This window comes from Nocardia sp. NPDC050710 (assembly GCF_040654375.1).
Classification (GTDB): domain Bacteria; phylum Actinomycetota; class Actinomycetes; order Mycobacteriales; family Mycobacteriaceae; genus Nocardia.
This window is the reverse complement of the sequence record NZ_JBFAHV010000001.1, coordinates 571,590-686,932: the sequence shown is the minus strand read 5'-3', so window position 1 is coordinate 686,932 and position 115,343 is coordinate 571,590. Positions and strand designations below refer to the sequence as shown.

The 115,343-nt window shown below is 67.9% G+C and carries 108 protein-coding genes (2 of these 108 cut by a window edge); 67 read left to right on the top strand and 41 right to left on the bottom strand.

Features of this window, described 5'->3' with window-relative positions:
- The 8 genes from AB0H61_RS03160 to pdxS all read left to right on the top strand — a co-directional run.
- Positions 1-614: the 3' portion of a (2Fe-2S)-binding protein gene (locus AB0H61_RS03160; protein ID WP_357298534.1), read on the top strand. Its footprint begins 67 nt before the window's first position; the window shows 614 of its 681 coding nt (coding positions 68-681); its start codon lies off the left edge, out of view; its stop codon occupies positions 612-614.
- Between the two features lie 311 nt (positions 615-925).
- On the top strand, positions 926-2,986 hold the full coding sequence (gene thrS, locus AB0H61_RS03155) for a threonine--tRNA ligase (protein ID WP_357298531.1): 2,061 nt from the start codon (positions 926-928) through the stop codon (positions 2,984-2,986).
- A complete protein-coding gene (locus AB0H61_RS03150; RefSeq protein WP_357298529.1) occupies positions 2,983-3,573 on the top strand; it encodes an HIT domain-containing protein in 591 nt (196 codons plus the stop codon). Before thrS ends, AB0H61_RS03150 begins: the two co-directional genes overlap by 4 nt.
- 156 nt (positions 3,574-3,729) lie before the next feature.
- Positions 3,730-4,425: a phosphatidylinositol phosphate synthase gene (gene pgsA / locus AB0H61_RS03145; RefSeq protein ID WP_357298528.1), complete on the top strand. Its 696-nt coding sequence runs from the start codon at positions 3,730-3,732 to the stop codon at positions 4,423-4,425.
- An 88-nt stretch (positions 4,426-4,513) separates the two neighbouring features.
- Positions 4,514-5,494: a phosphatidylinositol mannoside acyltransferase gene (locus AB0H61_RS03140; protein ID WP_357298527.1), complete on the top strand. Its 981-nt coding sequence runs from the start codon at positions 4,514-4,516 to the stop codon at positions 5,492-5,494.
- Positions 5,491-6,615, top strand: a complete 1,125-nt coding sequence (locus AB0H61_RS03135; protein ID WP_357298526.1) for a glycosyltransferase family 4 protein — start codon at positions 5,491-5,493, stop codon at positions 6,613-6,615. The genes AB0H61_RS03140 and AB0H61_RS03135 overlap by 4 nt, the downstream gene beginning before the upstream one ends.
- Positions 6,615-7,658: an NUDIX domain-containing protein gene (locus tag AB0H61_RS03130; RefSeq protein ID WP_357299832.1), complete on the top strand. Its 1,044-nt coding sequence runs from the start codon at positions 6,615-6,617 to the stop codon at positions 7,656-7,658. The genes AB0H61_RS03135 and AB0H61_RS03130 overlap by 1 nt, the downstream gene beginning before the upstream one ends.
- A gap of 504 nt (positions 7,659-8,162) precedes the next feature.
- Complete coding sequence (gene pdxS, locus AB0H61_RS03125; RefSeq protein ID WP_357298524.1) at positions 8,163-9,083, top strand: pyridoxal 5'-phosphate synthase lyase subunit PdxS; 921 nt, start codon at positions 8,163-8,165, stop codon at positions 9,081-9,083.
- A 98-nt stretch (positions 9,084-9,181) separates the two neighbouring features.
- Here pdxS and AB0H61_RS03120 read toward each other — a convergent pair whose 3' ends face one another.
- Positions 9,182-9,823 (bottom strand): response regulator transcription factor, encoded by a 642-nt coding sequence (locus AB0H61_RS03120; protein WP_357298522.1) that lies wholly within the window; start codon positions 9,821-9,823, stop codon positions 9,182-9,184.
- On the bottom strand, positions 9,820-10,986 hold the full coding sequence (locus AB0H61_RS03115) for a sensor histidine kinase (RefSeq protein ID WP_357298519.1): 1,167 nt from the start codon (positions 10,984-10,986) through the stop codon (positions 9,820-9,822). Before AB0H61_RS03115 ends, AB0H61_RS03120 begins: the two co-directional genes overlap by 4 nt.
- 136 nt (positions 10,987-11,122) lie before the next feature.
- Between AB0H61_RS03115 and AB0H61_RS03110 the strand changes: the two genes are divergently transcribed.
- The 6 genes from AB0H61_RS03110 to AB0H61_RS03085 all read left to right on the top strand — a co-directional run bounded on the left by AB0H61_RS03110 (position 11,123) and on the right by AB0H61_RS03085 (position 15,807).
- Positions 11,123-11,704, top strand: a complete 582-nt coding sequence (locus AB0H61_RS03110) for a hypothetical protein (protein WP_357298517.1) — start codon at positions 11,123-11,125, stop codon at positions 11,702-11,704.
- 65 nt (positions 11,705-11,769) lie between these two features.
- On the top strand, positions 11,770-12,660 hold the full coding sequence (locus AB0H61_RS03105; protein ID WP_357298515.1) for a LysR substrate-binding domain-containing protein: 891 nt from the start codon (positions 11,770-11,772) through the stop codon (positions 12,658-12,660).
- Positions 12,661-12,831: 171 nt separating this feature from the next.
- Complete coding sequence (locus tag AB0H61_RS03100; RefSeq protein ID WP_357298513.1) at positions 12,832-13,326, top strand: hypothetical protein; 495 nt, start codon at positions 12,832-12,834, stop codon at positions 13,324-13,326.
- Between the two features lie 89 nt (positions 13,327-13,415).
- Positions 13,416-13,796 carry an SDR family NAD(P)-dependent oxidoreductase gene (locus AB0H61_RS03095; RefSeq protein ID WP_357298511.1) on the top strand — a complete coding sequence of 127 codons (381 nt, stop codon included), beginning with the start codon at positions 13,416-13,418 and terminating at the stop codon, positions 13,794-13,796.
- Between the two features lie 62 nt (positions 13,797-13,858).
- The gene (locus AB0H61_RS03090) at positions 13,859-14,500 is read left to right on the top strand and encodes a hypothetical protein (RefSeq protein WP_357298509.1); all 642 of its coding nucleotides are present in this window, start codon (positions 13,859-13,861) and stop codon (positions 14,498-14,500) included.
- Positions 14,497-15,807 carry a nucleotidyl transferase AbiEii/AbiGii toxin family protein gene (locus AB0H61_RS03085; RefSeq protein WP_357298507.1) on the top strand — a complete coding sequence of 437 codons (1,311 nt, stop codon included), beginning with the start codon at positions 14,497-14,499 and terminating at the stop codon, positions 15,805-15,807. Before AB0H61_RS03090 ends, AB0H61_RS03085 begins: the two co-directional genes overlap by 4 nt.
- A gap of 373 nt (positions 15,808-16,180) precedes the next feature.
- Here the strand turns inward: AB0H61_RS03085 and AB0H61_RS03080 are convergent, their stop codons facing one another.
- A complete protein-coding gene (locus AB0H61_RS03080) occupies positions 16,181-16,807 on the bottom strand; it encodes a hypothetical protein (protein WP_357298505.1) in 627 nt (208 codons plus the stop codon).
- Positions 16,808-16,925: 118 nt separating this feature from the next.
- Between AB0H61_RS03080 and AB0H61_RS03075 the strand changes: the two genes are divergently transcribed.
- Complete coding sequence (locus tag AB0H61_RS03075) at positions 16,926-17,747, top strand: acyl-CoA thioesterase II (protein WP_357298504.1); 822 nt, start codon at positions 16,926-16,928, stop codon at positions 17,745-17,747.
- A gap of 113 nt (positions 17,748-17,860) precedes the next feature.
- Here AB0H61_RS03075 and AB0H61_RS03070 read toward each other — a convergent pair whose 3' ends face one another.
- A complete protein-coding gene (locus AB0H61_RS03070; protein WP_357299829.1) occupies positions 17,861-19,552 on the bottom strand; it encodes an APC family permease in 1,692 nt (563 codons plus the stop codon).
- 219 nt (positions 19,553-19,771) lie between these two features.
- Between AB0H61_RS03070 and pdxT the strand changes: the two genes are divergently transcribed.
- Positions 19,772-20,422, top strand: a complete 651-nt coding sequence (pdxT, locus tag AB0H61_RS03065; RefSeq protein WP_357298502.1) for a pyridoxal 5'-phosphate synthase glutaminase subunit PdxT — start codon at positions 19,772-19,774, stop codon at positions 20,420-20,422.
- A gap of 202 nt (positions 20,423-20,624) precedes the next feature.
- Positions 20,625-21,380 (top strand): YebC/PmpR family DNA-binding transcriptional regulator, encoded by a 756-nt coding sequence (locus AB0H61_RS03060; protein ID WP_357298499.1) that lies wholly within the window; start codon positions 20,625-20,627, stop codon positions 21,378-21,380.
- A 232-nt stretch (positions 21,381-21,612) separates the two neighbouring features.
- Here the strand turns inward: AB0H61_RS03060 and AB0H61_RS03055 are convergent, their stop codons facing one another.
- The 3 genes from AB0H61_RS03055 to AB0H61_RS03045 form a co-directional block, all read right to left on the bottom strand.
- Positions 21,613-22,116, bottom strand: a complete 504-nt coding sequence (locus AB0H61_RS03055) for an SRPBCC family protein (protein WP_357298498.1) — start codon at positions 22,114-22,116, stop codon at positions 21,613-21,615.
- Positions 22,113-22,478 (bottom strand): metalloregulator ArsR/SmtB family transcription factor, encoded by a 366-nt coding sequence (locus AB0H61_RS03050; RefSeq protein ID WP_357298495.1) that lies wholly within the window; start codon positions 22,476-22,478, stop codon positions 22,113-22,115. The genes AB0H61_RS03055 and AB0H61_RS03050 overlap by 4 nt, the downstream gene beginning before the upstream one ends.
- Positions 22,479-22,554: 76 nt before the next feature.
- Entirely contained in the window at positions 22,555-22,761 is a 207-nt protein-coding gene (locus AB0H61_RS03045) for a DUF5988 family protein (protein ID WP_357298492.1), read from the bottom strand.
- Between the two features lie 168 nt (positions 22,762-22,929).
- On the opposite strand from AB0H61_RS03045, the gene AB0H61_RS03040 reads away from it, so the two are divergent.
- From AB0H61_RS03040 to AB0H61_RS03020, 5 genes are all read left to right on the top strand, one after another.
- Positions 22,930-23,445, top strand: coding sequence for an O-acetyl-ADP-ribose deacetylase (locus AB0H61_RS03040; protein ID WP_357298489.1), 516 nt, complete (start codon positions 22,930-22,932; stop codon positions 23,443-23,445).
- Between the two features lie 103 nt (positions 23,446-23,548).
- Positions 23,549-24,187 (top strand): crossover junction endodeoxyribonuclease RuvC, encoded by a 639-nt coding sequence (gene ruvC / locus AB0H61_RS03035; protein WP_357299827.1) that lies wholly within the window; start codon positions 23,549-23,551, stop codon positions 24,185-24,187.
- A complete protein-coding gene (gene ruvA, locus AB0H61_RS03030; protein ID WP_357298486.1) occupies positions 24,184-24,786 on the top strand; it encodes a Holliday junction branch migration protein RuvA in 603 nt (200 codons plus the stop codon). Before ruvC ends, ruvA begins: the two co-directional genes overlap by 4 nt.
- 6 nt (positions 24,787-24,792) lie before the next feature.
- Positions 24,793-25,878 (top strand): Holliday junction branch migration DNA helicase RuvB, encoded by a 1,086-nt coding sequence (gene ruvB, locus AB0H61_RS03025; RefSeq protein WP_357298483.1) that lies wholly within the window; start codon positions 24,793-24,795, stop codon positions 25,876-25,878.
- A 131-nt stretch (positions 25,879-26,009) separates the two neighbouring features.
- Entirely contained in the window at positions 26,010-26,453 is a 444-nt protein-coding gene (locus tag AB0H61_RS03020; protein ID WP_357298481.1) for a GtrA family protein, read from the top strand.
- A 56-nt stretch (positions 26,454-26,509) separates the two neighbouring features.
- Here AB0H61_RS03020 and AB0H61_RS03015 read toward each other — a convergent pair whose 3' ends face one another.
- Together AB0H61_RS03015 and AB0H61_RS03010 are read right to left on the bottom strand one after the other, a co-directional pair.
- Complete coding sequence (locus tag AB0H61_RS03015; protein WP_357298478.1) at positions 26,510-27,091, bottom strand: DivIVA domain-containing protein; 582 nt, start codon at positions 27,089-27,091, stop codon at positions 26,510-26,512.
- 131 nt (positions 27,092-27,222) lie between these two features.
- Positions 27,223-27,888, bottom strand: coding sequence for a TetR/AcrR family transcriptional regulator (locus tag AB0H61_RS03010; protein WP_357298476.1), 666 nt, complete (start codon positions 27,886-27,888; stop codon positions 27,223-27,225).
- Between the two features lie 36 nt (positions 27,889-27,924).
- Here AB0H61_RS03010 and AB0H61_RS03005 point away from each other — a divergent pair, with 36 nt between their 5' ends.
- From AB0H61_RS03005 to AB0H61_RS02980, 6 genes are all read left to right on the top strand, one after another.
- On the top strand, positions 27,925-29,436 hold the full coding sequence (locus tag AB0H61_RS03005) for an NAD(P)/FAD-dependent oxidoreductase (RefSeq protein ID WP_357298473.1): 1,512 nt from the start codon (positions 27,925-27,927) through the stop codon (positions 29,434-29,436).
- Between the two features lie 291 nt (positions 29,437-29,727).
- Complete coding sequence (yajC, locus tag AB0H61_RS03000) at positions 29,728-30,084, top strand: preprotein translocase subunit YajC (protein WP_357298471.1); 357 nt, start codon at positions 29,728-29,730, stop codon at positions 30,082-30,084.
- 186 nt (positions 30,085-30,270) lie between these two features.
- Entirely contained in the window at positions 30,271-32,025 is a 1,755-nt protein-coding gene (secD, locus tag AB0H61_RS02995) for a protein translocase subunit SecD (protein WP_357298468.1), read from the top strand.
- Positions 32,022-33,218, top strand: a complete 1,197-nt coding sequence (gene secF / locus AB0H61_RS02990; RefSeq protein ID WP_357298466.1) for a protein translocase subunit SecF — start codon at positions 32,022-32,024, stop codon at positions 33,216-33,218. Before secD ends, secF begins: the two co-directional genes overlap by 4 nt.
- Before the next feature lie 82 nt (positions 33,219-33,300).
- The gene (locus AB0H61_RS02985) at positions 33,301-35,022 is read left to right on the top strand and encodes an ABC transporter substrate-binding protein (protein ID WP_357298463.1); all 1,722 of its coding nucleotides are present in this window, start codon (positions 33,301-33,303) and stop codon (positions 35,020-35,022) included.
- Between the two features lie 37 nt (positions 35,023-35,059).
- A complete protein-coding gene (locus tag AB0H61_RS02980; protein WP_357299826.1) occupies positions 35,060-35,638 on the top strand; it encodes an adenine phosphoribosyltransferase in 579 nt (192 codons plus the stop codon).
- On the opposite strand, the gene AB0H61_RS02975 is transcribed toward AB0H61_RS02980, so the two are convergent.
- On the bottom strand, positions 35,635-36,600 hold the full coding sequence (locus AB0H61_RS02975) for a hypothetical protein (RefSeq protein ID WP_357298461.1): 966 nt from the start codon (positions 36,598-36,600) through the stop codon (positions 35,635-35,637). The two genes, AB0H61_RS02980 and AB0H61_RS02975, sit on opposite strands and share 4 nt — an antisense overlap.
- Positions 36,601-36,691: 91 nt before the next feature.
- Between AB0H61_RS02975 and AB0H61_RS02970 the strand changes: the two genes are divergently transcribed.
- Together AB0H61_RS02970 and AB0H61_RS02965 are read left to right on the top strand one after the other, a co-directional pair.
- The gene (locus AB0H61_RS02970; RefSeq protein ID WP_357298458.1) at positions 36,692-37,303 is read left to right on the top strand and encodes a DUF4291 domain-containing protein; all 612 of its coding nucleotides are present in this window, start codon (positions 36,692-36,694) and stop codon (positions 37,301-37,303) included.
- A 185-nt stretch (positions 37,304-37,488) separates the two neighbouring features.
- Positions 37,489-39,066: an ATP-binding cassette domain-containing protein gene (locus AB0H61_RS02965; RefSeq protein WP_357298455.1), complete on the top strand. Its 1,578-nt coding sequence runs from the start codon at positions 37,489-37,491 to the stop codon at positions 39,064-39,066.
- A 43-nt stretch (positions 39,067-39,109) separates the two neighbouring features.
- On the opposite strand, the gene AB0H61_RS02960 is transcribed toward AB0H61_RS02965, so the two are convergent.
- The 12 genes from AB0H61_RS02960 to AB0H61_RS02905 form a co-directional block, all read right to left on the bottom strand.
- Positions 39,110-39,853, bottom strand: a complete 744-nt coding sequence (locus tag AB0H61_RS02960; RefSeq protein ID WP_357298452.1) for a hypothetical protein — start codon at positions 39,851-39,853, stop codon at positions 39,110-39,112.
- 171 nt (positions 39,854-40,024) lie between these two features.
- Positions 40,025-41,206 carry an acyl-CoA dehydrogenase family protein gene (locus tag AB0H61_RS02955; RefSeq protein ID WP_357298450.1) on the bottom strand — a complete coding sequence of 394 codons (1,182 nt, stop codon included), beginning with the start codon at positions 41,204-41,206 and terminating at the stop codon, positions 40,025-40,027.
- Between the two features lie 12 nt (positions 41,207-41,218).
- Positions 41,219-42,574 carry an FAD-binding oxidoreductase gene (locus AB0H61_RS02950; RefSeq protein ID WP_357298448.1) on the bottom strand — a complete coding sequence of 452 codons (1,356 nt, stop codon included), beginning with the start codon at positions 42,572-42,574 and terminating at the stop codon, positions 41,219-41,221.
- Positions 42,574-42,786 carry a hypothetical protein gene (locus AB0H61_RS02945; protein WP_357298445.1) on the bottom strand — a complete coding sequence of 71 codons (213 nt, stop codon included), beginning with the start codon at positions 42,784-42,786 and terminating at the stop codon, positions 42,574-42,576. Before AB0H61_RS02945 ends, AB0H61_RS02950 begins: the two co-directional genes overlap by 1 nt.
- Entirely contained in the window at positions 42,783-43,106 is a 324-nt protein-coding gene (locus AB0H61_RS02940) for a hypothetical protein (RefSeq protein ID WP_357298442.1), read from the bottom strand. The genes AB0H61_RS02945 and AB0H61_RS02940 overlap by 4 nt, the downstream gene beginning before the upstream one ends.
- Positions 43,103-44,401 carry an ATP-grasp domain-containing protein gene (locus AB0H61_RS02935; protein WP_357298439.1) on the bottom strand — a complete coding sequence of 433 codons (1,299 nt, stop codon included), beginning with the start codon at positions 44,399-44,401 and terminating at the stop codon, positions 43,103-43,105. The genes AB0H61_RS02940 and AB0H61_RS02935 overlap by 4 nt, the downstream gene beginning before the upstream one ends.
- A 19-nt stretch (positions 44,402-44,420) precedes the next feature.
- On the bottom strand, positions 44,421-45,467 hold the full coding sequence (locus AB0H61_RS02930) for an FAD-binding oxidoreductase (protein ID WP_357298437.1): 1,047 nt from the start codon (positions 45,465-45,467) through the stop codon (positions 44,421-44,423).
- Between the two features lies 1 nt (position 45,468).
- Complete coding sequence (locus AB0H61_RS02925; RefSeq protein WP_357298435.1) at positions 45,469-47,016, bottom strand: class I tRNA ligase family protein; 1,548 nt, start codon at positions 47,014-47,016, stop codon at positions 45,469-45,471.
- A complete protein-coding gene (locus tag AB0H61_RS02920) occupies positions 47,013-47,390 on the bottom strand; it encodes a cupin domain-containing protein (protein WP_357298433.1) in 378 nt (125 codons plus the stop codon). The genes AB0H61_RS02925 and AB0H61_RS02920 overlap by 4 nt, the downstream gene beginning before the upstream one ends.
- Positions 47,387-48,682 carry a SidA/IucD/PvdA family monooxygenase gene (locus AB0H61_RS02915; protein ID WP_357298431.1) on the bottom strand — a complete coding sequence of 432 codons (1,296 nt, stop codon included), beginning with the start codon at positions 48,680-48,682 and terminating at the stop codon, positions 47,387-47,389. The genes AB0H61_RS02920 and AB0H61_RS02915 overlap by 4 nt, the downstream gene beginning before the upstream one ends.
- A 197-nt stretch (positions 48,683-48,879) precedes the next feature.
- Positions 48,880-50,526: an ABC transporter substrate-binding protein gene (locus AB0H61_RS02910; RefSeq protein WP_357298429.1), complete on the bottom strand. Its 1,647-nt coding sequence runs from the start codon at positions 50,524-50,526 to the stop codon at positions 48,880-48,882.
- A gap of 19 nt (positions 50,527-50,545) precedes the next feature.
- Entirely contained in the window at positions 50,546-51,097 is a 552-nt protein-coding gene (locus tag AB0H61_RS02905) for a hypothetical protein (protein ID WP_357298427.1), read from the bottom strand.
- 286 nt (positions 51,098-51,383) lie between these two features.
- Between AB0H61_RS02905 and AB0H61_RS02900 the strand changes: the two genes are divergently transcribed.
- Entirely contained in the window at positions 51,384-52,973 is a 1,590-nt protein-coding gene (locus AB0H61_RS02900; protein ID WP_357298425.1) for an ABC transporter substrate-binding protein, read from the top strand.
- A gap of 68 nt (positions 52,974-53,041) precedes the next feature.
- Here AB0H61_RS02900 and AB0H61_RS02895 read toward each other — a convergent pair whose 3' ends face one another.
- The 4 genes from AB0H61_RS02895 to AB0H61_RS02880 all read right to left on the bottom strand — a co-directional run bounded on the left by AB0H61_RS02895 (position 53,042) and on the right by AB0H61_RS02880 (position 57,204).
- The gene (locus AB0H61_RS02895; protein ID WP_357298423.1) at positions 53,042-53,491 is read right to left on the bottom strand and encodes a TIGR03667 family PPOX class F420-dependent oxidoreductase; all 450 of its coding nucleotides are present in this window, start codon (positions 53,489-53,491) and stop codon (positions 53,042-53,044) included.
- Positions 53,492-53,595: 104 nt separating this feature from the next.
- Entirely contained in the window at positions 53,596-54,813 is a 1,218-nt protein-coding gene (locus AB0H61_RS02890) for an MFS transporter (protein ID WP_357298422.1), read from the bottom strand.
- Positions 54,814-54,860: 47 nt separating this feature from the next.
- Entirely contained in the window at positions 54,861-55,691 is an 831-nt protein-coding gene (locus tag AB0H61_RS02885) for an isocitrate lyase/phosphoenolpyruvate mutase family protein (RefSeq protein ID WP_357298420.1), read from the bottom strand.
- 124 nt (positions 55,692-55,815) lie between these two features.
- Complete coding sequence (locus tag AB0H61_RS02880) at positions 55,816-57,204, bottom strand: helix-turn-helix domain-containing protein (RefSeq protein WP_357298419.1); 1,389 nt, start codon at positions 57,202-57,204, stop codon at positions 55,816-55,818.
- A 993-nt stretch (positions 57,205-58,197) separates the two neighbouring features.
- Between AB0H61_RS02880 and AB0H61_RS02875 the strand changes: the two genes are divergently transcribed.
- Positions 58,198-58,824 (top strand): NUDIX hydrolase, encoded by a 627-nt coding sequence (locus AB0H61_RS02875; protein ID WP_357298417.1) that lies wholly within the window; start codon positions 58,198-58,200, stop codon positions 58,822-58,824.
- A gap of 79 nt (positions 58,825-58,903) precedes the next feature.
- On the opposite strand, the gene AB0H61_RS02870 is transcribed toward AB0H61_RS02875, so the two are convergent.
- Positions 58,904-59,659 (bottom strand): metallophosphoesterase, encoded by a 756-nt coding sequence (locus tag AB0H61_RS02870; protein WP_357298415.1) that lies wholly within the window; start codon positions 59,657-59,659, stop codon positions 58,904-58,906.
- A gap of 217 nt (positions 59,660-59,876) precedes the next feature.
- Here AB0H61_RS02870 and AB0H61_RS02865 point away from each other — a divergent pair, with 217 nt between their 5' ends.
- The 19 genes from AB0H61_RS02865 (at position 59,877) to AB0H61_RS02775 (ending at position 81,914) form a co-directional block, all read left to right on the top strand.
- The gene (locus AB0H61_RS02865; protein WP_357298413.1) at positions 59,877-60,821 is read left to right on the top strand and encodes an alkaline phosphatase family protein; all 945 of its coding nucleotides are present in this window, start codon (positions 59,877-59,879) and stop codon (positions 60,819-60,821) included.
- A 183-nt stretch (positions 60,822-61,004) separates the two neighbouring features.
- Positions 61,005-63,413, top strand: a complete 2,409-nt coding sequence (locus tag AB0H61_RS02860) for a RelA/SpoT family protein (RefSeq protein WP_357298411.1) — start codon at positions 61,005-61,007, stop codon at positions 63,411-63,413.
- A 651-nt stretch (positions 63,414-64,064) separates the two neighbouring features.
- Positions 64,065-65,483, top strand: coding sequence for a cutinase family protein (locus AB0H61_RS02855; protein ID WP_357298409.1), 1,419 nt, complete (start codon positions 64,065-64,067; stop codon positions 65,481-65,483).
- 56 nt (positions 65,484-65,539) lie between these two features.
- Positions 65,540-66,481, top strand: a complete 942-nt coding sequence (locus AB0H61_RS02850) for a hypothetical protein (protein WP_357298407.1) — start codon at positions 65,540-65,542, stop codon at positions 66,479-66,481.
- Between the two features lie 16 nt (positions 66,482-66,497).
- Complete coding sequence (locus tag AB0H61_RS02845; protein WP_357298405.1) at positions 66,498-67,379, top strand: hypothetical protein; 882 nt, start codon at positions 66,498-66,500, stop codon at positions 67,377-67,379.
- Complete coding sequence (locus AB0H61_RS02840; RefSeq protein WP_357298404.1) at positions 67,376-68,017, top strand: hypothetical protein; 642 nt, start codon at positions 67,376-67,378, stop codon at positions 68,015-68,017. The genes AB0H61_RS02845 and AB0H61_RS02840 overlap by 4 nt, the downstream gene beginning before the upstream one ends.
- Positions 68,018-68,087: 70 nt before the next feature.
- Entirely contained in the window at positions 68,088-68,384 is a 297-nt protein-coding gene (locus tag AB0H61_RS02835) for a hypothetical protein (protein ID WP_040692318.1), read from the top strand.
- A gap of 8 nt (positions 68,385-68,392) precedes the next feature.
- Positions 68,393-68,668: a hypothetical protein gene (locus AB0H61_RS02830; RefSeq protein WP_357298402.1), complete on the top strand. Its 276-nt coding sequence runs from the start codon at positions 68,393-68,395 to the stop codon at positions 68,666-68,668.
- Between the two features lie 31 nt (positions 68,669-68,699).
- The gene (locus tag AB0H61_RS02825; protein WP_357298401.1) at positions 68,700-69,362 is read left to right on the top strand and encodes a hypothetical protein; all 663 of its coding nucleotides are present in this window, start codon (positions 68,700-68,702) and stop codon (positions 69,360-69,362) included.
- On the top strand, positions 69,359-70,171 hold the full coding sequence (locus tag AB0H61_RS02820; RefSeq protein ID WP_357298399.1) for a hypothetical protein: 813 nt from the start codon (positions 69,359-69,361) through the stop codon (positions 70,169-70,171). Before AB0H61_RS02825 ends, AB0H61_RS02820 begins: the two co-directional genes overlap by 4 nt.
- The gene (locus AB0H61_RS02815) at positions 70,165-71,013 is read left to right on the top strand and encodes a hypothetical protein (protein WP_357298397.1); all 849 of its coding nucleotides are present in this window, start codon (positions 70,165-70,167) and stop codon (positions 71,011-71,013) included. The genes AB0H61_RS02820 and AB0H61_RS02815 overlap by 7 nt, the downstream gene beginning before the upstream one ends.
- On the top strand, positions 71,007-72,482 hold the full coding sequence (locus tag AB0H61_RS02810) for a hypothetical protein (protein WP_357298396.1): 1,476 nt from the start codon (positions 71,007-71,009) through the stop codon (positions 72,480-72,482). The genes AB0H61_RS02815 and AB0H61_RS02810 overlap by 7 nt, the downstream gene beginning before the upstream one ends.
- Positions 72,479-73,969: an SCO6880 family protein gene (locus tag AB0H61_RS02805; protein WP_357298394.1), complete on the top strand. Its 1,491-nt coding sequence runs from the start codon at positions 72,479-72,481 to the stop codon at positions 73,967-73,969. Before AB0H61_RS02810 ends, AB0H61_RS02805 begins: the two co-directional genes overlap by 4 nt.
- 7 nt (positions 73,970-73,976) lie before the next feature.
- Positions 73,977-76,559 carry a hypothetical protein gene (locus AB0H61_RS02800; protein WP_357298392.1) on the top strand — a complete coding sequence of 861 codons (2,583 nt, stop codon included), beginning with the start codon at positions 73,977-73,979 and terminating at the stop codon, positions 76,557-76,559.
- 79 nt (positions 76,560-76,638) lie between these two features.
- On the top strand, positions 76,639-76,947 hold the full coding sequence (locus AB0H61_RS02795) for a transposase (RefSeq protein WP_357298390.1): 309 nt from the start codon (positions 76,639-76,641) through the stop codon (positions 76,945-76,947).
- A 73-nt stretch (positions 76,948-77,020) separates the two neighbouring features.
- The gene (locus tag AB0H61_RS02790) at positions 77,021-78,697 is read left to right on the top strand and encodes a peptidoglycan DD-metalloendopeptidase family protein (RefSeq protein WP_357298388.1); all 1,677 of its coding nucleotides are present in this window, start codon (positions 77,021-77,023) and stop codon (positions 78,695-78,697) included.
- A 17-nt stretch (positions 78,698-78,714) separates the two neighbouring features.
- The gene (locus AB0H61_RS02785; protein WP_357298385.1) at positions 78,715-79,278 is read left to right on the top strand and encodes a hypothetical protein; all 564 of its coding nucleotides are present in this window, start codon (positions 78,715-78,717) and stop codon (positions 79,276-79,278) included.
- A gap of 45 nt (positions 79,279-79,323) precedes the next feature.
- Entirely contained in the window at positions 79,324-81,189 is a 1,866-nt protein-coding gene (locus AB0H61_RS02780; protein ID WP_357298383.1) for a TraM recognition domain-containing protein, read from the top strand.
- Positions 81,186-81,914 carry a DUF4913 domain-containing protein gene (locus AB0H61_RS02775; RefSeq protein WP_357298380.1) on the top strand — a complete coding sequence of 243 codons (729 nt, stop codon included), beginning with the start codon at positions 81,186-81,188 and terminating at the stop codon, positions 81,912-81,914. The genes AB0H61_RS02780 and AB0H61_RS02775 overlap by 4 nt, the downstream gene beginning before the upstream one ends.
- Before the next feature lies 1 nt (position 81,915).
- On the opposite strand, the gene AB0H61_RS02770 is transcribed toward AB0H61_RS02775, so the two are convergent.
- Together AB0H61_RS02770 and AB0H61_RS02765 are read right to left on the bottom strand one after the other, a co-directional pair.
- A complete protein-coding gene (locus tag AB0H61_RS02770; protein WP_357298378.1) occupies positions 81,916-82,473 on the bottom strand; it encodes a hypothetical protein in 558 nt (185 codons plus the stop codon).
- A 398-nt stretch (positions 82,474-82,871) separates the two neighbouring features.
- Complete coding sequence (locus AB0H61_RS02765) at positions 82,872-83,768, bottom strand: peptidylprolyl isomerase (RefSeq protein ID WP_357298375.1); 897 nt, start codon at positions 83,766-83,768, stop codon at positions 82,872-82,874.
- 159 nt (positions 83,769-83,927) lie between these two features.
- Here AB0H61_RS02765 and hisS point away from each other — a divergent pair, with 159 nt between their 5' ends.
- From hisS to AB0H61_RS02750, 3 genes are all read left to right on the top strand, one after another.
- Positions 83,928-85,202 (top strand): histidine--tRNA ligase, encoded by a 1,275-nt coding sequence (gene hisS / locus AB0H61_RS02760; protein WP_357298372.1) that lies wholly within the window; start codon positions 83,928-83,930, stop codon positions 85,200-85,202.
- 280 nt (positions 85,203-85,482) lie between these two features.
- On the top strand, positions 85,483-86,076 hold the full coding sequence (locus AB0H61_RS02755) for a hypothetical protein (protein WP_357298370.1): 594 nt from the start codon (positions 85,483-85,485) through the stop codon (positions 86,074-86,076).
- 248 nt (positions 86,077-86,324) lie between these two features.
- The gene (locus AB0H61_RS02750) at positions 86,325-87,335 is read left to right on the top strand and encodes a malate dehydrogenase (protein WP_357298367.1); all 1,011 of its coding nucleotides are present in this window, start codon (positions 86,325-86,327) and stop codon (positions 87,333-87,335) included.
- 12 nt (positions 87,336-87,347) lie between these two features.
- Here the strand turns inward: AB0H61_RS02750 and AB0H61_RS02745 are convergent, their stop codons facing one another.
- Positions 87,348-87,761 (bottom strand): hypothetical protein, encoded by a 414-nt coding sequence (locus AB0H61_RS02745; protein WP_357298365.1) that lies wholly within the window; start codon positions 87,759-87,761, stop codon positions 87,348-87,350.
- An 89-nt stretch (positions 87,762-87,850) separates the two neighbouring features.
- Between AB0H61_RS02745 and AB0H61_RS02740 the strand changes: the two genes are divergently transcribed.
- From AB0H61_RS02740 to AB0H61_RS02730, 3 genes are all read left to right on the top strand, one after another.
- Positions 87,851-88,168 (top strand): hypothetical protein, encoded by a 318-nt coding sequence (locus tag AB0H61_RS02740; RefSeq protein ID WP_357298363.1) that lies wholly within the window; start codon positions 87,851-87,853, stop codon positions 88,166-88,168.
- Positions 88,165-89,937: an alpha/beta hydrolase gene (locus tag AB0H61_RS02735; protein WP_357298360.1), complete on the top strand. Its 1,773-nt coding sequence runs from the start codon at positions 88,165-88,167 to the stop codon at positions 89,935-89,937. The genes AB0H61_RS02740 and AB0H61_RS02735 overlap by 4 nt, the downstream gene beginning before the upstream one ends.
- Before the next feature lie 89 nt (positions 89,938-90,026).
- Positions 90,027-90,530, top strand: a complete 504-nt coding sequence (locus AB0H61_RS02730) for an LppA family lipoprotein (protein ID WP_357298358.1) — start codon at positions 90,027-90,029, stop codon at positions 90,528-90,530.
- Between the two features lie 11 nt (positions 90,531-90,541).
- On the opposite strand, the gene AB0H61_RS02725 is transcribed toward AB0H61_RS02730, so the two are convergent.
- From AB0H61_RS02725 to AB0H61_RS02710, 4 genes are all read right to left on the bottom strand, one after another.
- On the bottom strand, positions 90,542-91,624 hold the full coding sequence (locus AB0H61_RS02725; protein WP_357298355.1) for a 2-oxoacid:ferredoxin oxidoreductase subunit beta: 1,083 nt from the start codon (positions 91,622-91,624) through the stop codon (positions 90,542-90,544).
- A gap of 1 nt (position 91,625) precedes the next feature.
- Positions 91,626-93,581, bottom strand: a complete 1,956-nt coding sequence (locus AB0H61_RS02720; RefSeq protein WP_357298352.1) for a 2-oxoacid:acceptor oxidoreductase subunit alpha — start codon at positions 93,579-93,581, stop codon at positions 91,626-91,628.
- Positions 93,582-93,693: 112 nt separating this feature from the next.
- Positions 93,694-94,710 (bottom strand): Rv2578c family radical SAM protein, encoded by a 1,017-nt coding sequence (locus AB0H61_RS02715; protein WP_357298350.1) that lies wholly within the window; start codon positions 94,708-94,710, stop codon positions 93,694-93,696.
- Positions 94,711-94,741: 31 nt separating this feature from the next.
- Positions 94,742-95,746 (bottom strand): NAD-dependent epimerase/dehydratase family protein, encoded by a 1,005-nt coding sequence (locus AB0H61_RS02710; protein WP_357298348.1) that lies wholly within the window; start codon positions 95,744-95,746, stop codon positions 94,742-94,744.
- Between the two features lie 290 nt (positions 95,747-96,036).
- On the opposite strand from AB0H61_RS02710, the gene AB0H61_RS02705 reads away from it, so the two are divergent.
- Both AB0H61_RS02705 and AB0H61_RS02700 read left to right on the top strand, forming a co-directional pair.
- Positions 96,037-96,354 (top strand): type VII secretion target, encoded by a 318-nt coding sequence (locus AB0H61_RS02705; RefSeq protein WP_357298346.1) that lies wholly within the window; start codon positions 96,037-96,039, stop codon positions 96,352-96,354.
- A 6-nt stretch (positions 96,355-96,360) separates the two neighbouring features.
- On the top strand, positions 96,361-98,028 hold the full coding sequence (locus AB0H61_RS02700) for a hypothetical protein (RefSeq protein ID WP_357298344.1): 1,668 nt from the start codon (positions 96,361-96,363) through the stop codon (positions 98,026-98,028).
- Positions 98,029-98,109: 81 nt separating this feature from the next.
- Here AB0H61_RS02700 and AB0H61_RS02695 read toward each other — a convergent pair whose 3' ends face one another.
- Both AB0H61_RS02695 and AB0H61_RS02690 read right to left on the bottom strand, forming a co-directional pair.
- A complete protein-coding gene (locus AB0H61_RS02695; protein ID WP_357298341.1) occupies positions 98,110-98,631 on the bottom strand; it encodes a hypothetical protein in 522 nt (173 codons plus the stop codon).
- 35 nt (positions 98,632-98,666) lie between these two features.
- Entirely contained in the window at positions 98,667-99,590 is a 924-nt protein-coding gene (locus tag AB0H61_RS02690; protein WP_357298339.1) for a neutral zinc metallopeptidase, read from the bottom strand.
- Between the two features lie 284 nt (positions 99,591-99,874).
- Between AB0H61_RS02690 and aspS the strand changes: the two genes are divergently transcribed.
- Positions 99,875-101,692 carry an aspartate--tRNA ligase gene (gene aspS / locus AB0H61_RS02685; RefSeq protein ID WP_357299824.1) on the top strand — a complete coding sequence of 606 codons (1,818 nt, stop codon included), beginning with the start codon at positions 99,875-99,877 and terminating at the stop codon, positions 101,690-101,692.
- A 41-nt stretch (positions 101,693-101,733) separates the two neighbouring features.
- On the top strand, positions 101,734-101,907 hold the full coding sequence (locus AB0H61_RS02680) for a hypothetical protein (protein ID WP_357298336.1): 174 nt from the start codon (positions 101,734-101,736) through the stop codon (positions 101,905-101,907).
- 188 nt (positions 101,908-102,095) lie between these two features.
- Here AB0H61_RS02680 and AB0H61_RS02675 read toward each other — a convergent pair whose 3' ends face one another.
- Positions 102,096-103,166 carry a hypothetical protein gene (locus AB0H61_RS02675; protein ID WP_357298333.1) on the bottom strand — a complete coding sequence of 357 codons (1,071 nt, stop codon included), beginning with the start codon at positions 103,164-103,166 and terminating at the stop codon, positions 102,096-102,098.
- Between the two features lie 192 nt (positions 103,167-103,358).
- On the opposite strand from AB0H61_RS02675, the gene AB0H61_RS02670 reads away from it, so the two are divergent.
- On the top strand, positions 103,359-104,528 hold the full coding sequence (locus AB0H61_RS02670) for a kinase (RefSeq protein ID WP_357298331.1): 1,170 nt from the start codon (positions 103,359-103,361) through the stop codon (positions 104,526-104,528).
- Between the two features lie 19 nt (positions 104,529-104,547).
- On the opposite strand, the gene AB0H61_RS02665 is transcribed toward AB0H61_RS02670, so the two are convergent.
- The 4 genes from AB0H61_RS02665 to AB0H61_RS02650 form a co-directional block, all read right to left on the bottom strand.
- Positions 104,548-105,777, bottom strand: coding sequence for a DUF6596 domain-containing protein (locus AB0H61_RS02665; RefSeq protein ID WP_357298328.1), 1,230 nt, complete (start codon positions 105,775-105,777; stop codon positions 104,548-104,550).
- A 20-nt stretch (positions 105,778-105,797) separates the two neighbouring features.
- Positions 105,798-106,145 (bottom strand): YciI family protein, encoded by a 348-nt coding sequence (locus AB0H61_RS02660; protein ID WP_357298325.1) that lies wholly within the window; start codon positions 106,143-106,145, stop codon positions 105,798-105,800.
- 149 nt (positions 106,146-106,294) lie between these two features.
- Positions 106,295-106,807 carry a DUF664 domain-containing protein gene (locus tag AB0H61_RS02655; protein WP_357298323.1) on the bottom strand — a complete coding sequence of 171 codons (513 nt, stop codon included), beginning with the start codon at positions 106,805-106,807 and terminating at the stop codon, positions 106,295-106,297.
- Positions 106,808-106,860: 53 nt separating this feature from the next.
- A complete protein-coding gene (locus AB0H61_RS02650) occupies positions 106,861-108,429 on the bottom strand; it encodes an alkaline phosphatase D family protein (RefSeq protein ID WP_357299822.1) in 1,569 nt (522 codons plus the stop codon).
- 212 nt (positions 108,430-108,641) lie between these two features.
- Between AB0H61_RS02650 and AB0H61_RS02645 the strand changes: the two genes are divergently transcribed.
- From AB0H61_RS02645 to AB0H61_RS02625, 5 genes are all read left to right on the top strand, one after another.
- A complete protein-coding gene (locus tag AB0H61_RS02645) occupies positions 108,642-109,994 on the top strand; it encodes a replication-associated recombination protein A (RefSeq protein WP_357298321.1) in 1,353 nt (450 codons plus the stop codon).
- 201 nt (positions 109,995-110,195) lie between these two features.
- Positions 110,196-112,862 carry an alanine--tRNA ligase gene (gene alaS, locus AB0H61_RS02640; RefSeq protein WP_357298320.1) on the top strand — a complete coding sequence of 889 codons (2,667 nt, stop codon included), beginning with the start codon at positions 110,196-110,198 and terminating at the stop codon, positions 112,860-112,862.
- Positions 112,862-113,434 (top strand): Holliday junction resolvase RuvX, encoded by a 573-nt coding sequence (ruvX, locus tag AB0H61_RS02635; RefSeq protein WP_357298318.1) that lies wholly within the window; start codon positions 112,862-112,864, stop codon positions 113,432-113,434. Before alaS ends, ruvX begins: the two co-directional genes overlap by 1 nt.
- Positions 113,431-114,981 carry an endolytic transglycosylase MltG gene (locus AB0H61_RS02630; RefSeq protein ID WP_357298315.1) on the top strand — a complete coding sequence of 517 codons (1,551 nt, stop codon included), beginning with the start codon at positions 113,431-113,433 and terminating at the stop codon, positions 114,979-114,981. The genes ruvX and AB0H61_RS02630 overlap by 4 nt, the downstream gene beginning before the upstream one ends.
- Positions 114,956-115,343 carry the beginning of a shikimate dehydrogenase gene (locus AB0H61_RS02625; protein ID WP_357298313.1) on the top strand. It continues 470 nt past the right edge of the window, so 388 of the gene's 858 nt are visible here — the first part of the coding sequence; the start codon lies at positions 114,956-114,958; its stop codon lies off the right edge, out of view. Before AB0H61_RS02630 ends, AB0H61_RS02625 begins: the two co-directional genes overlap by 26 nt.

Sequence of the window (115,343 nt, the reverse complement as noted above, 5' to 3'; positions counted from 1 at the left end):
GGCAGTCCTGGGGCACCGCCTCGCTCCGCATCGCGGGCACGCTGTGGTGGTGCATGGTGGCCTCGGCGCTGGTCGAACAGCTCGCGCGGGCCTACGCCGAGGGGACGCCCGCGCCGGAACCGGCGCTGGATCGCCTCGACTGCGAGGTCCGGCCGGATGGCGGTATCGAACGCGTCCACATCCTGCCCGCCCCGCGACCGGATGCCGCGGCGAGCGGAGACGCCTCGGATGACGAGGGAACCACCGCGCCCCGTGCGACCGGGCCGCGTGACCCCGGCGCCATCGCACTGCACGACACTCTCGCCACGGTGATTCCACCGGTGGCGGCGGTCTCGGGTGCGGGGATTGCCGCGCTCTGGGCGATCGCCGCCGACGCCATCGGCAACCGTGCCCTCGATGCCGGCGTCCCCGAGGCGGGCACTCAACTGGCCACCGAGGTGGGCGGCAGACTTCCGGTACCGCGCTTCGTCGAGATCGAAGGACGCACCTTCGTCCGCCGCATCTCCTGCTGCCTGGTCTTCGAGGTTCCCGGCTGCGAGATGTGCACCAGCTGCCCTAAACGCCCTGCCGCCGAACGCACCTCGCTGCTGGAGAAACTCGCTTCGGAAAGCTGAGCGGCGCGAAGGCCGCACCGCCTTCGTCGCGGGGCCGCGTTCGTCGCCGAGCTGCGATACACGCCACACGGCGCCGGGAGTGCCCACGCACCGGGCTGATCGGCGGCGCCGGCGGGCGTTCGATGCCGGGAACCGCCACCGCTGCACCCGATGGCGTGCGGGAACGTCGGACCGGCGACGCGGCGGGGGCGGTCCATCGGCACGTGCCCGTCACCGTCCCGATAGCATGGTCGCGCCGGTGCAAAACGTGACCGGACGATGACGCGTGCGGGAAAGACCCGCCCACGAGAAACGCCAAGGAGTGCGCTGCCGTGACCACCTCAGCCCCCATCAGCCCAGCTGCCCTCGTCCGGGTGCCGGCCGGGACTACGGCGGGCGCCGCGGTGCGGGAGGCGGGCCTGCCGACCAAGGGGCCGGACACCATCGTCGTGGTGCGCGACGCCGAGGGCGCGCTGAAGGATCTGTCCTGGATCCCCGACGTCGACGTCGAGGTGGAGCCGGTCGCGGCCGATACCGAGGACGGCCGCAGCGTGATCCGGCATTCGGCCGCACATGTGCTGGCGCAGGCGGTGCAGCAGGAGTTCCCCGAGGCCAAGCTGGGCATCGGCCCGCCCGTCAAGGACGGCTTCTACTACGACTTCCAGGTCGAGCGCCCCTTCACCCCGGAGGATCTGGCCAAGCTGGAATCCCGGATGAAGAAGATCGTGAAGGGCGCGCAGCGCTTCTCGCGGCGTGTGGTCGAGGTCGAGGATGCGCGCGTCGAGCTGGCCAAGGAGCCGTTCAAGCTGGAGCTGATCAGCGACAAGTCCGGCATCGATGACCCGGAGGTCATGGAGGTCGGCGGTAAAGAGCTGACCATCTACGACAACCTGGATCCGCGCACCGGCGAGAAGGTCTGGGGCGATCTGTGCCGCGGCCCGCACATCCCGACCACCAAGTTCATCCCCGCTTTCAAGCTGACCCGCAGTTCCGCCGCCTACTGGCGCGGCGATCAGGACCGCGAGGACCTCCAGCGCATCTACGGCACCGCCTGGGAGTCCCAGGAGGCGATGGACGAGTACTTGCACCTGCTCGCAGAGGCGGAGCGCCGCGACCACCGCAAGCTGGGCCTCGAGCTGGATCTGTTCAGCTTCCCGGATGAGCTCGGCTCCGGTCTGCCGGTGTTCCACCCCAAGGGCGGCATCATCCGCAAGGAGCTCGAGGAGTACTCGCGCCGCCGCCACGTGGCCGCGGGCTACGAGTTCGTCAACACCCCGCACATCACCAAGGGCCACCTGTTCGAGGTCTCCGGCCACCTGGACTGGTACCGCGACGGCATGTTCCCGGCGATGCATCTGGACGCCGAGCTGAATGACGACGGCACCGTCCGCAAGCCCGGCCAGGACTACTACGTCAAGCCGATGAACTGCCCGATGCACAATCTGATCTTCCGCGCCCGCGGCCGGTCCTACCGAGAGCTGCCGATGCGGCTGTTCGAATTCGGGTCGGTCTACCGCTACGAGAAGTCCGGCGTGGTCCACGGCCTGACCCGGGTGCGCGGCATGACCCAGGACGACGCGCACATCTACTGCACCAAGGAGCAGATGCACGCGGAGCTGACCAGCACCCTGCAGTTCGTGCTCGACCTGCTCAAGGACTACGGCCTCGACGACTTCTACCTGGAGCTGTCCACCAAGGACCCGAAGAAGTTCGTCGGCTCCGAGGAGGTCTGGGACGAGGCCACCGAAACCCTGTCCGAGGTTGCCTCGGCCTCCGGTCTGGAACTGGTCCCGGATCCGGGCGGCGCCGCTTTCTACGGCCCGAAGATCTCGGTGCAGGCCAAGGACGCGCTGGGCCGTACCTGGCAGATGTCCACCATCCAGTTGGACTTCAATCTGCCGGAGCGGTTCAACCTGGAGTACACCGCCTCCGACGGCACCAAGCAGCGGCCGGTCATGATCCACCGCGCGCTCTTCGGCTCCATCGAACGCTTCTTCGGCGTGCTCACCGAGCATTACGCGGGCGCCTTCCCGGCCTGGCTCTCGCCGGTCCAGGTGGTCGGCATCCCGGTCGCGGAAGCCTTTGCGCCGCACCTGGATCGAGTGATCGAGCAGCTGCACGACGCGGGCATCCGCGCCCAGGTGGACCGCAGCGACGACCGGATGCAGAAGAAGATCTTCAACAACACCGCGCAGAAGGTGCCGTTCATGCTCCTGGCCGGCGAGCGGGATGTGAACGCGGGCGCGGTGAGCTTCCGCTTCCGGGACGGTACCCAGGTCAACGGCGTGCCGGTGGCCGACGCGGTCGCCACCGTGGTGCAGTGGATCGCCCATCGCGAGAACGCCTCACCGACGGCGGAGGGTTTCGAGATCGTGTCGGCGGGGACGGTATGAGCGAGCGTACGGTGTCCGAACCGATCAACGGCACCGCGAACGAGGACAGCATCGTGGATCGAGGCCCGGGTGAACCCGATCGGCTGCAACGGCTCTGGACGCCGTACCGGATGTCCTATATCGCCGAGGCGGCCACCATCCGCCCTGCGGCGGACGCCACCGGGCACCCGTTCACCGATATCCCGAAGATGTCCGACGAGGACGGCCTGATCATCGCTCGCGGCGAGCTGGTCTACGCCGTGCTCAACCTCTACCCCTACAACCCGGGGCACATGATGGTCGTGCCCTATCGCCGGGTGGCCAACCTGGAAGACCTCACCGACGCCGAGAGCGCCGAATTGATGGCCTTCACCCAGCGCGCCATCCGGGTGATGAAGAGTGTGTCCAGGCCGCACGGTTTCAATGTCGGCCTCAATCTCGGTGGGGTGGCGGGCGGTTCGCTCGCCGACCACCTGCACCAGCACATCGTGCCGCGCTGGGGTGGCGACGCGAACTTCATCACCGTCGTCGGCGGGGTGAAGGTGATGCCGCAGCTACTCCGGGAGACGCGGGCGCTGCTCGCGGCGGCCTGGAAGGAGGCGGAGTGAGCGACAATCGCGCAGCCGCGCTCATCGGAGCCGACCGGGTGCGGGTGTCCCGCATGGCACAGCAGGAGGCGGAGTGAGCGACAATCGCGCAGCCGCGCTCATCGGAGCCGACCGGGTGCGGGTGTCCCGCACAGCGCAGAAGGAAGCGGAATAGAAGTGCTGAGCTTCTTCGGCCGCGAGACGTTCGCGAAAGCGACTGCGCCGCTGGGCAAGGCGTTGGTCAAGACCGGGCTCACCCCCGACGCCGTGACCGTCATCGGCACTACCGCCTCGATCGCGGCCGCGGTCACCCTGTTCCCGACCGGACATCTGTTCTGGGGGACCATGGTGATCTGGCTGTTCGTCATGTTCGACATGCTCGACGGCGCGATGGCCAGGGCCCGCGGCGGCGGCACGAAATACGGTGCGGTGCTCGACGCGACCTGCGATCGAGTGGCCGACGGCGCCATCTTCGGCGGGCTGGCCTGGTGGGCCGTGTACCACGAGCACAGCAAGCCGTTGTTCTTCGCGACCCTGGTGGTGCTGGTGACCTCGCAGGTCATCTCCTACGCCAAGGCGCGCGCCGAGGCCAGCGGGCTGTCGGCGGACGGCGGGCTCATCGAGCGGCCGGACCGGCTGATCATCGTGCTCGTCGGTGCGGGCTTCACCGGCATCGGCGGCTATTGGGGCATCGAATGGCTCACCTGGGCGGTGCATGTCGCGATGTGGATCCTCGCGGTGCTGAGCATCGTGACGGTCTTCCAGCGGGTGCTTGCGGTCCGCAGTTCGCCCGGCGCCCGGGATGTGATTCCGCCCGCGCGGCCGCAGAACCCGGCCGCGGGGACCGCGGATCCGGCGGGGCAGCCGTCGTGATCGCACCGCGTTTCGGCACAGGGAAATCGGCCGGAACGACCGGCACGAGACGGGCCGGAGCATCCGGCGCGACGGGAGGATTCGGGGGATGACCGACATCAAGTCCGCGCTGACGGACCGGGCGTACGCGGCCGGGTGGCGTCTGGTGCGGGCGCTGCCGGAGTCCACGTCACGGCGCGTATTCGACTGGGGCGGTGACCGTGCCGCCGCTCGGGCCAATAAGGCGTTTCGCGCGGGCGGTCCACCGAATCAGCTGCGGCGCAATCTCGCCCGGGTGTTGGGCGTCCCACCGGAGCGGGTGCCCGACGACCTGATCCGGGCGAGTATGCGTTCGTATGCGCGGTATTGGCGCGAAGCCTTCCGGCTGCCGACGATGGACCATGCGGCGTTGACCGGTTCGCCCGTGGAGGGGGTGGAGAACCTCGATGCCGCGATCGCGCAAGGGCGAGGCGTGGTCCTCGCACTGCCGCATTCCGGGAACTGGGATGCGGCGGGGGTCTGGCTGGTGCACCATCACGGCGGCTTGGCGACCGTGGCGGAACGGCTGAAGCCGGAATCGCTGTTCGAACGTTTCGTCGCCTACCGCGAGAGCCTCGGATTCGAGGTGTTTCCGCTGACCGGCGGTGAGCAGCCGCCGTTCGCGCTGCTGGCGGCCCGGCTCCGGGAGAACAAGGTGGTCTGCCTGATGGGGGAGCGCGACCTGACCGGCAAGGGTGTTCCGGTGACCATGTACGGGGAGCGCACCTGGCTGCCCGCCGGTGCGGCCAAACTGGCCATCGAGACCGGCGCGGCGCTGATCCCGGTGCACGTCTGGTTCACGGTAGATGCCGACGGCCGTGAGGGCTGGGGGATGAAGACCGAGGCGCCGCTGGATGTTTCGGGCGGCATTGCCGCCGCGACCCAGGCCTTGGCCGACCGATTCGCGGCGAATATCGCCGCGCATCCGGCGGATTGGCACATGCTGCAACCGCAGTGGGAAAGCGATCTGTCCGAGGCGCGGCTGGCCCGGATCGCCGAGGCACGGCGCGTCGACCGCGGCGAGGGCGTCGACCAGGAGGCCACGCCGTGAAAATCGGGATGGTGTGCCCGTATTCGTTCGATGTTCCCGGCGGTGTGCAGGCTCATGTGGTCGAGTTGGCCAGGGTGTTCATCGAACGCGGGCACAAGGTGAGCGTGCTGGCGCCCGCGTCCGAGGGGACGCCGCTACCGGACTTCGTGGTGTCGGCGGGCCGGGCCGTCGCGATCCCCTACAACGGGTCGGTGGCCCGGCTCTCCTTCGGACCCATGGCCTACACCAGGATTCGGCGTTGGATCGACGGCAACGACTTCGATGTGCTGCATATCCACGAGCCCAACGCGCCGAGTCTGTCCATGCTGGCCCTCAAGATCGCCGAGGGCCCGATCGTCGCGACCTTCCACACCTCGACCACGAAGTCGCTGGTGTTGAGCACCTTTCAGGGGGTGCTGCGGCCCTATCACGAGAAGATCAGCGGCCGGATCGCGGTCTCCGAGCTGGCCAGGCGCTGGCAGGTGGAGGCGCTCGGCTCGGACGCCGTGGAAATCCCGAACGGGGTCGACGTGCCCGCCTTCGCGCGGGCGCCGATGCTGCCGGGCTACCCGCGAAAGGGCCGGACGGTGCTGTTCCTCGGCCGCTACGACGAGCCGCGCAAGGGGATGGCGGTGCTGCTGGGCGCGCTGCCGGATCTGGTGCGTAACCATCCGGATCTGGAGGTTCTGATCGTCGGGCGCGGCGACGAGGAGCGCCTGCGCCGCGAGGCGGGCCCGCTCGCCGGACATCTGCGGTTCCTCGGCCAGGTCTCGGATGAGGAGAAGGCCTCGGCGATGCGATGCGCGGATGTCTACGTGGCGCCCAATCTCGGCGGGGAGAGCTTCGGCATCATTCTGATCGAGGCGATGGCCGCCGGAACGCCCGTGGTGGCCAGCGAATTGGATGCCTTCCGCCGGGTGCTCCGCGACGGGACCGCGGGCATCCTGGTGCCGGTGGGCGATTCGGCAGGGTTGGCCGCGGCCATCGAGACCGTGCTCACCGATGAACGGCGGCGCGCGGCATTGGTCAGGACCGCCGCGCAGGTGGTCGGCGAGTACGACTGGCCGGTGGTGGCCGAACAGATCCTGCGGGTCTACGAAACCGTCACCGTCGGCGATATCAGGGTGCGGGCCGCCGGATGATCACCTTCTCCGCCACCACGGTCCTCGTCCTCGCGCTGATCGCGGCGGTGATCGTCGCGATCGGACTGTGGGCCTACTCGACCGCCAACCGGCTGGACCGGCTGCACGTGCGTTCCGATCAGTCCTGGCAGGCACTGGAGGGTGCGCTGGCCCGGCGGGCGGTGGTGGCCCGCTCGGTCGCGATGGCGATCGCGGGACCGGTCTCCGATCCGGCGCTGGCCGATCAGGCCAAACAGCTCACCGCGCTGGCGGGTCGAGCCGAGCGGGCGGGGCGGGCGGACCGCGAGACGGTCGAGAACCAGCTTTCCGCGGCACTGTCGGGGATCGATATCGCCCTGCTGCGTCCGCAATTGGTCGCCGAGCTCGCCGATGCCGAGGCCAGGGTGCTGATCGCCCGCCGTTTCCACAATGACGCGGTGCGCGACACGCTGGCGCTGCGCACCCGCCGCCCGGTCCGCATCCTGCACCTCGGCGGCACCGCGCCGCTGCCCACCTATTTCGAGATCACCGAACGGGCCACGCCGGCCGCCTCGACCGGGCTCGCGGTGGACACCATCCGCACCTCGGCGCGGGTGGTGCTGTTGGACGAGCGGGATCGGGTACTGCTGATGCGCGGTCACGATCCCAACACCCCGGAAGATTCGTTCTGGTTCACCATCGGCGGCGGCGTGGATCCGGGGGAGACCTTGCGCGGCGCCGCGGTGCGCGAACTGTGGGAGGAGACCGGGCACACCGCCGATCCGGCCACCCTGCGCGGGCCGCTGTGGCGCCGGGTCGCGGTCTTCCCGTTCAACGGTGAGCTGATTCGCGCGGAGGAGCTGTTCTTCGTGCTGCGGGTGGCCGCCTACGAACCCGAGCCGGGAAATCTGACCGCCGTGGAGCGACGCTCCATTACCGGCCACAAGTGGTGTACCGCGGCCGATATCGTGGCGCTCGACGCGTCGGGTGAAACGGTCTACCCGTACCACTTGGAGCAATTGCTCGACGAGGCCGCCGCGGCCGCGTCCAACACCGCCGACCTCGAGGTGCGTTCCATCCGCTGACGCGCGGATCCTGTTTGACCCTGTGATGTGCTTCACGAACGTGCTAGCTTCGTGACTGGATTGCGGCCCCGGGGGTAGTCCGGTGCCGATGCTCCACATTGCCGTGGGGCGGTCCCGTTCAGGTGTGTGGAGGTAGCTAGTTCATGTCGTACCTGCTGTTCGATTTCCTTTTGCCGATTCTCGGCCCCTCGGCCGCGGAGTACTGGGCCCAGTTGCTGGTCGTCGATCCGATCTGAGGTAGACCCGGCGCGGTCCGGGTGACGGGCGAATCGATTGGCGGACAAGCGGATTCGCCCGGTGCTTACCGGATTGCGTTGTGGTCGCTCGCTGGGGCCGCGGTAGCGTCGCCGCTGGCGGATCCGGGTCCAGTCGGGCGTGATACGCCGTGTCCGGTGCGGACACGCCGAGGTGACCAGACCAGTGGTCCGCAACTGGCTATCAAGTGGCTTTCTGGGCACGCCTAGAATTGGGTCGATTTCCATCCGCGCGACCCGATTGGCGCCAATGACTCAGGAGTTTGCCGTGACCACGCCCGAATCCACCAACACCGTCGGCACCGCCCGCGTGAAGCGCGGCATGGCCGAGATGCTCAAGGGTGGGGTGATCATGGACGTCGTCACCCCCGAGCAGGCCAAGATCGCGGAAGACGCGGGCGCTGTCGCGGTGATGGCGCTGGAGCGCGTTCCGGCCGATATCCGCGCCCAGGGCGGCGTCTCCCGGATGAGCGACCCGGACATGATCGACGGCATCATCTCCGCTGTCTCCATCCCGGTCATGGCCAAGGCCCGGATCGGTCACTTCGTGGAGGCCCAGATCCTGCAGAGCCTCGGCGTCGACTACATCGACGAGTCGGAGGTGCTGACCCCCGCCGACTACGCCAACCACATCGACAAGTGGAACTTCACCGTGCCCTTCGTCTGTGGCGCCACCAACCTGGGTGAGGCGCTGCGCCGTATCACCGAGGGCGCCGCCATGATCCGCTCGAAGGGTGAGGCGGGCACCGGCGATGTGTCCAACGCCACCACCCACATGCGCCAGATCCGCCAGGAGCTCCGCAAGCTGTCGTCGCTGCCCGCCGACGAGCTCTACGTCGCGGCCAAGGAGTTGCAGGCGCCGTACGAGCTGGTGCGCGAGGTCGCCGAGACCGGCAAGCTCCCGGTCGTGCTGTTCACCGCCGGTGGCATCGCCACCCCGGCCGACGCCGCCATGATGATGCAGCTCGGCGCCGAAGGCGTCTTCGTCGGGTCGGGCATCTTCAAGTCCGGCAACCCGGCCGAGCGCGCCGCGGCCATCGTCAAGGCCACCACCTTCTACGACGACCCGGACGTGCTGGCCAAGGTGTCGCGCGGTCTGGGTGAGGCCATGGTCGGCATCAATGTCGAGGAGATCGCGCAGCCGCACCGGCTCGCCGAGCGCGGTTGGTGACCCCGCCTCCCTCGCGGTAGATCCGAACGACCTCCGGCGTGAAGCCGGAGGTCGTTCGCGTTTTCGGAACTGGTTCCGCGCCGTGACCGTCCCGCGTGTCAGCGCAGTCCGTGCTCGTGCGCGTAGATGGCGGCCTGGGTGCGATCGCGAACTCCGAGGCGGTTCAAGATGCTCGATACGTGATTCTTCACCGTGCCCTCGCTGAGGTACAGCGTGCGCGCGATCTCTCGATTGGCGGCGCCCCGGGCCACCAGCCGCAGCACATCGGTCTCCCGTTCGGTCAGCTCGATCGCGTGCGGCGCCGTGCGAGTTCGGACGAGCGCTGCCAATCGGCCGGAGACGGCTGCGGAATATTGGTCGACGCCGGCGTGCGCGAGTCGCACCGCCTGCGCGAGCTCGGCCGCCGGAAGATCCTTGAGCAGGTAGCCGCAGGCTCCCGCATGCAATGCGCGGATGATGTACTCGTCGTCGTCGAAGGTGGTCAGGATCAGCACCCTGGTCTGTCCGCGGAGCCGCGCTGCCGCCTCGACGCCGTCCACCTCGGGCATGCGCACGTCCATGAGGATCACGTCGGGGGTCAGCCGCGCGGCGAGTTCCAGTGCCTGGGAACCACTCTCGGCGGTGCCGACGACATCGATCCCGTGCTGCAGCGCCAGCAATGCGGCGATACCTTCGCGGACGAGGCGCTCATCGTCGGCGATGAGCACCCGGACCGGGGGCGCGGCCTCGTCGCGGGTCATGCTGCCGCCGGGATGGTAGCGACCAATCGGGTACCGGTGCTTCCGGTGGTGATCTCGACCGAGCCGCCCAGCAGAGCGAGGCGTTGGCGCATCCCGGTCAGCCCTTGGCCCTCGGATGATCCCTGCGCGAAACCCGTTCCGTTATCGGCGATATCGAGGGTGCCCGCGGTCGCGGTGAGTGTTACGCGGATGGTGACCGCGGTGGCGGCAGCATGTCTGCGGGCATTGGTCAAGGCTTCCTGGGCCGCTAGATACAGTGCGAGCCTGGCGGGCTCGCGCACCTGCTGTTCGGTCCCGGAGAGTTCGACGGTGATCGCGAAAGCGCTGTCGTCGAGACGGGTCACCAGGGCCCGCAGGGCGGCGGCAAGGGTGAAGCCGGTGTCGTCCGCACGCAGCGCGCCGACCGCGTGGCGGACTTCGGTGAGGGCGCGGCGGGTCGAGGCCCGGCTCTCGGCGAGGGCCTGGTCCGCGACGGCGGCATCGATGGGGCGATAGGCGGCGGCCTTCTCCAGCTGGATGGCGGTGACGACCAGATGGTGGCCGACGGTGTCGTGAATATCGCGGGCCAGCCGGTTGCGTTCTGCGAGGGTCGCCAAAGACGTGGCCTGGTCGGCATATTCGCGCAACCTGCGGTGGGCGTCGGAGAGTTCGGCGAGCAATGACTCGGCGCGCTCCCTCCCGGCCTCCTCGCGTCGGGCGATGACCGCGATCGCGAGGGCGAACACCACACCCACCGCCAGCATCAGCAGATCCGAGAGGGTCTCCGCATCCCGGCGCAACTCCGCGTGGGCGCCGACGAGCGCGTCCGCCAGCAGCGGTCCGCCCGCGCCCAGCGCGAACGCGACCCGTGGTCCGAGAGAGAAATAGGCGGTCAGCGGGATGAGCACGAACAGGACTTTCGCATTGCCCGCGGGGTCCAGTGCTGTGATGACCGTGTACAACACGACACGCGCCGCCAGCCCAGAGATGGCGGTGACTCGGGTTCCCCACCGAGGAGATTCGGCGAATTCGAGACCACCGGCGAGGGCCAGCGCGCCGACGAAGCCGATCGTCTGCCACCCTCCCGCCCGGCCCGTGCCGGTCCACGCGACGGCTAGACCGGCCAGCAGCACCGACAGATAGAGAAAATCCGCCACCCAGGTCAGCGTGCGCGGTCGAAACATGTCCCGAGCGTAGGGGCGGACCGCGCTCCCGGGCCATCCGAGGCGGGGAATGTAGCCGAAGGTCATGGGTCGCGGGGCACTTACCCCGGTGACCACCGGATTCCTAACGTCGGGGTCACCGAGGAAAGGAACTGATATGGATATCCGTTCACTGCTGCGCCTCAGCGCTGTCGCGGGACTGATCTGCGGCGGCGCCATCGCACTCGCCGGACTGACCGAACTGGCCGTTGGCCACAAGACCGGCATCACCTCCGTGCTCAACGGCGGCGCGGTCCCCTTCGGAATCGGCTTTCTGGTGGGGCTGTACCTGTGGCAGCGCGAACATCTCGGCCGCTTCGGTGCGGTGGCCTTCATCATGCAATTCCTGGGCTTCGGTTACTTCGCCGGTGTCGCCTTCGCGCGAAACTTCGTCCTGCTGTACCTCGACCGTCCCGTGGTCGACGAATTATTGGACAGCCCAGCGCGGTTCGCCTTCCTCGCGACCGCGATAACCGCGCTGGCCGGAACCCTGCTGTTCGGTGCGGCCCTGCTCCGCGGCGCCGAGTTACCCCGTCCGGCGCTGGGACTGTATGCGGTCGGGCTGTCGCTGCTGTGCCTCACCTTCCTGCTGCCCGCACCGCTCGTGCGGATCGGTCACCTCGCCGCTGGCGCGGGCATGGTATGGCTGGCACTGACGGTGCTGCGGTCTGCCGTGCGCGCACGGGCAGCGGCTCAGTAGAGCAGCGGCCCTACTGTGCCGCATATTTCAGTGCGCGGTCGGGGACTGCCGGTAGCGTCGAGCGGGTGGAGTTGCGGCAGTTGCGGTACTTCGTGGTGCTCGCTGAGGAGTTGCATTTTCGGCGGGCGGCCGAGCGGTTGTTCGTGTCGACGCCGACGCTGAGTCAGCAGATCAAAGTGCTGGAGCGGGAAATGGGTGGGCCGCTGCTGGTTCGGGCGCCGCGAGTGGCTTTGACGGCGGCGGGGGAGGCGCTGTTCCGCGGCGGGAAGGATGTGCTGCGAATGGTGGACGAGGTGGTGCGAGAGACTCGCCGCGCCACCGCCGCCCGTGCGCCGGTGCTGCGCTTCGGGCTGTTGAACGGTGTTCCGCCCTGGTTGCCCGCGCTCCTGGAAGAGCTGCTGCGGCAGTGTCTTCCCGGCATCGGCATGGTCCTGACCGGTGGTACCACGGCCCATCAGCTGCGACTACTCGACGCGGACGAGGTGGATCTGGCGTTGGTGCGCACGCCGGTGCGGCTCCCGGATCGCTTCGCCCAGCAACCCGTCGCCCGTGAGGAACTCGGGGTGCTGATGGCGACCGCGCATCCGCTGGCCGCGCGGGATGAACTCGACGCCGCGGATCTCACCGGCCACGAACTCGTCCTGTTCGCCAGGGAATCCGCCGCCGGGCTGCACGACGCGCTGCTGGCGACCCTGCGCGAGCACGGCGCCGAGGTATGCCTCAGCGACAGCGCCATGGGACATGCGCAGATGCTGGCGGTCCTGCCCTTGCGGCCCACCATGATCGGGCTCGGCTCAGTACGTGCCGCCGCCGCGCCGGGCCTGGTCTGGCGACCGCTGCGCGATGCGCCCTTGAGGGTCACCTACGCCGTCGTGTGGCCCACCGGTACCCGCAATCCCGCGGTCCGGGCGCTGGTCGCGGACCTGGCGCGAAAACCGTTGGGCGAACCCGTCTGACCGCCGATCCGAGACTCTTCGGGGTGGCACACAGTTGTCTTACCGTTCCCACAGATCCGCTGGATAGCTTCGTGATCCGGTGCCGTGGACACCCGGCGACACCGTCGCGGGCGGTCGTGGTGGGCACTGCCCCGGGGGCATCGGACCGACACGAACGCAAAGGACGAGCAGTTGAAGCTTCGTAAGACCGGACGAATCGCGATCGCGGGCCTTGCGGTAGCCGCCGCGTTGAGCATGACCGCCTGTGGCAGCGACGACAAGTCGAGTGACGCCAAGCCGACTCGCACCACCACCAGCGCCAAAGCCGCCGCGGCCAACCTGCCGCCGGTCCCGACCCCGGCTCAGATCAACGCGGATCTACAGAAGGCGCTCGATCCGAGCATCCCCGCATCGGAGAAGCTGGAGTTGGTGCAGGGCGTCGAGGCCGACCCGGATCTGCCGAACCGGTTGGCCGAGGCCTACAAGTCCACCGACGCGAAGGTGGAGATCACCGAGGTGACCGCATTCGGCGACACTATCAACGCGAAGGCGAAGCTGATCTTCAACGGCCAGGAAAACATGGCCGACGTGCCGTTCGTCGCCGAGAACGGTAAGTGGAAGGTGCAGAAGGCCTGGGCCTGCCAGATGCTGACCACCATGGGTCAGCAGTCGGTCGCCTGCAGCTGAGGTCATGACGTGCGGTGTTAGCTCGATGCTAACGCGAATTCGGAAGTGCGACATGGACCTACCGCCCACGCGGATGGTCGGGTGGATTCATGACCACAACCCGCAGTCCCGAACGCGTCGTCATCATCGGCGGTAGTTCCGGCATGGGCCTCGCGCTGGCGTCGGCCCTCATCGCCGACGGTGCCGAGGTCACCATTGCGGGCCGGTCCGCCGACCGGCTCGCCGCCGCGCAACACGCGGTGCCCGGTGGCCCCGGCGCCCTCCGCGCAGTCACCGCCGACATCACCAGCGAGGCCGATCTGGAGCGGCTCTTCGCCGAGGCCGACACGGTGGATCACGTGGTGACCACCGGCGGGCCGCCACCGCGATGCTTGGCGCAGATCGCGCACTCACTCCCCACGCGGGACGACACTACTCACGACAGTGGTCGATGGTCCGGGCAACGTGCCCAATGCCTCTCGGTGGAATAGGGTCGTCTTCGTCGGCGAAAATGCGCGCGACAAAGAGTTCGGCTGTTTGCGAGCATGTTCCGATGACAGCGTTGTTCCGAGGTGAGTTCGAAGCGCACATCACCGTTCGTGCCGAAGGCCGGGCGGGAGTGGCCGCGCTCGACGAGTATGCCGCGGCGCGTGGCTTGAAGTTCACCCACATCGTGCTCGCGCGGGGGCGGGTGTGCGATCAGCCGATGCTGACCGTACAACGCGCCGGAACCATTGCGCAGGTGCGCGATTCGGTCGACGATCTGGTCGAGGAGGTACGGGCGGCCGGGTTCGCGGTGGTGCGGGTGAAGGTCGAGGCGACACCGTGGGCGGAGGGCGTTCCGGTGCGTGATCACGAGGCCGTGGCGCTCGGGCCGGGGTATTACTTCGAACACCATCTCAAACTGTTGCTGGAATCGCCGTCGGAAGAGCTTGTCGCGGTGGCGATCGCGCACGCCGCGCATCTCTCGGACAACGCTCGGCGGGTTCGGCCGGACGGCCGAGGGGAGCGCTTTGTCACCCAGCGGTGCCGTCTGGTGGGTGACCTGACCGCGCAGGCCCGGCTCGACGCGCTCGTCGCCGAGCTGAAAGCGGCTCCGTACGAAGTACTTTCGATCGAGCGTGAGTTCGTGGTCTATGACAGCGACGAATCGATCGATGCGGGATGGATCAGCGCGGAAGGGGAGACGTCGTGACCGAGTCGTGGGAGAAGTTCCCGTTCGGGCCGTGGAAGGAGACGGCGGTGGTGCCCGGCGCCGCACCTTCGGAGCAGATGCGTACGCGGCTGGGGCTGCCGCGTACGCTACGGCCGGTCGAGGCGGCCGGGGTGGTGCAACGGCCCATATTCGATCCGTCGGTGCAGCATCACACCCGGGCGATGCGGTTGAGCGAGCCGCATTTCACGGATCCGGATATCGCCGCCCGGTGGTACGCGGCCCGGCGTGACGCACTGGACTGTGTGCTCGCCGCGGTGGCCGGATCGCCGTGGTCACGGCACCTGGTGTTGCGCGGCAGTGTTCTGCTGCGCGCCTGGTTCGGCACTGCGGCGCGGGAGCCCGGCGACGTGGATTTCCTTGTGGTGCCGCAGGATTGGCAGCTGGGTTCCGAGCGCACCCAGGAGATGTTCGACGATCTCGGCGCCCGGGCGCAGGCCGCGGCCCTGGACAGCGGGATCCGCATTCGGGCCGATGCCGCGGCGGATGACGACATCTGGACCTACAGCCGGGTGCCCGGTCGGCGGCTGGTGCTGCCCTGGACATCCGTGACGCCGGGTGTGCCGCCCGGCTCGGTACAACTCGACTTCGTCTTCAACGAGGCGCTGCCGGAACCGCCGGTTCTCACCGAGGTACCCCGGATCGGTCGCCCCGGCCCGTCCGCCGACCTGTTGACGGCGAGTCCGCAATTGTCGCTGGCCTGGAAGATCCAGTGGCTGACGACCGACTCCTACCCCGAGGGCAAGGATCTCTACGACGCGGTGCTGCTCGCCGAGCATTGTCGGCTACCCGCCGAACTGCTGCGCGCGGTAACGTCCGACGAACTGTTCGATGCGGTTCTGCGCCTGCCGAATTGGGTGTCGGTAATCGAATGGGCGGAGTTCGGCAAGGATTATCCGGACCTCGCCGAGGAACTGGACGCCTTCGTCTGGCGGCTGCTGGTCGCCCTGGCGCCGACCTTCGCCTCGGAGATGTCGGCGCTCTACGAGCCGCTCGCGCAACGCCTCTGGCGGTGGATCGAGCAGGCGCGCGAGGCGCTGACAACGGGTGGACTGCCCGCACTGAAAACGGCGCTCGCGGACTACTCCGTCAGCACCGTCGAACTGCTGGTGCTCACCCGGGAATCGCTCGGCAGCTCCTGTTCGCTGCGCGAAGCCGCCGATATCGTCGCCGAACTGCCCGAATGGCGTGGCACCAGGAGCAAGCTCCGCGGGCGGGTCGACCCACATGTCATCGCCGCGGCCATGACGGCCGGGGCCGGAGCTGGTGACGCGTCAGCGGGGGAGTAGCCCGATGGTGCGGTGCCGACCATATCGTGATCCGATACCGCATCAGTACCTGAGCAAGCTCGGCGAGGGCGTGGGATGTGCGCGCCGACAGCTCTGGTCCCCGAGCTGTTATAGGTCATTCGGATACGCGGATATGCGCATCTACGCATGAAATCTCTCGGATTGGGCGTACCTATTGGGGTTACGCAACCTCCCAAAGCAGCAAGGGCGGGAGAGGTGCCGATTTCACGGCGATTGTCGCACCGACGGTGGTCCAGCGTCGGTCGCAACCGGTCCGTGCCCGGCCCGGCGGTGCGGCTGCCGGCATTCCGGGCGACCCGCGCCGCCATGGATGATGGAGCGGCGGGCGGTCCGGTGAGCAGACCCGGAGGTTCTAGTGGTCGGCCGCGGTCGGCTCTTGCAGCGCGGGGCGTTCCGGATGATCCCACCGCACCGAAAAGGTTGTGACTTCCGGGTTTTCGCGGTGATGTCGGAGCAGGGCTTCGATCGTCCACCGGTCGTCGGGTGGGGTGCGGCGGTGGAGGGCGGGTTCGGACATGTCGAGGCGGATAGTGAGGTCGAAGGGCAGGTCGCGGCCGAGGAGCATCGGGCCCGCCACGATCAGGGTGGTGGCGCCGGGCGCGGTACGGATGGACGCCCGCGCGGAGCGGTCGTTGCGCTCGTCCCAGAGTGCGGGCAGCCAGCGGCCGGTTTCGCGAAGCGCGTCGAGCACCTCGCGCCGCAGCGCGGCATAGTCGAACCACGCGGTGCGGTAGGACATCTCGTCGGTCCGCCCGAATTCGAACCGCAGCGAGGCCGGACGTACGTAGTCGTGTAAGGCGACCACTTCGGCACTGCGACCGAGGTCGCGCAGGGCAGCCACGATCCGCTTCGCCACCACGACCGGTTCGGCCGCGTCGGCCCCGTCTACGGCGATGACGGTGTGGCCGCGACGGTCGAGAACCTCGGCGGTGATCAGCTCGACGAGCCGGTCCTGGGTGATCGCAACGAACTTCGGCACCCACCCATCACAGCAGGCCGGTCCGCGTCCGCCCAGCCGAGGCAGGTCCGGTTGCCACTCGGTCGCGGATCGACCCTCCGAACGGGGCGAATCGGGCGTGGCGGGATACTCTCAGCCCATGGCGACAATCGAAGAGGCACTGGAGATCGAACGCCTCGAGCGTGACATCTTCCGTGGCGCGTCCACGAAGACCCAGCTGCCGCGCACGTTCGGCGGCCAGGTTGCCGGCCAGGCGCTGGTGGCGGCGGTGCGGACCGTGGAGCCGCGTTATCAGGTGCATTCGCTGCACGGGTACTTCCTGCGGCCGGGTAATCCGGAGGAGCGCACGGTCTACCTGGTCGAGCGAATCCGCGACGGCCGCTCCTTCTGTACCCGCCGGGTGACCGGTGTGCAGGACGGCGCCGCGATCTTCACCATGTCCGCCTCATTCCATATCGGCGACGAGGGCCCGGAGCACCAGGACGTGATGCCCGCGGTCCAGCCGCCCGACGATCTGCCGGACGCCCAGACCAGCATGAGCCCGGAGCGGCTCTGGGCGATGCGCGAATGGGAGCACTGGGATATCCGCCCGGTGCCGCAGGAGGAGGTGGCCGTCCGCGACGGCGTCGTCTCCCAGCAGCAGGTCTGGTTCCGCTACCGCCACCCGCTGCCCGACGACCCGCTGTTCCACGTGTGCACCCTCGCCTACATGAGCGATATGACCCTGCTCGGCTCGTCCAAGGTGATCCACCCCGACGAGCCCACCCAGAACGCATCGCTGGATCACGCCATGTGGTTCCTGCGCCCCTTCCGCGCCGACGACTGGCTGCTCTACGACCAGTCCTCCCCATCGGCAGGTTTCGGCCGCGCCCTCACCGGCGGCAAGATCTTCAACCGCCAGGGCGAACTCGTCGCCGCGGTGGTCCAAGAGGGCCTCATCCGCAAACTCCGCGAGGACTGACGTCCAGCACGCCTTGAACAGCGGCGGGGCGGCGGTGCGAGTGTGGCCGACTCGCACCGCCGCGTCATCGTGAGCCTCGGAAGGCTCGTCCGCCTGGACGCGCAGGCGGGGCTTCAGGCCACCTGAACTCGCAGGTGACAGACCACGGTGTCGGTCATTCGGCGGAGTTCGCGCTCGAGCTCGTCGCTGCGGTGGCTGGGTAGGACCCGGTCCCACCCGAGGGGTGGGTCGATTTCGGCGATGACGACGACCTTGCGGCGACCGGGGAAGCTGTCGCGGACATAGCGGGCCACGGGTCCGCCGACGGTGGAGTTGCTGTCTTCCAGGAGGACCAGGCGGACTTCCGGGTGCCACGCCTCCCACGCCTTGGTGAACGCCTTGACTGATTCACCGGGTAGGCAGACGTGCACCGCGACAACATCCTTGCCGATGGACATGGCGGCCGAGAGGGCCTCGCGACTGAGCTCGGAGACCTCCGAGATCGGGACCACGATCGCCGTATCGGTGGGCCGTGGCGGTGCGGGGACCACCCCGATGCCGCGACAGCCGCCGATCCTGGTGTACGCGTTGCGGATTCGTTCCATACCCACCACCAACGCGGGGAGCACCAGCACGATCAGCCAAGCGCCCTCGGTGAACTTCATTGCGGTGGTGACGATCGCGGCGACGAAGGTGAGCACTGCACCGAAGCCGTTCAGTGCGATCCGCCAGCGCCAGCCGCGGTCCCGGGTCAGCCACCAGTGCCGCACCATGCCGGTCTGGGCGATGGTGAAGCCGACGAATACGCCGATTGCGAAGAGCGGCACCAGCGCGTTCATATTGCCTGCGGCGCCGATCAGCAGCGCAGCCGCGCTCAGGCCCAGCGTCAGCACGCCGTAGCGGTACACCTGCCGCGGCGTGCTCACCGCGAACCGGTGCGGCAAACAGTTGTCGTCGGCCAGGATTCGGGTCAATGTCGGCAGCCCGCCATAGGACGTATTGGCCGCCAGCGCGAGCAGGATCACGGTGGCGAATTGCACCACGTAGTAACCCACTCCGTGGCCCAGCGCCGCCTCGGTGAGCTGGGAGAGCACCGTGGTTCCTTCGATAGGCTGCAACGAGAACTTCTCGATAAGGACGGCCAGCCCGATCAGCATGGTGCCCAGCAGCACACCCAGCGCCACCTCGGCCCCCTGTGCTCGCTTCACCTTCGGCGCCTCGAAGCTGGGCACGGCGTTCGCGATCGCCTCGACGCCGGTCAGCGCCGCGCAGCCGCTGGAGAAGGCCTTGAGCAGTAGCAGCACACCGACCGTGTGGATGTCGGAGACAGCCGCCGTTCCGGTGGTGACGGCGGCCGGCTCAGACCGCAGTAGCCCGCCGATGATCACCACGAAGATGCCGACCACGAATACGATCGTCGGCAGCATGAACGCCCGCGCGCTCTCGGTGATGCCGAGCAGATTCAATGCGGTGATGCCGACCAGCACCGCGAGGCATATCCACACCCTGTAGTCGTGCAGCGCCGGAAACGCCGAGGTCAGCGCGGCGACGCCGGCCGCGATGGATACCGCCACATTGAGCACGTAGTCCACAATCAGTGAGGCTGCCGCAACCAGGCTGGTGCGGTGTCCCAGGTGTTTCTTCGCCACCGCATAGGCGCCGCCGCCGTCCGGGAAGGCCGCGATCACTTGGCGGTAGGAGGCGATCAGCACGGTGAGCAGCGCCGCGATCGCGAGGGTCACCGGCAGCGTCATGCCGAGTCCCAGCCCACCCGCGGTGGCCAGAACCAGCACGATGGCTTCCGGGCCGTAGGAGACCGACGCCATGGCGTCCAGGGAAAGCCCCGCCAACCCGGTCGAAACGGTCAATCCACGGCGGGTGGAGGCAGTATTCGCATCTCCGCTCGGCCCCTTCGCCTTGCGCGGCAACACAGCTATCACCTAAGCGAGTGTCGACCTGTTCCGGCGAAATGAGCCGTGCGTTGATGAAACGTTGACGGACACCGTGATCAGGACCACAGTGGACCGGCTCGTAAGCTCTGCGAGGTGAACGCTTCCTGGGTCAGCGACCCCGCCGCCGACACCGCCCCGGAGCTCTCGCGCCCCACCATCGGCGTGCTGGCCCTCCAGGGCGATGTGCGCGAACATATCGCGGCGCTGGCGCACTGCGGAGCCGAGCCGGTGCTGGTGCGCCGGGAATCCGAGTTGGCCGCCGTCGACGGCCTGGTGCTGCCCGGTGGCGAGTCGACCGCGATCAGCAAACTGCTGGTGGCCTTCGACCTGCTACAGCCGCTGCGCGCACGGCTGCGCGACGGCATGCCCGCCTTCGGGTCGTGCGCGGGCATGATCCTGCTCGCCTCCGAGGTGCTCGATACCCGGCTGGACGCCCAGCACCTCAATGGCATCGATATGACGGTGCGCCGCAACGCCTTCGGTCGTCAGGTCGATTCCTTCGAGACCGATCTGGACTTCGCGGGATTGGACGGCGGCCCGATGCGTGCGGTCTTCATCCGGGCGCCGTGGGTCGAGCGGGCCGGAGAGCGGGTCCAGGTGCTGGCGACCGTCCCGAGCGGCCCGTTCGAGGGCCGCATCGTCGCCGTGCGCGAGGGCAACGTACTCGCCACGTCCTTCCACCCCGAGGTCACCGGTGACCTGCGGGTGCACCGGATGTTCGTCGAGATGGTCCGCGCCGCCTAGTGCCCCCGTAGGTTTCGGTCACCTTCGGAGCATGCGATCGCCGGCCCTGGCGCGGACGTCGGGCGGAGCGGGTCCGACGGCGTCTATTAGGCTGGTGTAGTTGTCCGCCCGGCCGTCACGGCCCAAACCCTTCGGGGTCGCCGCTGCGCCGCGGGTAACGTACTCACGTCCAGACGTGCAATCGACCTGAAGGAAGTAGGGAATGAGCGGCCACTCCAAATGGGCCACCACCAAACACAAGAAGGCCGCGATCGACGCCAAGCGAGGCAAGCTCTTCGCAAAGCTGATCAAGAACATCGAGGTTGCGGCTCGGACCGGTGGCGGTGACCCGGATGGCAACCCGACGCTGTACGACGCCATCCAGAAGGCGAAGAAGTCGTCGGTCCCGAACGACAACATCGAGCGCGCCCGCAAGCGCGGCGGTGGTGAAGAGGCCGGTGGCGCCGACTGGCAGACCATCATGTACGAGGGCTACGGCCCCAATGGTGTCGCGGTGCTGATCGAATGCCTCACCGACAATCGCAATCGGGCGGCGGGCGAGGTCCGGGTCGCGATGACCCGCAACGGCGGCAATATGGCCGACCCGGGTTCGGTCTCCTACCTGTTCCACCGCAAGGGCGTCGTCACCCTGGAGAAGAACGGTCTCTCCGAGGACGACGTGCTGATGGCGGTGCTCGATGCGGGCGCGGAAGAGGTCAACGACCTCGGTGATTCCTTCGAGGTCATCAGCGAGCCCACCGACCTGATCCCGGTCCGTAAGGCCCTGCAGTCCGCCGGGATCGACTACGACTCCGCCGAGTCCGGCTTTCAGCCCTCGGTGAGTGTGGCGGTCGACGCCGATGGCGCGCGCAAGGTCTTCAAGCTGGTGGATGCACTCGAGGACAGCGACGACGTGCAGAACGTCTACACCAATGTCGACCTGTCCGATGAGGTGCTCGCGCAGCTCGAAGAGGATTAGCTCGTTGCGGGTGTGGGACGTGCAGAACGTCGCCGCATCCGATGGTCGACCTGTCCGATGAGGTGCTGGCGCAGCTCGAAGAGGATTAGCTCGTTGCGGGTGTGGGACGTGCAGAACGTCGCCGCATCCGATGGTCGACCTGTCCGATGAGGTGCTCGCGCAGCTCGAAGAGGACTGATCCACTCCGCCGGTTCGGGGCGGTCCGCGGCTGGCGGGCCGCCCCGAACGCGTTCTACTCCGGCTCGAGCTCCGCGTAGTAGGCCCGCATAGCGGGGAAGTAGTCCCCGAAGTCGGGAAGTGAGATGCCATTCCGCGCCGCGCCGAACATATCCAGGTAGTACTCCCACCCGGGTCCGACCTCCGGCACCAAGGCGATCTCGTCGGGGCCGTTCAGATGCTGGGTGAACCGCAATTCGGTACCGGCCGCGGACTCGGAGAGCTGGACCTCCAGATACCAGGAACCCGCCTCGTCCACCGCCGAGATCTCCAGGCGGCGCGGCGGTTCGCAAGCGCCGATGCGCATTTCCATCCAGGGCTGACCCTTTTCGAAGGCCATCTGCACCTTGATGGTTCCGCCGGGCACGCCCTCGCCCTCCCATGGGCCGTACCACCGGGCGGTGCGCTCCGATTCGGTGAGACTCGCCCAGACGTCCTCGATGGGGGCGCGGTAGCTGCGGGTCAGGACCAGATCGCAGCCCGCGTCGGTGCCGAACAAACGGCCGGAGGGTCTTGTCATGCCGTGTTCTCCCTTGTCGTATTCGGGTCGGCCGGCCGGCCGCGGTGCTCGCGCCGGGTCCGGTGGATCTCGGTGTCCAATGCGTCCAGATGTCGGGACCAGGTGTCGGCGCTATCGAAGCGGGCGATCCAGGCGGCGAATTCGGCCAGTGGTTCGCGATCGAGCACATAGAACCGCTGCCTGCCGACCAGTTCGTCGTGGACGAGCCCGCTTTCCCGCAGAACCCGCAGATGCCTGCTGATCGCGGGCCGACTGATGTCGAACCGTCCCGCGATTTCGCCCGCGGTCAGCCTCGCGCCGTGTAGCAACTCCAGGATTTCCCGCCGAATCGGATCGGCGATCGCGCTCGCCACGTCGTCCACTCCAAAAGCGTAACTACGTGGTTACGTATTTGTCGAGGATCTACCGCGGGAGCCCCTACGGGGGTGACCGGTCGGTTTATTCAGCGACCTTCGTGCGGTCGCACCACTCGTACACGGTGAGCAGGCCCGATTCGGTCTCGACCTGCCGCGCCGTGATCTTGAAATGTTCGTAGCCGCTCTTGAACGGAATTTTGAGCTCGTCGCCCGGTGGCGTGATCGGGACGATACGCTCGGGCAAGTCTTGCGGCCCGCCCTCGAGGATGGCTTTCGCAATGTTGCTCATCTTCCGATGGTAGGCCCGGTGTGGCCACCGCCTCGGTGTTTCCGCGTCACGGCCGGGGCACCGGTCGCCAACGATTTCATCGACCCCGCGATCGGACCGACAGCGACCCGAGTGCGTGGCGCGCATAATCGCTGGCGTGGTACGCCGGGGGCGAGGAAGAATTCGATCATGGTCTCCCTGACGTTGGTCCGCGGTGACATCACCGAGCAGTCCGTCGACGCCGTGGTCAATGCCGCCAATTCCTCGCTGCTCGGCGGCGGCGGAGTCGACGGCGCCATCCACCGCAAGGGCGGGCCCGAGATCCTGGCCGAATGCCGCAAGCTGCGGGCTTCGCGGTACGGGAAGGGTTTGAAGACGGGGCAGGCGGTCGCGACCACCGCGGGCCGATTGCCCGCACGCTGGGTCATCCACACCGTCGGCCCGGTCTGGTCCGCCACCGAGGACCGCTCCGATCTACTCGCCTCCTGCTATCGCGAATCCCTGCGCGTCGCAGGGGAATTGGGTGCCGAGACGGTGGCCTTCCCGGCCATATCGACCGGCATCTACGGCTGGCCCATGGCGGACGGCGCCCGTATCGCGGTCGAAACGGTTCTGGGCGCCCGGACCGTCGTGGCCGAGGTCCGGTTCGTGTTGTTCGACGAGTCGGCCTACGCCGCCTTCGCGGCACAGGTGCCGCCGGTGTAGGCGCCATGCGTCGACGGTTGATCCACCCGTGTCGCTGGAGACGGGTACGCACCCCATCCACTAGACTCTCGAACAGTTGTTCGTGTCTGCGAGAGGGGTTTTCGTGCGGGTGATGGGCGTCGACCCCGGACTCACCCGGTGCGGGCTCAGCGTCGTGGACGGCGGGCTGGGGCGGAAGGTGACCGCGCTGGATGTCGATGTGGTGCGCACCCCGCCGGAGATGGATCTGGCACATCGGCTGCTGCAGGTCGCCGACGCCGCCGAGCACTGGATGGATACGCATAAACCGGACGCGGTGGCGATCGAACGGGTCTTCTCCCAGCACAATGTGCGCACCGCCATGGGCACCGCGCAGGCGGGCGGGGTGATCGCGCTCGCCGCGGCGCGGCGCGGGATACCCGTGGCCTTCCACACCCCGAGCGAGGTGAAGGCCGCGGTCACCGGGAACGGCACCGCGGACAAGGCTCAGGTGACGGCCATGGTCACCCGGATCCTCGGATTGCAGGTCGCGCCGAAACCCGCGGACGCGGCTGATGCGCTGGCCTTGGCGATCTGTCATTGTTGGCGGGCGCCGCTGCTGGACCGGATGGCCAAGGCCGAGGCGCAGGCGGCCGCGGCGCAGCGGCGGTACACCGAGCGGCTGGCCGCACAGCAAGCACAGCAGCTGGCCGCACAACAAACACCGGGACGGGCCGCACGAACACAGCGGCCCGCCGAGCAACGAAAGGCGGTAGGCGGGTGATCGCGTCGGTACGCGGTGAGGTGCTCGAGATCGCGCTCGACCACACGGTGATCGAGGCGGCCGGGGTCGGCTACCGGCTCAACGCGACCCCGTCGACGCTGGCCACGCTCGCCCGGGGCGAGGAAACCCGGCTGTACACCGCGATGATCGTCCGCGAGGACTCGATGACGCTGTTCGGATTCGCCGATACTGAGGCCCGCGACCTGTTCGGCCTCCTGCAGACGGTCTCCGGGGTCGGCCCGCGCCTCGCCATGGCGGTGCTCGCGGTGCTCGAGCCCGAGGCGCTGCGCAAGGCGCTGGCGGAGAGCAATGTGGCGGCGCTGACCCGGGTGCCCGGCATCGGCAAGCGCGGCGCCGAACGCATGGTGGTCGAGTTGCGCGACAAGGTGAATCTCGTTCCGGTCCAGGCCGGTCCGCCCGGTTCGGCCATCCCGGCCGTCGCTCCCGTGCGGGACCAGGTGGTCGAGGCGCTGACCGGGCTCAGCTTCCCGCTCAAACAGGCCGAACAGGCGGTCGACAGCGTGCTGGCCGAACAGCCCGCCGCCGACACCTCCACCGCCCTGCGCGCCGCGCTCAGCCTGCTCGGCAAGAACCGCTAGGCCGCCATGGATTACCAGGACCACGAACCCGCCGAATCGCAGGTCACCGCAAGCTATTTGAAATCCGACGGGGAGATCGAGGCGAGCCTGCGCCCGAAATCGCTGGATGATTTCATCGGTCAGCCCCGGGTTCGTGAGCAGCTCATGCTGGTCTTGCGCGGCGCCAAACAGCGCGGCGGCACCCCGGATCACGTGCTGCTCTCCGGCCCGCCCGGCCTCGGCAAGACGAGTATGGCGATGATCATCGCCGCCGAACTCGGCACCGCACTGCGTATCACCTCCGGTCCGGCGTTGGAGCGCGCGGGTGACCTGGCCGCCATGCTGAGCAATCTGGTCGAGGGCGACGTGCTGTTCATCGACGAGATCCACCGCATCGCCCGGCCCGCCGAGGAGATGCTGTACCTGGCGATGGAGGATTTCCGTGTCGACGTGGTGGTCGGCAAGGGTCCCGGCGCCACCTCGATTCCGCTGGATATCGCCCCATTCACGCTGGTCGGCGCCACCACCCGGTCGGGTGCGCTGACCGGGCCGCTGCGCGATCGCTTCGGCTTCACCGGCCACATGGACTTCTACGAGCCCGATGAACTGCTGCGCATCCTGCAGCGTTCGGCGCATATCCTCGGCGTCGAGATCTCACCCGACGCGGCCGCCGAGATCGCGGGTCGGTCCCGCGGCACCCCCCGCATCGCCAATCGCCTGCTGCGACGGGTGCGTGACTACGCCGAGGTGCGCGCCGACGGCCGCATCACCCGGCCGATCGCCCAGGCCGCGCTCGAGGTGTACGACGTCGACTCCCTCGGCCTGGATCGCCTGGACCGCGCCGTACTCGGCGCCCTGGTCCGCAGCTTCGGCGGTGGCCCGGTCGGCGTCTCCACGCTTGCGGTGGCCGTCGGCGAGGAGGCCGCCACAGTCGAGGAGGTCTGCGAGCCTTTCCTGGTACGCGCGGGTATGGTCGCCCGCACCCCGCGCGGTCGCGTCGCCACCGCGGCAGCCTGGGAGCACCTCGGACTCGTACCTCCGCCCGACCTGGTCTTCGGCTCCATCGAGGTCCGTGGCCGCGAACCGCACCCCACCCTCGACCTGTTCGACTGAACACCCGTCGCGACCGCGCCGAGCGGCCGAGATGCGTTGCGCGGGATAGAGTCGATCGGGTGGCGGTGGTCCAGACAATCCTCGAGCGAGTGCCCGAACCGTATCGTTCCCAGCTGATTCACCATCGGGAGATGCTGAAGTTCGCGATCGTCGGTGCGACGACCTGGTTCATCGACACGGGCGTCGTGTACGCGACCAAACTCACCGTGCTCGGCGAAAAGCCGTTGACCGCACGACTTCTCGGAGTGTTGATCGCCACCATCGCGTCCTACGTCCTCAATCGCGAATGGTCGTTCCGCACCAGGGGCGGCAGACAACGTCACCACGAGGCCGCGCTGTTCTTCGCGGTCAGCGCGCTCGGTATCGGTGTCACCCTGCTGCCGCAGGCGATCTCGCTCTACATCTTCAATATCCGGATCCCGCACGTCGGCCCGGTCACCCAGGCGGTGGCCAACTTCATCACCGGCCAGATCCTCGGTGTGCTGCTGGCCATGTGGTTCCGCTTCTGGGCCTTCCGGCGCTTCGTCTTCCCCGACGACCTCCGCGAAGCGGAACTGCACAGCATTCAGGGCTGATCCACTGCCACGACGGTCGCTCGATCAGCCGTCATCGCATTTGCGACGGCCGACCTTCAGTGGTGCTGGCCGGTGTGCTCGAGGGCGGTGACGACCAGGTCGAGAAAGGCGTCGACCTCGTCGCGCTGGTAGCCGCGGGTGCCGAGCCTGGCCTCGGTGAAATGCACCGCGCGCACCTCGGCGACGGTCAGACTGCCCGGTCCGCCGTGTGCGAGGGTGGCGGCGACCAGATCCAGGAAGGCGTCGACCTCGTCCTCGTGGTATCCGCGCCGCCCGACCGGGGCCTGGGTGAACCGCATCCGATGCACGTCGTCGGGCGTGAGCAGGGGAGCGGGCCCGGAGCCGTTGCCGCCCGCGGGCACCGGCCGGATACCGTGCTGTCGGTACTCGAGTTCGACACGTACCCGGTCCAGGAACTCGTCGACCTGATCCGCCTGGTACCCGCGGCCACCGAAGCGCGGTGCGTCGAAGGCGACATGCCGGACGTCGTCGGCGGTCAGCACACCCTGTCCGTCCAGCGTCGCCGCGACCAATTCCAGGAAGGCGTCGACCTCTTCCGCGTCGTAACCGCGATGCCCGACCGGTGGCATGGCGAAGTGGATCCGGCTCACGTCTTCGGGGGTCATCACCCGCGACATTGTGTCAGGATCCCCGCCCTCGGCCGGTTGGATACTCGCATTTCGTACTGCACGGTCTCTTGTGAACACGTCGCCCCCATGCGAACGGACTCGGCCTTGTGCCCACACTGTAGCCGCCGCGCGCCGTGTCTTCAGTCCTTGCGCACACCGTCGACGAGCAGCCGCCGGATCGCCTCGTTCAAACCCTTGATCGCCGCCTCGTCCGGATCGCGCAGCCCGTGCACGATGCCCGCGAGCAACATGCCGGTGACAGCGCGCGCGGTATTCCGCGTGTCCAGATCCGGGCGCAGATAGCCGAGCTCGACGCCGTGGTCCAGATAGGCGGCGGTCAGGGAGTCGGCCGTGTCGAGGAGACCGTACAACCGGGCGGTCAGTTCGTCATCGATCCCGGTCGCGTGGAAAAGCAGCAGCTGGGCGACCCGGCGGTCCTCGATGAGTATGCCGGTGAGCGCGACGCCGATCCGATCGATTTGCGCCCGGTATTCGTCGAGCGAGGTCGCGGCATCGGGGGCGTTGTCGGTGCCGAGAGCGGCGATGATGCGCGCGGCGAGATCGTCGATGACGTGGTCGATGATGTCGCGCTTATTGCTGAAGTAGCGGTAGAAGGTGCCGTGCCCGATGCCGAGTTCGCCGGCGATATCGGCGATTCCGGTGGCGTGGTAGCCCTTCTCCGCGAAGCAGACGAAGGCGGTGTCGATGATGTCTTGGCGCAGTTCGGCCTTGCGTCGTTCGGCCCGCGTGGATGGCTTCGTCACCTTCACGATGATACAGTCGTCACAAACGGAATGATGTGTCATTCTGTGATAAATGATTCACATATCTGGAGGTTCGACGTGGCGCCTCAGTACGACGCTGTCGTGGTCGGTGCGGGATTCGGCGGAATGGGTGCGGGTATCGAGCTCGACCGGCTCGGTCTGAGCAACTATGTGATCCTGGAACGCGAGGATGACCTCGGCGGCACCTGGCACGTCAACCACTACCCGGGTCTCGCGGTCGACATCGCCTCGGTCACCTACTCGTATTCGTTCGAGCCGAACCCGTACTGGACGCGGCTGTTCGCGCCGGGCAAGGAGCTCAAGAAGTACGCCGAACATGTGGCCGACAAGTACGGCCTGCGCCGCCGGATGCGGTTCGGCGCCGTCGTCGACGGCGCTCGCTGGGACGAGGAGCAGCAGCACTGGGTGGTCACGCTGGCCGGTGGGGAGACCGTGACCGGTCGCTATCTGCTGACCGCGACCGGATTCCTCTCACAGCCGTACACGCCCCCGTTCCCCGGTATCGACTCGTTCGCGGGCACGATCATCCACACCACCGCGTGGGAAGACGATTTCGACCTCACCGGCCGCAAGGCCGCGATCATCGGCACCGGCGCTACCGCCGTGCAGTTGGTGCCGGAGGCCGCCAAGAAGGTCGCGGAGCTGACCGTCTTCCAGCGCACCCCGATCTGGGTGGTGCCCAAGATCGATACCGCCATTCCGGCTGCCGTGCAGAAGCTGTTCGCCAAGGTGCCCGCCACCCAGAAGGCCGCGCGCATGGTGAATACCACCCTGCTCGAGGCGCTGATGGTGGTCGGTGTGCTGCACTACAAACAGGCCAAGCCGCTGAACAAGGCCGCGGGAGTGCTGGCCAAGGCGCATCTGCGGGCGCAGGTGCACGATAAGGAGATTCGCGAGCAACTCACCCCGCACTACGACTTCGGCTGCAAGCGCCCCACCTTCTCCAATCACTACTTCAAGGTCTTCAACCAGCCCAACGTGCATCTGGAGACCAACTCCATCGACCACATCGAGGCGGACGGCATCGTCACCGCCGACGGGCGCAAGACCGAGATCGACACCCTGATCCTGGCCACCGGATTCAACCTCTGGGATGTGAACTTCCCGGCCGTGGAGATCATCGGCCGTGAGGGCGTCAACCTCGGAAAGTGGTGGCGCGACAACCGCTTCCAGGCCTACGAGGGCATCACGGTGCCGAAGTTTCCGAACTTCCTGAGCCTCAACAGCCCGTACTCCTACAGCGGCCTGTCCTACTTCACCACCATCGAGGCGCAGATGAAGCATATGGGCCGCCTCTTCGGTGAGATGCTGCGGCGCGGCGAGTCCACCTTCGAGGTGACCGGCGCGGCCAACGCGCGTTTCCTCGACAAGGTCACCGAACGCCTGGGCGCCTCGGTCTTCTACGGCGGCGATTGCGCGAGCGCGCGCAGCTACTACTTCAACCCGCACGGCGAGGCCGCGCTGTTACGTCCCAACAGCACTGTCAGCACCCATCGGCACGCGGTCGGGTTCCCGCTCGACGACTACACCTTCGGCCCCGTCGGCGTGCCGGAATCCCAGCCCGCCTGATCCTGGCGGATCCCGTCACGGCGTTCGGGCGCCCCGGTGCGCAGGCCCCGTTTCTCACTCATGAGGACGGGGCCTGCGCGCGTTCGCCTCGGTTCTTCGGCGGTGGGCCGATCGGTGGGTTCATACGCCGGATCGGGTCGGTACATACCGGCGTGTCGACCCCCGCGGTGGACCGAGGGGATCGAGCAGCGTGAGGTCAAGGGTGTGCGGGTGTGGCACTGATGACACGAACTGGCAGACTGTGGGAGTACCTGTCCATCCCACCCACAACACTAGGGACTGACTTCGACGATGGAACTCCTGTTTCCGCTGCTGCTGGTAGCCCTGCTCGTACCGATGTTCCTCGGCGTCCGCCGTCAGAAGCGGGAGGCCGAGAAGGTTTCCTCGATGCAGGACAGCCTGAAGATCGGCGACGCGGTCACCACCACGTCGGGTCTGTACGGCACTGTGGTCGACCTGGACGACGAGACCGTCGATCTGGAGATCGCCGAGGACGTCGTCACGACATGGCTGCGTCAGGCGATCCGCGAGGTCCGCACCCTGGATGAGGCCGACGAATCCAGCACCGACGAGACCGGCACCGACCAGACCTCGACCACTGTCGAGGAGTCCACCGAGCAGACCGAAACCCGGTTGACCAAGGACTGACCGTCGGCTCCCGCCACGTCCGCGCGCCGGATGCTGTAGCGGTTGTGCCAGACTTGCGGCATTCGCGGGTGCCTCAGTGGTGACACAGGCCTCCGGCCCCGTCACTGCCGTCAGGCCCGCGCCCCGGCGCGGCTGACGCGCGTCCGCCTGTTTCCACTCTCGACTTCCGCCTAGGAGATACGTACTGTGCCACCTTCTCAGGGATCGGCGCATCCGCTCCGGCTGCTCGGCGCCTACGCCGCGCTGCTGGCCGTGATCTATGCGCTGGTGTTCTTCACCGGTGACAAGTCCCCGACACCCAAGCTGGGCATCGACCTACAGGGTGGAACCCGGGTCACGCTGACCGCGCGCACGCCCGACGGCAGCAAGCCGAGCCAGGACAGCCTGCGCAAGGCCCAGGACATCATCGAGAGCCGCGTCAATGGCCTCGGTGTCTCGGGTTCCGAGGTACTGATCGACGGTGACAACCTGGTGATCACCGTGCCGGGTGACGACAGCCAGCAGGCACGATCGCTGGCGACGACCGCCAAGCTCTACATCCGTCCGGTGCTGCAGGCCGTGCCCGCCACGAACGGGAAGGCGACGACCGGTACCGGTGCGGGAACCCCGCAGATCCCCGGGACGGCGCCTACCGATACCGGCATACCTCCGGCTACCGATGCCCCTGCGCCGCCGCCCGCCGAAGCCCCGCCTGCCGCGGAGGCCCCGGTCCCGCCGGTCGGCGAGGAAGCCCCCGCGCCCCAGTCGCGTGTCTTCCCCGCGCAGGCGCCGACCTCTCCGCCCGCGCCCCCGAACGGTAAGACCCTGACTCCCCAGGAGCAGGCGCAGAAGGAAATCGCCGAGGCGAAGGCCACCCGACAGAGCACCGACCCCACCGTGCAGCAGGCCGCGATGCTCGCCATCGACTGCACCAAACCGGATCCGCTGACGGGTAACGACGACCCGGCCCTGCCGCTGGTGACCTGCTCGATCCCGGGATCGCAGAATCCCGAGGTCTATCTGCTCGGACCCAGCCGCATCGACGGCCAGGAGATCAAGGACGCCGCCGCGGGGCTGAACCCCCAGCAGGCTCGACACGAGGTGAACCTCGAGTTCAAATCCGGCGGCAGCGATGCCTGGGCCTCGCTCACCGGTGAGATGGTCAATAAGCGCGTCGCCTTCGTCCTCGACTCGCGCGTCGTCTCCGCGCCGGTCGTGCAGCAGGGTCCGCAGCAGGGTGGTCGCACCACCATCTCCGGTAGCTTCACCGCGGCAAGTTCCAAGGAACTCGCGAACACACTGAAATACGGTTCGCTGCCGCTGTCGTTCCAGACTTCCGAGGCCGAAACGGTCTCGGCGACACTGGGTCTGTCCTCGCTGCGGGCCGGTCTGCTGGCCGGCGCGATCGGCCTGATCGTGGTGCTGCTGTACTGCCTGGCCTACTACCGCATGCTCGGATTCCTCGCCGGATTCTCGCTGATCGCCGCGGGTTTCGCGGTGTACGGCATTATCGTGCTGCTCGGCCGCTGGATCGGGTTCACTCTGGACCTGGCCGGTATCGCCGGTTTGATCATCGGTATCGGCCTGACCGCCGACTCCTTCGTGGTGTTCTTCGAACGCATCAAGGACGAGATGCGCGAGGGCCGCAGCTTCCGCTCGGCGGTACCACGCGGTTGGTCGCGGGCCCAGCGCACCAACCTTTCCGGTAAGACCGTGAGCCTCATCGCCTCGGTGGTGCTCTACATCCTCGCCGCCGGACAGGTGAAGGGATTCGCGTTCACGCTCGGTATCACCACCGTGCTCGACGTGATCGTGCTCTACCTGTTCACCGCCCCGCTGATGATGATGGCCTCACGCTCGCCGTGGTGGTCCAAGCCTTCGGTGAACGGTCTCGGCGCGATGCAACAGATAGCCCGGGAACGCGGCGCTGGCGGTGTCCTGGTGAAGGAGTCTTCCCGATGAGCAGTCCCACACTGGAGAAGTTCGCGGACGAGCCCGACCGCGGACCCGCACCCCGGCACAGCATTTTCGAGCGGCTCTACACCGGCACCGGCGGTTTCGAGATCGTCGGGCGGCGTCGCTTCTACTACATGCTGAGCCTGGCCTTCGTGCTGATCTCATTGCTGAGCATCGGTATTCGCGGCTTCACCCTCGGCATCGATTTCGCGGGCGGTTCCCGGATCCAGCTGCCCGCGGCCGAGCAGGTCACCACCCAGAAGGTGGAGGACGTCTACTCCGCCACCATCGGGCACGACCCGGTGTCGGTGCAGAAGGTCGGTTCCGGTGCGGCCGCGACCATCCAGGTCCGGTCGGACACCCTCGATCGCCAGCAGACCGAGGCATTGCAGACCGCGCTGTTCGACGCATTCCAGCCGAAGGATTCCAACGGCGAGGTGACTCCCAACGCGATCAGCATCGCGGAGATCAGTGAGACCTGGGGTAGTCAGATCACCAGACAGGCGGTGATCGCGCTACTGGTCTTCGTCGTGCTGACCATGATCTACATCGCGATTCGTTTCGAACGCGATATGTCCATCGCGGCCATCACCTCGCTGTTCTTCAACCTGATCGTGACGGCGGGTGTCTATTCGCTGGTCGGCTTCGAGGTGACCCCGGCGGCGGTGATCGGTCTGCTCACCATCCTCGGCTTCGTGCTCTACGACAACGTCGTGGTGTTCGACAAGGTCGAGGAGAACACGCGGGGCGTACTGCACCTGACCAAACGCACCTACGCCGAACAGGCGAATCTGGCCGCGAATCAGACGCTGATGCGTTCGATCAACACCACGGTCATCGGCATTCTGCCGATCATCGGCATGTTGGTGATCGCGGTGTGGCTGCTCGGTGTCGGCACGCTGAAGGATCTGGCGCTGGTGCAGCTGGTCGGCATGATCGTCGGCGCGTACTCGTCGATCTTCTTCGCGGTGCCGGTGCTGGTGTCGATCAAGGAGCGGTTCGGTCCGGTCGCCGCGCATACCAAGAAGGTGCTGGCACGGCGCTCCGGCGCCGCGTCGGAGCGGGCTCGGGCGGAGGCCGAACGTCGGGCGATCGCCGCGACCGGTCGGGGCGTGCGCTCCGATGTCCGCAGAGAACCCGCCGACACCGCACCGCGGCCCGGTGCGCGCCCGAGCGGGAAACGGCAGCGAAGGCACTGACACCGCGTTCGAGGATCATTGGTCGGTCGATATCCGTGCTCCCCGCGCCCGCGGGGACGATCCCGGCAGGGGGTTTCGTTCTATGCGACCACGTTCCGGCGCAGTGTTGCGCCTGATCGCAGCTGTTGCCGCGGGCACCTTGGCCGTCGGGTTGGCGGCCGGGTGCTCCAGCGAGAATCAGGTGCCGTCCATCGGGTACGCCGTCGACGCGGCGATCACCAGCTACAACGGCGGCAGCACCGCGGGCGCGAACGGCGGCGCGCCCGCGGTCTTCGGGCGGGTTCTGACCGGGTTCTTCTATACCGGACCGGATGGCCAGCAGGTCGCCGACACCGATGCCGGGACGGCGAAGGAGGTGCCGGGCGAGTCGCAGACCATCCAGTACCGGCTCAACCCGGACGGGGTGTACTCCGACGGAGTCCCGACCTCCTGCGACGACCTGGTGCTGGCCTGGGCCGCGCGCAGCGGCCGGTTCACCAGACCAGGTGATCGCGGGCAGGTCTCGCTCTTCGACGCCGCGAGCACCTCCGGTTACGCCGATATCGAGCGGGTGGAGTGTCAGCCCGGTTCCAAGGACGCCACCGTGGTGTTCCGGCCGGGCCGGCGCTTCCTGCCGTGGCGCACACTGTTCACCGCCGGTGAGCTGATGCCCGCTCATGTGGCGGCGCGGGCGGCGAATGTGCCGAACGTCGTGAACGCCCTGCAGACCGCTGATCCAGGGGCGATTCAACGCCTCGCCGAATTCTGGAACACCGGGTGGAAGCTGGGCCAGGGCGACCTGGACATGTCGCGGTTCCCGTCCTCGGGCCCCTATCGGATCGAATCCTTCAGCCCGGAGGGCGGGCTGGTATTGATCGCGAACGAGCGGTGGTGGGGCAATAAGGCCGAGACCGGCCGGATCGTGATCTTCGGCAAGACCTCCGATCTGAAGTCGAAGGTCGGGGACAACGCCGTGAGCGTCGTGGATGTGGACGCCGAATCGGTGAAGGATCTGAGCCTGGGCGGGTTTTCCGTGAAGACGGTGCCCGGGCGCGGCGCCGAGCAGCTGGTGCTGGCGACCTCGGGGGTTTTCGGCTCGGTCGAAGCCCGACGCGGCTTCGCGCTGTGCGTGCCACGGCAGGCGCTGTTCGACAAGCTCGGGAAGGCACAGGACGCGCCGTCCTCGGGGCTCGGTTCTGGGCCACTGAATTCCCGTACCGTGCAGCAGGATTCGCTGTTCTATTCGGCGGTCACCGGTGCCGCCGACCGCTACAAGGGCACCGATATTCCCGGTGCGACCCGCACGCTCGCAGCCGGGGCCGCGGCCAATCAGACCATCCGCATCGGCTACCTGGGTCCGGATGACCGCCGCGGTCGCACCGTCGCGATGATCGCGGAAGCATGTAAGCCCGCGGGAATCACCGTGGTCGACGCCGGTTCCGCGGATTTCACACCCACCCAGCTCACCGAGGGCAAAGTCGACGCCGTCCTCGGCGGTACCGCATCGATGCCCGGTCCGGCGGGTTCGCTGACCGGGGTGATGGCGACCAGCGCGTTGCGCACGGGTAACGGGCTCAATTTCGGACGATTCGGTAACGGCCGTTACGATGCGATCACCGATCAGCTAGCGGCCGACGACAACTCGACCGTCCAGTTGAATCTGCTGACCGAGAGCGAGAACCTGCTGTGGTCGGAGATGCCGAGCATTCCACTGTTCGTCACCCCGCGCACCATCGCCTTCGCCGACGGTCTGCACAACGGTGTGGCCGGCCCCAGCCAGGCGGGGTCCGGCTGGAATATGGACCGCTGGGTGTTGAAGCGGTGACAGGTGTGTGTGGGTGAGTGACGATGGAGAGGTGTCGATGAGCAAGCACGCGGCGATCGAATCCGACAATGTAGTCGCCGAGCGGACCGCGAAGGCGGCCGAACAGATCGAACGCCTGACCAGGTGGCGTGATGATTTCCCGACTCCCGGTGTGCGTTTTGCGGATCTCACCCCCGTCTTCGCCGACCCCGAGGGCTTCCGATCGGTTATCGATTGCCTCGCCGCCTGCGCCCCCGACGCCGATCTGGTCGCGGGTGTCGACGCCCGAGGCTTCCTGCTCGGCGCGGGCGTGGCCGCCACTCTCGGTACCGGCGTGCTCGCCGTGCGCAAGGCGGGCAAGCTACCCCCGCCGGTCCTGACCCGCGAATACAGCCTCGAGTACGGCACCGCCGCGCTGGAGATCCCCGGCGACGGCGTCGACCTCGCCGGCCGCCGTATCCTGCTGCTCGACGATGTGCTCGCCACCGGCGGCACCCTCGCCGCGGCCGCCGAACTGTTCACCCAGGCGGGTGCCGAAATCGTCTCCGCCGCAGTCGTTCTCGAACTCACCTTCCTCGGCGGTCGTGCCCGTCAGGGTGACTACCCACTGACCTCGATCATCCAGGTCCAGGGCTAGCGGCAGGCGTCGAATTCGATCCGGAGGCGGCGCTGCAGGGCGACGGCCTCCGGGGTGTAGTAGCGCTCCGGGTTCTGTTCTCCTGCCGTGTTGCTGCCGTAGTCGCAGCCCGCGACGTGCACCAGGCCGCTGAATTGAGGGCCGGAGCGGTCGCCGCCGTTCCAGGCCCAGCGCAGGTACATCGGGTGGTCGCGGGTCGGCCGGACGGCGGTGATGGTGGCCGTGAGATCCTCGTACGCGGACTTGGGTGCGCGGACGCCGGCGGCCAGATTCCAGAGATGCCCGTTCCTGATGTCGACGGCGGTCACCTGGATCGGAAGTCCGGACAGCTGCTGGCGGATCCGCTGCTCACGGGCCGCGTCGAACGGGAAGTCGACGGTCCACAGCGGCTCGGCTCCGGTCTCCGCCACGGTCAGTTGCAGCGGTTCGGTCGCCAATTCGGTGCGCACCGCCGCCACCGCATCCGCCGTATTCGGCGCCGATCGAATGTCGACGTACGAGGCGGCCGAGGTATGGAACCAGCTGACCCGCGCGCCGGGGAGGGCCGCACCGACCAGCCGGAGCCGTCGTGCGTCGGCGGCGATGGCAGCGGGATCCAATTCGGCGGCCCGCTTCACCGTGATGCGCTCGCCGACCACGAATTCCGCTGTCTGGCTGTACTTTTCGAAGTCGCGCTGCTTGATGTCGTTGATTCGGGTCGCCACATCGGAGATCTGTGCCTCGGAGGCGTGCGGCATGGTGACGGTCAGGTCGAGGACCGAGCCGTGGGTGATGTCGTTGGCATAGCTCGCCGAGTAGCTCTCCACCCCGGGCATGGCGCGGATCGCGGTCGCCAGCCGGTCGACCTCGGTCTTGCGGCCCGGGGCCCCGGCACACGCGGTCGCCAGCAGCGCCACCGCGAGGATGACGCACACCGCGGACAGACACCCGGTCGCCACGGACCGGGAGGCGAGACCGTTCATCCGCTGTATTACAACATCGCGCGACGGCCGGATACGGTAGCGGCACGAAACTCCGTTGCCGTCACGCCGGTCGCGCTGCCACGATCGGCCGATGAGTGTAATCCCGCCGCGCGAGATCAGGGCGCGGTTCGACGACGAGACCATCGTGGTCTACCAGGCATACTCGCCGCATATCGCGGATCCCGCGGTCGCCGCCGGAACCTTTGTGGCGCCGTTCAAACGGGAGCGTATGACCTGGATCAAACCCTCGTTCCGCTGGATGATGTACCGCTGCGGGTGGGCGACGAAACCGGGGCAGGAACGGGTGCTGGCGATCACGCTCCGGCGCAGCGGATTCGAAGCGGCGCTGGCCAGCGCGTGCCTGAGTCACTACGCCCCGAACACGCATGCGGATCGCGCCGAATGGGCGCGCCTACTGCGCACGAGTCCCGTTCGCGTCCAATGGGATCCCGAGCGCGACCTGCACCACCGACCGCTACCGCACCGATCGCTGCAGGTCGGGCTCGGCGGGGACGCGGTCGACAGCTATGTCGACGAGTGGATCGCCGGTATCAGCGATGTCACCGATACCGCTAGGGAGATCCATCGGTGGGTGGCGGCGGGTGATCTCGCGGCGGCGTCCGCGCTGCTGCCCGTGGAACGGCCGTATCCGCTGCCCGCCGAGGTCATGGCGGTGATCGAGGCGACGCCCGCGACAACGTGATGGGCCTCGACCGGGGCGAATCGCGGTGTGATCGGAATATCACTGGCCCGGTTGGCGGTGGTGTGTCTACTCTGGACGAGTCTTATCCCCGTTGATCGGAGTCATGCCGTTGCTCTCATGAGGTAGCGCCTTCGGGCGGCCCGCAGTCCGCGCGCCGCGTTTCCGTCGCGACCTCAGGGGTACACATGACCTATCTGTCTATTTCCGATATCACTTTCTCCTGGCCCGATGGCACCCCGGTCTTCGAGGGGCTCGGTGTCGCGGTCGGGTCCGGGCATATCGGCCTGGTCGGTAGCAATGGCGCGGGCAAGTCGACGCTGCTGCGGTTGATCGCCGGAGAGTTGACACCCGCCCGGGGGTGGGTGACCGCGTCGGGTCGGGTCGGCTACCTTCGGCAGGATCTCGGGTTGGCGCCGGGGCAGCGGGTGGATGCCGTCCTCGGCATCGCCGGGATCCGGAAGGCATTGCACCGCATCGAATCCGGGTCCGGTGACGAGCGCGACTTCGACATCGTCGGCAATGTCTGGGATGTGGAGGAACGCGCGGTAGCCCTGCTCGGCAGGCTGGGACTGCACTACCTGGCCGATTCGGCCGAGCAACTGGACCGCACGCTGGAGACACTCTCCGGTGGCGAGACCGTATTGCTGGGCGTGGTGGCCCAACTGCTGGCCGAACCCGAGGTGCTGCTGCTGGATGAGCCGACGAACAATCTGGATCAGCATGCGCGGGAACGGCTGTACGAGGTCCTCGCACAATTCTCCGGCACCGTGCTCACTGTCAGCCACGACCGGGAGCTGTTGGAGCGGACGGACACCATAGCGGAGCTGCGCCGAGGCGAACTCCGTTTGTTCGGCCGCAATTTCAGCGAGTACGAGCGGATTATCGAAGCCGAGCAGCACACCGCTCGCGCCGCGATCCGCGACGCCCGCGGTGACGTGCGCAAGCAGGCAAAGGAACTCGTCGAGGCCCGGATCAAATTGGATCGCAGGCAGCGCTACGGCAAGAAGATGTACGAGAACAAGCGGGAACCGAAGATCGTCATGGGAGCGCGCAAACGGGCCGCCGAGGTGTCGGCGGGCAAGCTGCGCAACAGCCACATCGAGAAGCTGGACACCGCCAAGGAACAACTCCAGCAGGCCGAGGAACTGCTGCGCGACGACAGGGAGATCCGCGTCGAACTACCCGGCACCCGGTTGTACCCGGGGCAGGACGTCATCGACCTCGACGACGTGCGGCTGGCCTGCGGTCCCACGGTCTCGCTGCTGGTCACCGGGCCGGAGCGGATCGCCCTCACCGGCCGCAACGGCGTGGGTAAGACCACGCTGCTGCGCCGGATCGCGCAGGCGCCGCCGAAGGTGCCGTGGCGCATGCTCCCACAGCGCCTCGACATCTTCGACGAGCGGCGTACGGTCTTCGAGAATGTCGCGGCGACGGCACCGCAGGCGTCCGCGGAACAGATCCGAGCCCAGTTGGCCCGCTTCCTGTTTCGCGGCGCCGATGCCGATGTCGGGGCCGCCGCACTCTCCGGCGGCGAACGCCTTCGCGCGGCGCTGGCCATGCTGCTGCTCGCCGATCCGGCTCCGCGTCTGCTGCTGCTCGACGAACCCACCAATAACCTCGACCTGCCCAGTCTGGAGCATCTCACCCAGGCCCTGGCCGGTTTCGAGGGCGCGCTCCTCGTGGTCAGCCACGATCCGCGCTTCCTCGACGAGATCGGGGTGACCCGTCACCTGGAGCTCACCCCCGACGGGTTGGTCGAGTAGCCGCCGCGTCGGCTCGGATGCGCTCGACCGGCTCGCGGGCCGGTCAGAATTCGCGGACTGGCAGGGCGAGGGTGTCGAAGGCCGCGTCGAGGAAGTCGTCGGGCAGTCCGGTGCCGGCCCAGGTCCAGTCGGGTGGGCTGACGGCCTCGGCGACCTCCTCGACCGCCCAGCCCGCGCGGTCCGGGTCGTCCATCGGGATACGCAGGGCGATCACCGCCCAGGTGGTGAGTTCATCGATGCCGAGGTACTGCCACCATTCGGCGTCGCTCCAACCGAGCCGCTCGGTCGCATGCTCGGTCCAGGCCGCGCGATACAGCAGGGTGAGCGCGGTGCGTGGGTCGGCCTCCGCGGCGGTGACGGCCGCGCGGACGGTGCGCACCAGCCGCAGTTCCTGCGAGCGCGGGTGGCGCGCGAAGAAGGCCAGATTGTCGCGCAGGGTGGCGCGAAAGGCGCGGCCCCGCCCGAGATTCCAGCGTTCCGGCGGTGCCCAGAGTCGCCCCGGTCCGTCGCCGAGTCCGGCGGCTCGCGCCCGGATCGCGATATCGCCGAGGACGGCGTCGCGCCAGCCGAGCCCGTAGGCGGCCTGCGCGGCGACGATGGCGTGTACCTGCTCGTCGGTCGCCGGACCGTCCAGCAGCGCCGCATCACATTCGCCCCAGAGTGGGACCAGCGCCGCCATCACGGCCTGCCGACATTGCGCATCGAGCTCGCGTCGGGGAATGTCGGTCCATGGCAGCAACGCCAGGTAGGTCCGGTCCCACAGTTCTCGCACCGCTGAATTGTTCACTACCGCTTCCGTGATTTGTTAATCCGCCGCCCGAGCGACTCAATAGTGCTGGTACACGAGATTTTTCGGAGCGAGTGGGACGATACCGGAAGGTTGCGGCCGGGTGCGCGGTTTCGGTGCGGGTCGCCGCATCCGGCCGGTTCGGGGCCTCCGAACCGGCCGGATGAGCGGCTATCGGACGAGTCCGAGGCAGAGTTTGAAGGCGGGGGTGCCGCCCATCAGGTAGGCGCCCGCGGATTGCAGGATGCGGTCCTGGGCGACAATGTGCTGGCACATGGTGTTGGTGTCGCGCAGCCAGCGGTCCAGCGGGGACGGCCGGTAGATGGCGGAGGTCTGCCGCAGGTCGTAGAGCCTGCCCACGATCGAGCGGGCGGTGCGGAAGGCGTGCAGGCGGGAAAGCGGCAGCGCGGCACGCTCGTTCGGGGTCAGGTCGTCGAGTGTGCCCGGGCCGTCGAGGATCTCCCATTGCCTGCGCAGGGCGGCGTACACCCCGGAGCGGGTGGCATGCAGGTCCGCCTCGCATTCGGCGATGGTCACCTGGACCCGGTAATCGTCTGCCTTGCCCGCGGATTCGGCGCGGGCGTAGTCCAGCGCCGCCCTGGCGACGCCGAGCGGCACCGCGGGCATATTCCGCATATGCACCTCCGGCTGCGCCAGCGGACCGGATTCGCCTCGGACGACGCCGAATTCGAGGGTGTGCTGCTCGGGCACGAAGACGTCGGCGATGCGGTAGTCGCAGCTGCCGCTGCCCGCCAGGCCGGTCGTATGCCAGGTGTCGATGATCTCGACCCGGTCGCGCGGCACCAGGAACAGCCGGGAATCGGGCGCGCCCGAGGCATCGCGTTCCGGTTCGCCGTCACGCTGGATGAAAGCCCCGGACACCACCCAATCGGCGTGGGTGATCCCACTGCCGAATTGCCAGCGCCCGGTGAGCCGGAACCCGCCGGGCACCCGCTCGGCCCGGCCGGTGGGGAACAGCAGGCCCGCGGTCGCCATATCCAGGCTCGGGAACATTTCCTTCGCGACCGATTCCTCGAGGAACCGGGCGTAGAGCCCGGTGTCGGAACCGATCATGGCGCACCAGCCCACCGAGGCGTCACCATAGGCCAGCGCCTCCACCACCTCGGTCTGCTCGATCGAGGTCAGCTCGGGGCCGCCCCAGCTGCGCGCGAAGGCCATCCGGAAGACCCCGGCATCGCGCAGCTGCTCCACGATATCGGCGGGCAACCTGCGAGCCTGTTCGATTTCCGCGGAGCGTTCCCGCAGTCGAGGCGCGAGTGCTTGTGCGCGAGCGATAATTTCGGCGCCCGCGCCGGGCAGTGGTGCGGTGCGGGGTTCGTCGACGAGGGTCATCCTCGGGTCTCCTTATGTGAGCGGGGTGATCGCCTGGGGGAAGCGGAAGAAGCCGTCGGGATCGTGACGGTGTTTGATACGCGCCAGGCGCGGGTGGTTCGCGCCGTAGTAGGCGGACAGGTCGGTGAGGGCGGGGTCGGTGAAATTCACGTAGGCGGCGTCGGTCGCGTACGAGCCGAGTTCTTCGTGCACGCCGTCGAGCCATTCGAGGTTGCACCAGATGGTCTGGGCCGGATCCGTGCTGCTCCACGAGGTATCCATGGAGATCAGGAACAGGGTGTCGCGGTGTGGAAAGGCGGTGTCGGCGGTGGGGATTCGGTTGATCGCACCGCCCCAGGTGAACAGCGCGACACCGGCGCCGTCAGGGTTGGCGCTACCCGGCCAGCGGTCGACCGCATCCACGATGGCCTCGATACCGCCTTCGGCCAGCGGTTTCGGGGTGCATCGGGTGCGGACCGCGAACGGGTCGCCCGAGGTCTCGTGGTGCAGATAGTCTTTCGCATCCCAGTAGTCGCGGTCGGCGATCTCGACGCGCTCGGGATCGGCGACGGCCAGTGCGGGAGCGAGCATTTCGCGCAATTCGGCGGCGGGCCCGAGATGCTGGCCGATGACCGAGACGACGCCGGGCTCGGTGCCTGCGCGGCTCGCGCCGATGCGGGCCGCGAATTCGTCCGGCGCGGTGGCCATGATGTCCTGCATGACCGCGAGTACCGGCCGGGCGTGGCGCCACCGCCACAGCAGCAGGCAGGTGGAACTCGGTACCGGGGTGCGGGCCTGGAAGGTGAACGAGGTGTTCACGCCGAAGTTTCCGCCGCCGCCGCCGCGGCAGGCCCAGAACAGGTCGGCGTTATCGGTGGCGTCGCAGCTCCGGGTGCTGCCGTCGGCCAGCACGATCTCGGTCCGCACCAGCGCGTCGCTGGTGAGTCCGAAGGCGCGCGACACCGCGGCCACACCGCCTCCGAGGACCAGCCCGCCGACGCCCACGTCATTGGAGTTGCCGAGCGGAATCGCCAGATCGTGCTGCTGTAGCGCGGCATACAGCGCGCCGCTGCGGACGCCGCCGCCCACCGTCACCAGCCCGGTCGCGGTATCGATGTGGATCTCGTCCAGTCCACTCAGATCCAGCACCATGCCGGATCCGACCGAGTGGCCCGCGTAGCTGTGCCCGCCGCCGCGGGCGACCAGCGGAACCTCCGCGTCCCTGGCCCAGCCGATTGCGCGCGCCACATCGACGTGGTCACGCGGCGATACCACCACGGCGGGACGGACATCGGCGTAGCGCTTGTTGAACGGCGCGGTCGCGGCGTCGAATCCCGGGTCGCCGAGGTAACGCACGCGGCCGCGGACAAGCTGTTCGAGACTCTGCATCAGGTCCCCTCGTGCCCGCGGGTCGGCGGATAGTCGAGCAGATCGGGGGTGGCACGACCAAGCACCGCCCAGCGGCGGTCGGTGCCGGGGGTGCGGCGGTCCGCGATCCGCTCGGCGGGTCGTGGTGTCGCGCAACCATTTTCGGCGGGCCCGCCGACCGAGTTCGGTGCGATCCAGAGACGCTCGCGGTACCGGCGCAGCAGCTGATTCACCGGACCTCCTCGAGATAGGAGATTCCGGTGGCCGCGTTCGGCCCGTACCGCTCCCATTCCTCGCGCAGCCGCAGCACACCCGCTTCGGTGTGCTCCGGCTCGGAACGGGTGATGCCGGAAATGATTTCGCCGCCGTGCAGCACCATGGTGTACGCCAGCCGCAGCACGCCGTCGGCGTCGCAGGTGCCGTTGAGCGAGCCGCGGCGCACCTTGCCGCCCGCGAAGTGCGCCCATACCAGGTCTCCGGTCTGGTAGTACACGGCGACGACGCCGTCGTCGCCGTCGGGGTTGCGGAAGCGGCGGCCGTTGTAGTCGATCATTTGTCGGCGTCCAGCAATCCGGCGGGCAGGGTGAAGGTCGAGCCCGGCGCGAGCGGCTCCAGCGGTTCGCCGACCAACTCGACCGACGCGGCTGCCGCCTTGAGCAATTCGGCGCAGCGCGGGGCGTCGGAAGCCTCACAGACCACGAACGAGTGCCGGGCGATATAGCCGCCGGGCGGCAGTCGCAGCTCGGCGCCCGGCTCGACCATGACCGCCGCGGTGACGAGACCCGGTGCGTGCTCGGGGACCGTCACCGAGCGCACCACGCAATCCTGTTCGGGATAGCCGAATCGGATGCCCGCGGCCGCGCGCCGCAGGGCGGTGGTCGCGGGCCGGTGCCCGGTCGCGACGTCGACGAGTACCTCGCCGGGGTCGATGCCGGTGGCGATCTTGCCGAGGAAGGGGATCAGGTCGCCGCCGAGCCTGCCGTTGACCTCGATGATGAGCGGGCCGCGCGCGGTGAGCCGCACCTCGGTGTGGGTGATGCCGTTGTCCACCCCGAGTTCCCGATGTGCCCGTGCCAGGGTGTCCAGCAGGGTCTCGTCGCCGAGCAGCGGATCGGCGCCGTCCACCATGTGGCCGACCTCTTCGAAATACGGCTCCATCCCGGTGCGTTTGCGCGCCAGGAACATCGGCAGATATTCGCCCTTGTACACCGCGGCGTCGATGCTGATTTCAGGACCGACCGCGAACTCCTCGACAATGGCGGTGCCGCGGAAGGGTTCGTCGCCGATGGTGCTTGCGCCGGTCGCGGTGGCGAAGGCGGCGTCGAGTTCGTCGCGGTCCGCGGCCTTGACGACACCCATGCTGGCGCCGAGCGCCTGCGGCTTGACCACCACGGGATAGCCGATGCGCTCGGCGGCGGCCCGTGCCTGCTCCAGCGTGCTGGTCAGTTCGAAGCGAGGCTGCACCAAGCCCGTCGCGGTGAGGACCGCACGGGTGCGGTTCTTGTCGCGACAGCCGCGCACCCCGATCGCGGTGAGTCCGGGCACGCCGAACTCATCGGCCATATCGGCGGCGGGCTGCACCAGCGGCTCGTCCCAGCACAGCACCCCCACCACGTGGCGCCGGGCGGCGACTTTACGCGCCTCGGCGGCCAGGATCTGGTGGTCGAACAGGTTCGCGACCACGATCTCATCGAAATAGGGGTGCTGCCAGGTGGGTTCGATATTGTTGATCAGCACCAGATCCAGACCGCGCGAGCGCGCCCGGGCGGCAACGGATTCGACGAGGTATTCGCGATACAGCTCGAGTCCGCTGCCGATGGCGAGCAGAACGTCGTTGGGGGTGTTCATGATTGGTGTTCCTCCGGCATCAGGCGGCCAGCCCGGCGGCGGCCGCGAGTTCGACGATGTGATCGGCGACCAGTGGCGCGGTGCGGAATCCGTCGCCGCCGGTGGCGGCGCGGGCCCAGACCGCGGGTCCCGGTTGCGCGAGTGCGGCGCCGCCGGTCACGGCGTCGACGCTGTAGTGGCACTGCTTGACGGCGGCGATCCGGTACCGATGCGGTTCGGTGAGGATGCGGTCGACGTACTGCCGTGCGATGGCGCGGGTGTCGTCGGTTTCGGCGAAAGTGTCGACCGGGCGGCACAATTCGGATGAGCTGAGTTTGAGCAGCGTGCCCGCCCCCGGCGGCATGAGCCAGCCGGTGCCGTCCGCGCCGATGCGTCCGGCGCTGGGCGCCTGCTCCCACCATTCGGACAGTTCCGCGGGCGGGCGCAGATAGACGGTGGTCTGGCGATGCAGTACCGTCGGCGCCTCGACCAGGTCCCGGGTCCAGGCGCCGGTGGCCAACAGCACCAGATCGCCGCCGAGATCCGTGCCGTCGTGCAGCGTGAGCCTGCCGGCATCGGCGTCGACGCCGACCACGGTGCACCACGGCCGCAGCGTGACCGCGGGATGGGCGCGCAGCCAGCGACCCGCGGCATGCAGCACCCGCTCCGCGAGCAGCACCCCGGCCTCCGGTTCGTGGATCCCGAGATGCCGGTCCGGCAGCACGATATGCGGCAGGGCCTTCGGTGGCAGCAGGGCGAGTGGCAGCTCTGCCCGGGCGGCCACCTCGAATGCGGCGTCGACGAGGTCTGCGGGCCATGCGGTGACCACCCCGATCCGGCGGTAGAACTCCCCGCCCAGCAGTGCCTGTAGCCGCAGCCAATGCCGGTGCAGCGCGGCGGCGGCCCGGGTGGCGGCGGGATCGCCCGGCGCCAGGGCGCGTACCGCCCGGTGTTGGTCGAACGAGCCCGCCGCCGGATTCGGGATCGGCCCCCGGTCCAGCAGCGTGACCCGATGCCCGGCCCTGGCGCAGCGCACCGCGGTGATGAGCCCGGTGACCCCGGCGCCCGCGATCAGGACCCTGCTCATCTCAGACCTCGACCGGTTGCAGCCGCGGCAGCCGTACCGGCTCGATGACGGTGCGGCGGGCCACCTCTCGCAGATCGGTGCCGGGCAGCATGTCGCTGCCCGCCAGCGCGGTGGCGGCCAGGTCGATGAGAATCGGTGCGGCGCAGCGCACCAGCACATCGATCTGGTGGCAGAAGTCGCCGCCCTCGGTGACTGTCATCCGGTCCAGCCTGGCCAGCTGCTGGGTAAGTGTCTCGGTCGCCCGGTGCAGGCTGAAACCGGGCAGCTCGTAGGCCACGCGGAAACGGTCCACCACGCGCAGCGCGTCGGCCCGGCCCCGCTCCGAGATCGGCAGCGTACCGCGCCAGACCCAGGCATCCGCCTTGGCGGCTACCCGATTCCACGGCTCGACCAACCTGGTGCGGGTGAGCGCGACCAGTTCTTCCCGGCTGAAGCTGGTGCGCTGCAACTCCGGACTGTTCGAGGCCAGGTGGAAGCGAATCAGATCGCGCGGAACCTGCGTCGCCAGGTCACGGCCCCAGACCAGGTGACCGCGACTGGTGGAGAACTTCTCGTGCCGCAGCTCGTAGAACTCGTTGGTGAGGAACAGGTTCGGGAGCGCGTAGTCCTCGCCGAGCGCCAGCAGCATGGCGAGCCCGGAGATCGCGAAGGGATGGATATTGTCGATGCCGAGGAAGTAGACGACCCGCGCGTGCGCGTCGGTGCGTAACAGCGCGTCCTCCGAACCCGGCTCCAGCCCACGGTTTTCGGCCGCGAGCAGCGCGCAGTACATCGTCCAGGCGACCGGCTCGGCATTCGGATTGATCACCTGGCCGGGCAATTCCGGCGCCGGGATACCCCAGCCGATCGGATAGGTGACCGGGAAATCCGGCAGTGGCTGGGCCAGCAGCTCGTCCAGCACCTGCGCGGCATGCGGGCGCAGCACCCCCGCGGCATCGGCGAAATGGGCGCGCAGCCGCTGCCGATACCGCTCCAGCGGCAGTACGAGCACCTCCACCTCACGGATCTCGAGTACATCCTCGGGATCCCGAGTCGACCGCGGGTCGAGCAGTTCGCCCGCTGTCACCGCGTGCCCGCAGCTTTCGCACAGACCGGCGCAGCTGTCGGCCAGGCAGACCGGGCAGGTGCCCGCGACGTGTCCGTCGACCAGGTATTCGCCGGTGCGCGTCGAATAGGGGAACGGCATGGGGCGCAACCGCACCGCGCCCTTGGCGCGCAGGTCGGCGACGACCCGGGTGACGAAGGAGGTGAACCGTTCCTCCCACCCCGTGAACGCGTCGACGGCGATGCCGAGTGCGGCCAGTGTCGCCTCGACTTCCTTGGCCGAGCGTTCGACCAGGGCCTGGGCATCGATGCCGAGGCGATGCGCGGTGGTGGCGACATAGGTGGAGGTGTCCTGAACCCCGGTGCCGAACAACACTTCCCGCCCGGCGGACCGGGCGTAGCGGGTGTAGACGTCGGCGGCGAGGAAAGGTCCTGCCAGATGTCCCAGGTGCAGATCACCGTTCGCGGTCGGTGCGGGAGAGATGACAATGGTCGGACCGGTCATGACGATGCCTCGGTATTCGCGTGCCGGGCGGTGAAATTCGCCGACATGTCCGGGTCCCACCAGATGGCGTACCACTCGAAATCGGTGTCGCCCTCGTTGTGCACGTGGTGGGTGGTGCCCGGAATCAGGTGCGCCAGATCGCCCGCCGCGAATTCCCGGCGCTCGCCATCGACGTCGATGGTCGCGCGCCCCTTCATCGCGATGAACAGCTCGTATTCGTGATGGGCGTGCGCCGCGGAGATACCGCCGGGTGCCAGTACGCACCACGCGCCCTCGAATGGCGCGTTGAGTGCCTCCCACGGCAGCAGTCGCTCGGAGGCCACGCCATAGGCCTCGGTGAGATTGGCCCGGTCGAGCCTGCGAATCTCTGTCATGCCGTGCGGCTTTCCGGGAATACGCCGGTAGTGACGTGGCGGCGATCGAGGATGTCGTCGACGATGTCCTGGGAGCGGTGCGCCAGCACGCTGATCAGGGTGTCCGAGATGCCGTGCGTCGCCTCGTTGACGCCCTGCAGATAGACCGCGCCCCAGGCGGATTCGCCGAGCTCGAGGCGGTAGCGGCGGCTCACCTCGACATCGATGAGTCCGAGCCGGTCGGCGAGATCCCGCACGATCGCGGGCATCCGCTGTTCGTAGCCGGTGCCGAGCAGGACCACGTCGCAGCGCATCGGCTCGACCTTGCCGCTCTTGCGGTCGCGCAGCTCCAGCACCACCTCCTCGCCTTCCATCCGCGCGCCGACGACCTCGGTCATGGCACGGACCACCGAGCGCTCCCGGCCGAGCATCCGCTGCTGATAGAGCATCGAGTACAGCTCGTCGAGAAACGGCGGGGCCAGGCCCGCGTAGTTGGTGAGGTGGACCTCGTCGAGGATGCGACCGCGCACCTCGGCCTTGGAGTGATAGAACTCGTCGACGAAGGACGGGAAGAACAGTTCGTTGACGAACTTGCTGGTCTGGTAGTTCTGCAAGCCGATCGAGCGCATCACGATGGTCGGCGTGCTCCGCGGCAGGTCGGTGTGTACCGCCATGAACATCTCCGCGGCGCTCTGGGCGCCACCGATCACCACCGGACGCAGCGGGCGATCGGTCGGCATCTCGGCGATGCGGGTGCAGTACTGGGTGCTGTGGATCACCCGATCCGAAGGCAGCTTCCGGAAGACCTCGGGGATGTGCGGATCCCGTCCGGTTCCGATGACGAGATCGCGGCAGCCGATGGTGCTGCCGTCGGTGAGCGTGACGGTCCAGCCGGTCAGTCTGCCATCGCCGGTGCGCCGCGGTGCGATGCTCTCGCAGCGCGCGTCATAGCGCACCCGCACCCGCTCCAGCGAATGCGCGACCCACTGCTGGTACTCCGACAGTTCCCACCGATACGGGTTGAATGTGGAGAGGTTGACGAACTCGTCGAGGCGCTTGCGCTCGTGCAGGAAGTTCAAGAAGGAGAACCGACTGCGCGGGTTGCGCAGGGTGACAAGGTCTTTGAGGAACGACACCTGGCTGCGGGCCCAGGGGAGCAGCAGATTGCGCTGCCACTTGACGTCGGGGTGCTGTTCGAGCACCACCGTGTTCTCGGCCAGGCGCACCGCACCGGATTCCTCGAGCGCGACGGCCAGCGCGAGATTCGCGGGGCCGGCGCCGATCGCCAGGACGTCGACTTCGTGATCGATCACATTTCCACCTGAGTCTGGATTGGTCTGTCGGAGCTGGTCCGCTACGGGAGCTCTGCGATTCAGTGAAGGCGTCGGTTGCGTTGTCCGACACTGTTTGCCGGGTCCGAACATCAACCCACCGACGCCGGGCCCGGACATACCGCGAAAAGCCCTGAACCGCAGTGCTTTCGCGCGGTTCAGGGCTTGGGTGCAGGGGACTACTTGGCCGGTGCAGAGGCGGTGGCCACGGTCACCGTCTCCAGATCGAGGTCACGGAAGGCGGTGACGACGACGTTGCGCAATCGCGTCGACCATCCGGTCTGGACACCGGGAATCACCAGCGGGATCGCGGGCATATCCTGCAATACGAGGCGCTCGGCCTGTTGGTACAGGGCGTAGGAATCCTGTTCGCCGACCGTCGAATCCGCCTGGGCGAGTAGCGCGTCGACGGCGGGATTCGAGTACAGGCCGGTGTTGGAGGATCCGCCGGTGCGGTAGAGCGGGTTGAGGAAGTTCTCGATCGACGGGTAATCCGGCACCCAACCCGTGCGGTACATCGTGTGCATCTGATGTCCGTTGATCGATCTGCGGAATTCACCGAGGGTGGACACCGGAACGAAACGGCATTCCCGGCCGAGTACTTCGGTGATGGACGCGCAGACCGCGGTCAGCCATTTCTCGTTGGCCGAGTCGATATTCGAGGTGATCTCGATCGGCCCCTGGAATCCGGTGCTGTCGAACAACTGCCGGGCCGCCGCAGGTTGATAGGTGCAGCTCGGACCACACTGCCCCGGCGTCGATCCGCGGGCGGTCGGGGGCACCAGGCCCTCGGCGGGAGTGCGGTCCCCGGTGAAGATCTTGTCGATGACGCCCTGCCGATCGATGGCCATCGAGATGGCCCGCCGCACCGCGGGATCGGCGAATCGGGGGTCGTAGAGCGGGAAGGTGAGCGATTGCAGGCCCGCACCGGCCCGGATGAAGTGACGTCCGGCCAGATCCTGCTTGTAGCGGCCGCCGACCAGCGCGTCGCCCGGCAGCACCTCGAGGAAGTCGAGTCGGTCGGCGACCACATCGGCGTAGGCGCCCTCGAGGGTGGGACTGAAGCGGAATTCCGCCCGCGCGATGGTCGGCTTGCGCTCGCCCGCGTAGCCGTCGTAGCGCTGGACCACCAGCTTGGTGCCCTTCTCGTGCGCGACGAATTCGAACGGACCGGTGCCGATCGGATGCGCCTCGTAGCGCGCCCGGTCGGTGAAGAACGCGGCGGGCAGCGGTGCGAACGCGATGAGCCCCAGGCTGGTCGGGAAGGCGGGGAAGGCCTGGGCGAGGGTGGCGACGAAGGTGTGGTCGTCGACGATCCGCAGGCCCGATAGTTCACGCGCGGTCGGAGCCGGGGCCTGTCGGGGCCCGGGGCCGTCCGGATCGACGGTGTAGACCTTGTCGAAGCCCTCGATCTGCGACAGGAACCCGGCACCCTGCTGGTTGTTCGGCGCGTATGCGGTGTAATTCCACGCATCCACGAAACTCCGTGCGGTGACCGGTGTTCCGTCGTGGAAGGTCCACCCTCGCCGCATTCTGATGGTGAAAGTCCGCGAATCGGTGCTCTCGATCGACTCCGCGATGGCGTTGCGCGGCGCGGAGGTCTTCGCGTCGTATTCGACCAGACCCTTGAACAAGCTGCGGATGATCTTCGATCCGCCCGCGTCGGTGGTGTTGCCCGGTACCAGAGTGTTCTCCGGTTCGGTCGTGTTGAGGCTGATGGCGGGGCCCGCCGGGCCCGCGGGCGGTGCGGTGTCGCCGCCACAGGCGGCCAGTGTGGCCGCGAGTGTGGCCGCGGCCACGCAGGCGACGACTCGTAGTGATCGCATGGTTGTACTCCTCTTTCTGTCAGGACCGAGTGGTCCAGAACCCGATCCCCATCGCGCCCCACCAACACAGATGGGAGACGAGGGCGGTCAATGCGCCCCGGGCGAGCAGGCCGGGACCTGGAGTCGCCCCGGCGGCCGCCATCCGCGTGCCGAGCGCCGTCGCCTGCAGGCCGTTGACGGCGACGACGAGCACCAGCGCGAGCTTCACCCGCGTCGCGGTCGCCGCGAGATTCGGCTCCAGCAGCGTCCCGCTGGCCACCAAGCCCGCCAGGCCCAGCCAGATCGGCGGATGCAGACGACCGATGGTGGCGATGGTCTCGGCGAAATCCGCTCGGCCGAGCAGCCACAGCAGTACGAAATAGTCGGCGAGCAGCACCGCGCCGAAACCGAAGACCAGTGCGCTGAGGTGCGCGAACAGGGCGATGCCGTGCAGCGTGGGGCTCGGATGCAGGTGGGTGGAGACCCAGATCGCGGTGCCGAGCGCGGTGAGGGTGCCGATCAGTTGGACGGCGAAAGCCGGCCCGTCGGCGGCGCGGCGTCGCGGCGATACGGGTGCGGCCTCGGTGGACACGGGGGATTCCTACCGTTCGGTCGCGGGCGCGTGCGGCGACATCGAAGGGCGGGGCGACGGGATACGGCTCATGTCCGTCCGACTCTCTGTGATTGTGAACTCGCTGAGAGCCAGTCAATGGGTCGATGCGGGTTGTCCGACACCCCTCGCGGGTCAGAACGTCAACCCACCGCCGACCGGATGCGCCGGTGCAGCTGGTGAAAGCGCCTGCCGCTCAGGGTGTCCGATTGTTCGCCGTTGTTCGCGAGGCCTATCGGTCAAACGGGGGCTCTGCTGAGCTGTCGAGATGACTACCGTGCTTCGACTCGCCGCCGGGATCACCGCCGTCACCTGCGCGATGCTGCTCACCGCCGGGTGCGAGACCGATCCGGCCGCGGGTGATCCGGACCGGAAACTGGTCAGCTACAACGGAACCGAACCGGAGAAGCCGCTCATTCCCGGGGACGCGACCGAACGCGACAGTGTCAAGATCGTGAACGCGCTGTTCGCCGGTCTCGTCGAGTACGACACCGCGACGGCGGAGCCGCGCAACGCGGTCGCCGAATCGATCACCACCGCCGATTCGCGCGTCTACGCGATCACGATACGGCCCGGCTGGACCTTCCACGACGGGACACCGGTCACCGCGCGGAATTTCGTCGACGCCTGGAACTACACGGCATACGGCCCCAATAAATTGCAGGGCGCTACCTACCTGTCGCATATCGCGGGGTACGAGGAGGCGAATAATGGTTCGGCGGAGCGGCTTTCGGGTCTGCGGACCATGAACGACCGCACCTTCGAGGTGACCCTGTCCGAACCTTTCTCGGCCTTCCCGACGACCCTGGGCTATGCGGCGTTCTTCCCGCTGCCCGCCAGCTTCTTCACCGACCGGTCCGGTTTCGAAGCGCACCCGATCGGCAACGGCGCCTTTCGTTTCGCCGCGCACACGCCGGGCAGGAGCATCGTGGTGCACCGCAACGACGACTATGCGGGCGCACGCAAGCCGCGCGTGGACGGTGTCGAATTCCGGTTCTACGCACGGCTCGAGGACGCCTACGCCGACGTGGTGGCGAATAGACTCGACTACCTCGATTTCGTACCCGCCGACGCGCTCGCGGGCGGACGCTACAAGACGGAACTGGCGGGCCGCAATCTGTCGCACCCCTACCTGGGTGTCCAATCGATCTCGTTTCCGCTTTACGATCCCAGGTACGGCGATCCGTCTCTGCGGCAGGCGATTTCGATGGCGATCGATCGTCGGTTCGTGGTGGATACCGCATTCGGTGGTGACAAGCTGCTCGCCGATGGGCTGGTGCCGTCGAATGTGCCCGGACATGTGGCGGGCCAATGCGGCGAGTCCTGCACCTACCTGCCGGAGAAGGCACGGCAGCTGTTCGAGTCCACCGGCTTCACCGGCCCGATCGAACTGACCTCCAACGACGACTCGGCGAACCAGGTGTGGATCGATGCGGCGTGTGTGACCATCACCAGGGCGCTGGGCCGGGAATGCCGCTACGCGCCGGTGCCGACCTTCGGCGAATTCCGCACCTTGATCAACGACCGGAAGATCACGACGATCTTCCGGTCAGGCTGGGTGGCCGACTATCCGTCCATCGAGAACTTCCTCAACCCGATCTACCGCACCGGTGGCGCGGTCAACGGGTCGACCTATTCGAGCCCGGTGGTCGACTCGCTGCTGGCGGGCGCCGACGCGGCGCCCTCCGAGCGCGCGGGGTGGGCGCTGTACCAGCAGGCCGAGCGGCAGATTCTGCGGGATATGCCCGCGATTCCGCTGTGGTTCCAGAAGGTTCAGTCGGGTTGGTCGACGCGCACGCACGACGTGGCGGTGTCGCAGCTGCTGCAACTGGATTTGTTCGAGGTGACCGTCGACTAACCGGTCCGGGTATCCGACCGAGGTGGTGGCGTCGCGAACGCCACCACCTTCGTCTGTATCGGGCGAAATCAGTCCAGCGTCGCCACACCACCGCTGGTGTACAGCCGGCGCGGCGTGATGACGACGGGTTCGGTGAACAATTCGGCGAACGCCCGCGCTGTGCCGAACATCGCCCCGATGCGCTCGGCGTATTTGGCGGCGTACTGCGGTTCGCGGTCGGCGGGCGCGATATCGTCCGCCAGTCGCGCGATGCCCTCCACGCGGACGATATCGCGGCCGATATCGGTCACGTCGAGCCCGAGGGATACATGCGGATTCTCCCGGATATTGCGCAGCTTGAGCTTCTTCGGCTGGCTGTAGATGAGGAATGTGTCGTCCTCGCGCAGCAGGAACCACACCGGGACGCTGTCGGGTCTGCCGTCCGGGCGGACGGTGGTCAACCAGGCGATGAGATTGCCACGGAGCCGGGCCTCGACGTGCGCGCGTCGCTCGGCGGGCAGGGTGGATGTCAGATTCATTGTGGCCTCGATCCGGACTCGGGCGGTCTGTCGTTCGGCGGAAACGCGAAAGTGCCTGTTCCGCAAGTTACGCGGACAGGCACCCTCGCGGGCACGAGGCTATCTCACGCGGGCGTTTTGTTCTCGTGGATACCCGCGTAGGCGCACCACGCGGCGAACAGGCCGAGCCCGCCGCACAGGGGCCAGATCCCGGCGCCCAGCTGTTCCCACGCGAGCACGCCCAGCGTCGGTCCCAGCGCCATTCCGAGACCGAAGGTGGCCTGGTGGGTGCCGATATAACGGGCCCGCACCGCGGCCGGGAAGGTGGACGGGTAGGCGAACATGGTGGGGCCGTTGACCATTACCCCGAAGACGAAGACGACGGTCGCCAGGATGATCGGTGCCGCACCGTGCCCGGCCAGCGCGTAGCCTGCCACCCCGAGACCCATGATCGCGGTGCCGACCGCGCCGACGATGTTGGGGCGCAGGTGTTTCACGTACGAGGTGATCTTCAGCTCGCACAGGATCAGCACCACCGACGCGGTGACCAGCACCGCGCTGTAGAGCCCGGTGGAGTGACCGTCGGCGGTGATGTCGAGCGGCAGCGCGACAGTGTACTGCACGTAGATGATCGAACCCACCAGTACCGAGGCCAGGAACAGGTGGTAGCGCCGATCGCGCAGGATGACGCCGTAGCCGGTGCGCTGGTCCGGCACCGGATCCGGGGCGTCCTCGGCCACCGCGACATTCGGCAGCAGTAGCAGTGCCAGCGCGGCGTAGGTGAGTGCCGTTGCCGCGTCCAGCCACAACAGCAGGTTCCAGTCGATCAGGATGACCGCCGCCGCGACCAGCGGCGCCAGCGCGGCGCCCATGTTCAGGGCGATGCGCATCATCGAAAAACCCATTACCCGATGCTCTTCCGGCATCAGATCGCCCAGCAGCACCGCCGCGGCGGGCCGGTAGGCCTGGGTCACCAATCCGGCGCCGGCGATCGCCACCAGTAGAACGACGTAGACGCCGGGCCTGGCCAGCAGTGGGATCAGCGTCAGCAGCGCGGCCGAGCCCGTCATGGCGGTGATGATCGTGGTGCGCGGGCCGAGGCGGTGGGTGAGTTCGCCGCCGAGCATGGTGCCGAAGACCGCGCCCGCGCTGTAGGCGGTGAGCGCGATACCGGCTTGGCCGACGGTGAATTCGCGATGGGTCAGATAGAGCACCAGGAAGGTCTGCACGAAGGCGCCGAGCTGGTTCACCAGCACGCCGATGAGTAGATAGACGACCGGTCGTGGGGTCTCCCGCAGGGCGGCGAAAACGCCGGTGCGATCGGTGGTTCGGGTTGCGTTCATCGAAATTCCTTGTCAGCCGCGGACGGTGGTGCGATACGCGGACCAGGTCAGCGCAGCAGCGATTCCACGGCGCCGAAGTCGAGCGCGTCCGCCAGCGCGGTGTAGGTGCCCGTGTCCAGCAGTTCGCGGGCCGCGGCCGCGGTCGCGCCGTAGGCGGCCTGGGCGAGTGCCGGGCCGAGGCTGACCCGGCGTACGCCGGTGCCCGCCAGTTCGGGCACCGCGGGTGCGCCGGGTCCGGTCATCACATTCAGCGGCAGCGGGGATTTGCCCGCCAGATCGGCCAGGGTTTCCAGGTCGAGCAGACCGGGAACGAACAGGCAGTCCGCGCCTGCCTCGGCGTAGTCGGCGGCCCTGGCCAGCACCTCGTCGAACCGGTCCTCGGGTGCGCCGATACCGAACAGGTACACGTCCGTGCGGGCGTTGAGTACCAACTCCGGCAGTCCCGCGGTGGCGGCGGCGTCGCGGGCGGCGCGCAGGCGCTCCCGCTGCGCCGCGCGATCGAACAGCGGTCCGCCCGGTGCGGTGGAGTCCTCCAGGTTCACCCCGACCGCACCGGCGGCGACGACGGCGGAGACAGTGGCCGCGACGTCCTCCGGGGCCGATCCGTAGCCGCCTTCGATATCGGCGGTGACCGGCACGTCGACCGCCGCGACGATGCGGCCCACCTGGCCGATCGCCTCCGCCCGGCTCAGCTGCTGACCGTCGGTGCGCCCCAGCGCCCAGGACACCGCAGCGCTGGTGGTGGCGATCGCGGGCGCGCCGGCCTGCGCGATCACCGCCGCGCTCACCGCGTCCCAGGCATTCGGGAGCACGAATGTGCCCTCCGCGTGCAGGTTTCGAAAGGTTGTCGCTCGGCCCTGCTGGATGTCGTGCACCACGTTGGCTCCCTCATGAGCTGCTGATTCTGATCGATCGAACTCGACGAAACTAACCCCGAATTCGGTTCCGACCACGGTGTCCGCAATGAGCACGGACAAACGAACGACAAAGGCGGACAACCGCTCAGCGCACGAAGCCCCCTTCGGTGAAGCCGATCGCGGCGCGCACCGGATCGGTGTCGTGCTGATCCTGGCCACGGCGCAGCGCGAACCGATCGGCCTCCTGGGCGACCAATTGGCCGATCAGAGGTGACATCAGGTAGCGATCCGGCTCCGAAACCCGGTGTAGCAGACCGCCATCGATGAGACTGTCCATCGCGTATTCGGCGGACTCGATCGAAATGTGCAGGGCCCGAGCCAAAGCCGCGGGGGTGACCTCGTCCGCGCCGCCCGCCAGCATGTGCAGCACATGTTTGGCCAGCGGCGGGCGCGACAGATAAGCGGGCAGCACCGCGTCGGCCAGGCTGATATCGCCGATGCGCAGCCAGTTCGCCACATTGACGCCCTCGGCCAGCCTGCCCGCGATCTCGGAGAGCCTACGGCCTGGCTGCGCGGAGATCTTACGGCCCGCGATGGTCAGAGCCAGGGGTAGATGTCCACAGAACTCGGCAATGCGCAGTCCCGCCGCGTGTTCGGCGCGTACCCGGTCGCTGCCGATCAACAGGCGTAGTAGGTCCAACGATTCGACCCGCGACAGCGGGCCGAGGCTGATGCGCCGCACCCCGTCCAGGCCGAGCAGCCGGGATCGGCTGGTCACCACGATCTGGCTGTTGAGCGAGCGCGCCAGCAGCGGCCGGACCTGCGGTTCGTCGCGGACATTGTCGAGCAGCACCATGACCCGCCGCTCCGCGAGCATGGATCGGTACAGGCCGATCCGGTGCATATCGTCCTCCGGCACCTGATCCGGCGGTACGCCGAGCGCGTGCAGGAAACCGGCCATCACCTCGAGCGGGGCGGCCTCATCGGCGCGCCGGGCGGCCATATCGGCGAAAAGCTGGCCGTCCGGAAACTGTTCGGCCAGTTGATGTGTGAAGCGCAGCGCGAACGCCGTCTTGCCGACGCCGACCGGGCCGCGCACCACGACCGGGACCCGTGATTCGGCGATACCGGACATGGCGGCCCTCGCACCGTCGAATTCGGCCAATCGTCCAACGAAATCGTGTGGGCCGATGGGTAATTGGGCGGGGCGCGGTTGTCCGGGCTCGGCCTGGTCATCGACCGCGACGATCGGTAGCGGTTCGGTCGGAGTGCTGTCGCCGCGGGCCTCGCGCCAGCGCCGCTCCCACTCGTGCGGGTCGCCCCCGCAGGCCCGGGCGAAGGCGATGGCCACCGGTAGCGTCGGCAGCCGGTGGCCGCCCGCGGCGTCGGAGAGCACCGAGGGGGAGTACAGGGCCACGCTGGCCAGCTGTCGGTAGGACGGGTTGCCCGCCGCGGCGCGCAGCTTCCGCAGATCACCCGCGAAGGCGGCGACGGGGCTCGATTGGACATCGATCGGTTTCTCGCGTCTCCCCATCGGTGCTATCACTCCCTGAAATGCGTTGCGGCACAGATGTTCCCGTGCCGAAGCTTGGCAGCCGACACCGTTGTCGGCTCCCCCCATGACGCGCACCGCCCCCCGAGCACCGGCGTGGGCGGCAGTCCCCTCTCGATCATGACCGCATTCCGGGGATGTTCGCGCCGCGCGCCTGGCGCGTCCGAAATTCTCCCGTTCCGCGATGGTGCATCCAGAGGGTGAACGGTCAACGTCGCTGTGGCGTGCATCAGACGACGTGCCGCCTAAGCCTGAATCGTGTCGGAGCCATTGGGTATTAACGGAATTCGAGTGCCCGCCAAGGAAGTACTCTTGACCGCCCCGCATCGCGCCGACTGGACCTCCTTGTTCGAGGAGGAACTCGGCGGTCCCGGGTCCGCACGACCTCCGATGGCGCGGACCTCGCCGTATCGGTCGCAATCGCGGGGCTATCCGCCTGACAGGATGTTCGGTCGGGCGCGCCGAACAGTCTTCGAAAGTATTGCGTCGAACGTGAGCAGCATTTCCAGCGCTAAACTGGAGTCAGTAATTTCTACGTGCAAGCTAGCTCGGCTGCTGGCCTGTGTCGGGATCTATTCTGGTCGGCACGCTCGCCTCGCAGTCCGAATCGATACAGGCTGAAGAAAGAGCAGTGCGGTGCTAACGCGACATTCCCATAAAGACGACCTGGCCGCGCGCCTGCGGGCGCCTGCCGAGCGCGAACTCCGTCTGGCGAAGGACATCGCGTGGCTCAAAGACGCGATGAAGACGCTCCTGGACGAGCGCAACTTGCCTCACCCGGAGGAAAAGTCTCGCCAGTAGGTCTCGAATTCACGACTTCAGCTAACAGTCGGATAATTTCGACGGTCGGCGATCTCGGTGTGCGTGATCGTCCGGTCGAAAGTGCCGTCGACCGGCCCGGCCGTCGGTCGACGCAGCAGAGGAGTCGGGGAGTCACCGCTCCGCAGGGGCCCGGGTGCGGCAGGATGGGGCGGCGTGGAGCAATCGGTGGTTTCGGTCGATGTGGTGACGCTGCGGTTCTGGCCCGACGATGCGACGGTCACGATCGGTGTCGCGCCGCGCGAACACGAGCCGTTCACCGGTGCGCTGGCGCTGCCGGGTGTGCTGCTCGGGCGTGGTGAGCGCCTGGCGCTCGCCGCGCGACGGGCGGTGCACACCAAGCTCGGGGTGCCCGAGGCCGCGATCGGTGCGGTCGGTCAGCTGGTGACCTTCGACGAACCCAATCGTGATCCGCGCGGCCCGACCCTGTCCATCGCCATGTGGGCGGTCGTCGACTCGCACGACGGTGCGGCGCACTGGGTTCCGTTCGACGAGGTCCCCGCCCTCGCTTTCGATCACAATCGCATCGCCGACGTCGCCCGCGGTCACCTCGCCCGCCTGCTCTGGAAGGATCTGCCGTTCACCCGGGCGCTCACCGGCACCGAATTCCCCGCCACCCGCGCCGTCGAGCTCAGCACCGCCCTGCTCGGCATCCGCCCCGACCCGGCCAACCTCAACCGCACCCTCGCCGCCATCCCCGGCCTGGCCCGCACCGCCGAACGCCGCCGCACCAAGGCCACCGGCCGCCCCGCCGCCGTCTGGGCCTTCGACGCCACGGAGTGAGCCGCCCGGCGCTACGCTGTGCGGACACTATCGGCGCTCGATCGCAGGATTCCTGCGAATTCGACCGAACACTGTCCGCTCAGCGTGGTTCCACCTCGTATACCCCATACGGGCGGCCGAGTACGGGGTACGACACGTTGCGCACCGGTACCCCACCCGCGGTTCGCCCGAATTCGCTGCCACCGTGCGCGTGTCCGTGGATGGCGAGGTCGGCGCGGCCGCCGTCGAGCGCTTCGCCCAGTTCGTGGCAGCCGAGGCCGGGATAGATCTTCGGTGGTTCGCCCGCGAGAGTCGCCACGATCGGAGCGAAATGGGTCAGCGCGATGCGGATATCGCAGTCGAGGGTGTCCAGCGCGGTGCGCAGACGCCGGGCGTCCAGGGGTCCGCGGCGCATGCGTGCGCGGTGTTCGACGGTGCCCTCGTCCGGGTTGCCGGGGTAATCGGGGAAGCCGCCGCTGCCGCCCATCACGCCCGCAACGCCGACCTTGGTACCCGACAGTTCGAGGGTGACGGCGCCGCCGTCGAGCATGCCGATGCCGAGTTCGGTGAGCATCGCGGCGATGCGGTAGCCCTGCCGCCGGTCGTGGTCGTGGTTGCCCAGCACCGCGACGACCGGCACCGGCAGGTCGGCGACCTCCTCGCACAGCAGCCGCGCTTCGTGGAGTCGTCCGCCCTCGGTCAGATCCCCGCCGAGCAGTAGGACGTCGGCGTGCTCGGCCAGGTCGAGGAAGGCGGGCCGGAAGCGTCCGGCGACGGCGTCGCGCATGTGCAGATCGGCGATGGCGGCGATGCGGGGGCCCGGCTCGGTGGTCCGGCGGTCGGCGCTGGGCGGCATGCGCGTCAGACAATTACACCGGCCCGCCGGTGTCAACTCGATATCGCCCGTTCACTGCCCGTCCATCCACTGGTGAACTGCATGTATAGCGGAAAGCTATCGCAAATTCAGATGTCGTTCAGCGAGGCGACGCGCGGTGGGGTTGCCGATGAAACGTCCATGAACAGTCGATCGGAAACCTTCCGGCGGATGGTCCGCGGCCCGCATGGTTCGGATCATGAACCGGAGGCGGCTGTTTTCGAAAACCGTTGCGGCGGCGGCGCTCACACTCCTCGCCTCGGGCACCGCCCGCGCCCGCGGCCGGGTGAGCAAGGTGGTGCTGATCGGTATCGACGGAGTTCTGTACTCGAAGATCGAGCAGGCGAATGCCCGCAACCTGCTGCGGCTCAGCGCCGAGGGCCTGCTCAGCCGCAGTTCGATCGCACCGCACACCAGCATCTCCGGTCCGTCCTGGACCACCGTGCTCACCGGCGTCTGGGACCGCAAGCACGGCATCACCGGCAACCACTTCGACGACCGGCCGTTCGCGAAATACCCCACCGTTTTCACCCAGCTGCAGCGCGCCCGCCCCGACCTGAAGACGCACTGCATCGCCACCTGGGACATGATCGCGGTCATGGCGGGCAGCGGTGACGGCCGCGCCGATGTCGTCGTCACCACCGCCCCGGTGCCCGATGATCCCGACGAATCCAGGACCGACGCCGCCACCGCCGCCGCGGTGGTCACCGCTATCACGAAGTTCGCCCCCGATTTCCTCTTCACCCACCTCGACCAAGTGGATCACGCGGGCCATTTCGGCGGCGGCGCCCGATCGGGGAAATACCTGGACGCCATCACCCGGGTAGACGAACTGGTCGGCCGCATCGTCGCCGCCGTCGCCGCTCGCGCCGCCGCCGAACCGGGCGAATCCTGGACCATCCTGGTCACCACCGACCACGGCCACACCCCGAAGGGCGGCCACGGTGGTCAATCCGCGGACGAGACCGCTACCTTCGTCATTGCCCGCGGCCCCGACTTCCCCGCGGGTGTCACCACCACCCGCTTCTGCCTCGCCGATATCACCCCCACCGTCCTCGCCCTGCTCGGCGCCCCGGCGGACCCCGCCGCCGACGGCAGCTCGATGATTGTCCGTCCGTCCGCCGAACCGATCGCGAGCCGCTAGCATCACGCCACCGGCACTACCGTGAAGGTGAATGCGGGGGTTCTCGAGCACGCGGGTGATCACACCTCCGTGACATCGGCAACCGCTGATCGGACGTAGGTTCGGTGACCGGACTAAAGTTGTGGTCTGGGCGGTTGCAGCGGTCGGCTAGGGTGGTCGGTCGCGGCGTGGAGAGGTGGTGGCATGACTCAGCATCTGGGCGAGGCGAATGTCGAGCAATCGGCAAAGTCGACCTCGCCGTCGAAGGGTGTCGCGGCCACCCCCGACGGTGCTCCCGCACCCCGGCCGACGCCGAACAGCGTCCCGCAACGTCAGCCCGGCACCTCGGCCGCCGTGCCGACCTCGGCCTCGCGTCGGGTGCGTGCCCGCCTGGCGCGTCGGATGACCGGTCAGCGCGGCATCGCGGCCGTCAAACCCGTGCTGGAGCCGTTGGCGTCGGTACACCGCGAGCTGTATCCGAAGGCGAATCTGACGCTGTTGCAGCGCGCTTTCGACGTCGCCGACGAACGGCACGCGCACCAGTTCCGTAAGTCGGGTGACCCGTACATCACCCATCCGCTCGCGGTCGCCAACATCTTGGCCGAACTGGGCATGGATACGACGACGCTGGTGGCGGCGCTGCTGCACGATACGGTCGAGGACACCGGGTACTCGCTGGAACAGCTGACCGCGGACTTCGGTACCGAGGTCGCGCACCTGGTGGACGGCGTCACCAAACTGGACAAGGTCAATCTGGGCGCGGCCGCCGAGGCGGAGACCATCCGCAAGATGATCATCGCGATGGCGCGAGACCCGCGTGTGCTGGTGATCAAGGTCGCCGACCGGCTGCACAACATGCGCACCATGCGTTTCCTGCCGCCGGAGAAGCAGGCCAAGAAGGCCAAGGAGACACTCGAGGTCATCGCCCCGCTGGCGCATCGTCTCGGCATGGCGACCGTCAAATGGGAGCTCGAGGACCTCGCGTTCGCGATCCTGCACCCGAAGAAGTACGACGAGATCGTGCGCCTGGTCGCCGACCGCGCGCCGTCGCGTGACACGTACCTCGCCAAGGTGCGCGCCGAGATCGTGAATACCCTTGCGGCGTCGCGGATCAACGCGATCGTCGAGGGTCGCCCGAAGCACTACTGGTCGATCTACCAGAAGATGATCGTCAAGGGTAAGGACTTCGACGATATCCATGATCTGGTCGGCATCCGCATCCTCTGCGACGAGGTACGCGACTGCTACGCCGCGGTCGGCGTGGTGCATTCGCTGTGGCAGCCGATGGCGGGTCGCTTCAAGGATTACATCGCGCAGCCGCGCTACGGCGTGTACCAGTCGTTGCACACCACGGTGGTCGGCCCGGACGGTAAGCCGCTGGAGGTGCAGATCCGTACCCAGGACATGCACCGCACGGCCGAATTCGGCATCGCCGCGCACTGGCGCTACAAGGAGACCCGCGGCAAGCACTCCAACGACAGCACCGAAGTCGACGATATGGCGTGGATGCGCCAGCTGCTCGACTGGCAGCGCGAGGCCGCGGACCCCGCCGAATTCCTGGAGTCGCTGCGCTTCGACCTGAAGTCGCCGGAGATCTTCGTCTTCACCCCGAAGGGCGATGTGATCACGCTGCCGCAGAAGTCGACCCCGGTCGACTTCGCCTACGCGGTGCATACCGAGGTCGGTCACAAATGCATCGGCGCCCGGGTCAACGGCCGCTTGGTCGCGCTGGAGCGTCAGCTCGAAAACGGTGAAGTGGTAGAGGTTTTCACCTCCAAGGCGCAGAACGCGGGCCCGAGCCGGGACTGGCAGAACTTCGTCGTCTCCCCGCGCGCCAAGGCCAAGATCCGGCAGTGGTTCGCCAAGGAGCGTCGCGAGGAGGCCCTCGAAAACGGCAAGGAGCAGATCTCCAAGGAGGTCCGCAGGGTCGGGCTGCCGTTGCAGCGATTGATGAGCGTGGACGCGATGACCGCGGTCGCGCACGAACTGCACTACACCGACATCTCCACGCTCTACACCGCCGTCGGTGAGCACCAGGTATCCGCGCATCATGTGGTGCAGCGGTTGATGGCCCAGCTCGGCGGCATCGGTGACGTGGAGAACGAGCTGGCCGAGCGCTCCACCCCGTCGACCACCCCGGCCAGGCAGCGCACCACCGGTGACGCGGGCGTGCTGATCCCAGGCGCTCCCGGCACCGTCGCCAAGCTGGCCAAGTGCTGCACGCCGGTGCCCGGCGACGAGATCATGGGCTTCGTGACCCGCGGTGGAGCGGTCAGTGTGCACCGCACCGACTGCACCAATGCCGGGTCACTGCGCGAGCAGGCCGAGCGCATCATCGACGTGGAGTGGGCGCCCTCGCCCTCCTCGGTCTTCCTCGTCGCCATCCAGATCGAGGCGCTGGACCGCACCCGCCTGCTCTCGGACGTGACCAAGGTGCTCGCCGACGAGAAGGTGAATATCCTGTCCGCCTCCGTTGCCACGCACGGCGATCGGGTCGCGATCAGCAAGTTCACCTTCGAGATGGGCGACCCGAAGCATTTGGGCCACTTGCTCAATGTGGTGCGCAACGTGGAGGGCGTCTACGACGTCTACCGCGTCACCTCGGCCACCTGAAAGAATCCGATTTGTCGGTAGAGAAATGGTCGCCCGGATTTCCCGGGCGGCCATCTTCTTGGTATCCGTTGCCGATTCGACGTGCTCAGTCTGTGAAGTTTTGTGTTGCTATGGATTAGCGCGAATCAGGTGATCGGCGATACGTCCGGTATGGGCGCCGGGTGGGCGCGGCCGGCACGGTTCGTGTCTCCAGTTGTCCGGCGCGACACCATATTCGGTGTGTCGAGCTGATCGCCGCGCGGTTGCGGCTCGGTTCCGGCGAGCGGAAACTTGCCGGGACTGGATCGCTGCCACGCCGCTCGGTGCCGAGTGCATTTCGGCGTTTCGTGGAAAGTTTTCGCCGCTTCGGCGGTCATAGCTGGAATCTGTTACCGTCTAATGCGTTTCATGGCGTTGAGGGTAGCTGCGGCAACACGGGATTGATTGCGGATCGCTATGACTATGTACACGGCACGAACCTCGGGGATGCTGGTCGCAATCGCCGTTGCTGTGGCGACCCTACCCGCCACCGGATCCGCCGTCGCGCAACCGGCGAATCCCGCTGGGCCATCGACGAATCTGTCCATCGATACGTGTCCGGCATTGTACGCCTTGGGAGTTCAGGGCACAGGGGAATCATCACCGGACGCGGCGCCGAGTACCGACACCGGCATGCTCTCCACGGTTTTCCGGCCCATGCTGGCCAAAGCCGCCGAGCCCGGACTGGTCGATCGGGCGTATGTCCCCTACGAGTCGTCCTTCGGGGGCGTGGACGCCAAAGGCGCCACGCCATATGCGGAATCGGTCATCGGCGGGCTCGTCCGACTACGCGGCATGGCCAAACAGGTCGCGGACCGCTGCGCCGACACCCGATTCGCCATCGTCGGATATTCCCAGGGCGCGCACGTGGCCTCGGTGTTCGCACAGGAGGTCGGCCGGGGGGCCGGGGTGATTCCGGCGGAGAAGGTCGCGGCGGTCGCCTTGTTCGCCGACCCCACCCGCAATCCGGGTGCGCCGTTGTTCCCCGGTTCGCCGGGTAAACACACCCCCGATCCGGCGCCGGGCACCGCGGGGGAACGGGTCGCCACCCTCGCCGGGCTGCCGCAGACGCCCGCCGAGGGCGGTGGTATCGGCCCGGAGCGGGATCAGGCGGTCAATTTCGCCGCACTCACTGGACGAGTGGCCAGTTTCTGTGCCGCAGGTGATTTGGCATGCGACGCGCCGGAGGGCGCGCCGATCCTGAAGGCCGTCGCCAATGTCGCGGGCCAAGCCACCCTCAGCGGCGGCGATCCGATCGCCTCACTGGTCTCCATCGCGCAGGCGCTCGCCTACACATCGATCAAGACGGTGACCGCGGTCGCCACCGAGGATGTACAGGGCACCTCGCTGGCGAATCTGTCGCTCGCGCCGAAGAAGTCGATCTCCCAGCGCATTGCCGACGCCTCCGATCCGCGTACCCCGCTGCAGGTCAACGGTGCGCTACAGGCGCTGCTGAAGGTCGGCATGATCGGGCTGAACGCCGTTGCCACGGTGGTGAGAACGGTGCTGAGCCCCGCCGCGATCTCCGAATTGGCCACGGCGGGCCTGTCGAACCCTGTGGCCGGACTGCTGCTGCTCGGGACGAAGCTGCTGGGTGCGATCCCGCAGCTGATTCCGCCGACCACGGTGTCGCGACTGGTTACCCAGGCCTTCGACGCGGTCGTCCAGAACATCACCGATAACAGTGAACTGCTGAATGTCACCACCTGGGTGCGGTACTGGGACACCGTGCAGCGGCACGGCGCCTACAGCACCGCGGCGGTCGCCGCGAACGGCGACGCGCCGACCCGATACGTGGCCGACTGGTTCGCGGCGGTGGCACGAGATCTGGCCGGACAATTCGGCAGCGGGGCCGCCGTACAGGGTAACAAGCCGGCGCCCGGATTCTTCGAAGAGAGTTCCGGCGCGTCGACTACGCCGAATTCGTCCGGTACGGGACAATTTCCGTTCGGGACAGGAGCCGATGGCGCCTCATCCGGCGGCGCGACCTCGATTCCGCCCACCGAGCGACCAGGCACCGCCAACAACACCTACCCGTTCTCCACGAACTGATCGCCGAGAGGTCCGACGATGCGACACCACGTGCCCGGCTCTGCGGGAAGGGGGGAATGTTGAAGTCGTACAAACAGCTGTCGCGCTGGTACGGCGCGCTCGAGCCGGAGACGGGCGCACCCGCACCCGCCGGGCAGGACGAGGCGAGTTCGCCGCCGCCGGGTGACGAGGAGGGCCCGGCCCGGTATCCGCACTACATTCGCGAAGAGGATCCCGAGGAGGCCCGCGCCCGCGCCGAGGTGCCCACCGATCTGCCCGCGCGGCGCAGCGAATTCGTCGGCGGCTGGTCGGATTGGGTGGCCGATCGCGCGCCCGGACCGTATGACGACTATGCCCCGCAGGTGAGCAGCACGGTGCGCTTCCCGTGGCCCGAGGACGACTTCGACGAGGACGACCACCACGACGAGCCACGCACCCGCTCGACCCCGGCGCTGCGCACAGCCGCGCGCGAGCATCCGGGATCCCGCCGCACCCGGGTCTTACTCGTGCTGGTCGCGGCCGTGCTGCTACTGGCGCTGGCCGGTGCAATCGCGCTCTGGTTACTCCAGTCCTCCGGGGAACGCGGAGCGGCGGGCTCTGGTCCCGCGTCGATGCAATTCACCGCGGGCAGTGTGCAGTCCGGGCCGATCGCGGACTGCCCGACCGAACGCGGCGCGGGCTTGGTGCGCAGCGCCGATCCGGGCGGTACGGAATCCGGCCCCGACGCGGTGCTGGCCTTCCAGTACGCCTATTACGTCGAGCGCTCCGGCGAGCAGGCCAGGGCGATCGTCGCGCCGGACGCCGCGATTTCGCCCGCCGAGGTGATCCAGCGCGGTATCGACTCCATCCCGGCGGGCACCACGCATTGCGTGCGGGTCCTGACGATCGCCGACAACAAGTATTCGGTGGAGGTCACCGAATACCGGCCGGGTGGCGTCCCGGCCACGTACAACAAGCAGACGGTCACCACCGCGGTGATCGGCGGCCGCACCCTGATCACGGGTATCGCGGCCGGATAAAGGAGAGCTGAGAACGATGGGAGAGGACTGGAGCCGCTGGCTCGACGAGGCGCCCGAGGAGGGCGGATCGTCGGGTCGACAAGTGCGGTCTAAGGCTCCGGTGCTACGGCTACGGCGCGGCAAACGGGATGGCGACGGCGTGGACGCCGAACCCACGCAGCGGCCGATTCTGGTGGTCGGCGGCTGCGGTGGTGCGGGAACCACCACCACGGCGCTCGGTATCGCGGGCGAGCTCGGGATGGCGGGGACCCCGACGGTGGCGGTGGACGCCACCGCGGCGGGCGGCGATCTGGCGCTGCGCGGCGCCGACGAACACTTGCATCCGATCAGCCTGCAATCGTGGTTGTACGGACGCGGTGACGACGACCCCGCTCCGCTGAAGGAGTGTCTGTCGCTGGCGACTTCGGGCATCGGGCTGCTGTGGCGCGACGCGGCCCCGCTGCGCCGCCGCGCCACCTATCTGACCGTCGCACGGGCGGTGCACGACGCCGGATTCACCGCGGTCTACGACGGCGGAAATCCGATTGCCGGACGTCAACTGCGTCCGCTGTTGGATGACGCGGATGTCGCTCTGGTACTTGCCATTCCGGCCCGCGCCGACGCCGCGAACCGGCTCCGAGTGAGTCTGGAATGGCTCGATGACCAGTTCGGTGACGGGACCGAGGGGCAGGGTGGCGGGATCGTCGGCGACACCACCGTCGTCATCTCGCATCAGTATCCCGGCTCCGATGCGCGCGTAGCCGACCATTTGCGCGAACATCTTTCCGGCTGGGTCCGCGATATCAGGGAAATTCCCTATGATCCGCATCTGGCGCGCGGAGAGCTCGTCCGGCACGCCTCACTGGCCGCCGAGACGCGCCGGGCCTACGGACAGCTGCTCGCGGGGGTGGCATCATGACCGCCGCTATGAAACTTCGTCGCAAAAACGATCCACAACCGGCAGGCGTGGTCGCCCCGCCGGAGGCCCGGCGCGCCCCCGTCTGGGACCGCCCGGTGCCCGGTGTCGGCCGGGCGCCGCTGGTCTGGTTGCTCGGCGTGCACGGCGGTGCCGGAGCCACTACGCTCGCGCATGTGCTTGCGCCCGCGGCGGATTCGAGCCGCCGCTGGCCCGGCGTCTTCGAGCGTGAATCCCCCTTTGTCGTGCTGGTGGCCAGGGAGACCATCGCGGGTCTGACTCGTGCTCACGATCTACTGCGCCAGCACCATTTCGGCTTCGGCGGTCCCTCCGAGGTGCTCGGCCTGCTCACGGTCGCCGCCCGCCCCGGCAGAATCCCCGCGGAGATCCGGCGCTACCGCGACGTGGTCGGCTCGCTGGCGGGTCCGCTGTGGCAGGTGCCGTGGTACGAGGAATGGACTCTGGTCGAGCCGGAACAGTTGCCGGTGTGGTCGCCGGGTGATCCGATGCCGGAGAAGAAGCGCAAGATCGATCCGCTCGAGGAGGTCCCGCTCGAGGTCCGCGAACTCGGCGCCGATATTGTTGCGGTGGTGCGCGAAAAGCTCGACGCCCGTTCGTCTTTCGACGAGGAGGAGCTGTGATCTGCCCCACCGCGGCCGCGCGGTCCACGCAGTCGATATCCCTGATTCACACTTCCGAGAAAGGCAGCCGATGAGCATGATTCTCCTCGCCGTGCAGGACACGTACGGCACCGTTCTCGCGCAAGTCGGTAACCCGACACCCGAGGCGCCCCCTGGCTCGGAGAAGATCCTGCAGCTGGTCCGGTACCTGACCTGGTTCGTGCTGCTGTCCGGCATCTGCGGCATCACCTACGCGGGCGGCAAGTTCGCGTGGGAGAAGTGGACCGGCGGCGGGCTGGAATCGCCGAAGATGGTGGCGGGCGCCATGATCGGCGGCGTGGTCGCCACCAGTGCCGGCACCATCATGAACGCTGTCATCGGCACGTGATGTCGGCCATGTCCAGCGTGCGACACACGGCGAGCGAGCTGCTCGCCTACAAGCAGATGCCGTCCGATGTACTCGAACCGCTGATGCAGCTGCTCAATTGGCTGCTGTGGTTCGTGCTCCTGGTGTGCCTGGCATGGATGATCCTGTCCGCGGGCCGGCTGTGGATCGCCTTCCGCAGCGATCTGGCGGCGAACGACGCCTCGCACGGGGTGTTGATGAGCCTGCTCGGCGCCACGGTGGCGAGCACCGCCTCGGGGATCGCGTTGGCTTTCCTGCCGACGTGAGCGTCCGGTACCTGACGGGGACGGCCCTGACATGAATTCCACAGTGATGCGGTCACATCCGGTGCCACGCGGTACCGCCGGTTGGCGTGCGTTCCACAAGCCCGCGGTGAGCGTCTTCGGCGCCGCGCTGTTCGCGGTGACGGGTTGCGGCGCGGACGGTGACGGTGCCGCGCCGAATCCGGCCGCGGCGCCGACCAACGTGCGATGGCAGGACTTCCAGGGCGTGGCGTTGCCGTCGGCCGATCAAGGACCCCGATCGTTCGAGGGCGGCGCCGCAACCGATTTCGACCATTCGCCGCCCGGCGCCGCGGTCGCCGCGATCACCCACACGGTGCGATTGTCGGTGGCCGCTGACAACCAGTGGGCGAGGGTGGTGGCCGAGGAGGTCGTGCCGGGCCCCGCCCGCGACGAGTGGTCGGTGAATCGGTTGCAACTGTCCATCACCGGGCCCGCGGCGGCCGAGTACACGCCGAGATTGCTCGGCTACAAGATCACCGACTACACCGAACAGCGGACCGCGGTGGACATCTACACCGAGTACTCCGACGGTTCGAAGGCGGTGAACCACACCACCGTCGAATGGTTCCAGAAAGACTGGAGATTGCGACTGCCCGATCCGAACTCGACCACCCGGCCCGTTGAGGCCATCGACGTACTGCCCGACGACATCGTGACATTGGAGGCACCGAAGTGAGTCAGAAGGAGCCCTACGCGCGCGAGCGTGTCTCCTTCGGTGTCATCGCGTCCGCGGCCCTGCTGGCACTCATCGTGGTCGTCGGCATCGTGATGTATATCGGGCGTGACGATTCCGCCGGTGGCGACGGCACCTCGGCCACCGCGACGACCGGGGGCGAGGGTTTCGCCGAGCCCGAGGTCGACATCTTCGGTAGGCGCATCGATATCCCGAACAATCCTGCCGGCCAGCCGCTTTCGCAGGATCCCGTACGCCAGCGCAAATCCTCGGACCCCGACTGGCTGACCGGCGCACCCGAGGGGACGACTGCACCGCACGGCTGGCAGCGGGTATACGGAGCGTCGGTACCGTTCTCCACCTCCGACGGCCCCACCCGCATCGAAGACGGTCTGGCCGTTGGTTATTCGCACACCCCGCAGGGCGCCGTACTGGCCGCGGCCCAGATCACCTACCGGCTCAACGCACGCCCCGCCGACCGTGACCTGTACCTGCGTCAGGTGCGGGTCTCAGCACAGCAGATCGCCGCCTACGACAAGGCCCTGGACGAGAATCGGCTGCCGAAACAGCAGCCGGAGAAGATCACTCGATACTTCGTCGCCTCGGATGCCTTCAAGGTGGAGAACTACGCCGATGACCTCGCCATCATCCGCTTCGCCTCGCGTGGGCCGGTGATCGACGGCAAACAGCTCTGGGCGGCACTGCGTTTGGTGATGGTGTGGGATGCGGGGGACTGGCGGCTCAAACCGTCCACCTCCAACAGCGCCCAGACCGAGTACATCGAATCGCTGCAAGGGTGGACCAGGTGGTGAGCCGGGGCCCCGGATCCGGGACCACCCGCTCACCGCTGGCGCTCTTCGGCGCCGGAGCGATTCTCGCGGTGGTGATCGCGATCGCCATTACGGTGACCGCGGTGCGTGACAACGACTCTCGCGGTGACGAGGTGTCGATGACGGCTACAGCTTCGGAGAGTGCGCCCGGGAGCGCTGCACCGGGTTCGGCGGGATTCGTCGGCTCGGAGCTGGACTCCTTCGGGCACCGTTTCGATATTCCCAGTAGTCCTGCCGGGCAAGCGCTTCCGCAGTCACCATCGCAGCTGAAAGCGGTGCACCCGGAATGGCTGACGGCGGCCCCGGGTGGGACGAATCAACAGGGCGGCTGGCAGCGCGTTTACGGCGGCCCGGTGATTCCGTTTTCCACCACGGATGGTCCGGACCGAATTGTGAACGACGTGCCTGTGGGGTTCGGCCGGACCCCACGGGGAGCGGCGCTGGCAGCCGAGCAGATCTACTGGCGCACCGCAGCGCGCCCGACAGACCGGGCGTTGTGGCAGCAGCTGGTCATCCTCACCCCCGAGGAGATCGCCGAGCGTGACCGGAACATCACCGAGGGCAGAGTGCCCACCGAGTTACCCGAGAAGATCAAACCCCTGTTGTTCGCATCAGATGCCTTCCGAATCGAAAGTTATGGTGAAGATTCCGCTGTGGTTCGTATCGCCCGAAAGACCCGTGACTTCTTGCACGGCGGGCGTAGTTGGGTGGCAATGAGACTCAATGTGGTGTGGCGTGACGGTGGTTGGAAACTCAAGTCGTCCGCGAGCGATGCACAACCGCTCGAGACGATCGACTCGATCGATGGGTGGACAAAATGGTGAGGCGGGTCCTTACGATTTTCGCGGTCGTCTTCACGGTGATGATCGCGACACCGACTGTGGCCTACGGCCAGACCTACGGCTTCGACGATACGTGCAATGAGATTCACGACACGCTCGATGACGTTGGCCTGCCGGGGTTCTCACTCGGTGATGCCGCGTCGGCCGCGTGCAAGGCGGGCAATGCCGCCTCGCACCCCGGCGACGCGGCGACCGCGGTCAAGGACAAGGCGTGGGATTCGACCTTCGGCAAGGTCGTCGACTCGCTGATGAAGGGCCTCGGTGAGGCCATCATCCTGGCGTTGACGTTCTGGATGAAGGTGCCGAACGAGGCGGCCAGCGATAATGGATCGTTGTTCACCAAGATCAACGATTACACCTATCAGATACAGATATTGCTGCTCATCGCCTCGGTCATCCTGACCGGAGCGCGCCTGGCCGAGGCCAGACGCGGTGCCGCGGTGAGCGAAGCGGCCGAATCGTTCCGCATGTTCGCCCGGGTCGTATTCAGTTCGTGGATGCTCGGCGCCATCGTGGTGGCGGGTACCCAGGCCTCGGATCGCTTCTCCGAATGGGTGATTACCGACGCGACCAATGGCAATGCCAAGGACCTCGCCGAGCTGATGGTGAAAACCAGTAAGCTGCAGGCCTTCTCGCCGGGTCTGGTGCTGATCATCGCGATCGTCGGCCTGCTCGGCGCGCTCGCTCAGATCGTGCTGGCCATCGTCCGGCAGGGCCTGTTGCTCGTCGCGGCGGGTGTGCTGCCGCTGGCGGCCGCGGCCTCGGGGATGAACACCGGTAAGCAGTCCTACCAGAAGCTGGTCGGCTGGATCATCGCGTTCATGCTGTACAAGCCGGTCGCGGCCATCGTCTACATGATCGCGTTCACCACCGCGGGCCACGTGGATTCGCTCACCCCGACCAGCGGGCTGCCGGAAGGTGAAGAGGCGCAGCGCATGCTGGTCGCGATCGTGCTGCTGTGCAGTGTCGCGTTCGTGCTGCCCGCGCTGATGCGCCTGGTCACCCCGGCGGTCGCGATCGTCGGTTCGGGTGGTTCCGGTCTCACCGCGGCGGGCGGTACCCTCGTCGCCGCGGCGGCGCTGGGCGCCATGGGTACCAAGGCGGTCGCCGTGAAGTCCACCGCGACCGCGGGCTCGCCGGGTTACGTCGCCGGTGGCGGCGCGGGCCCGCGCCCCGGTGGTGCCGGTCCGCGCGGCGGCGGTCCGCGTCCGACGCCTCCGCCGCGCGGCGGTGGCGGCGGTGGCGGCGGTAGCGGTCAACCACCGCGCGCCTCCGGGCCCGGCGGCGCGGCCGGAGTACCCTCCGGTGCGGCCAGCGCCGCGGGGCGGATCGGTGCGGCACGCGCCGCGACCAGCGGGCTGAGCCGGGCCGACGAAACCATGGGCGATGTCGCCGGTGACCGCTGGGCGAATCGCTCGCCCGACCTCGGGAGGAGCACCATTCCGCGATGACGATGACTGACACCTACGAGCGCCGCTCGTACGGCTTGTGGCAGAAGCCCCGCAGCGCAGGTCTTTTCGGCCTGCGCTGGGAGGAGACCGTCATCGGCTTCGTGGTCGTGATCACGGCGCTGATCACCGCGATGGCCGCCGGTTTCCAATGGGGTCTGATCGTCGGCGGCACCGGCGTGGTGATCATGGTTCCACTGGTGTGGCGGACCGGGGGCCGCTCCGGCTACGAGACGGGATTGATGATGTTCAACTGGATGCGTTCGCGTAATCGTGGCGAGCACGTGTACCGGGGTGGCCGGTTCTCCCGTATCCCGGGCGGGGTCACCCGGCTGCCGGGCCTGCTGGCGCCGTCGAAGCTGTACGAGGGCATCGACGCGGGCGGTTACAGCTTCGGCATGATCCACCTACCACAGTTCGCGCAGTACACCGTGGTGCTGCGGGCCTGGCCGCAGGGTCATGAGGCCGTCGACCAGCCGGTGATCGACCGCTGGGTTTCGGCGTGGGGCACCTTCCTCGCCTCGGTCGGCCAGACCAGTGACATCATCGCGGTGGTCCCGGTCATCGACACCGTGCCGGAGACCGGAAACCGTTTGCTCACCGAGGTTTCCACCATCACCAGGCCGGAGGCGCCGGAGCTGGCCCAGCAGGTGATGTACGAGCTCGCCACCGAACTGCCGCAGGAGCGGGTGCAGTTGCTGCCCCGGGTCGCGATCACGTTCAAGGCCACCACCGCCGAGCGCCGTAAGAACCCGGCCGAGGAAGCCGTCGAGATCGGTCGCAGGCTGCCCGGCATCTGCGCGGCACTCGCCGAGGCGGGTGTGCGCGCCCAGCCGATGTCGGCGGACGAGGTGATCTCGTTCATCCGGCGCAGCTACGACCCCGCCTCGCAGGCCGACCTCGAGGTCGCGGCCTCCGAACCCGGAGGGCACGGCCTGGATTGGGCCGACGCCGGTCCGGTCTCACACGACGAGAAGTGGGATCATCTGGTCCATGACGGCGGCCGTTCGGTCACCTGGGAAATGGACGCCGCTCCCGAGGGCGCGGTGGACGAGCGGGTGCTGCAGCGGCTGCTCGCGCCGAATCCGGAGGTGCCGCGCAAACGTATCGCCATCGTGTACCGGCCGCATTCGGCCGCCGATGCCGCCGAGATCGTCGATGACGATTTCAAGAACGCGCTGGTGGCGCAGCAGAGCGAACGCGGCGTCGTCTCGGCCGCCGCGACCCTGCGGGTGGGCGCCACCCAGCAGGCCCGAGAGGAACAGGCCCGGGGTCACGGTGTGACCCGCTTCGGGGCGCTGGTGACCATTACCGAGCCCCTGCGCGGCGATCTGCCGCGTATCGAAGCCATCACGCGCGATCTGTCCACGCAGGCGCGCCTGAAGATCCGGCGGTGCTACCGCTACCAGGCGGCGGCCTTCGCGGCCTCGCTCGGGTGCGGGGTGATCCTGCCGGAACACGCGACAATTCCGAAGGCATTGGCGGGGTGAGCGATTCATGGCACGTGAGTACGAGCCTCCCGTACAGGAGCGCGACGGCGTCCCGGTCCGGAGCGGCAGCGGACGCGAGGATGTCCCGTTCGGCGTCGGGCCCGACGAGGTTCCCTTCGAACCGGGCATCGATGCCGCTCCGTTCGGGCCCGGCACCGATGACGGGCCGTTCGGTCCCGCGCTCGACGAGCGGCCGCCGCTCGTCGGCGAGGTCGGGCGCCCACGTGGCGGGCAGCGCTCGGGCATCGAGGATATGCCTGATCGGCCGCGGCGTCCGGCCCGAGCCGACGTGAGCGGCGACGAGCGGACGGGCGTCGACGAGGCATCCGATCGGGAGCGGAGGGCGTCCAGGGACGCGGCCGAGCGACGGGCGCGGCCCGGGGCCGGGCGCGCCGACGGTGTCCGTGCCGATCGGGTGCATGCCGACCGCGCCAGGAGTGAGAACGTCCGTGGTGAGCGAGGATCCGACCGGACCAGGGCCGATGGTGCGCCCGCTAGGTCCACCCGCGACGGTGCGCCCCGACCCGACCGGGATGGTGCGTCGCGTTCCGCGCCCCGGCCGGACCGGGACGGCTCGGAGCGCGGCGGGCCCCGACCCGATCGCACCGGTGCGGCGCGTTCGGATCGCGCCCCGGTCCGGCCGGATCGCATCGGTCCGGCCCGGCCCGATCGCGCCGGGGGGCAGCAGCGTCCCGACCGTGCCGCCGCCGCGCGCCCGGATCGCATGGGCGCCCAGCGCCCCGATCGTGCACCGTTGCCACGCAACGGCGGCAGGCCGGGCCGCCCGCTGCCGCGGCCGGACAAGGTTGATTACGCCGCCGATCGCGCGATGGGTACCCCGCCCATGGACAAGGCCGCGCGGCGGGCGAAGGCCAGGGCGGACAAGCGCAAACAATCCGGCCCGCCGCTGCTCGACGAGGCCACCCGGTCCAAGCTGGAGCAGATCAGCCGCGAAGGTTCGGGACTGCGCGCCGCGTGGGCAACGTTCCGGGTGCGCACCGACGATATCCGCCGCCGCAACTACGCGGCGCGTGCCGAGCAGACCTTCGAGGACGGATTCGACCGCAGCACGGCACAACTCACCGACCGCGGTTACGCGGGCGCGGGCGGCGGCCGGATGAACGTGGTCGGCCGCCCGGTCGAATACCGGGCCACCACCGCCCAGGTCGCGGGGCTGTGGCCATGGTCGGTGGGCGCGGGTGCGCCGCTGATCGGCACTCCGCTCGGTTCCCACCTGCACACCGGCGCACCGGTCTGCTTCGATCCCATGAACTGGTTCCTGCGCGGCAGTTTCATCACCGCGCCCAGCCTGTTCGTGCTCGGCCTCAACGGTTTCGGTAAGTCCTCACTGGTGCGCCGGATCGTGCTCGGCGGCATCGCCCAGGGCATTACCCCGCTCATCCTGGCCGACGTCAAACCGGACTACCGCAAGATGGTGGAATTGGTCGGTGGTCAGGTCATCGACCTCGGCTACGGCCACGGCAAGCTCAATCCGCTGGCCGCGGGTGTGCTCGGCTCGGTGGTGCCGCGGCTGGACGAGTTCCCGGCACTGCAACTGCAAGTGTTGCAAGATCTTCGGGCCCGGCAGGTGACGCTCATCGCCGGTCTGGTCGAACTGGTGCGCGGCGCTCGGGTACGCGATTACGAGGAGACGTTGATCTCCACCGGGCTGCGCATCCTCTATCAGCCGGGCAGCGGCTACACCCCCGACCAGCCGCCCATTATGGAGAATCTGCTCGAGGTGATCGTGGCGGGCGGCGAGGAGTTGATGCTCGACGCGGGCGCCGACAATCCCGACGAATACCAGAACGCCATCAAGGGATTGCGCCGCTCGCTGCGCGCACTGACCCAGGGGCCGTTCGGCGCGATCTTCAACGGACAGACCACGGTGCCGATCGACACCGGTGCGGTCGCGGTCTGCATCGATGTCTCGCATATCCCGACCGGCGACAAGAAGCTCAAAGCCGCCGTCATGCTGGCCTGTTGGGCCGACGGCTTCGCCTCGGTCGAGGCCGCGCATGTGCTGGCCGACGCGAAACTCGGCCCGCAGCGCTACTTCCAGGTGGTGATGGACGAGCTGTGGCAGGTGCTCGGCCTCGGTGACTTCATGGTGGACCGGGTCGACGAACTGACCCGTTTGCAGCGCAGCATCGCCACCGCGCTGATCATGATCAGCCACACCATCAAGGATCTGCAGGCCCTCGGATCCGAGGCCGCCATCGCCAAGGCGCTCGGCTTCCTGGAACGCGCCCGCGCCAAGATCTTCGGCGCGCTGCCCGCCGAGGAGGTCAAGCGGCTGGACAGCACAGTACCGTTCACCTCGGCCGAGGAGGAAATGGTGACCGGATGGTCCGCGCCACAGGCGTTGACCGGCGAGGCGCTCAAACCCGGTCAGCAGCGGCCCTCGCCGCCCGGTACCGGCAAATTCCTGCTGAAGATCGGTGAGGACCGCCGCCCCGGTATCCCGTTCCACATGGAGTTCACCTTGTCCGAGAAGGAAAGCGGGATCCACGACACGAACCAGCGCTTCAGCGAGTTCACCGAATCCACCGCGCGTGGTACGGATTCGCCGAATGGGAGCGCCGCATGAGATATCGGCCGGGATACGCGGCGTCGGTTCTTCGCGGCGTGCCCTGGCGGTCGGTATCCGACGGCGGAAGGGGTGCCCGATGATGCCGCACAGGTCCTATCGCAGAGTGTCGCCGGAGGTGCGCCAGGCCGCCGTCGAACAGGTCATCGCGCTGACCGGCACACTCAGCAGTGAATCCGAGGCCTGCCGGGTGGTCGCCGAACAGATCGGAGTGCACGCCAATTCGGTGCGCAACTGGGTCCGTGCCGCGGAAGGTCCCAGCCTGGAGCGCATGGACGCCACCGCCCTGCGCCGCAAAGTGGCCCTGCTACAACAGCAATTGGCGGCCGCCGCCGAAATGAATCGAACGCTGGCCGACACCCTCAACGAATCCCGCCGACGAACGTGAGCGAGCGTAGCGCCCGCACCATCGGCGCGGCGCCCGCCGGCACGGTGGAACCGAGCGTCGGCGGGGTGCGGCCGTGAGCGCCAAGGGGGTGCTGTGGGCGGCCATGGGCGCGGTGATCGGATTGATCGCGGTCGTGCTGGTGGTCGTGATGCCGTCGGTGGACGACCCGTGCGAGGGGATTTCGGTACTGGGGCCCTCACAGACCGCGCTGCCGCCGCTCGGCGGATACGCGCCGGGAGATCCGCGTGCCTCCGCCGCAGCCGGTACCAGCGGATCCACGACGGCACCGGCGAATTCGACGCTCACCGCGACCCCGTCGCTCGCGGCGGGGGTCGGACCGATCCGGCGCACGCTGCCGCTGGCCACGGGCACCTTCACGATCTCCGACACCTTCGGTTCGCGCGGTGGCGACCACAAGGGCGTCGATATGGCCGCCACCGACGGCACGCCGATGTTCTCGGTCTCCGACGGCCGGGTCGTCGCGGCCGGGCCCGCTTCGGGTTTCGGCAATTGGATCGTGATCGACTCGGTCGACACCAACGGTCGCTCGTACTCGGCTGTCTACGGGCATATGTGGGACAGCGGTGTCCTGGTGCGCGTCGGCGATACGGTGCGTGCGGGCCAGCAGATCGGCCTCGTCGGATCCGCGGGCGAATCCAGCGGCCCGCACCTGCATTTCGAGATCGTCCCCGGTGGCCGCTTCACCGGCGGCCGCCAGATCGATCCGCTGCCCTGGTTGGACGGGGCGCCGACGCCGGATCTGGGTGGTGCGCAGTGGTACTCCAGCGATCCCCGGTGCAACCGTGGCTTCGGCAGCGCGGGCGGGGCGCTGGCCGCGGGCAAGGTGCCCGCGGAACTCGAAATCTGGTATCGCCGCGCGGGTTCGATCTGCCCACAGGTCACCTCGTCGCTGCTGGCGGCGCAGGGCAGGCAGGAGTCCGGCTTCCGGCGCGGCGCGAGCTCGCCCGCGGGTGCGCAGGGGCTGGCACAGTTCCTGCCCGGCACCGCGGCCAGCATCAACCCCGACGACGGACAGCCGTATGTCATCGATGCCGACGGCAACGGCGTGGCCAGCGTGTGGGACGACGGCGACGCCATCATCGGCCAGGGCCGCTATATGTGCGCGATCGCGCACAAGATCGAGAAATGGCAATCCGAGGGGCGGGTGCAGGGCGATATCACCGCGCTCACCCTGGCCGCGTACAACGCCGGTGAGGGTGCGGTGCTCGCCTCGGGCGGGATGCCGAATCAGGTGGGGGCGCACTACTCCGAGACCCAGCCGTATGTGCGCAATATTCTGGCGATGGAGCCGCAGTACCGGGCGCCCGGATCATTGGGGCGCTTCACCCCGGGTGAGGGCGGCGGCGGTCAGCAGATCGTCGAGGCCGCGCACGACTGGCTCGGCACCCCGTACGTGTGGGGCGGCGGCGGACCTCAGGGTCCGAGCGGCGGCGGGCTCGACGGTCCCGGATTGACCGCGGCCGCGGTCTTCGCGGCCTCCTCCGGCACGATCACCCTGCCGCGCACCGCCGAACAGCAATGGGAGGCGGGCGCCGAGGTACCGATGAGCAAGGTGCAGCCGGGAGATCTGGTGTTCAGTTCCTTCGGGTCGCGCGGTCCCGCGCAGGTCGGCATCTACGCCGGGAGCGGACGGATGATCCAGTCCGTGCCCGCTTCGGAGGGCCGATCGGGCGGCGGCGTGAGTGAGGTCGCGGTGCCCGGTGACGCGCGCATGAGGAGGGTACTGTGAGGTCCCGGCGGTTAACCTTGAAGGACAAGGGGAAAGCACGCGCGAAACTGGTGGTGATGCTGGTGGTGAGCGTGGCAATGCTGGGCGCAGCCTGTGGGCGCGACAGTGGCGACGCGAGTTCCGGTGCGTCGCATCCCGTCACGTCCACGACCCGGTTGCTGGAGGGCGCGCCCGCGCCGGACCCGGTGACACCAGACGGCGTCGCGGTGACCGCGTTGCGGGAGATCTACACCTGGCAGCCCGCCGCCGAGGCTCAGGGCACATCGCTGAACCGGGCCCGGAAATGGCTGGGTCCCAGCCTGATCCGGGTGCTCGACAGCGCGTCTTCGGTGACCGAGACACCGAAGCAGACGCTGCAATGGGCGGATTGGGCCAAGGCGAAAGCCACCGTCCAGGCGTTCACCTTCGCCTCGGGGGAGCGGCCGCCCGCCGGCGCCGACCCGAATACGGAGCAGTACAAGATCGGGATCGAGCAGACCGTGGTCTACCCGGACGGGCGCAAGGAATCGCTGCCGCCGAGTACGGTCATCGCCACCGTCGTGCGCACACCCGAGGGCTGGCGGCTCGACGCGTTCCGCTGATCCACCGAAGTATCAACCACCGCAAGGCCATTCGAGGAGGCAGAGATGGCGAAGAAAAAGAAGGTGCAGGATCCGGCCGCGATCGGGCCGGATATCGGCCTGATTCTCATCTACGCCGGTTTCGCGGTGCTCACGACCCTCTGGATCGCCCTGCATCTGGGCAACGCCATGTCGTCGACGCCGCAGCGGATTCCGATCAACCCGATCGAGATCGTCGCCGATCTGGCCCGCGGCAGGCTGACCTGGCCGGCCGCCTCCACGGTGATCGTGCTGCTGGTGGTCGCGGTGCTGGTGGTGGTCCTGATGGTGCACAAGCAGATGAAGGCCCGCTCGTCGCGGGGCAGGCTGCCGGTGGACGACAAGGCCGATGTGATGGGCAGCGGCGGAGCGATCGCATCGCTCACCGAGGCCGGGGTGCGGGCGAAGGCGGAGCAGCTCGGTGTGCGCATCGGCTACGAGGACAGCCCCGGTGTGCCCATCGGTATCGGTGTCGCCGACGGTGCCATGCTGTACGGGTCCTACGAGGATCTGCACATCGACATCTGGGGTCCGCGTCAAGGTAAGTCGACCTCGCGGGTCATCCCGGCCATTCTCACCGCGATCGGCCCGGTGCTCGCCACCTCGAATAAGCGTGATGTGGTCGACGCGACGCGGGATGTACGCCAGAGCAAGGGCAGTCCCACCTTCGTCTTCGATCCGCAGGGCGTCGCCGCCGAAGAGCCGACGTGGTACTGGGATCCGCTGAAGTGGGTCGACCCCAGCCGCTCCGGCTGTGAAATGCGCGCGGCCCGCTTGGCGGGTCATTTCGCCGACAGTGACGGCGGTTCGGATGCCAAGAGCGACGCGTTCTTCGATCCGGAGGCCGAGGATCTGCTGGCCGGCCTGTTCCTGGCCGCCGCGGTCGGCGGCCTCCCGATCACGAAGGTATGGGAGTGGGTGACCCATCACCGCGACGAGACGCCGATCCGGCTCTTGCGGGAGGCGGGGCACATCTTCAGCGCGGACGGTCTGACCGGGCAGTACCAGGCCGATGAGCGCACGCGCAGTGGCGTTTTCGGTACGGCGAAGAAGATGATCCGGTGTCTGAAGCTGACCAATGTGCACGCGTGGGTCACGCCCGGCGAGACCCAACTCCCCAGCGGTCACTCCGTGCGTCGCGAACTCTTCGACGAGCTCGCGTTCATCGAGGCGAACGGCACGCTGTACAGCCTGTCGCTGGAGGGGCGTGGCTCGGCCGCGCCGTTGGTCAGCGCGCTCACCGAGGCGGTCATCGACGTGGCCATGCGCAAGGCGTCGATGTCGCGCGGTGGTCGCCTCGAGATTCCGTTGCTCGCCGTGCTCGACGAGGCCGCCAACGTGGTGCGCTGGAAGGATCTGCCCAAGCAGTACAGCCACTTCGGCTCGCGCGGCATCGTGGTGATGACGGTGCTGCAATCCTGGGCACAGGGTGCGCGCTGCTGGGGTGAGGACGGTATGGCGGCGCTGTGGTCGGCGGCCAATATCAAAGTGCTCGGCAGCGGCGTCGACGATACGAACTTCCTGCGCGACCGGTCCGAGGCGCTGGGCGAATACGATGCGATCTCGGCATCGGTCTCGGAATCCAAGGGCAGTAAGAGCTATTCGCGCTCGCTCGGCTCGTCGAAGACCTTCTCGGTGAACGGTCTGGCGACCTTGCCGCGGGGCCGGGTGATCGTCTTCTCCTCCGGTGCGCCGCCGGTTCTCGTCCGCACCGTCGCATGGTGGGACGGCGACTACGCTGCCGAGGTGAAAAAGTCCATTGCGCAGCATGATCCGTCGCGCAAGACCCAAATCACCGATCTGATCGGATCTCCGTCACTGATCAAGTCGGTGACACCGCAGGAGTACGGACCGCAGGAACACGGGCAGCCCGAGGAGGCACGGCCACTGTGAGCGACGAACAACCCAAGTTCGCCAACGTGGCGGCGTTTGTCGAGGACTACATCGGCAATGTCTACCAACGCCAGGTCACCGATCTGAGCGACACCGTCTGGTGCCAGGAATGGTGGCGCCATGTCGAGGCGGTTGCGCGCCTGGACGCGCTATGGCGCGCCTGGGAGCAACTGCACCGCGACGAGCGCGGCGGACTCAGCCACTGGTTGCTCGAACATGCCGACCATCACATGAAGCGGCTGTTCGATCCGCGGGGGCCGTTCAAGTACTGCAGCGTGCGCAACGGCCATATGGACATGATCGGCCCGCTGCCGCTGAAGTCCCCACCCGGTGGGCTTTTCGTCGACGAGGACGACGAGCGGCCGGAGGGCTGGATCTATCGCACAGTGGTCGAATTCGTCGAGAACTACCTGAGCATGATCTACCAGCGTCAGGTCACCGATCTCAGCGATACCGTCTGGTGCCCGGAGTGGTGGCGTCACCAAGAGGCCGTGGTCCGGCTCGATGCGCTATGGCGCGCTTGGGAATACCACCGCCAGAATCCGTCGACCGGTCTGAGTATGTGGTTTCTCAAGCATGCCGATCCGCATATGGCGCAACTCTTCGACCCGAAAGGGCCTTTCAAATACTGCAACGCGCGGGGCGGGCATCAGAGCAATCTGAGCCCGCTGCCGATCACGTTGCCGGTGCAGGGTCTGTTCACCGACCCCGAGGATCCCCGGTGAATTAGCGGGTGCGCTCGAGCCCGCGGGCGAGTTCCTGTTCGCGGGCCAGCGTGGGGGTGGGTGGTTCCTGGGATCGGGCGCGGGCGGCTTCCTGGATCGGCTGTGCCTGCCCGACCTCGATGAGCATCCGGACCGCCGCTAGTTCCGGGGCGATGCCGATGCGAGCGAGGTGTGCCGCGATCGCCGTCCGGCGCTCGGCGGAGTCGTATCGGATGAGTGGTTTGTTGGCGGCGGCGGCCGATGCCGTGGCAGCCATCCGGCTGGCTTCGGCCTGGGCCGCGAATCGGTCCTTCTCCAAGGAGATTCCCTTGACCGGTGCCGCCTTCTCCACCATGAGCGCCAGCTCGACGTTGCGAGGGTCCTTCGCCTTGGCGTCGCGCGCTTCACGAATCTGGAGTTCCCGCGCCTCTTTGATACGGGCATCGGTGACCTTGACGCGAGCCTCGGCTTCTTTCTGACCACGCTCCCGGGTGCGCAGTGCGACGAGGGTCGCAAGCTGCAACATAGTCCTCATCATGGCCGCGGTCTCCCGGCCGATGTCGTCCAGTTCCTCGGACATGGCTGCTCCCCGATGCTGCAGTGATCACTATGGATGATTGTGGTGCTTCGTCACGGACACCGCCACGCGAACTGTAGTCCGTCGGGCAATGCCCCGCCTGCAAACGTGGACACCCAGAGGACTCGTGTCGTGGCACTCCCTTGTCGGGGGGTTGCCCTGTAAGGGATGGCTACGCTACGCGAACTCCTTCATCTGAGATTACCCGAGAAGTGCGTGGCACAACCGTACGGACGTGCCGTTAACAGCATATATCGCACAATTCCGGCGTGCATCGGTAACTTTCGGAGGATCTTCGGCGTAAGCCCAGCCTTATCGAACGATTAGGGTGCACTACCCTGTCTACTTCCGGCCGGTAGCAATGAGCCGGGCCCGGTGGTGGGCCCGGCTCAGCGAGCGGCCTAGTCCAGTCGGATCGACTGAATCGTTACGGGGGCGTTCGGCTTTCCGTCACCGGGTCCGTTGGAGTTGTCCTGGCCGGCCTTGGCGATCTTGTCCAGTGTCTCCATACTGTTCTCGTCGACGGTGCCGAAGATCGTGTATTGCGGCGGCAGTTGGGAATTGCCGTAGACGACGAAGAACTGGCTGCCGTTGGTGGCCTTGCCGTCGACGCCGTCCGACCCGGCGGAGGAGTTGGCGTTGGCCATGGCAAGTACGCCGCGCTTGTAGTCGACCGGTAACTGGGTATTGGGGTCGCCCGCCGCGTACTGATCGGTCGGGTACTCGTTGTCGAATTCGTAACCGGGACCGCCCATTCCGGTGCCGACCGGGTCGCCGCATTGCAGCACCTTCAGACCTTCGCTGGCGGTCATCCGGTGGCAACTGGTGCCGTTGAAGTATTCCTGGTCGACCAGGCTCATGAAACTGTTCACCGTGCACGGCGATTCGGCGTTGTTCAGCGTCAGGCCGATCGGACCCGCGCTCGTCTCCACGCTGACGCTGACCTTCGCGTTATTGCCCGTGGTCGGGATCTCGGTGCGCTCTGGCTTGTGCACCGGCTTGTCGGCGGGCGTGCGGCCGTCGCGGTAGGTGCAGTTCACGAGGGCGGGCTTGGCCTTGGCGGCGGGCGGGGCGGCGGTGAGCGAGGCGTCCTTGGGCTCGGACGCGGTGTTATCGCCGGTGTCCTCGCCCTTGGTCAGGAAATACACGCCGGTGACCGCCGCGACCGCGACGACCACACCGAGCACCGATCCGGCGATCGTGAGTTGCTTGCGCTTGCGCGCCCGATCGGCGCGATTGGCCAGCTGGCGTTCCAGCTTCCGTTTCGCCGCTGCTCGTCGCTGTTCGTTGCTCGGCACTGACACGTTCCTCCCGTATTCCGGTCCTTTCGGGGGAACAGTGTGCCATCTCTTCCTTAGAGTTCCTCTTAGTTCCTCCCAACGTGCGTGGCGGCGAACGGTGCGTCGCGGGTAAACCGGTTGGACTTGGCGGGGCACGGTGGTGGAAACTGGATCATCGTGACCAAGACCAGCAGCTTCTCCGCCCCGAAGGGGGTTCCGGACTACGTCCCACCCGGCTCGGCCGAGTTCGTCGCGGTGCGCGACGGACTGATCCGCGCCGCGACTCTGGCTGGGTATGGTCATATCGAGCTGCCGATCTTCGAGGAGACCGCGCTGTTCGCGCGGGGCGTCGGCGAGTCGACCGACGTGGTCAGCAAGGAGATGTGGACCTTTGCCGACCGCAACGGTCAGAGCTTCACATTGCGCCCCGAGGGCACCGCGGGGGTCATGCGCTCGGTGATCCAGAACGGCCTGGACAAGTCCGCCCAACTGCCGGTGAAGCTGGTCTACGCGGGGCCGTTCTTCCGCTACGAGCGTCCGCAAGCCGGTCGGTACCGGCAGTTGCAGCAGGTCGGCGTGGAGGCCATCGGCGTGGACGACCCGGCCCTGGACGCCGAGGTGATCGCCATCGCCGACGCGGGCTATCGCGCGCTCGGGCTGAGCGACTACCGGCTGGAGGTCACCTCGCTCGGTGATGAGACCTGCCGCCCGCAGTACCGGGAATTGCTGCAGGAGTTCCTGTTCGGCTTGCCGCTCGATGCGGAGACCAAGCGTCGCGCGCAGATCAATCCGCTGCGGGTGCTCGACGACAAGCGGCCGGAGGTGCGCGAGCTGACCGCGAACGCACCGCTGATGATCGATCACCTCTCCGAGTCGGCCAAGACGCACTTCGTCCAGGTGCTCAGCTACCTGGACGCCCTCGGCGTGCCGTACGTGGTGAACCCGCGCATGGTCCGCGGCCTCGACTACTACACGAAGACGACCTTCGAATTCGTGCACGACGGGCTCGGCGCCCAGTCCGGCATCGGCGGCGGCGGACGCTACGACGGGCTGATGGCCGAGCTCGGCGGGCAGGCGCTGTCCGGTATCGGCTTCGGCCTCGGTGTCGACCGGACCGTTCTCGCCCTGCGGGCCGAGGGCAAGTCCGCGGGCAGTCCGGCGACCTGCGAGGTTTTCGGGGTGCCACTGGGTGACGCCGCCAAACAGCGCCTGGTGGTGCTGGCCGCGCAGTTGCGCGCCGCGGGCATCCGGGTCGACCTTGCCTACGGCGGCCGGGGCATCAAGGGCGCCATGAAGGCCGCCGACCGCTCCGGGGCCGCGTTCGCGCTGGTGCTCGGCGACCGCGACCTGGCCGAGAACACCATCGGTGTGAAGGATATGGGCAGCGGGGATCAACGGCAGGTGTCGCTGGACGAGGTCGTCGGCGTGCTCCGCGCGGCGCTCGCGGGCTAGTTCCGGATCGAGTGGGGTGTGTCGGGTCCCGGCGCGCCCCGCCGGTCAGGCCGATCCGGTCTGCCGCTTCGTCGGACGCGCACGGCCCGACGCGGCTGCTGTCCGGGCCGCCGGGAAACTCCCGGCGGATGGTTCTGCCCGGCGGCAACGGGCGCACGTGATGCCGCTGTACGGGGTAACGTGTCCGGCGCGCCGATGATGCGCACGGCTGTGGAGAGGCGGGTCGTTGGAGTCGAATCCTGGGGGAGCTGAGCCGGTTTCGCCGATCGGACTCGATTTGGTGGCTCCCGAGGTGTACGCGCCGATGCTGCGTCGGCTGGCGCTGGCCGCGGCGGGTATCGGGATCGGCGCGGCGCTGCTCGCGGCGACGGTGGTGAACTGGCCGATCGCGGTGGCCATCGGACTCGTCGTCGGCGCACCCACCATCGGCTATGCGCTGGCCTTGCGGCGCAGGCGGATGTGGCTGACCGGCACCACGATTCACGCGCGGCGGGTTTTCGGGGAACGACGGATCGAGATGTCCACGGCCACCGGCATCGAGCTGCTCGTCTTCCCGGCCAGGCTCAGCCGCATCGTCCTGCGCATCACGGCCGGGCCCGACACCCAGATCATTCCGCTGGCCATGTACACCGACGCGGGCAGCGGCCGCGAACTTCACCTGCTGGGCCTGCGCAAACTCGCCGACGCCCTCGCCACCAGCCAATTGGCCACCGCCGTCGCCGTTTCCGCTGTACTGATCCACCAGCTGCGCGCCGAGGCCCGCGACGCGGCGCTGGGCGACCGCCCCCTCTACCGCGCCGTCCAGCTCGCCAGGGCGAAGGATATGGTCTCCCCGATCGTGCTCACCGACCGCGAGGTCGCCGAACTGGGGTGAGGCGCATCCGCCGCACTCCGGCGGCCCGTGCATCGATGCGCGCGATGCATCGGTGCGCGCCATGCCGTTTGCCCTCCCTTCCCGGTTTCTTCCGGGTATTACGCGAACACAGACGAATAGTGCGGGGTGCCGGAGAGCACGATGTGCTGCGGTGGATGACTACTGTCACGTAGCTCACGGCCGGCTTTCCGGGGCGGTGAGAGTCGATAGGGTGGGATTCGAGTGATCGCCTACCGCAAGGAGTTGTCGTGAGCACCGCCGCTCGGAACGCGCCCGTGACCGTTGCCGTGACGGGCGGGGCGGGGCAGATTGCCTACGGTCTGCTGTTCCGGATCGCCTCCGGGGCGATGCTCGGTTCCGAGACGCCGGTGCGGCTGCGGCTGCTCGAGATCCCGGCCGCGGTCGCCTCACTCGAGGGTGTGGCGATGGAGTTGGAGGACGGCGCGTTCCCGCTGCTGGAGTCCATCGATATCAGCGATGACCCGTGGATCGGGTTCGACCGTGCGAATGTGGCGCTGCTGGTCGGTGCGCGGCCGCGTACGGCGGGTATGGAGCGCGGCGATCTGCTCGCCGCCAACGGCCCGATCTTCACCGAGCAGGGCCAGGCCATCAATGCCAGCGCCGCCGACGACGTGAAGGTGCTCGCGGTCGGCAATCCCGCCAACACCAACGCCTTCATCGCCATGAGCAACGCGCCCGATGTGCCCGCCGAACGTTTCACCGCGATGACCCGCCTCGATCACAACCGCGCCATCGCCCAGCTGGCCAAGAAGACCGGCGCCCCTGGTTCCGATATCGCGCGGGTCGCCATCTGGGGCAACCACTCCGCGACCCAGTACCCCGACATCACCCACGCCACCGTCGACGGCCGTCGCGTCCTGGACCTGATCGATGACCGGGCCTGGCTGCGCGAGGACTTCATCCCGACCGTCCAGCAGCGCGGCACGGCCATCATCCAGGCCCGCGGCGCCTCCTCGGCCGCCAGCGCGGCCAGCGCCGCCATCGACCACATCCACGACTGGGTGCTCGGCACCCCCGACGGCGATTGGACCTCCATGGCGGTCCCCTCCGACGGCTCGTACGGTGTCCCAGAGGGCCTCATCAGCTCCTTCCCCGTTACCTGTGCGGACGGCGCGTACTCCATCGTCGAAGACCTCGGTATCGGCGACTTCTCCCGCGCCCGCATCGACGCCAGCGTCGCCGAACTCGAGCAGGAACGCGCCGCCGTCATCGATCTGGGCTTCGCCAAGCGCGGCTGAACCCGTCGCGGGTCAGGGCTCCAGCCAGCTCTTGCGCCGGTAATACCGATCCATTTCCTCGTCCTCTTCCGGAGTCGGCTCTCCGCGCTTCGCCGACGTCACCGGGGGTGCGGGCAGCGGCTGATTCAGGGCGTCCACGGTGCGCGCGGTGAGGGCCAGTAGGCGGGGGTCGTTCTCGATGTCCGCGATCGCGGCGGCGATCGCGGCGCGGGATTCGGTGAGCGCCCTGGCATGGACACGCACAATCTCGGTGACGAGGATGTCGGGGTCGATGCGGCGGCCCGCGTCGGTCAGGTGAATGGCCTCCAACGCGCCGTCGGGGCCGACCCGGACGTTGACCAACTCGCTCGCCGGTGCGGTGCCGCCCGGTCCCAGCGCCGTCTGAAGCCGGTCGATCCGCCAGGAAAGAGGGTCGATATCGGACATGCGGTGCTTCCTCCCCACTCGTGCCGCACTCACCGGCACCTTATAGTGACCCGGGATGCGGTACATCCGATCAACCTGAGGGGGCAGGTGTGGGTGACTACGACGATATAGAGCTGGACCCGGCCGCGGTGCGGTCACTCGCCGATGGTCTCGGCACGATCGGCCGGGAGATCCAGGTCATCGGCCGCGGCGGTGCGTTGGCCGAGGGCATGGTGGACGGATTCCCCGGTGCCGGCGTTTCTGCGGCATGCCGGACCGCGGCGCGGTCGGCGGATAAGGCGATGGGCGCGGCCGGTACGGCGCTGATGGAAATGGGCGGCTCCGCGGTGGCGGCGATCATCGCCTTCCAGCAGCGCGATACCGCGAACGCGCGAGATATCGCGGCAGCCGGGGAGGGCGACCGGTGAGCAAGCACCTCACCGTTGCGGAGGTACTGAGCTGGAAGCCCGAAGCGCTCTCCGCACAGGCGAACGAATGGGACAGGCAGGCGAACGATCTGCGCCTGCGCATGGATACCCAGTGGCGCGCCGTCGATGGGTCGCGCGAAACGTGGCGGGGTGCGGCCGGTGCGGCGATGCGCGCCCGATTCGAGCAGGTCCGCGTGCAGAGCCTCGCCGTGCTCGAGGCACTGGAGAAGGGCCAGGACGCCGCGCGGCTCGCCGACCTGAGTTTCACCTCCGCGAAGTTCCAGGTGCAATCGACGAAGAACACCGCGGAAGGCAAACTGCTCGAGGTTCAGCCCGACGGCACCTGCGTGATTTCCGAACGCGTCAAACAGTCCCTCTACTCCTCGGTCAACGGCGACGCCGACCGCTACAGCACCGCGATCGGTGCGTTGACAGTCGACGCCGACGCGCAGACCGCCGCCATGAAGCAGGCTCTGGCACATGCGGCCGACGCGGACACCATGGCCGGGCAGGCGATCGAGGCGGCTTTCGCCGATCTGCCCGCCGTCGACTCTTTCGGCAATAGCGCGCCCACGCTGGGGGCCACCCCGAAGGATCCGCCGAAGAACGGCAGCCCGGAGGACAACAAGAAGTACTGGGATGCACTGACACCCGAAGAAAAAGCCTTGATGATCAGTACTCAGCCCGCGTCCATCGGCGCTCTCGACGGACTGCCCGCCGATATTCGTGATCTGGCCAACCGAGCCGCGCTGTCCGCCGAGCGGACCCGCCTACAGCGCGAGGTCGACACGCTGACCGCCACGGTCGACGCGAATCCCAGGAATATCCAGGCGCGCCAGGATCTCGAAGACCGGCAGCGCCGGCTACGGGACGTCCAGAAAATCGATGAAGTGATCAACCCGGACCCGAGGGAGAACAAGCCGCCGCGGACGTTGCTGATGCTCGACACCCGGTCCGGGCGCCAGGTGCGGGCCGCCGTCGCGGTCGGCGATCCGGACACCGCCGACCATATCGCTGTCACGACGCCGGGATTGAGCACCAATGTGCGGGAATCGCTCGGCGGCATGGTCGGTGAGGCGGACACCCTCCGAACCCAGTCCGAGCGCCAGCTGCGTGCCGAAGGCAAGGACGACTCGGTCGCCGCGATCGCGTGGATCGGTTACGACCCGCCGCAGAAGAACGCGTTGGATATCGGCAATGTCGCGTTCGAGGGCCGCGCCGACGAGGCCGCGAAACCGCTCGCGAAGTTCTACGAAGGGCTCGATACCGCGAGTAATAGGAACGATCCGCATATCACGGCACTCGGGCACTCCTACGGATCGCTGGCGACAAGCCAGGCCCTTCAGGAGGACGGGCGCGCCGTCGACGATGTGGTCTTCTACGGTTCGCCCGGCCTCGGCCGGGAATTGCCCACGCAGATAGTCCCGCAGGTCGGTTGGCTCTCGAATATCGGCGGGCTCAACGACGAGGTCGAATCCGCCGAGGACCTCGGCCTGCAACCGGGGCATGTGTACGAGATGACCGAGCGCGACGACCCGGTGGCGAATCTCAACGCCTTCGGTCGCAGCCCGAATCGGATGCCGTGGGTGACCCATCTCAGCACCGACGAGATCACCGTCGACAACGTCACCTATACGGGTGCTTCGGGTCATTCGGAGTATCCGCGCACCGACAGCTCCACCGGCCAGCCGCATCGTTCCGGCTATAACCTCGCCGCGATCGTCGCCGGGATCCCGGAAAATGCCACGAATCCGAACGGGCCGCGGTGAGCAGGCCGTGGAAGGCGATCGTCCTGGTTTCAGTCGTGATCACGGTGTCATTCATCGTGTCGATGGTCTTTGTGATGGGAGTCTGGCTGATGGCTGATGACGACTCGAATACGCCGACGAGTGAGCAGGAAACCGCCGAAGCGGTGCGGCAGTTACTGAACCGACCGAGTCTCGAGGACACCGAGGAACGGGTTCGTTCGGTGGTCGAACAGATCGCGGCCGTCGGGTCGGAGCTGGTCCCCGGTATGCGGTGGCAATGGATCGACGACCGCAGGGGCAGCGACTGCGGCAGGCCGTTCGACCGAACGCGGGGCATCGAGATGAATCTGCCGAACTACTGGACCCGGGATGTTCCCATCCCGGATTCGATCTGGCCGCAGTTCCTCGCACGTGTACACCTGATCGCGGCCGATGTCGGCGCCACCGCGGTCGAGGTCATGCAGGATCGACCCGCGGCGCACGATATTTGGTTCTCGAGTCCGGACGGCATCACCATCAAAGTCACCACCAAGCGTGCCACGGTGATCTCGGCGTCGACCGGCTGCCGGTTGTTCAGCGACCGATTCGATTCACCGATTCGCCCGACATCGTGAGGCAGCGCCCGCTACTCGCCGACGGTCCAGGTTTCGCTGCCGTTGAGCAGGGCTTGGAGGGAATCGGGGCCGACGGGTTGGCGTTCGCGGGCGATGGTGGTCTGGGTGCGGACGGCGTCGTCGTAGGTGGGGCGGTGGACGCTGCGGAAGATGCCGGTGACCACGTGGCCGAGATCCTGATCGGACAGGCGGGACAGGGCGTAGGCGTATTCGGGATTGTCGGCGTAGGCGTCATGGATGACGATATCGGCGTCGGCGACCTCGTCGGTGCGGGCCACGGCCAGCCCGAAACCGTCTCGTATCACCGCGAATTCGCCGTCGGCCCCGAAGCGGATCGGTTCGGCGTGCCGAAGCGGGATCAGGTGGGCGGCGGCATTGTCACGGCGCAGGGCGTCGAAGGAACCGTCGTTGAAGATCGGGCAGTCCTGCAGGATTTCGACGAATGAGGTGCCGCGGTGTTCGGCGGCGGCACGCAGTACCTCGGTGAGACCGGCGCGGTCGGAGTCGAGGGCGCGGGCGGCGAAGGTCGCTTCGGCGCCGAGCGCCACCGACAGGGTGTTGAAGGGGTGATCGACCGAACCCATGGGGGTCGACTTGGTGATCTTGCCCCGTTCGGAGGTGGGGGAGTACTGGCCCTTGGTGAGCCCGTAGATCCGGTTGTTGAACAGCAGGATGGTCATATTCACATTGCGGCGCAACGCGTGGATGAGGTGGTTGCCGCCGATGGACAGGGCGTCACCGTCGCCGGTGACGACCCAGACCGACAGGTCGGGGCGAGTGACGGCCAGGCCGGTGGCGATGGCGGGGGCGCGGCCGTGGATGGAGTGGATGCCGTAGGCCTCGAGGTAGTACGGAAAGCGGCTGGAGCATCCGATTCCGGAGACGAACATCAGATTCTCCCGGCGCAGCCCGAGGTCGGCCAGGAAGCCGCGGACGGTCGCCAGGATCACGTAGTCCCCGCAGCCGGGGCACCAGCGCACCTCCTGGTCGGAGGTGAACTCCTTGACCTTCTGCGGGCCGTCGGCGGTGGGGACGCCGGAGATCCCGGTCAGGCCCAGATCTGTTCCGACGAGCGAGGTTTCGACGATGGTCATATCAGTTGACCCCCGGGGCTGTCTCGACGGCCTCGCCTGCGGCCGTGCGGTAGGTGGCCCGCGCGCGAGCGGCGAAGGCCTTGTCCTGCTCCATCTCCTCGATGGAGCCGTCCAGTGCGGCGTCGATGACGCCGACGAGTTCCTGCGCGGAGAACGCGGTACCCGCGATCTTCGTCCACGGCTGCACGTCGACCAGGTATTTCGCGCGCAGTAGCAGGGCCAGTTGGCCGCCGTTCATCTCGGGTACGACGACGGTGCGGTAGCGGCGCAGGATGTCACCGAGATTGGGCGGCAACGGATTCAGATGACGCAGGTGCGCCTGGGCGACCGGAACGCCGCGGCGGCGGGCCCGGCGGCATGCCTCGCCGATGGGGCCGTAGGAACTACCCCAGCCGAGCAGGAGCAGTTCGGCGCGCCCGTCCGGATCCTCGACGTCGAGCTCCGGCGCCGCGATGCCGTCGATCTTGGCCTGCCGCAGTCTGACCATGAGTTCGTGGTTCGCGGGCTCGTAGGAGATATTGCCGCTGCCGTCGGCCTTCTCCAGGCCACCGATGCGATGCGCGCGGCCCCTGGTGCCGGGTACGGCCAGCGGGCGGGCCAGGGTTTCCGGATCGCGGGCATAGGGCTGGAAGTCACCCTCGTCGTCGGCGTCCGGTTCGAAGGCGGCATCGATTGGTGCGAGCTCGTCGACATTCGGAATCGACCACGGCTCGGAACCATTGGCGATCGCACCATCGGAGAGCAACAGCACCGGTGTCCGGTAGGTCAGCGCGATCCGCGCGGCCTCGACGGTCGTGGCGAAACAGTCCGCGGGGGAGCGCGGCGCGAGCACCGCGACGGGTGATTCACCATTGCGGCCGTACAGCGCTTGCAACAGATCAGCCTGCTCGGTCTTGGTGGGCAGGCCGGTGGAGGGGCCGCCGCGTTGGACGTCGACGATCAGCAGCGGCAGCTCCGTCATCACGGCCAGTCCGATGGTTTCGCTCTTGAGCGCGAGACCCGGCCCCGAGGTGCTGGTGACGCCGAGCGCGCCGCCCAGCGAAGCGCCGAGTGCCGCGCCGATTCCGGCGATCTCGTCCTCGGCCTGGAAGGTGGTGACGCCGAAGTTCTTGTGCTTGCTCAGCTCGTGCAGGATGTCGGAGGCGGGGGTGATCGGGTAGGTGCCGAGGAATACCGGCAACCCGGCCAATCGGCCCGCCGTGACCAGTCCGTAGGCCAGCGCGGTATTGCCGGTGATCTGGCGGTAGGTGCCCGGCGGCAGGGTGGCGGGCGCGATCGCGTAGGTGGTGGCGAAACTCTCGGTGGTCTCGCCGTAGTTCCAGCCCGCGCGGAAGGCGAGCACATTGGCCTCGGCGATCTCGGGCTTGGTGGCGAACTTCTCCCGCATGAACCGCTCGGTGCCGCCGATCGGTCGCCCGTACATCCAGGACAGCAGTCCGAGCGCGAACATATTCTTCGCGCGCTGCCCGTCCTTCTTGCCGACTCCGCTGGGTTCGGTGGCGGCCAGCGTCAGCGAGGTCATCGCCACCCGGTGCACCACGAAGTCGGTGAGGGTGTCGTCGTCGAGTGGATCGGCGGAGTATCCGACCTTGGCGAGATTGCGTTTGGTGAATTCGTCGGTGTTGACGATCAGTGTGCCGCCCCGCGGCAGGTCCTCCAGGTTCGACTTCAAGGCGGCGGGGTTCATCGCGACCAGTACGTCGGGCTGATCGCCCGCGGTCAGGATGTCATAGTCGGCGATCTGGATCTGGAACGACGAGACGCCGGGCAGCGTGCCCTGCGGTGCCCGGATCTCCGCGGGGAAATTGGGCTGTGTGGCGAGATCGTTACCAAAGGCGGCCGCCTCGTGGGTGAAGCGGTCGCCGGTGAGCTGCATTCCATCGCCGGAGTCGCCGGCGAACCGAATTACAACCTTTTCCAATTTCGCTGCGCCGACGTCTTTTTGGTGCGAAACCATATGCCTGCTTCACTTCCTCGTCGAGTGAGAGGGTGCCAGTGGCCAAAGTACTCCGCCGCATGGCGTATTTGCGGGTGAAGCGCGCTGTCGATCGAGAAACTCGGGCGACGCGTCAGGCGAACAACGACAGCTGCGGATCGGCGGCGGGCTCGGGCCGCGGCCGGGTCTCCGGTCCTGGGGACGCGACCCTGGTCAGGCTGTGGCGTTCGAGTAGCGGGGTGACGCGCTCGCGCAGCCAGCTCGCATACTCCGGCGTCACATAGGCGCCGCGCCCGTAGAGCTGCCGGTAGCGGCGCAGCAGCGCCGGATGCTCCTGGGCCAGCCAGCTCAGGAACCAGCCGCGGGTCGCGCCGCGCAGATGCATCGGGAAGGCGATGGCCGAGGCGGCCCCCGCCGCGGCGATCGCGCCGAACAGCTCGTCGAGGTGGGCCCGGCTGTCGGTGAGGTACGGAATGACCGGCGCCACCATCACATTCACCTCGAACCCGGCGTCGGCCAGCGCGCGGACCAGGTCCAGCCGCGCCATCGGGGAGGGCGTGCCGGATTCCAGCCCGCGATGCAACTCCATATCCAGGATCGCGATCGAGACCGCCACGCTCACCGATACCTGGCGCGCGGCCAGCGTGAGCAGTGGTAGATCCCGGCGCAGCAGGGTGCCCTTGGTGAGTATGGAGAACGGCGTGCCGGAATCGGTCAGCGCGCGAATGATCCCCGGCATCAGCCGGTATCGGCCCTCGGCCCGCTGATACGGATCGGTATTCGTACCGAGCGCCACCGGCTCCCGATGCCAGGAACGCCGCCCGAGTTCCTTGCGCAGTACCGCGGCGATATTGGTTTTCACCACGATCTGCGCGTCGAAATCCCGGCCGGCGTCCAGATCCAGATATTCGTGGGTGGGGCGGGCGAAGCAATATCGGCAGGCATGCGAACATCCGCGCATCGGATTGATCGTCCAGTGGAAAGGCAGATTCGAACTCTCGGGCATCTTGTTCAGCGCGCTCTTGCAGAGCACTTCGTGGAATGTGATGCCCTCGAATTCGGGTGTTTGTACGGTGCGGACGAAACCCGCCCGGCTCAAGCCGGGTAGTGCGCCGTCGTCGGCGTCCAGGGTCTGGTTCTGCCACCGCACCCACCTAGTCGAACATGTGTTCTAGAGCGTGTCAAGCGATCCGTCGGGTGTCACGCTGGCCGAACCGCTGCGGATCGGCGAAGAACTCCACCAGGTCGCGCACCGTATCGTCGGTCGATCGCGGCTGGTAGCCGAGCTCGCGCTCGGCCTTCGCGTGATCCACGATCGGCGCCGAGATCAGTGCGCCGAGGGTGGCTCGCGACAGGATGTCGGTGCGGAGCATCTTGCCGATCGGTTGCAACACCGGGATCAGTCCGCCGACCATCTTGGGCGAGATGGTGAACTTGGGACCCTTTTTGCCGCCGTGCTTCGCGGCCAGCTTGCACAGGTCCATCATCGAGATCATCGAGCCGCCGAGCAGGTAGTTCTCGCCGGTGCGGCCCTGCTCCGAGGCCAGGATCAGACCCTCGGCGACATCGCGCACGTCGACGAGGTCGAAACCGCCGCCGATCATCGCGGGGATCCGGCCCTGGGCCGCGTCGCGCAGCGTGCGGTTGATGCGCGAGAGCGGGGTGCCGTAGTCGACCGGCCCGAAGACGCCGGTGGGGTTGCACACCACCGCGTCGAGGCCCTTGGCGATGACCTTGCGCAGTTCCACCTCGCCCGCGTACTTGGAGCGGTCGTAGACCGGCAGCGTCTGGTCGGTCGAGCGCACCGAGGTCTCATCGATGCGGCCGCCGCAGCTGTACTGATTGAAGGCGTGGATGGAGCTGGTATGCACCATGCGCCGGACGCCGAGTTCGAGTGCGGCCTCGGCGACCACGCGGACGCCCTCGGTATTGACCTTCCAGGCCAGGTCGTTCTGGTCGGCCAGGGTGATCACCGCGACCAGGTGGTATACGACCTCCGCGCCCGCCAGCACGGTCTGCATCGAAGCGGGATCGAGCACATTGCCGGAGACCCAGGTGATATTCGGTTCCGCCGGTTGCTCGGGCACGACCCGGTCGATGGCGGTGACCTCGTGCCCGCGATCGACCAGCAAGCGGAGCAGATTTGTGCCAAGGTAGCCGGCTGCGCCGGTCACTGCGACCTTCATGTCAACGAGAATATAGAACTCGTTCTAATTTGCAACATGTTCCAGTTCTGCTCGATCGGCCGGTCCGGCTCGAAAACTTGCGCCGACGGCGGCCGGGTCGCGGCTCGGGGCGACCCGCGTGTCAGCGAGACTTCGTCTGGCTGAGCCCATTTGGGTCCGCTATATTGGGCCCCAACCGTAGCGGCGCGAGGGTGCTGGGAGCGCGTGTAGCCGTCACGGGCAGGGAGCCGACGTTTCGACAACGCTATGTGCACGACACTGATGTTCACGACGATTTGGGGGGCAACTCGATGAGTGATGTCTCGGTAGAAACCGACGCCGTTCGGATATTCGCCGCTGAGAATTCCGGTATCGCGACGGAGATCGCCGCGGTGGGAAATTACGACGCCGTGGCGCATGTCGCCGCACTGACGCCCGTATTCGGCTTGATCGGCGCCGACTATCTGCTCAGCTTCGCGGCAGCGCAGGTATTGCAGGCCAAGGACATCAACGACCTCTCGGCCAAGTATCAGGACCTATCGTCCAAGGCGTTCACCGCCGCAGCCGCTTTCGACAGCACCGACTTGGGCAACGCGGGCGATCTCAACGCCATCGCGGGCCAGATCTGAGACGCGATGAAGCCCATGGATACCGGCAACACCGGCGTGATCGCACCCGAGGATCAGGCCGCGGCCTCGGTTCAGCATGCCGCGCAGGATGCGAACGACATCGCCGCCGCCGCGGTGCAGAGCACACCGCAGGCGATTCAAGATCTGCCGCTGCCGCAGCTGCCCGAGGATATGGCGCCGATCGAGGCGCCGGAATTCATCCTGTCCCGCAAGATCAGCGATGACGCGCAGACGCACGGCACCATGCCCGCCGGGCTCGGCGGTCTGAACGGCACCACGGCGCCCGACGCGCAGGGCATTCTCAGCGCGGCGCCCGCCGATGTGTCGAGCCTGCTCGGCGACGCCAACACCGCGATCAGTCACGCGACGGCCCAAGTGCAGCAGGCCACGCAGGGCGTGCTCGACCAGGCGAACGGCGTGCTGAACGGCGCCCTCGGCGGGGCCGCCTCGGCGGCGGCGCAGGCGGTCGCCTCGACACCGGACCTCTCCACCCTGCCGCAGCTGCCCGCCGATCCGGTGGCGGCTCTGATGAACGGGATCTCGATCCCCGCGCTGCCCGGCGTCGACCTCTTGTTCCAGCCGATTCTGGAGCTGCTCAACAGCTTCGGCACCGGAATCATCGGCGCGCTCGATCCCACCAAGATCCTGAGCCAGGCATCCTCGGTCATCGAGACGGCCATGCAGGTGGGCAAGGGCAGCATGGCGACCGTGGAGCAGGTCTGGGAGGGGCAGGCCTCACGCAATGCCCAGGCCGCGAGCCAGCAGGCCAACACCGAGGGGCAGGAGACCAGCCAGCGCGGCTTCGACATCTCCGAACTCACCCAGCGCGCGGCGGCCGTCGTACAGCAGGGCAACGCCCAATTGCTCGGCATCGCAGGGTCGTTCGCCACCCAGGCGACGGCACTCGCGCCCGTCATCTTCACCCCGCCCGCACAGGCCACACTGATCGCCACCGCGACCGAACACCTGGGTCAGGCGGTCACCGTCGCCAATGCCACCCGGGGAGACCTCGCCGGGAAGACCGCCGAGCTGAACGGTGTGGTGGCACAGATGCTCGGGCAGAGCGGACTGCCCGCGCCGCAGGAAGTCGCGCAGGCGGCGATCCAGAACATCGGCGAGCCACTGCTGAGCCAGGCGGAGGACACCGCGACCAAGGCCGCGGGTCTCGGCACGGACTCCTCTGGCAGCCCGTCCCTCGGTACCCAGGCTTCGACCAACCCGCAGTCGGCCGGTCAGGGCGGCTCGGGCACGGGCAGTCCGAGCTCGCTCGGTGCGCTCGGCACGGGCCGGTCGGGCAGCTCGAGCGGGCGCGGCGGAACGGGGACCGGTTCGGGCTCGGGTTCGGGTACGCCGTCGTCGTCTCGCCCGAACACCGGTTTGCCCGGCTCCACCGTGTCGCCGCTGCGTTCGGTGGCGGGTGTGTCGGGTACCTCGCTCGGAACCGGTGCGTCCACCTCGACGGCCGGAACGGGTAACTCGTTCATGGGCGGCCCGGGCTCGGCGGCAGGCCAGCGCGGTACCGATAACGACGAGCACTCGCGCAATGTGCAGCCGTACCAGAGCAAGACCGGCAATGACGATCTGACCGGACCGCTCGGCGAGTCCACCCCGGACGTCATCGGCGCGCCGCATTCGGACGAACTGCTCTCCGATTACGAGCAGGACCAGTTCTGACCCGAACGCGGACAACGGCATAACGCACGGTGCCCCTTCCTCCCCGGTGGGAAGAAGGGGCACCGTCGTCGGAGCCGGTACTCAGTCCTTGACGAAGGCGTCGAGGAGTTTGCGGTAGAGATCGGCGAAGCGCTTGCGCGCGCCCTGCTGTTCGGTGCTGAGACCGTCGGTGACCTCCGGGGCGTACACGATGAGATGCACATCCTGATCCGGTGCCTGCGGCATCAGGTCGATGATCTGGGTGCCCTGATCGGAGACCGACGGTGTGCCGAGGTCGACGGCGCCGAGCGCCTTGATCTCGGTGAGCGCCGCCTGGAGTACGTCATTGCCGACGGATCCGGTGAGCTGCTGCGGCGGCGTCTGCGGACTCCGGTCCGCCGCGGCGGCGTCGGGTTTCTTGACCGCATGTCCGTCGGCGTACACCTCGAGCACCGGGCGCAGGTCGACCCGCTCCTGCCACCCGTTGGGAATGGTGGTGAGGGTGATCAAGGCCAGCGGCTGGGCAGGCGCCGCCGGAGCGGGCTCCGGGTCCGCCGTCGCGATGCCCCAGCTCCCCGCGAGCGTCAGCGCGAGGATCAGCAGGGTTGCCCGTATTCTTCGCATGAAATTCCCATCCGTGTCGCCGTTATCCTGGTAGATCATCGCAGCGCGGGCGGATTGTCCAGATCCCGTGCCGAATACGTATCGCAGGACTTGACCTCGCCGGTCCGATACCCGGTGAGGAACCATTTCTGCCGCTGCTCGGAGGAGCCGTGTGTCCAGGCCTCCGGATTGACCCGACCCTGCGCGGCGCGCTGGATCCGATCGTCACCGACGGCCGATGCCGCAGACAGCGCGTCACGAACATCATTGTCCGACAATGTCTTCAGGAACGGCTGTCCGCCGCCGGGGGCCGGAGTCTTATCCGCGAAATGGGCCCAGATACCGGCATAGCAATCGGCCTGCAACTCGGTACGCACCGCCCCGGATTCGGGGCCGCGCGGGTCGCGCTGGGCGCGGCCGATATCGCCGAGAAGGTTCTGGATGTGGTGGCCGATCTCGTGCGCCACCACGTACTCCTGCGCCAGTGGCCCGCTATTCGCGCCGAAACGGTCGGTCAACTCGTTGAAGAAGGTGACGTCGAAGTACGCGGTCTGGTCGACCGGGCAGTAGAACGGGCCGACGGCGCTGGTGGCATTGCCGCAGCCGGTCGCGGTGGCGCCGGAGAACAGGACCACCCGGGGCTTGACGTATTTGCGGCCCGTCTGCTTCGGCAGTTCAGCGCCCCAGATGGCGTTGAGGCTCATCGCGGTCAGCGCGACCCGGCAGTCGACATACTTATTGGCGTCAGCACCGGTCTTGCAGTGTTCGGGCGTGCCCGCGGTCTCCGCGGCGGGCTGCCTGTCCTGGGCGCCGGTGAACTCGCCGAGCAGTGAACCCGGATCCCCGCCGAAGAGCAGTGCGAGCACCAGCACGATGATTCCGCCCGCACCGCCGCCCAGTGCGATCATGCCGCCCCTGCCAGGACCACCTCCGGAACTGACGGCATCCGGGTCGATCTGCAGGCCCTCGTTGAAGGTCATCGTCGTCGCTTCCTGGGTTCGATTCGGCCGCGCGGCCACGGAGCGAGCGGCGATCCGCGGCAGTGGAGCACAAAGTGTTTACAGCTTGACAGAGATGCGCCGCAATCGGATCCCCACAGCAAACGTGTCGCATAACCGCGCGATTCGGGCAGTTCGCCCGCCCCGACCCGGGCTGGTCGCCGCCGCGCGCACCGATATCAATTAGGGACCCTGCCTGCGTCGTCGCTACGATGGCAACCGCACCGGGTGGCCCTTCCGGTGTCGGAATCGTCGAAAGGAATCCCGTGCTGCGCACCCACTTGGCTGGTTCGCTGCGAAGCGAACATGCCGGTCAGACCGTCACCCTCACCGGCTGGGTGGCCCGGCGGCGTGACCACGGTGGCGTGATCTTCATCGATCTGCGCGATGCGTCGGGCGTGGCGCAGGCGGTGTTCCGCGAGGGTGAGCCCGCCGAACAGGCCCATAAGCTGCGCGCCGAGTTCTGCGTGCTGATCACCGGAGTGGTCGAGCAGCGGCCGGACGGCAACGAGAACCCCGACCTGCCGACCGGTCAGATCGAGGTGAACGTCACCAAGCTCGAGGTGCTCAACGAGAGCGCCCCGCTGCCGTTCCAGCTCGACGAGCAGCCCGGTGAAGAGGCCCGCCTCAAGCATCGCTACCTGGACCTGCGCCGCGAGGGCCCGGCGCACACGATCCGACTGCGCTCGAAGGTCAACGCCGCCGCCCGCGAGGTGCTCGCGGGCCACGCCTTCGTCGAGGTGGAGACCCCGACGTTGACCCGCTCCACCCCGGAGGGCGCCCGCGACTTCCTGGTCCCCGCGCGCCTGCAGCCGGGCAGCTTCTACGCGCTGCCGCAGAGCCCGCAGCTGTTCAAGCAGCTGCTCATGGTCGGCGGCATCGAGCGCTACTTCCAGATCGCGCGCTGCTACCGCGACGAGGACTTCCGCGCCGACCGTCAGCCCGAGTTCACCCAGCTCGACCTGGAGATGAGCTTCGTACGCCAGGAGGACGTGATCCTGCTGGCCGAGGACATCCTGGTCGCGCTGTGGAAGCTGATCGGCTACGAGATCCCGACCCCGATCCCGCATATGACCTATGCGGAGGCCATGCGCCGCTTCGGTTCCGACAAGCCGGACCTGCGTTTCGGCGTCGAGATCACCGAGTTGACCGAATACTTCAGAGACACCCCGTTCCGGGTGTTCCAGTCACCGTACGTCGGCGCGGTCGTCATGCCCGGCGGTGCGAGCCAGCCGCGGCGGCAGCTCGACGCCTGGCAGGAGTGGGCCAAGCAGCGCGGCGCCAAGGGCCTCGCCTACATCCTGGTCAACGAGGACGGCACCCTCGGCGGCCCGGTTGCGAAGAACCTGAGCGACGCCGAACGCGAAGGTCTGGCCAAGCAGGTCGGCGCCGAGCCGGGTGACTGCGTCTTCTTCGCCGCGGGCGAGGTCAAGTCCAGTCGGGCGCTGCTGGGTGCCGCGCGCGGCGAGATCGCCCGTAAGGTCGGCCTGATCGATGAGAGCGCCTGGTCGTTCGTGTGGATCGTGGATGCCCCGCTGTTCGAGCCCGCCGCCGAGGCGACCGCGAGCGGCGATGTGGCGCTGGGGTATTCGGCCTGGACCGCGGTGCACCACGCGTTCACCTCGCCGAAGCCGGAGTCGCTCGACACCTTCGACGCCGATCCGGGTTCCGCGCTGGCCTACGCCTACGACATCGTGTGCAACGGCAACGAGATCGGCGGCGGTTCCATCCGTATCCATCGCCGCGATGTGCAGGAGCGCGTCTTCAAGGTGATGGGGATCAGCCACGAGGAGGCGCAGGAGAAGTTCGGATTCCTGTTGGACGCCTTCGCTTTCGGCGCTCCGCCGCACGGCGGTATCGCCTTCGGCTGGGACCGGATCGTCGCACTGCTGGCGGGGCTGGACTCCATCCGCGAGGTCATCGCCTTCCCGAAGACCGGCGGTGGCGTCGACCCGCTGACCGACGCGCCTGCGCCGATCACCGCGCAGCAGCGCAAGGAGGCCGGGTTGGACGCCAAGCCGGTGCAGAAGAAGGACGGCGACGCGGCGGGCGCTGCGGTGAAGGCCCAGGCGCCCTCCGCCTAGTGTCCGCGGACTGATCGGTTCGCGAACCGAGGTGATTGTCGGTGGACGACACTGGTGCCGCTCATATGGCGCCGGTGTGCGGTGTCGCGCTGGGCCACTGGGTCGATATCGACTCGCCGCCGACGATCGTCGGCGGCATGGTGAAGGGACCCGAATTCGTTTCGCTGGAGGCGTTTTCGGTCGGTTTGGTGCGCGGCGACCGGCGGTTGGAGTGACTGCGCCGCGCTCACGAGCGCGGCGCGACTTCTTTGCGGCGCACGGGCCGGTCGGGCGCTCGCGTGCACCTGCGTGGCATCGTGTCGGACGAGTGCCGGTGCTCGAACGACGGCCCCGCGCCGTAAGCGACAGGGGCCGATCGAGCGTCTCGAGGCATGGCTGGGGCGTGACCCCGGTCGCGAAGTGATCAGGGCATGATGGTGCCGCCGGTGAGCCTGCGGTAGGAGTAGGTGACCGCGATAACCGAGATCGGTCCCGCGACCAGCAGACCGAGGCCGCAGAGCAGTGCGCCGAGGAAGGTGATCACCGCGACGGCGAGCGTCAACAGCAGCACCGGTCCGATATTGGTCACCACGAGCATGGCACTGGACTTGATCGCTTCGAACGGGCCTTGGTCCTGATCGACGACGAAGTGCAGCGCGAATATACACAGGAACCCGGCGATGAGTCCGGGAATCACGCAGAATGCCAACCCGACCCAGGTGCCGATGAAGGCCAGCAGGGCGGTCAGCAACACATTGCCCGCGTTCACGAAACGGAAGTACGAACCGAAAACTGGTTTATTGCCGTCGGTTTCGTACAGGCCGCCGCGCACCATCGCCGCCTGCAGCAGCCAGATGGCGGCCATCACCGCGAGGAAGATCAAAAGCACCGACAGCAGTGATTCGGGCTCGAAGGTTTGCACCACAAGAACGAAAGCCAGATAGATGACCACGCCCAGTGCCGTAATTCCTAGCCACGGAGCGGGATTCGCGCGGAATTTCTCCAGTCCGTAGCTCAGCGCGTTACCGACATCCAGACCGGTCGGCGCGGCCAACTGATAGCCGTAGGTCTGCTGTTCATCGGTCGGCGGCATCGCGCCGGCCGGCGTCGGGACCATCCCCTCCGGTGCCGTCACGCCGGGCGCCGGCATGGTGTCCTGGGGAGAGGGTACGGTACCGGGAAGGGGTGCCATCGCGCCGGGCGGTGGCGTCCCCGGCCCGCTTCCCGGCGGCCCGTAGGTCGGGTGCGGCGTCGGGGCCACCGCGGGCGGCGGCTCCACCGGCTCACTGCCGTACTGGGCCGCGCCGGGGCCTTCGAACTGCGGGTATCCTGCGCCGCCCGCCATTTCGTGGCGTCCGTGTACGGCGCCGGTCCCCTGCGGATGCGGGTTCGCGCTCTCGTGCTGTCCCGGGCGTGCCGCGAATTGTTCGCCACCGCCCTGTTCTGGTGTGTCGCCAGCGGGTTCGCGCGGTACGGAGGACGGTGTGTCGGTCAATGTAGTAGACCTTTCGAGGCAACTGGTTTGCGGTGTGGCGCACAGCAGTTGACGATGAGAAAACCTGACGAGTGCAATGGTGTCAAGCGGGCAGCGCCCGTTCCGCAACCTGCGGGGAGACACGCCGGGCGACGCGGAAAGGTTGTGTAACCGCTCGCTAGAAGTGACCCGATGCGAGTAGCTTGAGAGGCGATGACCGCACTATTGGCCGAACGCGCCGCCGAAGTCGTGTCCGCAGCACAACAGTTGCTCACAAAGCGAATGGGTGCTCCGGTGAAGCTGAGTGATCCGATGGAACTCAGTGGTAGTGGTAGGACGACGGTCCTTCGCGTGCGCGTTTCAGAGAACGCCTTCTCGTTGCCACGGACACTCATCGTCAAACAAGTCCGCGGGGCGGCACGCGATCGACGCACCGGTGGCTTCGCGCCCGGCGTCGCCAGCATTGATTCGGCATTCCTACGCGAGGCGGTCTCCTACCAATTCACCACCGCGCTCAGCCGCGGTCAGCGGCCCGGCGCCTACCTGATCGCGCACAGCCTGCCGGACCGGCTGTTGATCCTGAGCGACCTCGGGGAGAACTCCCTGCTCACGCAGGTGCTGAACTCCGGGGCCGAGCCTGCCACCCGCAACGCGTTGATGGCCTTCGCGCAGGCGATGGGACGGATGCACGCGGCGACCGTCGGACGCGAGGCCGATTTCGTCGCGCTACTGCGCCGGGTCGAGGTGGTGCACCGGGTGGACGGGATCGCGCAGCAGGCCGAATCGGCTATCGCCGAGGTGCCGGGGCTGTTGCAGCGCGAGCTCGGCATCGAGGTGCCCGGCGAGATCGCGGAGCGGATCGTCCGCGGCAACCGGCTGTTCTCGGCCGGCCGGTTCCGGGCCTTCAGCCCGTCGGATCTGTGCCCGGACAATGTGATCCTCAATGAGGAGGGTGCACGCTTCCTCGACTACGAGTGGGGCGGCTTCCGCGACGCCACGCTCGACATCGCCTACGCGCTGGTGTCCTTCCCCGGATGCCTCTGCGATTTCGAACTCTCCCGTGAGCGCGCCCGGCAGATGGTCGAGGCATGGCGTTCCGAGGTGGTCGGGGTGTGGCCCGCTCTCGCCGATGACGCCGTGCTGGCCGAGCGGATCCTCGAGGCCCGGCTGATCTGGGTGTGGCTGAGCACCTACTGGTTCCTGCCCGCCGACCACGTCCGGATCGCCTCCGCTCGTGAGCACGGGCTTTCGGTCCCGCGTTCCGAAGCGCTCATCAATCGCTGGGCCGCACTGGCCGAGGACGCGCGGTGCACCGGTGACGACACCGTCGGCGATTTCGCCGAGGATGTTTCCGCCATGCTCGAGGAGCGCTGGTCGGAGTAACGGTCGCCCCCGGGTGCGGTCAGGGCCGCAATTCGGATAGGCGCTGTTCCAAATGTGTACGCTCCACGGTGTTTTCGGTCAGTAGCAGCGCGGATTCGTATGCGGTAGCGGCCTCCGTGGTGCGTCCGAGTGCGGTGAGAAAGGCGGCGCGGGACGCTTCGAAGTAACCGTAGGTGACCAGGGCTGGTTCACCGGAGAGTTCGTCGAGCAGGGCGAGGGCGCGGTCCGGTTGACCGGAAAGACCAACGGCGACCGCGTAATTCAGGCGGACGACCGGAGAGGGCCAGTTCCGGAGCAAGAGTGCGTACAGCCCGGTGATTTCCCGCCAGTCGGTGTGTTCCCAGGTCGCCGCCTCGTCGTGTACGGCAGCGATCGCGGCCTGCAACGTATACCGGTCGGTATGTGGCAGAGCCTGTTTCAGTAGGGCGGTGCCCTCGTCGATGGCCGTGCGGTCCCAACGGGACCGATCCTGATGCTCGAGGGTGCAGAGCCTGCCCTGCGCGTCGACCCGGGCCGCCCGGCGGGCATCGGTGAGCAGTATCAGCGCCAGCAGGCCGGTGACCGTGGGATCGTCCGGGACCAGCGCGTGCATCATCCGCGCCAACTGCAATGCCCGCGCGGTGAGATCGGGACGGACCAGCGCATCGCCGGAGGGCGCGGTGTGCCCGGTGGTGAACAGCAGATGGATGACCGCGCAGATGGCATCCAGCCGTTGCGGCAGTTCCCGCACCGACGGCACCCGATAGGGGATGCGCGCCACCGCGATCTTCTTCTTCGCCCGGGTGATCCGGGCCGCCATGGCCGAATCACTGATCAGGAATGCGCGAGCGACCTCCGCGGTGGTGACGCCGCAGACCAGGCGCAGCGTGAGCGCCACCTGTGCCTCGCGCGATAGCGCGGGATGGCAGCAGGTGCTGATCAGCCGGAGCCGGTCGTCGGGGATATCCGAGGTGCCCGCGTCCGGCTCGGCGGTATCGAATCCGTCGATGACCAGGAGCGGCAATGCCCGGCGCAGCGTCGCATCGCGACGCATCAGATCCAGGCCGCGGTGCTTGGCGACGGTGGTCAGCCAGGCGCCCGGCTTGCTGGGCACGCCGTGCGCCGACCACTCGGTGAGCGCCTTGGCGTACGCGTCCTGCACGCACTCCTCGGCGAGATCGAAATCACGGACCAGCCGCACCGTCGCGGCGAGCACGAAGGCCCATTCGCGACGGTGCGCCCGCGCCACGGCTGCGGCGGCGTCGTCCATCGAATCAGTCGGCCATCGAATTATTCGAACACCATGATCGGCCGCACCTCGACGCCGCCGAACTTCGCGGGCACCTGCTTGGCCAGCGCGATCGCGGCATCCAGATCGGGCGCCTCCAGCAGGTAGTAGCCGCCCAGCGCCTCCTTGGCCTCGGCGAACGGACCGTCGGTCACGGTGAAATCGCCGTCGCCGCTCGCGCGGATCGAGGTGGCCGTGCCGGTCGGCTGGAGTGCGTTGCCACCCGCCAACGCGTCGCCCGCGATCTCCTGGAAGGTCACATGCGCCTGATAGACCTCGCCCATTTCCTGCTCGGACGCGGCCGCGTAGGAGGACTCGTCCTCGTAGATCAGCACCAGATATTGGCTCATCGTCTCGCTCCTTCGGTTCCGGAACCCGTCCATCGGGTCGCCGTACTCGTTCCGACGAACGGGACCGACGGAAATCGACAACCCGTGGGGAAAATTCTGCCCCGAAATCGAGGAGGCCGGTCGGCGCTTGCCGCAATCCGGCGCGGCGCTCAGCGGCGCCGCAGCAGCACGCCGCGGATGAACGCGGCCTGCCCGGAATGCTGCATATCATCGTCGATGACGCTGATCAGCCGCACGCCGAGGGTGACGGGCGGATCCCATCGGGTGTCGACGATCCGGGGCAGGTCGGCATCGGTGAGCCCGGAGACATAGGCGACCGACTGGTCGTGCACCGCGTCGAAGTAGCCGAGCAGCAGCTCGGCCGGAACGTCACCGAGTTCCGCGACCTCCGCGGACCCGTGCCCGTATCCGTGCGCCGCCTCGGGGAAGGGCAGGTCGAAGCGTTTCGCCCAGCCCGCCGCGGTCCAGACCTGATCGATTCCCGCCACATCCGCGATGTGATCGTCCTGCACGCGGGTCAGATGCCAGACGAGCCAGGCGATGGAGTTGGCGTCCGGGTCGAGGCGGGTCGCCAGTTCGGCCTGCGTGAGACCATCGATCGCGCCGTGCACGTTCTCCCGGATCCGGCCGAAGGCGTCGACCAGTAAGTCAGCACTCGTCATGCCGACATCCAAGCACGAACCGGCCGCTGCTATTCCCTTATCGAGGCGTGTTGTCAGAGGACCGGGGCCGGGCGCGGCTCCACCCGTCCGCCGGAGCGAACGGCGAACGAAGCGCCATGGCGCACACCGGTATTCGGATCCTCGATATTCGCCAGGTAGAACCAGTCCATCTGGGTCTGATCGGCGGTCACGTCGAGGACGCCGTAGCCGTGCGATTCCAGTTCGACGTAGCGCAGATGATGGTTGACGCCCTTGATCGACTCCTCGATCGGCACCGCCACCGTACGCGGTGGGGCCTTCAGCAGTTCGCCGATGCTGGCCGAGGTGACCGACGGGACCACGAACTCCGCGCCGACGGTCGGGCCGCCCGGATAGTTCGCGGCGTCGATCGGCAGGTCGGCGGCCCAGGAAGAGTGGATATCGCCGGTCAGGAAGACCACGTCGCCGATCTGTCGGTCCGCGAGGACGCTGAACAGCCGCACCCGGTCGGCGGTGTAGCCGTCCCACTGGTCGGCGTTGGCCGGGATACCCGCCTGCGGCAGTCCCATGACGCTGGTGAATGCGGCCGTGGTGGCGGGCTCCAGCGGCGGGAAGACCAGCGGCGCGATCATCACCGAGTTGCCGACCAGTTTCCATCGCACCGGCGCGGACGCCAATCCGGCGGTGAGCCAGTCCATTTGGGCCTGACCGGTGATGGTGCGGGCCGGATTGTCGACCTCGCGCCAGCCGGTGACCGCCTTGACCTCCCGGTCGCGGTAGCTGCGCAGATCGAGCATGGAGAGTTCGGCGAGGGTGCCGAAGCGCAGCCTGCGATAGATCTGCACTTCGCCGCCGGAGCCTGTGGCGCGCACCGGCATCCATTCCAGGTAGGCGCGGGCGGAGGCGGCTCGGCGGTCCTGCCAGTCGCCGCTCACCGCCGGGTTGTGCTTGCTGGAGCCGCCGGACCAGGAGTTGTCGGCGGATTCGTGATCGTCCCAGGTGCAGATGAACGGCAGCAGGGCGTGCAGCGCGGTCAGATCCGGGTCGGTCTTGTACTGCGCGTGGCGGATCCGGTAGTCGGCCAGCGTCACGATCTCGTTGGCGGGATCGTGCGGGCGGACCGTGCCGGTGCGGCCGCCGTATTGGCCGCGGCCGTACTCGTAGAGGTAGTCGCCGAGGTGGATGACGGCGTCGAGATCGCTACGCGCGGCCAGGTGGCGGTAGGCGGCGAAATAGCCCGCCTCCCAGTTCGCGCAGGACACCACGCCGAAGCGCAGGCGGTCGGGGGAGTCCGAGAATGCGGGCGCGGTGCGGGTGCGACCGACCGGCGAGGTCTCGCCGAGCGCGGTGAAGCGGTAGTAGTACACGCCGTTCGGTGCGAGTCCGGCGACGTCGATCTTGACGGTGTGGTCGGAATCCGCGGTGGTCGTGACACTTCCGGACGCCGCGACGGCGCCGAACCCCTCGTCGGCGGCGATCTCCCAGCGCACTTCGGTCGGTGCGCCGACACCCGAACCAGGGGTGGCGTCGTCGGCGGGGGTGACGCGGGTCCAGAGGATCACGCCGGTGGGCAGCGGATCACCGGAGGCGATGCCGTGCCGGAACACCGGGGATGCGGCCCGCGCCGTACCGGTGGTCAGCAGCGCGGTGGCGGTGGCCGCGGCGGCCGCACCACCCTTGAGGAGAGTACGTCGTGCGAACGGTCCGACCTGCCCGGAATGTGAAACGACCACGTTTTCAGCCACAGGTATTGATCACAGCCGATCCACGGGCGGCAGGCAAATCGAACGCCGACAATTCATCTCGCGACGCGCCTGCGATTGGAGTGTCGGACCCGGACGGTACGGTCGCAATCATGAGTGATGGGCTGTTCGACGTGCCCGGTCAGGCGGCGGAAGGGGTGGATGCGCGGGGCGGCGTGGACTTTCGGGGAACGGGGGAATTCGTGCCGCTCGCGGTGCGTATGCGCCCCGCCTCGCTGGACGAGGTGGTCGGACAGCGGCATCTGCTCGGGCCCGGGTCGCCGCTGCGGCGACTGGTCGAGGGATCGGGTGCGGCCTCGGTCCTGTTGTACGGGCCGCCCGGCACCGGCAAGACCACCCTCGCCTCGCTGATTTCGCAGGCCACCGGCCGTCGTTTCGAGGCGCTCTCCGCGCTGTCGGCCGGGGTGAAGGAGGTGCGCGCGGTCATCGACCTGGCGCGCCGGCGGCTGACGGTCGGCGAGCAGACCGTGCTGTTCATCGACGAGGTGCACCGGTTCTCCAAAACCCAGCAGGACGCGTTGCTGGCGGCGGTGGAGAACCGGATCGTGTTGCTGGTCGGCGCGACCACCGAGAATCCGTCGTTCTCGGTGGTGTCGCCGCTGCTGTCGCGCTCATTGGTGTTGCAGTTGCAGTCGCTGACCGACGGCGATATCCGGCAGGTGCTCCAGCGCGCCATCGATGACCCGCGCGGCTACTGCGGCGAATACAAGGTGACCGACGCCGCGCTGGACCACATCGTGCGGATCGCGGGTGGCGACGCGCGACGCGCGCTGACCGCGCTGGAGGCGTCGGCGGAATCCTCGCTCGACGGCACCGTCGACGTGGACCTCGTCGAGGCCAGCGTGGACAAGGCCGCCGTCCGCTACGACCGTTCCGGCGACCAGCACTACGACGTGGTCAGTGCCTTCATCAAATCCATTCGCGGCTCGGACGTGGATGCGGCCCTGCACTATCTGGCCCGCATGATCAGCGCGGGGGAGGACCCCCGCTTCATCGCGCGCCGCCTGGTGATCTCGGCCAGCGAGGACATCGGCATGGCCGACCCGACCGCACTGCAGACCGCCGTCGCCGCCGCCCACGTCGTGCAACTCATCGGCATGCCCGAGGCGCAACTGACGCTGACGCACGCGACGATCCACCTCGCCACCGCCCCGAAATCCGGCGCCGTGCCCGCCGCGCTCAGCGCCGCCATGGCCGACATCTCCGCGGGTAGGGCGGGGCTGGTCCCGCCGCATCTGCGAGACGGTCATTACGCGGGCGCCGCCGCCCTCGGTAACGCCCAGGGCTACAAGTATCCGCACGACGACCCCGATGGAGTGCTGGCGCAGCAGTATCCACCCGACGAACTCGTCGGACGCGACTACTACACCCCGACCGACCACGGCAACGAACGCGAAATCGGCCCCCGCGTCCAGAAATTGCGCCGGATCGTCCGCGGCAGATGACCGGCCGCGGGATCGCCGACGACACCGGCGCGCGTCCGCGGCGCCTTGGTCGGGGGCAGGTCTTCCCCGTGCACCGCGCACCCCGTTGGGAACCCGCCGCGGACCCGGCCGGGGGCTGGTGGGCCTAGGCATCCCGGCCGGTGGCGCGTGCACCCCGGTCGATGAAAAACCACGTGCGCGGCACCGGTAGGCTGGATATTTGTGCAGACCCACGAGATCCGACGGCGATTCCTGGACCATTTCGTCCGTGCCGGCCACACCGAGGTACCCAGCGCCTCGCTGATCCTGGCCGACCCGACCCTGCTGTTCGTCAATGCGGGCATGGTTCAGTTCAAGCCGTACTTCCTGGGCCAGGAGGCAGCGCCCTTCCCGCGGGCGACGAGTGTGCAGAAATGCGTCCGGACCGGCGATATCGAAGAGGTCGGCGTCACCACTCGGCACAACACCTTCTTCCAGATGGCGGGCAACTTCTCCTTCGGTGACTACTTCAAGGAGGGGGCCATCACCCTCGCCTGGGAGCTGATCACCAAGTCGCAGGAGGACGGCGGCTACGGCTTCGATCCGGAGCGGATCTGGGTGACCGCGTACGAATCCGATCCGGAGGCCGCCGAGATCTGGCACCGGGTCGCCGGGATTCCCGAGGAGCGGATCCAGTTCCGCGACGGCAAGGACAACTACTGGGATATGGGCGTGCCCGGCCCGGGCGGTCCGTGTTCGGAGATCTACTACGACCGTGGCCCCGAATACGGCAAGGACGGCGGTCCGGTCGTGGACGAGGATCGCTACCTCGAGATCTGGAACCTGGTCTTCATGCAGGACATCCGCGGCGAGCTGAGCCCGAAGCTGGGCCATCCGCCGATCGGATCGTTGCCGAAGAAGAATATCGACACCGGAATGGGCGTCGAGCGGGTCGCGCTGCTGCTCCAGGGTGTGGACAACGTCTACGAGACCGATCTGCTGCGCCCGATCATCGATAAGGCCGAGGAACTGACCGGCCGGTCCTACGGTGTCGAGCACGAGGACGACCGCCGCTTCCGGGTGATCGCGGACCACGCGCGTACCTCGGCCATGCTGATCGCCGACGGCGTCAACCCGGGTAACGACGGTCGCGGCTACGTGCTGCGCCGCCTGCTGCGCCGCATCGTGCGCTCGGCCCGCCTGCTCGGCGCGGAGAAGCCGGTGATCGGCGAGTTCATGAAGGTCGTCAGCGATCTGATGGCTCCCTCGTATCCGGAGCTGGCCACCGATTTCGCGCGCATCGAGAATGTCGCGGTGGGCGAGGAGGCCGCGTTCCTCAAGACGCTGAACACCGGCTCCAAGCTGTTCGCCGACGCGGTCGACGAGGTGCAGATCAAGGGCGGCAAGACGATTCCGGGAACGGATGCCTTCAAGCTGCACGACACCTACGGCTTCCCGATCGAGCTGACCCTCGAAATGGCCGCCGAGGCCGGGCTTTCCGTGGACGAAGAGGGCTTCCGCTCGCTCATGGCCGAGCAGCGGCGGATGGCCAAGGAAGATGCGCAGGCTCGCAAGCACGGGCATGCCGACCTGACCGTCTACAAGGAACTGGTCGACCGCGGCGCCACCGAATTCACCGGCTTCGACGAGCTCACCTCCGAAGCCCACGTGCTGGCCCTCATCTCGGACGGAGTCCGCGTCCCGGTCGCGACCGCGGGTCAGGATGTCGAGGTCATCCTGGATCGAAGCCCGCTGTACGCCGAGTCCGGCGGCCAGATCGCCGACCGCGGTTCCATCACCGCCGCCGGGGTGAAGCTGCGCGTCAACGACGTGCAGAAGATCGCCAAGAAGCTGTGGGTGCACAAGACCACGGTCGAACAGGGCCAGATCACCGAGGGCGACGTGGTGCTCGCCCAGTCGGATCCGGCCTGGCGGCGCGGCGCCACCCAGGGCCACTCCGGCACTCATATGGTGCACGCGGCGCTGCGCCAGGTGCTCGGGCCGAACGCGGTACAGGCGGGTTCGCTGAACAAGCCCGGCTACCTGCGTTTCGACTTCAACTGGCAGGGCCAGCTGTCCGAGCAGCAGAAGGCCGATATCGAGGCCGTCTCCAATGACGCCGTCGGCGCGGACTTCCCGGTGAACACCTTCGTCACCGATCTGCCGAAGGCCAAGCAGATGGGCGCACTGGCGCTGTTCGGCGAGAACTACGGCGACGAGGTCCGCGTGGTAGAGATCGGCGGCCCGTTCTCGATGGAGCTGTGCGGTGGTACGCATGTGCAGCACTCCTCGCAGATCGGCCCGATCACGGTGCTCGGCGAGGCGTCGGTCGGTTCCGGCATCCGGCGTGTGGAGGCCTTCGTCGGCCTGGATTCGTATCAGTACCTCGCCAAGGAGCGGGCACTGCTGGCCGGTGTCGCCTCCTCGCTGAAGGTGCCCTCCGAGGAGGTGCCCGCGCGCGTCGAACAGCTGGTGGAGCGGCTGAAGGTGGCCGAGAAGGAGCTCGAGCGCACCAAGATGGCCGCGGTGCTCTCCTCGGCGGGCAAATTCGTCGACGAGGCCGTGCGGATCGGCTCGGTGCTGCTGGTCGCCGTCGCCGCGCCGGAGGGTGTCCAGACCGGTGATCTGCGCACCCTGGCCACCGATATCCGTGGCCGGTTCGGCAGCGAACCCGCCGTGGTGGTGCTGCTCGGGAATGCGGACGGCAAGGTGCCGTTCGTGGTCACGGTGAACAAGAGCGCACAGGACCTCGGTATCAAGGCGGGCGATCTGGTCGGCAGCTTCGGTCCGAGCATCGCGGGCCGCGGCGGCGGCAAGCCGGAGATGGCGCAGGGCGCCGGATCCGATCCCTCGGGTATCGCGGCCGGCCTAGCGGCGGTCCGCGCGCGGGTGGCCGAACTGGCCGGGTGATGGGAGACCCCGAGAATCCCGAATCGACGGGCCGGCCGCGCGGTGCGGACCGGCCCGATGCGGCGACCGATCCAGGACGGGGTCGGCGCATCGCTATCGATGTCGGCAGCGTCCGGATCGGGGTGGCGTCCAGCGACCCCGACGGCATCCTCGCCACGCCGGTGGAGACCGTGCCGCGCGCCAAGAGTTCGCGCGGAGGTGGTCCTTCCGCGGATATCGCCAGAATTGCCGAAATTGTGCGGGAGTACGAGGCAGTCGAGGTCATTGTCGGCTTGCCACGCACGTTGCGCGGGGAGAAGGGGACCGCGGCCGGGCTCGCCATCGCGTTCGCCGAACGTTTGCAGCGAATAATTGCCCCCGTGCCGATCAGGCTTTCCGACGAACGTTTGACTACGGTGTCAGCTGCACGTGCATTGCGGGACAGTGGAGTTCGCGCGCGTGGCCAGCGGCAGGTAATCGATCAGGCGGCGGCCGTGTCGATCCTGCAAGGATGGTTGGACGAACGGAGTGCGGTGTTGAGGTCGGTCGAAGAGGCGTCGGTGCGTGACGCGTCGTCCGGGGACGATGCATGACGGATCGATGGGCGCGGGCCGAGGAACGCTACCGACAGCGCGAGGCTGATCGGCGTTATCGGCGAGACGACCGAGCCTGGGGCGGGCGGGACGGCCGGGACCAGCGCGGGCGGGCGGCGGGCGGGTCCGAGCAGGACGATTGGGATGACTACGAGGACGACACCAACGTCATCCCGCGGTATACCGACGAAGAGCCGTTGTACGACGACCAGCCGTTGTACGACGACGATGACGACCTTGCCGAGAACTACGAACCGGAGCCTGCCCCGCCGCCCCGCCCCCGGGGTTCGCGACCCCGTAAGGCGGGCGCGGGCGGTCCGGCGTCGCGCCGGGGCGGCCCATCGCAACGCGGCGGCTCGCGTCGTAAGCGTTCCCGGGCGGCCGCGCGCAAGGCGGTCGAGCGTAAGCGGCGGCGCCGCTATCTGTGGGTCATCACCGCGGTGTTCGTGGTGATGTTCGTCGGTGCGGCTGGTTTCGCGGTGATGAAATTCGCCAGGTCGATGGCCGGGCACGAGGATTACGCGGGACCGGCCGGACCGCTGGTGGTGGTACAGGTGCACCCCGGTGACACCGCCAAGCAGATCGCCTCGAGCATGGTCGACAAAGATGTCGTCGCCAGCAGCGGCGCGTTTTTCGAAGCGGCCGTGCGGAATACGAATATGAGTTCGGTGCAGCCCGGTTTCTACGCGATCCCGAGTAAGCTCCCGGCCGCGCAGGCGGTGACCGCATTGCTCGGTAAGGATTCGCGGGTCGGCAACCTGGTCGTCTCGGAGGGGCGCCAGTTGCACGACCAGCACGACGTGAACACCGGTGCGCGCAAAGAGGGGATCTACACCAAGATCGCCGCCGCCAGCTGTATCGGCACCGGCCCCGAGAAGAAGTGCGTGACCTACGAGCAGTTGGACGCCGCGGGCGCGAGCCCCGATCTGGTGGCGCTCGGCGTGCCCAGCTGGGCCGAGCAGTCGGTGCGTTCCGCCCCGGACCGCAGCAGGCAGTTGGAGGGGCTGATCGCCGCGGGCACCTTGGACTTCGACCCCAGCGGAACACCGCAGCAGATCCTGAACCAGCTGATCACCGCGAGCGCCGAGAGCTACCAGTCGACCGGGCTGCTCCAGTCCGGCGCCGAGACGAAACTCTCGCCCTATCAGACGCTGATCGCGGCATCCCTGGTCGAGCGGGAAGCTCTGCCGCAGGATATGCCGAAGGTGGCGCGGGTGATTGTGAACCGACTGGAGGAGGGCCAGCCGCTGGAGTTCGACTCGACCGTCAACTACGCGCTGGACCAAACCGAGGTCGCGACCACCGACGCGGACCGCGCCAGGCGCACCCCGTGGAACACCTACGCCATGGCGGGGCTGCCCGCCAACCCGATCTCCGCACCATCGCTGAACGCGTTGCGCGCCATGGAGAATCCCGAGCCGGGGCCGTGGCTGTACTTCGTGACGATCGATCTGAAGGGCACCACACTGTTCACCGAGAGCTACTCCGAACACCTGCGCAATATCGAAAAGGCCAGGCAGAGTGGGATTCTCGACAGTGGGCGGTGAGCGCGGCGGCGCGGCGGCGGTGAGCGAGGGCGTCCGCAAGGCCGCGGTGCTCGGTAAGCCCATCGCGCACTCACGCTCCCCGCAACTGCACCTCGCGGCATATCGCGCGCTGGGGTTGCCCTGGACCTACGAGCGCATCGAATGCTCGGCCGAGCAGTTGCCCGGCCTGGTCAGCGGGCTCGGGCCGGAGTGGATCGGACTATCGGTGACCATGCCCGGCAAGGAGGCGGCACTGGCGTACGCGAGTGAGCGCACCGAACGCGCCGTTCTGGTGGGTTCCGCCAACACGCTGATTCGCACCGCCGACGGGTGGCGGGCCGACTGCACCGATGTCGACGGGGTGCTCGGTGCGTTGCGCGGCG

Bases quoted from the DNA above. Each gene is read 5' to 3' on its own strand.
- AB0H61_RS03150 (WP_357298529.1), top strand. From the start codon at position 2,983: ATGAGCGAGCGTACGGTGTCCGAACCGATCAACGGCACCGCGAACGAG.
- AB0H61_RS03140 (WP_357298527.1), top strand. From the start codon at position 4,514: ATGACCGACATCAAGTCCGCGCTGACGGACCGGGCGTACGCGGCCGGG.
- pdxS (WP_357298524.1), top strand. From the start codon at position 8,163: ATGACTCAGGAGTTTGCCGTGACCACGCCCGAATCCACCAACACCGTC.
- AB0H61_RS03120 (WP_357298522.1), bottom strand. From the start codon at position 9,823: ATGACCCGCGACGAGGCCGCGCCCCCGGTCCGGGTGCTCATCGCCGAC.
- AB0H61_RS03115 (WP_357298519.1), bottom strand. From the start codon at position 10,986: ATGTTTCGACCGCGCACGCTGACCTGGGTGGCGGATTTTCTCTATCTG.
- AB0H61_RS03110 (WP_357298517.1), top strand. From the start codon at position 11,123: ATGGATATCCGTTCACTGCTGCGCCTCAGCGCTGTCGCGGGACTGATC.
- AB0H61_RS03095 (WP_357298511.1), top strand. From the start codon at position 13,416: ATGACCACAACCCGCAGTCCCGAACGCGTCGTCATCATCGGCGGTAGT.
- AB0H61_RS03090 (WP_357298509.1), top strand. From the start codon at position 13,859: ATGACAGCGTTGTTCCGAGGTGAGTTCGAAGCGCACATCACCGTTCGT.
- AB0H61_RS03075 (WP_357298504.1), top strand. From the start codon at position 16,926: ATGGCGACAATCGAAGAGGCACTGGAGATCGAACGCCTCGAGCGTGAC.
- AB0H61_RS03070 (WP_357299829.1), bottom strand. From the start codon at position 19,552: ATGGCGTCGGTCTCCTACGGCCCGGAAGCCATCGTGCTGGTTCTGGCC.
- AB0H61_RS03060 (WP_357298499.1), top strand. From the start codon at position 20,625: ATGAGCGGCCACTCCAAATGGGCCACCACCAAACACAAGAAGGCCGCG.
- AB0H61_RS03055 (WP_357298498.1), bottom strand. From the start codon at position 22,116: ATGACAAGACCCTCCGGCCGTTTGTTCGGCACCGACGCGGGCTGCGAT.
- AB0H61_RS03045 (WP_357298492.1), bottom strand. From the start codon at position 22,761: ATGAGCAACATTGCGAAAGCCATCCTCGAGGGCGGGCCGCAAGACTTG.
- AB0H61_RS03040 (WP_357298489.1), top strand. From the start codon at position 22,930: ATGGTCTCCCTGACGTTGGTCCGCGGTGACATCACCGAGCAGTCCGTC.
- ruvB (WP_357298483.1), top strand. From the start codon at position 24,793: ATGGATTACCAGGACCACGAACCCGCCGAATCGCAGGTCACCGCAAGC.
- AB0H61_RS03020 (WP_357298481.1), top strand. From the start codon at position 26,010: ATGCTGAAGTTCGCGATCGTCGGTGCGACGACCTGGTTCATCGACACG.
- AB0H61_RS03015 (WP_357298478.1), bottom strand. From the start codon at position 27,091: ATGTCGCGGGTGATGACCCCCGAAGACGTGAGCCGGATCCACTTCGCC.
- AB0H61_RS03010 (WP_357298476.1), bottom strand. From the start codon at position 27,888: ATGACACATCATTCCGTTTGTGACGACTGTATCATCGTGAAGGTGACG.
- yajC (WP_357298471.1), top strand. From the start codon at position 29,728: ATGGAACTCCTGTTTCCGCTGCTGCTGGTAGCCCTGCTCGTACCGATG.
- secF (WP_357298466.1), top strand. From the start codon at position 32,022: ATGAGCAGTCCCACACTGGAGAAGTTCGCGGACGAGCCCGACCGCGGA.
- AB0H61_RS02985 (WP_357298463.1), top strand. From the start codon at position 33,301: ATGCGACCACGTTCCGGCGCAGTGTTGCGCCTGATCGCAGCTGTTGCC.
- AB0H61_RS02980 (WP_357299826.1), top strand. From the start codon at position 35,060: ATGAGCAAGCACGCGGCGATCGAATCCGACAATGTAGTCGCCGAGCGG.
- AB0H61_RS02975 (WP_357298461.1), bottom strand. From the start codon at position 36,600: ATGAACGGTCTCGCCTCCCGGTCCGTGGCGACCGGGTGTCTGTCCGCG.
- AB0H61_RS02970 (WP_357298458.1), top strand. From the start codon at position 36,692: ATGAGTGTAATCCCGCCGCGCGAGATCAGGGCGCGGTTCGACGACGAG.
- AB0H61_RS02965 (WP_357298455.1), top strand. From the start codon at position 37,489: ATGACCTATCTGTCTATTTCCGATATCACTTTCTCCTGGCCCGATGGC.
- AB0H61_RS02955 (WP_357298450.1), bottom strand. From the start codon at position 41,206: ATGACCCTCGTCGACGAACCCCGCACCGCACCACTGCCCGGCGCGGGC.
- AB0H61_RS02950 (WP_357298448.1), bottom strand. From the start codon at position 42,574: ATGCAGAGTCTCGAACAGCTTGTCCGCGGCCGCGTGCGTTACCTCGGC.
- AB0H61_RS02940 (WP_357298442.1), bottom strand. From the start codon at position 43,106: ATGATCGACTACAACGGCCGCCGCTTCCGCAACCCCGACGGCGACGAC.
- AB0H61_RS02935 (WP_357298439.1), bottom strand. From the start codon at position 44,401: ATGAACACCCCCAACGACGTTCTGCTCGCCATCGGCAGCGGACTCGAG.
- AB0H61_RS02930 (WP_357298437.1), bottom strand. From the start codon at position 45,467: ATGAGCAGGGTCCTGATCGCGGGCGCCGGGGTCACCGGGCTCATCACC.
- AB0H61_RS02925 (WP_357298435.1), bottom strand. From the start codon at position 47,016: ATGACCGGTCCGACCATTGTCATCTCTCCCGCACCGACCGCGAACGGT.
- AB0H61_RS02920 (WP_357298433.1), bottom strand. From the start codon at position 47,390: ATGACAGAGATTCGCAGGCTCGACCGGGCCAATCTCACCGAGGCCTAT.
- AB0H61_RS02910 (WP_357298429.1), bottom strand. From the start codon at position 50,526: ATGCGATCACTACGAGTCGTCGCCTGCGTGGCCGCGGCCACACTCGCG.
- AB0H61_RS02900 (WP_357298425.1), top strand. From the start codon at position 51,384: ATGACTACCGTGCTTCGACTCGCCGCCGGGATCACCGCCGTCACCTGC.
- AB0H61_RS02895 (WP_357298423.1), bottom strand. From the start codon at position 53,491: ATGAATCTGACATCCACCCTGCCCGCCGAGCGACGCGCGCACGTCGAG.
- AB0H61_RS02890 (WP_357298422.1), bottom strand. From the start codon at position 54,813: ATGAACGCAACCCGAACCACCGATCGCACCGGCGTTTTCGCCGCCCTG.
- AB0H61_RS02880 (WP_357298419.1), bottom strand. From the start codon at position 57,204: ATGGGGAGACGCGAGAAACCGATCGATGTCCAATCGAGCCCCGTCGCC.
- AB0H61_RS02870 (WP_357298415.1), bottom strand. From the start codon at position 59,659: ATGCCGCCCAGCGCCGACCGCCGGACCACCGAGCCGGGCCCCCGCATC.
- AB0H61_RS02865 (WP_357298413.1), top strand. From the start codon at position 59,877: ATGAACCGGAGGCGGCTGTTTTCGAAAACCGTTGCGGCGGCGGCGCTC.
- AB0H61_RS02860 (WP_357298411.1), top strand. From the start codon at position 61,005: ATGACTCAGCATCTGGGCGAGGCGAATGTCGAGCAATCGGCAAAGTCG.
- AB0H61_RS02855 (WP_357298409.1), top strand. From the start codon at position 64,065: ATGCTCTCCACGGTTTTCCGGCCCATGCTGGCCAAAGCCGCCGAGCCC.
- AB0H61_RS02850 (WP_357298407.1), top strand. From the start codon at position 65,540: ATGTTGAAGTCGTACAAACAGCTGTCGCGCTGGTACGGCGCGCTCGAG.
- AB0H61_RS02845 (WP_357298405.1), top strand. From the start codon at position 66,498: ATGGGAGAGGACTGGAGCCGCTGGCTCGACGAGGCGCCCGAGGAGGGC.
- AB0H61_RS02840 (WP_357298404.1), top strand. From the start codon at position 67,376: ATGACCGCCGCTATGAAACTTCGTCGCAAAAACGATCCACAACCGGCA.
- AB0H61_RS02835 (WP_040692318.1), top strand. From the start codon at position 68,088: ATGAGCATGATTCTCCTCGCCGTGCAGGACACGTACGGCACCGTTCTC.
- AB0H61_RS02830 (WP_357298402.1), top strand. From the start codon at position 68,393: ATGTCCAGCGTGCGACACACGGCGAGCGAGCTGCTCGCCTACAAGCAG.
- AB0H61_RS02825 (WP_357298401.1), top strand. From the start codon at position 68,700: ATGAATTCCACAGTGATGCGGTCACATCCGGTGCCACGCGGTACCGCC.
- AB0H61_RS02810 (WP_357298396.1), top strand. From the start codon at position 71,007: ATGGTGAGGCGGGTCCTTACGATTTTCGCGGTCGTCTTCACGGTGATG.
- AB0H61_RS02805 (WP_357298394.1), top strand. From the start codon at position 72,479: ATGACGATGACTGACACCTACGAGCGCCGCTCGTACGGCTTGTGGCAG.
- AB0H61_RS02800 (WP_357298392.1), top strand. From the start codon at position 73,977: ATGGCACGTGAGTACGAGCCTCCCGTACAGGAGCGCGACGGCGTCCCG.
- AB0H61_RS02795 (WP_357298390.1), top strand. From the start codon at position 76,639: ATGATGCCGCACAGGTCCTATCGCAGAGTGTCGCCGGAGGTGCGCCAG.
- AB0H61_RS02780 (WP_357298383.1), top strand. From the start codon at position 79,324: ATGGCGAAGAAAAAGAAGGTGCAGGATCCGGCCGCGATCGGGCCGGAT.
- AB0H61_RS02770 (WP_357298378.1), bottom strand. From the start codon at position 82,473: ATGTCCGAGGAACTGGACGACATCGGCCGGGAGACCGCGGCCATGATG.
- AB0H61_RS02745 (WP_357298365.1), bottom strand. From the start codon at position 87,761: ATGTCCGATATCGACCCTCTTTCCTGGCGGATCGACCGGCTTCAGACG.
- AB0H61_RS02730 (WP_357298358.1), top strand. From the start codon at position 90,027: ATGGCTGATGACGACTCGAATACGCCGACGAGTGAGCAGGAAACCGCC.
- AB0H61_RS02725 (WP_357298355.1), bottom strand. From the start codon at position 91,624: ATGACCATCGTCGAAACCTCGCTCGTCGGAACAGATCTGGGCCTGACC.
- AB0H61_RS02720 (WP_357298352.1), bottom strand. From the start codon at position 93,581: ATGGTTTCGCACCAAAAAGACGTCGGCGCAGCGAAATTGGAAAAGGTT.
- AB0H61_RS02710 (WP_357298348.1), bottom strand. From the start codon at position 95,746: ATGAAGGTCGCAGTGACCGGCGCAGCCGGCTACCTTGGCACAAATCTG.
- AB0H61_RS02705 (WP_357298346.1), top strand. From the start codon at position 96,037: ATGAGTGATGTCTCGGTAGAAACCGACGCCGTTCGGATATTCGCCGCT.
- AB0H61_RS02700 (WP_357298344.1), top strand. From the start codon at position 96,361: ATGAAGCCCATGGATACCGGCAACACCGGCGTGATCGCACCCGAGGAT.
- AB0H61_RS02695 (WP_357298341.1), bottom strand. From the start codon at position 98,631: ATGCGAAGAATACGGGCAACCCTGCTGATCCTCGCGCTGACGCTCGCG.
- AB0H61_RS02690 (WP_357298339.1), bottom strand. From the start codon at position 99,590: ATGACCTTCAACGAGGGCCTGCAGATCGACCCGGATGCCGTCAGTTCC.
- AB0H61_RS02670 (WP_357298331.1), top strand. From the start codon at position 103,359: ATGACCGCACTATTGGCCGAACGCGCCGCCGAAGTCGTGTCCGCAGCA.
- AB0H61_RS02665 (WP_357298328.1), bottom strand. From the start codon at position 105,777: ATGGACGACGCCGCCGCAGCCGTGGCGCGGGCGCACCGTCGCGAATGG.
- AB0H61_RS02660 (WP_357298325.1), bottom strand. From the start codon at position 106,145: ATGAGCCAATATCTGGTGCTGATCTACGAGGACGAGTCCTCCTACGCG.
- AB0H61_RS02655 (WP_357298323.1), bottom strand. From the start codon at position 106,807: ATGACGAGTGCTGACTTACTGGTCGACGCCTTCGGCCGGATCCGGGAG.
- AB0H61_RS02645 (WP_357298321.1), top strand. From the start codon at position 108,642: ATGAGTGATGGGCTGTTCGACGTGCCCGGTCAGGCGGCGGAAGGGGTG.
- ruvX (WP_357298318.1), top strand. From the start codon at position 112,862: ATGGGAGACCCCGAGAATCCCGAATCGACGGGCCGGCCGCGCGGTGCG.
- AB0H61_RS02630 (WP_357298315.1), top strand. From the start codon at position 113,431: ATGACGGATCGATGGGCGCGGGCCGAGGAACGCTACCGACAGCGCGAG.